Source organism: Neisseria flavescens (genome assembly GCF_001618065.1).
In the GTDB taxonomy this organism is placed as follows: Bacteria; Pseudomonadota; Gammaproteobacteria; order Burkholderiales; family Neisseriaceae; genus Neisseria; species Neisseria flavescens_A.
The window spans coordinates 1-115343 of record NZ_LAEI01000041.1 but is presented as its reverse complement, the minus strand read 5'-3'; the positions used below and the strand labels follow the sequence as shown (position 1 = coordinate 115343).

At 49.3% G+C, this 115343-nt stretch carries 90 protein-coding genes and 9 pseudogenes (1 of these 99 running past the window's edge); 51 read left to right on the top strand and 48 right to left on the bottom strand.

The annotated features are described in order from the left end of the window. The 3 genes and pseudogenes from recJ to yjgA all read right to left on the bottom strand — a co-directional run. Nucleotides 1-709, bottom strand: partial view of a single-stranded-DNA-specific exonuclease RecJ gene (recJ, locus tag TW89_RS05905; protein WP_128580840.1) — the 5' portion only. Its footprint begins 992 nt before the window's first position; the window shows 709 of its 1701 coding nt (coding positions 1-709); its start codon is at nucleotides 707-709; its stop codon lies off the left edge, out of view. Between the two features lie 101 nt (nucleotides 710-810). Continuing rightward, a pseudogene (locus TW89_RS05900) lies at nucleotides 811-1520 on the bottom strand (hypothetical protein). 71 nt (nucleotides 1521-1591) lie between these two features. After that, complete coding sequence (gene yjgA / locus TW89_RS05895) at nucleotides 1592-2125, bottom strand: ribosome biogenesis factor YjgA (protein ID WP_128580839.1); 534 nt, start codon at nucleotides 2123-2125, stop codon at nucleotides 1592-1594. 124 nt (nucleotides 2126-2249) lie between these two features. On the opposite strand from yjgA, the gene pmbA reads away from it, so the two are divergent. The 3 genes from pmbA (at nucleotide 2250) to TW89_RS05880 (ending at nucleotide 5501) form a co-directional block, all read left to right on the top strand. Further along, nucleotides 2250-3581 (top strand): metalloprotease PmbA, encoded by a 1332-nt coding sequence (gene pmbA / locus TW89_RS05890; protein ID WP_128580838.1) that lies wholly within the window; start codon nucleotides 2250-2252, stop codon nucleotides 3579-3581. A gap of 87 nt (nucleotides 3582-3668) precedes the next feature. Then, nucleotides 3669-4838: a glycosyltransferase gene (locus TW89_RS05885; protein ID WP_128580837.1), complete on the top strand. Its 1170-nt coding sequence runs from the start codon at nucleotides 3669-3671 to the stop codon at nucleotides 4836-4838. Nucleotides 4839-4991: 153 nt separating this feature from the next. Then, the gene (locus TW89_RS05880; RefSeq protein WP_128580836.1) at nucleotides 4992-5501 is read left to right on the top strand and encodes a cold-shock protein; all 510 of its coding nucleotides are present in this window, start codon (nucleotides 4992-4994) and stop codon (nucleotides 5499-5501) included. Between the two features lie 93 nt (nucleotides 5502-5594). On the opposite strand, the pseudogene smc reads toward TW89_RS05880, so the two are convergent. After that, nucleotides 5595-9079, bottom strand: a pseudogene (gene smc, locus TW89_RS05875) (chromosome segregation protein SMC). A gap of 358 nt (nucleotides 9080-9437) precedes the next feature. Here smc and TW89_RS12275 point away from each other — a divergent pair. Next, nucleotides 9438-10873: pseudogene (locus tag TW89_RS12275) on the top strand (transferrin-binding protein-like solute binding protein). Nucleotides 10874-10932: 59 nt separating this feature from the next. Here the strand turns inward: TW89_RS12275 and TW89_RS05865 are convergent. Continuing rightward, entirely contained in the window at nucleotides 10933-11727 is a 795-nt protein-coding gene (locus TW89_RS05865; protein ID WP_128580835.1) for a thymidylate synthase, read from the bottom strand. A gap of 414 nt (nucleotides 11728-12141) precedes the next feature. Here TW89_RS05865 and gdhA point away from each other — a divergent pair. Further along, a pseudogene (gene gdhA / locus TW89_RS12030) lies at nucleotides 12142-13477 on the top strand (NADP-specific glutamate dehydrogenase). A 68-nt stretch (nucleotides 13478-13545) separates the two neighbouring features. Here gdhA and recG read toward each other — a convergent pair. The 4 genes from recG to grxC all read right to left on the bottom strand — a co-directional run bounded on the left by recG (nucleotide 13546) and on the right by grxC (nucleotide 19854). Beyond that, complete coding sequence (gene recG / locus TW89_RS05855) at nucleotides 13546-15585, bottom strand: ATP-dependent DNA helicase RecG (protein ID WP_128580834.1); 2040 nt, start codon at nucleotides 15583-15585, stop codon at nucleotides 13546-13548. Nucleotides 15586-15833: 248 nt separating this feature from the next. Further along, complete coding sequence (locus TW89_RS05850) at nucleotides 15834-18878, bottom strand: TonB-dependent siderophore receptor (RefSeq protein WP_128580915.1); 3045 nt, start codon at nucleotides 18876-18878, stop codon at nucleotides 15834-15836. Between the two features lie 262 nt (nucleotides 18879-19140). Next, entirely contained in the window at nucleotides 19141-19575 is a 435-nt protein-coding gene (gene secB / locus TW89_RS05845; protein ID WP_070461399.1) for a protein-export chaperone SecB, read from the bottom strand. 21 nt (nucleotides 19576-19596) lie between these two features. Further along, nucleotides 19597-19854 carry a glutaredoxin 3 gene (gene grxC / locus TW89_RS05840; RefSeq protein WP_003684090.1) on the bottom strand — a complete coding sequence of 86 codons (258 nt, stop codon included), beginning with the start codon at nucleotides 19852-19854 and terminating at the stop codon, nucleotides 19597-19599. Between the two features lie 239 nt (nucleotides 19855-20093). Here grxC and TW89_RS05835 point away from each other — a divergent pair, with 239 nt between their 5' ends. Then, complete coding sequence (locus TW89_RS05835; protein ID WP_107858142.1) at nucleotides 20094-21587, top strand: Rne/Rng family ribonuclease; 1494 nt, start codon at nucleotides 20094-20096, stop codon at nucleotides 21585-21587. Nucleotides 21588-21644: 57 nt separating this feature from the next. Here the strand turns inward: TW89_RS05835 and TW89_RS05830 are convergent, their stop codons facing one another. The 4 genes from TW89_RS05830 to TW89_RS05815 all read right to left on the bottom strand — a co-directional run bounded on the left by TW89_RS05830 (nucleotide 21645) and on the right by TW89_RS05815 (nucleotide 25306). After that, nucleotides 21645-22313 carry a membrane protein gene (locus tag TW89_RS05830; RefSeq protein ID WP_003682278.1) on the bottom strand — a complete coding sequence of 223 codons (669 nt, stop codon included), beginning with the start codon at nucleotides 22311-22313 and terminating at the stop codon, nucleotides 21645-21647. 29 nt (nucleotides 22314-22342) lie between these two features. Continuing rightward, a complete protein-coding gene (purN, locus tag TW89_RS05825; protein ID WP_049344053.1) occupies nucleotides 22343-22969 on the bottom strand; it encodes a phosphoribosylglycinamide formyltransferase in 627 nt (208 codons plus the stop codon). Nucleotides 22970-23065: 96 nt separating this feature from the next. Next, nucleotides 23066-23881: an FKBP-type peptidyl-prolyl cis-trans isomerase gene (locus TW89_RS05820; RefSeq protein WP_070607922.1), complete on the bottom strand. Its 816-nt coding sequence runs from the start codon at nucleotides 23879-23881 to the stop codon at nucleotides 23066-23068. A gap of 159 nt (nucleotides 23882-24040) precedes the next feature. Further along, nucleotides 24041-25306 carry a Glu/Leu/Phe/Val family dehydrogenase gene (locus TW89_RS05815; protein WP_049344050.1) on the bottom strand — a complete coding sequence of 422 codons (1266 nt, stop codon included), beginning with the start codon at nucleotides 25304-25306 and terminating at the stop codon, nucleotides 24041-24043. A gap of 421 nt (nucleotides 25307-25727) precedes the next feature. Here TW89_RS05815 and TW89_RS05810 point away from each other — a divergent pair, with 421 nt between their 5' ends. From TW89_RS05810 to TW89_RS11715, 3 genes are all read left to right on the top strand, one after another. Further along, complete coding sequence (locus TW89_RS05810; protein ID WP_128580833.1) at nucleotides 25728-26441, top strand: phosphoglycolate phosphatase; 714 nt, start codon at nucleotides 25728-25730, stop codon at nucleotides 26439-26441. A gap of 100 nt (nucleotides 26442-26541) precedes the next feature. After that, the gene (recX, locus tag TW89_RS05805) at nucleotides 26542-27003 is read left to right on the top strand and encodes a recombination regulator RecX (RefSeq protein ID WP_128580832.1); all 462 of its coding nucleotides are present in this window, start codon (nucleotides 26542-26544) and stop codon (nucleotides 27001-27003) included. 75 nt (nucleotides 27004-27078) lie between these two features. After that, entirely contained in the window at nucleotides 27079-27240 is a 162-nt protein-coding gene (locus tag TW89_RS11715; protein WP_049344044.1) for a hypothetical protein, read from the top strand. A 116-nt stretch (nucleotides 27241-27356) separates the two neighbouring features. On the opposite strand, the gene TW89_RS05800 is transcribed toward TW89_RS11715, so the two are convergent. The 3 genes from TW89_RS05800 to gmk form a co-directional block, all read right to left on the bottom strand. Beyond that, nucleotides 27357-29513, bottom strand: a complete 2157-nt coding sequence (locus TW89_RS05800; RefSeq protein ID WP_070591026.1) for a RelA/SpoT family protein — start codon at nucleotides 29511-29513, stop codon at nucleotides 27357-27359. Between the two features lie 106 nt (nucleotides 29514-29619). Next, entirely contained in the window at nucleotides 29620-29826 is a 207-nt protein-coding gene (gene rpoZ / locus TW89_RS05795) for a DNA-directed RNA polymerase subunit omega (RefSeq protein WP_003682294.1), read from the bottom strand. Between the two features lie 52 nt (nucleotides 29827-29878). After that, nucleotides 29879-30496: a guanylate kinase gene (gene gmk, locus TW89_RS05790; protein WP_003686079.1), complete on the bottom strand. Its 618-nt coding sequence runs from the start codon at nucleotides 30494-30496 to the stop codon at nucleotides 29879-29881. Between the two features lie 168 nt (nucleotides 30497-30664). On the opposite strand from gmk, the gene TW89_RS05785 reads away from it, so the two are divergent. Next, nucleotides 30665-31225 carry an adenine phosphoribosyltransferase gene (locus tag TW89_RS05785; RefSeq protein WP_003682296.1) on the top strand — a complete coding sequence of 187 codons (561 nt, stop codon included), beginning with the start codon at nucleotides 30665-30667 and terminating at the stop codon, nucleotides 31223-31225. Between the two features lie 46 nt (nucleotides 31226-31271). On the opposite strand, the gene TW89_RS05780 is transcribed toward TW89_RS05785, so the two are convergent. From TW89_RS05780 to TW89_RS05770, 3 genes are all read right to left on the bottom strand, one after another. Then, on the bottom strand, nucleotides 31272-32009 hold the full coding sequence (locus TW89_RS05780; protein WP_128580831.1) for a toxin-antitoxin system YwqK family antitoxin: 738 nt from the start codon (nucleotides 32007-32009) through the stop codon (nucleotides 31272-31274). Nucleotides 32010-32234: 225 nt separating this feature from the next. Beyond that, nucleotides 32235-33134, bottom strand: a complete 900-nt coding sequence (prmB, locus tag TW89_RS05775; protein WP_128580830.1) for a 50S ribosomal protein L3 N(5)-glutamine methyltransferase — start codon at nucleotides 33132-33134, stop codon at nucleotides 32235-32237. A 95-nt stretch (nucleotides 33135-33229) separates the two neighbouring features. Further along, nucleotides 33230-35485, bottom strand: a complete 2256-nt coding sequence (locus TW89_RS05770; protein ID WP_128580829.1) for a nitric-oxide reductase large subunit — start codon at nucleotides 35483-35485, stop codon at nucleotides 33230-33232. Between the two features lie 400 nt (nucleotides 35486-35885). Here TW89_RS05770 and nirK point away from each other — a divergent pair, with 400 nt between their 5' ends. The 4 genes from nirK (at nucleotide 35886) to TW89_RS05750 (ending at nucleotide 40842) form a co-directional block, all read left to right on the top strand. Continuing rightward, on the top strand, nucleotides 35886-37070 hold the full coding sequence (gene nirK, locus TW89_RS05765; protein ID WP_128580828.1) for a copper-containing nitrite reductase: 1185 nt from the start codon (nucleotides 35886-35888) through the stop codon (nucleotides 37068-37070). A gap of 267 nt (nucleotides 37071-37337) precedes the next feature. Then, nucleotides 37338-38093 (top strand): formylglycine-generating enzyme family protein, encoded by a 756-nt coding sequence (locus TW89_RS05760; RefSeq protein ID WP_128580827.1) that lies wholly within the window; start codon nucleotides 37338-37340, stop codon nucleotides 38091-38093. A 209-nt stretch (nucleotides 38094-38302) separates the two neighbouring features. Beyond that, nucleotides 38303-38572 carry a 30S ribosomal protein S15 gene (gene rpsO / locus TW89_RS05755; protein WP_036491726.1) on the top strand — a complete coding sequence of 90 codons (270 nt, stop codon included), beginning with the start codon at nucleotides 38303-38305 and terminating at the stop codon, nucleotides 38570-38572. Between the two features lie 176 nt (nucleotides 38573-38748). Then, on the top strand, nucleotides 38749-40842 hold the full coding sequence (locus TW89_RS05750) for an AsmA family protein (protein WP_128580914.1): 2094 nt from the start codon (nucleotides 38749-38751) through the stop codon (nucleotides 40840-40842). A gap of 267 nt (nucleotides 40843-41109) precedes the next feature. On the opposite strand, the gene ubiD is transcribed toward TW89_RS05750, so the two are convergent. Continuing rightward, a complete protein-coding gene (gene ubiD, locus TW89_RS05740) occupies nucleotides 41110-42588 on the bottom strand; it encodes a 4-hydroxy-3-polyprenylbenzoate decarboxylase (RefSeq protein ID WP_128580825.1) in 1479 nt (492 codons plus the stop codon). 325 nt (nucleotides 42589-42913) lie between these two features. Further along, complete coding sequence (locus TW89_RS05730) at nucleotides 42914-43423, bottom strand: DUF2199 domain-containing protein (protein ID WP_128580824.1); 510 nt, start codon at nucleotides 43421-43423, stop codon at nucleotides 42914-42916. A 285-nt stretch (nucleotides 43424-43708) separates the two neighbouring features. Here TW89_RS05730 and TW89_RS05725 point away from each other — a divergent pair, with 285 nt between their 5' ends. The 5 genes from TW89_RS05725 to prfA all read left to right on the top strand — a co-directional run bounded on the left by TW89_RS05725 (nucleotide 43709) and on the right by prfA (nucleotide 48990). Beyond that, nucleotides 43709-44371: a DedA family protein gene (locus tag TW89_RS05725; protein ID WP_128580823.1), complete on the top strand. Its 663-nt coding sequence runs from the start codon at nucleotides 43709-43711 to the stop codon at nucleotides 44369-44371. 66 nt (nucleotides 44372-44437) lie between these two features. After that, on the top strand, nucleotides 44438-45421 hold the full coding sequence (locus TW89_RS05720; RefSeq protein WP_128580822.1) for an asparaginase: 984 nt from the start codon (nucleotides 44438-44440) through the stop codon (nucleotides 45419-45421). A 13-nt stretch (nucleotides 45422-45434) separates the two neighbouring features. After that, nucleotides 45435-46202 (top strand): TatD family hydrolase, encoded by a 768-nt coding sequence (locus TW89_RS05715; RefSeq protein ID WP_128580821.1) that lies wholly within the window; start codon nucleotides 45435-45437, stop codon nucleotides 46200-46202. 287 nt (nucleotides 46203-46489) lie between these two features. After that, the gene (locus tag TW89_RS05710; protein WP_128580820.1) at nucleotides 46490-47758 is read left to right on the top strand and encodes an Nramp family divalent metal transporter; all 1269 of its coding nucleotides are present in this window, start codon (nucleotides 46490-46492) and stop codon (nucleotides 47756-47758) included. Nucleotides 47759-47913: 155 nt separating this feature from the next. Next, on the top strand, nucleotides 47914-48990 hold the full coding sequence (prfA, locus tag TW89_RS05705) for a peptide chain release factor 1 (protein ID WP_128580819.1): 1077 nt from the start codon (nucleotides 47914-47916) through the stop codon (nucleotides 48988-48990). A gap of 101 nt (nucleotides 48991-49091) precedes the next feature. Here prfA and TW89_RS05700 read toward each other — a convergent pair whose 3' ends face one another. Continuing rightward, entirely contained in the window at nucleotides 49092-49403 is a 312-nt protein-coding gene (locus TW89_RS05700; RefSeq protein WP_003745796.1) for a helix-turn-helix domain-containing protein, read from the bottom strand. Nucleotides 49404-49571: 168 nt separating this feature from the next. On the opposite strand from TW89_RS05700, the gene TW89_RS05695 reads away from it, so the two are divergent. The 4 genes from TW89_RS05695 to trmA all read left to right on the top strand — a co-directional run bounded on the left by TW89_RS05695 (nucleotide 49572) and on the right by trmA (nucleotide 53712). Next, on the top strand, nucleotides 49572-49880 hold the full coding sequence (locus TW89_RS05695) for a hypothetical protein (RefSeq protein WP_003745794.1): 309 nt from the start codon (nucleotides 49572-49574) through the stop codon (nucleotides 49878-49880). An 18-nt stretch (nucleotides 49881-49898) separates the two neighbouring features. Then, nucleotides 49899-50534: a DUF805 domain-containing protein gene (locus TW89_RS05690; protein ID WP_004519377.1), complete on the top strand. Its 636-nt coding sequence runs from the start codon at nucleotides 49899-49901 to the stop codon at nucleotides 50532-50534. A 475-nt stretch (nucleotides 50535-51009) separates the two neighbouring features. Further along, nucleotides 51010-52512 carry a phosphate acetyltransferase gene (pta, locus tag TW89_RS05685; protein ID WP_128580818.1) on the top strand — a complete coding sequence of 501 codons (1503 nt, stop codon included), beginning with the start codon at nucleotides 51010-51012 and terminating at the stop codon, nucleotides 52510-52512. A gap of 117 nt (nucleotides 52513-52629) precedes the next feature. Then, entirely contained in the window at nucleotides 52630-53712 is a 1083-nt protein-coding gene (trmA, locus tag TW89_RS05680) for a tRNA (uridine(54)-C5)-methyltransferase TrmA (RefSeq protein ID WP_128580817.1), read from the top strand. 69 nt (nucleotides 53713-53781) lie between these two features. On the opposite strand, the gene TW89_RS05675 is transcribed toward trmA, so the two are convergent. Beyond that, the gene (locus TW89_RS05675; protein WP_128580816.1) at nucleotides 53782-54822 is read right to left on the bottom strand and encodes a zinc-dependent alcohol dehydrogenase family protein; all 1041 of its coding nucleotides are present in this window, start codon (nucleotides 54820-54822) and stop codon (nucleotides 53782-53784) included. 162 nt (nucleotides 54823-54984) lie between these two features. Here TW89_RS05675 and mutY point away from each other — a divergent pair, with 162 nt between their 5' ends. Further along, nucleotides 54985-56019: an A/G-specific adenine glycosylase gene (gene mutY / locus TW89_RS05670; protein ID WP_128580815.1), complete on the top strand. Its 1035-nt coding sequence runs from the start codon at nucleotides 54985-54987 to the stop codon at nucleotides 56017-56019. A 6-nt stretch (nucleotides 56020-56025) separates the two neighbouring features. Here mutY and TW89_RS05665 read toward each other — a convergent pair whose 3' ends face one another. Together TW89_RS05665 and TW89_RS05660 are read right to left on the bottom strand one after the other, a co-directional pair. Then, nucleotides 56026-56382, bottom strand: coding sequence for a hypothetical protein (locus tag TW89_RS05665; RefSeq protein WP_036473192.1), 357 nt, complete (start codon nucleotides 56380-56382; stop codon nucleotides 56026-56028). A 3-nt stretch (nucleotides 56383-56385) separates the two neighbouring features. Next, a complete protein-coding gene (locus TW89_RS05660; protein WP_128580814.1) occupies nucleotides 56386-56583 on the bottom strand; it encodes a zinc-finger domain-containing protein in 198 nt (65 codons plus the stop codon). A gap of 112 nt (nucleotides 56584-56695) precedes the next feature. On the opposite strand from TW89_RS05660, the gene TW89_RS05655 reads away from it, so the two are divergent. Continuing rightward, the gene (locus tag TW89_RS05655; RefSeq protein ID WP_225522186.1) at nucleotides 56696-57190 is read left to right on the top strand and encodes a DMP19 family protein; all 495 of its coding nucleotides are present in this window, start codon (nucleotides 56696-56698) and stop codon (nucleotides 57188-57190) included. Nucleotides 57191-57253: 63 nt separating this feature from the next. Here the strand turns inward: TW89_RS05655 and TW89_RS05650 are convergent, their stop codons facing one another. Together TW89_RS05650 and TW89_RS05645 are read right to left on the bottom strand one after the other, a co-directional pair. Continuing rightward, nucleotides 57254-58027 carry a M48 family metallopeptidase gene (locus TW89_RS05650; RefSeq protein ID WP_003745777.1) on the bottom strand — a complete coding sequence of 258 codons (774 nt, stop codon included), beginning with the start codon at nucleotides 58025-58027 and terminating at the stop codon, nucleotides 57254-57256. 108 nt (nucleotides 58028-58135) lie between these two features. Continuing rightward, on the bottom strand, nucleotides 58136-59044 hold the full coding sequence (locus TW89_RS05645) for a serine hydrolase (protein ID WP_432757674.1): 909 nt from the start codon (nucleotides 59042-59044) through the stop codon (nucleotides 58136-58138). A gap of 314 nt (nucleotides 59045-59358) precedes the next feature. Between TW89_RS05645 and clpX the strand changes: the two genes are divergently transcribed. Continuing rightward, nucleotides 59359-60624, top strand: coding sequence for an ATP-dependent Clp protease ATP-binding subunit ClpX (clpX, locus tag TW89_RS05640; protein ID WP_128580811.1), 1266 nt, complete (start codon nucleotides 59359-59361; stop codon nucleotides 60622-60624). Between the two features lie 206 nt (nucleotides 60625-60830). On the opposite strand, the gene TW89_RS05635 is transcribed toward clpX, so the two are convergent. Further along, nucleotides 60831-61151 carry a hypothetical protein gene (locus TW89_RS05635; RefSeq protein ID WP_128580810.1) on the bottom strand — a complete coding sequence of 107 codons (321 nt, stop codon included), beginning with the start codon at nucleotides 61149-61151 and terminating at the stop codon, nucleotides 60831-60833. A 432-nt stretch (nucleotides 61152-61583) separates the two neighbouring features. Here TW89_RS05635 and TW89_RS12270 point away from each other — a divergent pair. After that, nucleotides 61584-62977, top strand: a pseudogene (locus TW89_RS12270) (DEAD/DEAH box helicase). Nucleotides 62978-63160: 183 nt separating this feature from the next. Here TW89_RS12270 and acnB read toward each other — a convergent pair. Next, nucleotides 63161-65745, bottom strand: a pseudogene (gene acnB, locus TW89_RS05625) (bifunctional aconitate hydratase 2/2-methylisocitrate dehydratase). A gap of 200 nt (nucleotides 65746-65945) precedes the next feature. Then, nucleotides 65946-66982: pseudogene (locus TW89_RS05620) on the bottom strand (sensor histidine kinase). A gap of 92 nt (nucleotides 66983-67074) precedes the next feature. Between TW89_RS05620 and argH the strand changes: the two are divergent. Together argH and TW89_RS05610 are read left to right on the top strand one after the other, a co-directional pair. Further along, the gene (gene argH, locus TW89_RS05615; protein ID WP_128580809.1) at nucleotides 67075-68454 is read left to right on the top strand and encodes an argininosuccinate lyase; all 1380 of its coding nucleotides are present in this window, start codon (nucleotides 67075-67077) and stop codon (nucleotides 68452-68454) included. 167 nt (nucleotides 68455-68621) lie between these two features. Then, nucleotides 68622-69272 (top strand): hypothetical protein, encoded by a 651-nt coding sequence (locus tag TW89_RS05610; protein ID WP_283114621.1) that lies wholly within the window; start codon nucleotides 68622-68624, stop codon nucleotides 69270-69272. Here the strand turns inward: TW89_RS05610 and fumC are convergent. Further along, a complete protein-coding gene (gene fumC / locus TW89_RS05605) occupies nucleotides 69196-70584 on the bottom strand; it encodes a class II fumarate hydratase (protein WP_049359952.1) in 1389 nt (462 codons plus the stop codon). The genes TW89_RS05610 and fumC overlap by 77 nt on opposite strands. 323 nt (nucleotides 70585-70907) lie before the next feature. On the opposite strand from fumC, the gene TW89_RS05600 reads away from it, so the two are divergent. The 6 genes and pseudogenes from TW89_RS05600 (at nucleotide 70908) to TW89_RS05575 (ending at nucleotide 77668) form a co-directional block, all read left to right on the top strand. Then, nucleotides 70908-72827: a TonB-dependent receptor gene (locus TW89_RS05600; RefSeq protein ID WP_128580808.1), complete on the top strand. Its 1920-nt coding sequence runs from the start codon at nucleotides 70908-70910 to the stop codon at nucleotides 72825-72827. Between the two features lie 56 nt (nucleotides 72828-72883). Then, entirely contained in the window at nucleotides 72884-73861 is a 978-nt protein-coding gene (locus tag TW89_RS05595) for an ABC transporter substrate-binding protein (protein ID WP_049335420.1), read from the top strand. Nucleotides 73862-73969: 108 nt separating this feature from the next. Next, nucleotides 73970-74766 (top strand): annotated as a pseudogene (locus TW89_RS05590) (ABC transporter permease). Further along, complete coding sequence (locus TW89_RS05585) at nucleotides 74766-75458, top strand: ATP-binding cassette domain-containing protein (protein WP_225522189.1); 693 nt, start codon at nucleotides 74766-74768, stop codon at nucleotides 75456-75458. Before TW89_RS05590 ends, TW89_RS05585 begins: the two are co-directional and overlap by 1 nt. Before the next feature lie 309 nt (nucleotides 75459-75767). Next, complete coding sequence (locus TW89_RS05580) at nucleotides 75768-76382, top strand: CadD family cadmium resistance transporter (protein WP_164836701.1); 615 nt, start codon at nucleotides 75768-75770, stop codon at nucleotides 76380-76382. Nucleotides 76383-76570: 188 nt separating this feature from the next. Then, entirely contained in the window at nucleotides 76571-77668 is a 1098-nt protein-coding gene (locus tag TW89_RS05575) for an NnrS family protein (protein WP_128580805.1), read from the top strand. 51 nt (nucleotides 77669-77719) lie between these two features. Here TW89_RS05575 and pgi read toward each other — a convergent pair whose 3' ends face one another. The 5 genes from pgi to zwf form a co-directional block, all read right to left on the bottom strand. Continuing rightward, the gene (gene pgi, locus TW89_RS05570; RefSeq protein WP_128580804.1) at nucleotides 77720-79363 is read right to left on the bottom strand and encodes a glucose-6-phosphate isomerase; all 1644 of its coding nucleotides are present in this window, start codon (nucleotides 79361-79363) and stop codon (nucleotides 77720-77722) included. Nucleotides 79364-79506: 143 nt separating this feature from the next. Continuing rightward, the gene (gene hexR, locus TW89_RS05565; RefSeq protein ID WP_004519348.1) at nucleotides 79507-80355 is read right to left on the bottom strand and encodes a DNA-binding transcriptional regulator HexR; all 849 of its coding nucleotides are present in this window, start codon (nucleotides 80353-80355) and stop codon (nucleotides 79507-79509) included. A gap of 77 nt (nucleotides 80356-80432) precedes the next feature. Next, nucleotides 80433-81413 carry a glucokinase gene (locus tag TW89_RS05560; RefSeq protein WP_128580803.1) on the bottom strand — a complete coding sequence of 327 codons (981 nt, stop codon included), beginning with the start codon at nucleotides 81411-81413 and terminating at the stop codon, nucleotides 80433-80435. Then, entirely contained in the window at nucleotides 81394-82089 is a 696-nt protein-coding gene (gene pgl, locus TW89_RS05555) for a 6-phosphogluconolactonase (protein ID WP_128580802.1), read from the bottom strand. Before pgl ends, TW89_RS05560 begins: the two co-directional genes overlap by 20 nt. A gap of 63 nt (nucleotides 82090-82152) precedes the next feature. Continuing rightward, nucleotides 82153-83598, bottom strand: coding sequence for a glucose-6-phosphate dehydrogenase (gene zwf / locus TW89_RS05550; protein ID WP_128580801.1), 1446 nt, complete (start codon nucleotides 83596-83598; stop codon nucleotides 82153-82155). A 484-nt stretch (nucleotides 83599-84082) separates the two neighbouring features. On the opposite strand from zwf, the pseudogene edd reads away from it, so the two are divergent. Both edd and TW89_RS05540 read left to right on the top strand, forming a co-directional pair. Beyond that, nucleotides 84083-85917 (top strand): annotated as a pseudogene (edd, locus tag TW89_RS05545) (phosphogluconate dehydratase). Nucleotides 85918-86007: 90 nt separating this feature from the next. Continuing rightward, entirely contained in the window at nucleotides 86008-86646 is a 639-nt protein-coding gene (locus TW89_RS05540) for a bifunctional 4-hydroxy-2-oxoglutarate aldolase/2-dehydro-3-deoxy-phosphogluconate aldolase (protein ID WP_128580800.1), read from the top strand. A 61-nt stretch (nucleotides 86647-86707) separates the two neighbouring features. Here TW89_RS05540 and TW89_RS05535 read toward each other — a convergent pair whose 3' ends face one another. The 6 genes from TW89_RS05535 to TW89_RS05515 all read right to left on the bottom strand — a co-directional run bounded on the left by TW89_RS05535 (nucleotide 86708) and on the right by TW89_RS05515 (nucleotide 93412). Then, entirely contained in the window at nucleotides 86708-88312 is a 1605-nt protein-coding gene (locus TW89_RS05535) for an NAD(P)-binding protein (protein WP_128580799.1), read from the bottom strand. Between the two features lie 66 nt (nucleotides 88313-88378). After that, entirely contained in the window at nucleotides 88379-90070 is a 1692-nt protein-coding gene (locus tag TW89_RS05530; protein WP_128580798.1) for a DUF4178 domain-containing protein, read from the bottom strand. A gap of 87 nt (nucleotides 90071-90157) precedes the next feature. Next, on the bottom strand, nucleotides 90158-90541 hold the full coding sequence (gene speD, locus TW89_RS05525) for an adenosylmethionine decarboxylase (RefSeq protein WP_128580797.1): 384 nt from the start codon (nucleotides 90539-90541) through the stop codon (nucleotides 90158-90160). Then, complete coding sequence (locus tag TW89_RS11710) at nucleotides 90538-90684, bottom strand: hypothetical protein (RefSeq protein ID WP_162837292.1); 147 nt, start codon at nucleotides 90682-90684, stop codon at nucleotides 90538-90540. Before TW89_RS11710 ends, speD begins: the two co-directional genes overlap by 4 nt. Before the next feature lies 1 nt (nucleotide 90685). Next, complete coding sequence (locus tag TW89_RS05520; RefSeq protein WP_225522185.1) at nucleotides 90686-92206, bottom strand: DUF4178 domain-containing protein; 1521 nt, start codon at nucleotides 92204-92206, stop codon at nucleotides 90686-90688. 192 nt (nucleotides 92207-92398) lie between these two features. Next, complete coding sequence (locus TW89_RS05515; protein ID WP_128580796.1) at nucleotides 92399-93412, bottom strand: SPFH domain-containing protein; 1014 nt, start codon at nucleotides 93410-93412, stop codon at nucleotides 92399-92401. Between the two features lie 407 nt (nucleotides 93413-93819). On the opposite strand from TW89_RS05515, the gene TW89_RS05510 reads away from it, so the two are divergent. Further along, complete coding sequence (locus TW89_RS05510; RefSeq protein WP_128580795.1) at nucleotides 93820-94662, top strand: outer membrane beta-barrel protein; 843 nt, start codon at nucleotides 93820-93822, stop codon at nucleotides 94660-94662. Between the two features lie 199 nt (nucleotides 94663-94861). On the opposite strand, the gene TW89_RS05505 is transcribed toward TW89_RS05510, so the two are convergent. Next, nucleotides 94862-95260, bottom strand: coding sequence for a DUF350 domain-containing protein (locus TW89_RS05505; protein WP_039861961.1), 399 nt, complete (start codon nucleotides 95258-95260; stop codon nucleotides 94862-94864). A 205-nt stretch (nucleotides 95261-95465) separates the two neighbouring features. On the opposite strand from TW89_RS05505, the gene TW89_RS05500 reads away from it, so the two are divergent. After that, entirely contained in the window at nucleotides 95466-96218 is a 753-nt protein-coding gene (locus TW89_RS05500; protein WP_128580794.1) for a CPBP family glutamic-type intramembrane protease, read from the top strand. 73 nt (nucleotides 96219-96291) lie between these two features. Here TW89_RS05500 and TW89_RS05495 read toward each other — a convergent pair whose 3' ends face one another. Continuing rightward, a complete protein-coding gene (locus TW89_RS05495; protein WP_283114607.1) occupies nucleotides 96292-96669 on the bottom strand; it encodes a hypothetical protein in 378 nt (125 codons plus the stop codon). A 143-nt stretch (nucleotides 96670-96812) separates the two neighbouring features. On the opposite strand from TW89_RS05495, the gene TW89_RS05490 reads away from it, so the two are divergent. Together TW89_RS05490 and TW89_RS05485 are read left to right on the top strand one after the other, a co-directional pair. Then, the gene (locus tag TW89_RS05490) at nucleotides 96813-97703 is read left to right on the top strand and encodes a DMT family transporter (RefSeq protein WP_070826590.1); all 891 of its coding nucleotides are present in this window, start codon (nucleotides 96813-96815) and stop codon (nucleotides 97701-97703) included. Between the two features lie 18 nt (nucleotides 97704-97721). After that, entirely contained in the window at nucleotides 97722-98078 is a 357-nt protein-coding gene (locus tag TW89_RS05485; protein ID WP_128580793.1) for an STAS/SEC14 domain-containing protein, read from the top strand. A 157-nt stretch (nucleotides 98079-98235) separates the two neighbouring features. Here TW89_RS05485 and argS read toward each other — a convergent pair whose 3' ends face one another. Continuing rightward, nucleotides 98236-99954 carry an arginine--tRNA ligase gene (argS, locus tag TW89_RS05480; protein WP_128580792.1) on the bottom strand — a complete coding sequence of 573 codons (1719 nt, stop codon included), beginning with the start codon at nucleotides 99952-99954 and terminating at the stop codon, nucleotides 98236-98238. 153 nt (nucleotides 99955-100107) lie between these two features. On the opposite strand from argS, the gene TW89_RS05475 reads away from it, so the two are divergent. Both TW89_RS05475 and TW89_RS05470 read left to right on the top strand, forming a co-directional pair. Then, a complete protein-coding gene (locus TW89_RS05475) occupies nucleotides 100108-100644 on the top strand; it encodes an isochorismatase family protein (RefSeq protein ID WP_128580791.1) in 537 nt (178 codons plus the stop codon). Nucleotides 100645-100657: 13 nt separating this feature from the next. Next, entirely contained in the window at nucleotides 100658-101158 is a 501-nt protein-coding gene (locus TW89_RS05470; RefSeq protein ID WP_049349013.1) for a GNAT family N-acetyltransferase, read from the top strand. 57 nt (nucleotides 101159-101215) lie between these two features. On the opposite strand, the gene tehB is transcribed toward TW89_RS05470, so the two are convergent. Beyond that, a complete protein-coding gene (gene tehB / locus TW89_RS05465) occupies nucleotides 101216-102085 on the bottom strand; it encodes an SAM-dependent methyltransferase TehB (protein ID WP_164836700.1) in 870 nt (289 codons plus the stop codon). Nucleotides 102086-102097: 12 nt separating this feature from the next. Beyond that, nucleotides 102098-102487, bottom strand: coding sequence for a PH domain-containing protein (locus tag TW89_RS05460; protein ID WP_049323867.1), 390 nt, complete (start codon nucleotides 102485-102487; stop codon nucleotides 102098-102100). 119 nt (nucleotides 102488-102606) lie between these two features. Here TW89_RS05460 and rnhA point away from each other — a divergent pair, with 119 nt between their 5' ends. The 3 genes from rnhA to TW89_RS05440 all read left to right on the top strand — a co-directional run bounded on the left by rnhA (nucleotide 102607) and on the right by TW89_RS05440 (nucleotide 105031). After that, nucleotides 102607-103044 (top strand): ribonuclease HI, encoded by a 438-nt coding sequence (rnhA, locus tag TW89_RS05455; RefSeq protein ID WP_036473212.1) that lies wholly within the window; start codon nucleotides 102607-102609, stop codon nucleotides 103042-103044. Nucleotides 103045-103365: 321 nt separating this feature from the next. Next, nucleotides 103366-103764 carry an HIT family protein gene (locus tag TW89_RS05445; protein ID WP_128580788.1) on the top strand — a complete coding sequence of 133 codons (399 nt, stop codon included), beginning with the start codon at nucleotides 103366-103368 and terminating at the stop codon, nucleotides 103762-103764. Nucleotides 103765-103837: 73 nt separating this feature from the next. After that, nucleotides 103838-105031, top strand: coding sequence for an LD-carboxypeptidase (locus TW89_RS05440; protein WP_070713308.1), 1194 nt, complete (start codon nucleotides 103838-103840; stop codon nucleotides 105029-105031). A 63-nt stretch (nucleotides 105032-105094) separates the two neighbouring features. On the opposite strand, the gene serC is transcribed toward TW89_RS05440, so the two are convergent. Continuing rightward, a complete protein-coding gene (gene serC, locus TW89_RS05435; protein ID WP_128580787.1) occupies nucleotides 105095-106201 on the bottom strand; it encodes a phosphoserine transaminase in 1107 nt (368 codons plus the stop codon). A 343-nt stretch (nucleotides 106202-106544) separates the two neighbouring features. Between serC and rimP the strand changes: the two genes are divergently transcribed. From rimP to TW89_RS05410, 5 genes are all read left to right on the top strand, one after another. Further along, nucleotides 106545-106976 carry a ribosome maturation factor RimP gene (gene rimP, locus TW89_RS05430; protein WP_003685973.1) on the top strand — a complete coding sequence of 144 codons (432 nt, stop codon included), beginning with the start codon at nucleotides 106545-106547 and terminating at the stop codon, nucleotides 106974-106976. A gap of 27 nt (nucleotides 106977-107003) precedes the next feature. Beyond that, nucleotides 107004-108509, top strand: coding sequence for a transcription termination factor NusA (gene nusA, locus TW89_RS05425; RefSeq protein ID WP_049330906.1), 1506 nt, complete (start codon nucleotides 107004-107006; stop codon nucleotides 108507-108509). Nucleotides 108510-108520: 11 nt separating this feature from the next. Next, nucleotides 108521-111415: a translation initiation factor IF-2 gene (gene infB, locus TW89_RS05420; RefSeq protein WP_128580786.1), complete on the top strand. Its 2895-nt coding sequence runs from the start codon at nucleotides 108521-108523 to the stop codon at nucleotides 111413-111415. Between the two features lie 350 nt (nucleotides 111416-111765). Further along, complete coding sequence (locus TW89_RS05415; protein WP_128580785.1) at nucleotides 111766-114504, top strand: calcium-binding protein; 2739 nt, start codon at nucleotides 111766-111768, stop codon at nucleotides 114502-114504. A 110-nt stretch (nucleotides 114505-114614) separates the two neighbouring features. Next, nucleotides 114615-115172: a nitroreductase family protein gene (locus tag TW89_RS05410; RefSeq protein ID WP_128580784.1), complete on the top strand. Its 558-nt coding sequence runs from the start codon at nucleotides 114615-114617 to the stop codon at nucleotides 115170-115172. Nucleotides 115173-115343: the final 171 nt, after the last annotated feature.

Genomic DNA, 115343 nt, shown 5'->3' with positions numbered 1-115343 from the left:
TGACGACATCGGCGACAGTGCCGAGTGCGACCAAATCCAAAAGGTCGCCCAAATTCGGCTCTTTCAGGCCGTCTGAAAAATAATTGCGACGGCGCAGTTCGGCACGCAAAGCCATCAATACATAAAAAATCACACCCACGCCCGCTAAGCTTTTGCTTTGAAAACTACAGCCTTTTTGGTTCGGATTGACGATGATGCAGTCGGGCACAGTCTCGGCAGGCAGATGGTGGTCGGTCACAATCACATCCAAACCCAATTCCTGCGCACGCGCCACGCCTGCAATACTGGCGATACCGTTATCAACCGTAATCAGCAAATCCACACCTTGCTCTGCCGCGATTTCAGCCAGCTCGGGCGTTAAGCCGTAGCCGTGTTCAAAGCGGTTGGGCACAAGAAAATCCACTTTCGCCCCCATCGCCGCCAAACCGCTCATACCGACAGAACACGCCGTCGCGCCGTCGGCATCGTAGTCGGCGACAATCAGGATTTTTTCCTGACGCTCAATCGCATCCGCCAAACGGCCGGCGGCGGCTTCGCAGTTTGTCAGCGTTTGATACGGCAAAAGAGCTGCAAGCTTGTCGTCCAACTCAGCCGGACTTTGCACATCACGCGCAGCACACAGCCGTGCAATCAAAGGATCGGTACCGGCAGTGAGCAAGTCATTGAAAACAGTCGGATTAATGGAACGTGTTTGGATTTTGACGGACATGGTGTGTGGGTTTAAAGAGAAAAAAATTAATATTTTGAAGCGTTTATTTTAAGGGCCAGGCCGTCTGAAACCTACAATCCGTTTTCAGACGGCCTTGGATATTATTTGCGTGAAGCATCAATAATTTCACTGACTACGACATAGGGGACTGCTATCACTGCGCCGACTGCATCCAAAGCCAATGTGAATGGTGTTTGCAGGATATTCTCCGTCAACTTCTGAACGTCGGTGCTTTTTTGGTTTCCGTATAATAAATTCTGACCGGGACGGCAGTGTCAAAACGGCGGTCTTCGGCAACATTTTTCGGCGTTGCGTAATAATGACCTTCGGTAGAAATACACCGCGTGTAGACAGTTTTGTCATCGAGTTCGACCGGCTTGAATGCCAACTGTTTCAACTTAGCAATCTCGGCAGCTTTTTGAGTATCGTAACGCAGGCAGAATTTTGAGCGGAAAGTTTGCGCTTCAGGGGATTTCAATTCGACCGGCAAAGCCTTATACACATATCTTGGATTTTGCTGAACCATTTGAAACTGTTTGTCCAATTTAACATCCAAGACCGCCTTCAACTTGGCCGAATCTTTAGGATTAACGACAAACCAATATTTTTTGCCCATCATGACCAGGCTGCCTGTTTCCAGTTGCGTATTGTCTTTGGCAACCACTCCAAATGCTTGAATATTGTCTTTGGCAACGGTTTTTTCGGTTGTGGTTTTATGGAACGGGTTGTTCCCTCCCCAAAGAAAGACAGTACAACCATTCAGGGTTAGTGCACTAATTAACAAGGCGGGTACAGAGCGGCGAAATTTCATGGTCATCCTCCTTCGGCATTACGACACAGGCCGTCTGAAAACCGCAATCCGTTTTCAGACGGCCTTGAGGTTTATTCCTCCCAATCCTGCCCTTCTTCTGAAGCGTCGGATTGACCGGCCTCCATCACTGCTTTAATTTCTTGGAACAGCGCGCGGAAGTTTTTCGGCGGTTTGTTTTGTTCCTGCTCTTTTTTGGTGTTGCGGATCAAGGTGCGCAATTTGCCGGCGTCGGCTTGCGGAAAATCGGCCATAAATTGGGTAATCGCGCCATCGTCTGCCAACAGTCGAGTACGCGCCTGCTCAACGCGTTGCAAAAAGGCATTGTGCGCCGTATTGTCGCCGCGCAGTTTGGCCAAATAGGCTTCGATGGGTGCAGGATCGGTATCGCGCATCAGGCGGCCGATAAATTGGGCTTGGCGTTTGAGCGCGCTGTTGGACGTGATTTTTTTATAGGTAACGATGGCCTCGAACAGCTCTTCGTCCAAGCCGATTTTTTTCAGCGTATCGCTGGAGAGCTTGGTCAATTCCATCCCCAAAGCCTGCAAATTGTTCATCTGCTTTTTCATTTGGGTTTTGCTGACCCATTCGTCTTCTTGTTCAAACATTGTGTTTCCCTGATTTTCTGAATCTGCCTATTTTATCAGTTTTCAGACGGTCTTTCCGTGCGATTTTTGCAGAGGCCGTCTGAAACGGTTAAAATGCCGCAAAACCCTGTCAGGAAACCTTTTTATGCTGTTTAACCACACACCGGACGAGCTGTTGCGCTTGTGCGGACACACGCTGGATTTGGCCAAACAATCCGGCGCCACCTCGGCCGAAGCCGATTTCAGCGAGTCGCTCGGCCAAAGCGTCAGCGTACGCTTGGGCGAAATCGAACAAATCGAGTTCCAACAAGATAAATCTTTAGACATTACGGTCTATGTCGGCCAACGCAAAGGCCGCGCCAGTACGGCCGACTTCTCCGAACGCGCCCTGCAAGATACGGTCAAAGCCGCCATCGATATTGCACGCTATACCGCCGAAGACGATTGCGCCGGTCTTGCCGATGCTGCCTTGATGGCAACCCATATCGGCGACCTCGACCGCTACCACGAATGGGATTTGAGTACCGAATCCGCCATCGATTTGGCCAAGCAATGCGAACAGGCCGCGCTGTCAACGGACAAACGTATTGAAAATTCCGAAGGCGCATCGGTTCATACCGGCCATTACCAATATGTTTACGGCAACACCCACGGCTTTGCCGCACATCAGCAAAGTACGCACCACAGCATTTCTTGCAGCGTGGTCGCCAGCGACGAACACGGCATGCAGCGCGACTATTGGTATGATTCTTCCTGCCGTCACGAAGACATGGACGCGCCCGAACTCATCGGCCAAACTGCAGCCGAACGGACTTTACGCCGTCTGAACAGCCGCAGCGTTCCGACCGGCAGCTATCCCGTACTGTTCGACACCACCGTCGCAGTCGGTTTAATCGGCCACCTTATCGGCGCACTCAGCGGCGGCGCGCTCTACCGCCAAAGCAGCTTCCTGATTGACAGTATCGGCAAACAGGTGCTTCCCGAATTTCTCAGCCTTCGCGAAGAACCGCATATCCTGCGCTCGTTCCGCAGCACTTATTTCGATGCCGAGGGCGTGTCCACGCAGCCGCGTTTTGTGGTGAAAGACGGTATCGTCGAAGGCTATTTCCTCAGCAGTTACAGCGCGAAAAAACTCGGCATGCAGACAACGGGCAACGCCGGCGGTGCGCACAATCTGTATCTGAACCACACCCACGCCACGCAGGCCGACCTGTTGAAAGAAATGGGAACAGGTTTGCTGGTTACCGAATTGATGGGACAAGGCGTCAACGGCATTACCGGCGACTACTCGCGCGGCGCGGCCGGTTTTTGGGTGGAAAACGGCGTCATTGCCTATCCGGTTCAGGAAATCACCATTGCCGGACGTTTGCAGGATATGTACCGCGACATCACCGGCGTGGCAGACGACGCATTACGCCGTTCGTCCAATCAAATCGGCTCCATCTTGGTTTCTAAAATGACGGTTGCCGGCAACTGATTGAACTAAATATACAAAAGGCCGTCTGAAAGATATCTTTTCTTTTCAGACGGCCTCGCCGTTATCTACTTCCATAAAAAACACATCATGCATATTGTCGTTATCCCCTCTTGGTATCCTTCTTCCGAAACCGACGTGGACGGAATCTTTTTCCGCCTCCAAGCCCAAGCTCTGCAACGCGAAGGCATGAAAATCGGCATGGTCGTTCCCATGTTCCGCTACTTGAGAAGCCAGCCGAAAACCATCTTCTCACGCTTCTACGGCCTGCGCCGCCATCAGCAAGGCGGACTCAACACTTACGCCTACGACAGCATGTATTTCTTCCCGCGCTGCCCTGTTGTCGACATCGACCGCATCCGCTGGGTCAATGCAGGCATGAAAGCTTTTGAAGCCTATATCGCCGACAACGGCAAACCCGACGTAATTCACGCCCATTGCGTCAACTATGCCGCCATTTTGGCCTGCGCCATCTTCAAAAAATACGGCATTCCCTACGTCATTACCGAACACAGCAGCGCCATTTCACGCGGCCTTATCCGCAAAAACCAATGGCCGTCCATGCACGAAGCCGTGCGCCACAGCGCGGCACGGTTCGCCGTCAGCCGTGATTTCTGCCGCATTCTCGAAAAAACCTACGCCGGTACAGACTGGCAATACCTGCCCAATATGCTGGGCGGCAATTTTGAACAGGATTTCGAGTTCCCCGAAAAAAACAATCAAGACTTTACCTTCTGCAGCGTCTCCCATCTGCGCCACCTCAAAGGCCACGACCTGCTCCTGCCTGCTTTTGCCGAAGCACTCAAAACTTATCCACAGCTCAAACTCAAAATCGGCGGCGGCGGCGTAGAAGAAGGCCGTCTGAAACAGCTGGCAAGCGACTTGGGCATCAATCACGCCGTTACCTTTACCGGCGCATTAACCACCGACCAAACCCTAGACCTCATGCGCCACAGCAACGCATTCGTCCTCGCCAGCCGTACCGAGACCTTCGGCGTCGTCTATATCGAAGCACTGTCGCAAGGTTTGCCCGTTATCGCCACACGCTGCGGCGGCCCCGAATCCATCGTCACATCCGACAACGGCCTGCTGGTGCCAATCGAAAACATACCGGAACTGACCAAAGCATTGCTCACCCTCTACGAAACCCATGCACAATACGATCCCGTCCGCTTACGCCAAGATTGCCTGCAACAATTCGGCAGCCGTGCCATTGCGCAACACCTGATTGACACCTTCCAAAAAGTGCTTAATAAGTAGGCATAAACCATACAGGCCGTCTGAAATCCTTCAGACGGCCTGCCTGCTTCCAATAAGACAAATCTAGTGTAAAATTAAGACAATAACTAAACTTTTTGATTTAAAATCAGTCAAAGGAAAAATTGTTACCTACAATAATATCCCACATATATTATGCGCTATTACGGAACGATTACTCGCTGGAACAGCAAACGCGGCTTCGGCGCTGCCACCATAGAAGACACAGGCCAAGAAATCTTTCTTGCCCTTGCCGCCTTCACCGCCCTTACTCGCCTTCCGGCCGAAGGGCAGCACATCTCCTTCAACATCACAGAAGGCCGACGCGGCCGCAAAGAAGCCGAAAATGTCTGCTTCGCCCTCGATTGCGCCGACTGCTTCGATGTCCTCGTCCCTCCCCCCGAAAAACCCCTCGCCGGCAAACAAGCCATCGTCGGCCTGATTGCCGTTATCTTCGTCTGCAGCATTTTCGCCACCTTGTGGTACGGCCTCTACTTTTCCGACAACACTCCGGAAGAGCCGGCCGTCAAAAAACAAGAAACCATGGTTCACGAAGTAGCCGCCAAAATCGAAGCCGAACGCAAAGCATGGCGCGATGCCGTCAACGGCAACAACCAACGCTCGGGACAGCCTCAACGCGCCAAAGATAATACGTCGAAAGAATAACGCTTTATCCAATACAAAAAGGCCGTCTGAAAAAATGGGAAGATGAAATTATAGATTTCTTCCTCATTCTTTCAGACGGCCTTTGTTCTTACCTCAATTCGGCTCCGCCATTTCCAACGCCTGCTTGATGTCCACTGCAACGACGCGCGATACGCCTTTTTCCTGCATGGTTACGCCGACCAGCTGTTCCGCCATTTCCATGGTCAGGCGGTTGTGGGAGATGTAGAGGAACTGGGTTTGCGCCGACATTTCTTTGACCAGGTTGCAGAAACGCGAGGTGTTGGCGTCGTCCAGCGGGGCGTCGACTTCGTCCAGAAGGCAGAAGGGGGCAGGGTTGAGGCTGAACAGGGCGAACACGAGGCTCATGGCGGTGAGGGCTTTTTCGCCGCCGGAGAGGAGGTGGATGGTGCTGTTTTTCTTGCCGGGTGGGCGCGCCATGATGGACACGCCGGCGGTCAGGAGGTCGTCGCCTATCATTTTGAGGGTGGCTTCGCCACCGCCGAACAGGGTGGGGAAGAAGGTTTGGACTTTGCCGTTGACGGCGTCGAAGGTTTCTTTGAAACGCGCTTTGGTTTTGTCGTCGATTTGGGCGATGGCTTCTTCCAAAAGGGTAATGGCTGCCTGCACGTCTTCGCTCTGGCTGCGGTAGTAGCCGTCGCGTTCGCGCGCTTCTTCGAGTTCTTGCAGGGCGGCGAGGTTGACGGCGCCGAGGGCTTCGATTTGCTGGGTGAGGCTGCCGATGCTGCTGTTCAATACTTTCGGCGATTCTTTCGCCAACGCTTCAAGCGCGTCCAAATCGGCGGCGCGTTCGGTCAGGTTTTGATGGTAGCGTTTGGCGTTGATCAGAGCTTCCTGCTGCTGCAACAGGGCGGTTTGGGTCGCAGCCTGAAGCTGCGGCAGCTTGGTTTGCAGGGCTTGTACGCGGGCGTATTGCTCCCTGCCCTGTTCCTGAATCTGCGCGAGTTTGTCCTGCACGGCGATGTACTCTTCGTCCAGCGTGTGTACGGCTTCGGTTAGCTCGTCGAGCTTGATGTGCTGCTCGTCGTTTTGAAACTCGGTTTCATAGGCGAGGGCAAGCTCTTGCTGGCGTTCCTGCCAGTCGAGGGTTTGCTGTTCGAGTCGGGCAATTTGCTGCTGGTAGTTTGTTTTTGCTGGTTGAGCTTGTGGACGGCAACTTCGGCCAGCCCGTATTGGCGGTTGGCTTCCAACAGGGCAAGCTGCGCCTGTTTCAGACGGCCTTGCTGCTCTTGGCGGCTGTACGCGGTAGTTTGCTGTTGGTGCTCGAGTTCGGTGGCGGCTTCCTGCAAAGTAGCGATGTCGTCTGAAAGCCCGTCGGACGTGTGTTGCAACACGGTCTGTTCTTCCGCCAACTGCGCCAGTTCGCGCTCGATGTGTTCGCGGCGGATTTGCCCTTGGTTGGTGCGCGCCAAAAGTTCGGCGGCGTGTTGCTGCGCTTGGCTGTATTGGCGCATGTGCTGCTGTTGCTGCTGCATCAGGTTTTTGTGCTGCGTTTCAGACGAGCGCACGGCAACCTCCGTCTGTTTGAACGCGGCTTCGGCGGTGGAGAGTTCGGGGGCGAGGTTTTCCAGTTCGGACGCGATGCCGTCGAGACGGGCTTTTTGGGCAATCAGACTTTCCTGCGCGGGTTTGGCATAGAGCAGGACGCTGACTTTATCGACCTGATGGCCTTCGGGCGTGAGCCAGATTTGATGCGCGCCCAAATCGCTTTGATGCGCGAGGGCGTATGTCAAATCGGGCGCGCACAATACGCCGTCGAGCCAGTGGTGCAATGCCGTCTGAAACGGCGGCTGCGCTTGGATTTGGTTCAGTAATGCCTGTACGGGCAAGGATTTTTTGATGCCGCCCGAGAGGTCGTCTGAAAGCCATGCCGCCTGCCCTTGCGGCAATGGCGCGGGCGGAAAAAAGCCAGACGGCACGGCGCGGGCGTGCAGGCGTTCGGCAAGGATGACGGACAAGGCGTGCTGCCACTCGGCAGGCGCGGTAATGTGTTGCCACAGTTGCGGCGCGGCGGTGTGGTCGGTTGCCTGCCAGAAGTCGGCGGCTTCCTGCTGTTGCGACAGGATTTGCGACAACGCCTGCTGCTGCGCCTGCAAGGTAATGTGTTGCTGCTTCAGGCTTTGGAAGCGGTTTGAGGCCGTCTGAAACGCTTCGCGGGCGGCGTGTAGGGCTTCTTCGGCGGCAATGATTTGTTCTTCGTAATGCTCTTGCTGGCTTTGCAACAAGGCGGCGGCTTCCTGCGCAGCGGCGGTTTCCGCTTCGTCGGGCAGGTTCAGGGCTTGGTTTTCCTGTTTCAGACGACCTTTGCGCTCTTCGTGCTTGGCAACGGTTTGTTCGGCATGGGCAAGCTGCTGCTGTTTCAACGCCAGTTCGCGGCGGATGCGGTTTGCCTCGTCCTGCTGGGTTTGGAAGGCGGCGTTGAGCGTGGCTTGTGCTTCTTCCAATTCTGGCAGACGCTCTTCATGTTCGGCAACCTGCATCGCCCATTCCGCCAATTCGGTTTGCTTTTCTTCGACCTGCAACTCGTTTTCTTCCAGCTTGACACGGATTTGCTGCTGCTCTTGATGGATGCGTTGCAACTGCGCCTGCGCCGCCTGCTTGTCGCGTTCGATGCGTTGGTGCAGGTTTTGTTGATGGCGGATTTGTTCTTCCAAACGGGCAATCTGCTCGCGCAACACGCCACGTTTGTTGCTCAATTCATGTACCGCCTGCTGCTGCGACTGTTCGGCGGTCTGCAAGGCGTGTACTTCGTCATTTAACGCCTGAACCTGTGCGGCGGTTTCGTCCTGCTGCGCCTGCAAAGACTGATGCTGCGCGGTCGCCTTATCAGCGGCAACAAGCGATTGCTGCCATTGGGCGTAATCGAGCAAATCCTGTTGTTGGTTCAACTGCGCGGTCAGGGATTTGTAGCGTTCGGCAGTTTCGGCTTGTTTCTCCAGCTTTTCCACCTGACGCGCCAATTCGTTCTGCAAATCGCCCAAACGCTGCAAATGCTCGCGCGTGTCTTTCAGACGGCCTTCCGTCTCCTTGCGGCGTTCCTTATATTTGGACACACCCGCCGCCTCCTCGATATAAGCGCGCAACTCCTCCGGCCGCGCTTCGATGATGCGCGAAATCATCCCCTGCTCGATAACGGCATAACCGCGCGCGCCCACGCCCGTACCCAAGAACAAATCGGTAATGTCACGGCGGCGCACGGTCTGATTGTTGATGAAATAAGTCGATTCGCCCTGACGCGTCAGCTGCCGCTTGATGCTCACCTCGGCATACTGCCCCCACGCCCCCTGCAAACTGTGGTCGCTGTTGTCAAACACCAGCTCCACCGAAGCCCTCGGCGCAGGACGGCGCGTTGCCGCACCGTTAAAAATCACGTCCTGCATACTCTCGCCGCGAAGCTGCTTCGCCGAAGCCTCGCCCAACACCCAGCGCACCGCGTCAATCACATTCGACTTGCCGCAGCCGTTCGGCCCGATGACCGCAACAAGCTGCCCCGGCACATGAATCGTGGTCGGGTCGGTAAAAGATTTGAAGCCGGAGAGTTTGATGTGGGTAAGACGCATGGCAATGTTTCGAATCGGAAAAGAAGGCGTATTTTAACGGAAATACGCTTATCCGTTGAGAGAAAAGCATCCATAAAGTCCGACGGCTTTTTTATCTTCAAAAGGCCGTCTGAAAAGTTTGTTAAAAAGAAACAGGCCAGCTATCGAACTCACTAAAATATTTAAAATAAATTAATATAAAACAATTAACTAAAAACATCTGCCCAACCACCTGCCCTTTGATTAATTTTTGTACAGAAATGCAAACAAACTGTTTATTTTTTATGATTTATGGTTATTATCAGGCATTAAAGGTTTAAAATCAGATAAACGATCTATCCGACCTTTTCATCAAGCAAATAACGATACAGGGAATCTCATGTCAAACATCCAAACCAAACTTAAAACCATCGTTTTTACAGCCATCAGCGCAGCCATCTTGTCCGCATGCGGTGGTGGCGGAGGAGGCGGTTCATCTGCTTTAAGCACCGGCGCGACTCCTACCAATAATACCGGCAACTCTGCTGGCAACAATGGCAATTCTGCCAACAACAGCAATGCCAACACTCCGAAAGCGCCGTCTACTACGCTCGCCAACAGTGCCGACAACCTTGCCGAACTGACCGATGAAGCTCCAATCGATCCGGCCAACGTTAGCCAGCCTTTGCACACACATTTCATCTCCTCCAAAGGTGCACAGCAATCCAACCCCAACGTACAAATCCGCAGAGATGCCGCAGGCAAAATGTTCCAAACGGACAATCAAGACCGTAACCAAAATGGCCTGATCAGTTCTATTGACTTTAACAGCAATGATGAAGTCAAAATGGACGGCGTTGTGTTATTTAATAAGACCTCTAATGGCAACGCAACCCAACCTACATGGACAAGCTACGCTTCTGTTATTGCCAAAGTATATTCAAAAGGCAATACTCAAACTGATGTCAGCGAACAAACGGGCAAAGAGAAAAATACCGAATTCGCATACGGCAAATCAACTTTGGATGACAAAATTGCTGAAGATTATAAAAAATTAAAGGCTGAAGAAGAAAAGCTTGAAAAAGAAGAAAATCCAGAAGCAGGTCCAGTTAACAATAAAAAGTAACGGAGATCAAAACAAAGATTGAAGAATTAAAGACTTCACACGCTAAAAATCTTGAGAATCGAGCTAAACTAGCAGAAATTAATGAGAATGTTAGCAATAATCTAGCCTATTTCCGTCCAGACCAAGATGGCTTGGTATTCGACAAACAATTCGACGGTGTCTATGTCATCAATTTTGATGACGGCACCAAAATTGTGTTGCATGATCCTTCTGCGGCCGGCTGGACATATCAAACCTTCGCGCATTACGCCGACCCTAAAGGACATGTATATCAAGGCTATCAAAGCTTGGGCGATGAAACTGTCTTCACGACCCTGCCTGCTAAAGGTACAGCCACCTACAAAGGTATTTCCACTGCCTATGTGGTTACCGACAATAACAATCGTCAGTTGACTTCCAATGTCATGGCTATTGTTGATTTCGGCCTCAAAGGTGTCCGTTTTGAAACGTCAAACTCACACTTCCATACTTTGGAAAATGATAAGCGCGTATCCAAAGCAGATAAAAACTACGATTTCAAAGGTACGGCAAGCTGGAAAGACGGCAACCTCTTCTCCGGCAAAGTCAGCACGGCCGATGACAAGTTAAGCGGCAACCTGAACGGCAAATTCTACGGCCCCAATGCTGCAGAAATTGGCGGCACTTACGGCTTGAAAAACAAAGATGCGACCGAACACTTAATCGGTGGCTATGGCGCGAAACGTCAATAAACCTGCCTAAACAAAAGGCCGTCTGAAGTTTCAGACGGCCTTTTTATTTTCAACTTAGATTACACCGATACGGCTGCTTTGATATGCGGATGCGGATCGTAGCCTTCCAATTCAAAGTCTTCAAATTTAAATTCAAACAAATCTTTGACTTCAGGATTGATTTTCATGGTCGGCAGGCTTCGGAAATCGCGGCTTAATTGCAGTTGAGCCTGCTCGATATGGTTGCTGTACAAATGGGCATCGCCGAACGTATGGATAAACTCACCGGCTTCCAGTCCGCACACTTGCGCCATCATCATGGTCAACAATGCGTAGCTGGCGATGTTGAACGGTACGCCAAGGAAGATATCGGCGCTGCGTTGGTAAAGCTGGCAAGACAGCTTGCCGTTGGCAACGTAAAACTGAAACAGCGCGTGACAAGGCGGTAAAGCCATTTCGTCGACCAAAGCGGGATTCCATGCCGATACAATCAGACGGCGCGAGTCGGGATTTTTCTTGATTTGTTCCACCACATTGGCAATTTGGTCGATATGGCGGCCGTCGGGTGCGGGCCAGCTGCGCCATTGGTAGCCGTAAACCGGGCCCAAATCACCGTTTTCATCCGCCCATTCATCCCAAATGGAAACGTTGTTGTCTTTCAGGTATTTGATGTTGGTATCGCCTTTGAGAAACCAAAGCAGCTCATGAATAATCGAGCGCAGATGCAATTTTTTGGTAGTCAACAGCGGAAAGCCTTCACTCAAATCAAAACGCATTTGGTAACCAAACACGGAACGCGTGCCGGTGCCGGTACGGTCGGATTTGTCGATACCATTGTCGAGAATATGGCGCATAAGGTCGTGATAGGCTTTCATGTGTTTCCTTAATGTATGTGTTGTGGGAATTTCGTGTGTATTGTACCGAATTTTCAGACGGCCTGCCTCTCTGTCTTCAATGGGGCGACCTTCCCCATATTCGCGTAATACACTCATTAACAATGTTGACAATTTAGCGCTAATTTACACAAATTTTTGAGCTGAATTAAATTTTTACAAAAAAATTTTCAATATTTTCTAGTTTAATTACTCAGCATTTTATTTTTATAAAAATCTATTTTATAAAATATTTTTAAATATTTTTAATTAAATTTAAAATATAATTCCATTTTTACAAATTGGTAAAAAAATAATGTCAACAATCTAGGTAAAATTTTTCTTGGCAAGTAAAATTTTTACGGCTATATTTCAAAACATAAATATTGAAATATCTCACTCAATAGGAGTAGAAAAATGACCGACCTGAACACTCTATTTACCAATCTCAAACAACGCAATCCCAACCAAGAACCCTTCCATCAAGCCGTTGAAGAAGTGTTCATGAGTTTGGATCCGTTTTTGGCGAAAAACCTGAAATACACCCAACAAAGCATACTTGAGCGTATTGTTGAACCGGAGCGTGTGATTATGTTCCGCGTCACTTGGATGGACGACAAAGGCCAAGTTCAAGTCAACCGCGGCTACCGCATTCAAATGAGCTCCGCCATCGGCCCTTACAAAGGCGGTTTGCGTTTCCACCCTACCGTCGATTTGGGCGTGTTGAAATTCCTCGCTTTTGAACAAGTCTTCAAAAACGCGCTGACCACCCTGCCTATGGGCGGTGGCAAAGGCGGTTCCGACTTTGATCCTAAAGGCAAATCCGATGCCGAAGTAATGCGCTTCTGCCAAGCCTTTATGACCGAACTCTACCGCCACATCGGCGCCGACACCGACGTCCCTGCCGGCGACATCGGCGTAGGCGGCCGCGAAATCGGCTATCTGTTCGGCCAATATAAAAAAAATCCGCAACGAATTTGCTTCCGTCCTGACTGGCAAAGGCCTCGAATGGGGCGGCAGCCTGATTCGCCCTGAAGCCACCGGCTACGGCTGCGTGTATTTTGCCCAAGCCATGTTGGAAACCCGCAACGACAGCATCGAAGGCAAACGCGTATTGATTTCCGGCTCCGGCAACGTGGCGCAATACGCTGCCGAAAAAGCCATCCAACTGGGTGCAAAAGTATTGACCGTTTCCGACTCCAACGGTTTTGTCCTCTTCCCTGACAGCGGTATGACCGAAGCGCAACTGGCCGCTTTGATCGAGCTGAAAGAAGTACGCCGCGAACGCGTGGCCACTTACGCCAAAGAACAAGGCCTGCAATACTTTGAAAACCAAAAACCGTGGAACATCGCTGCCGAAATTGCCCTTCCTTGCGCCACCCAAAACGAATTGGACGCAGACGCCGCCAAAATCCTGCTGGCCAACGGTTGCTATGTGGTTGCCGAAGGTGCGAACATGCCGTCAACTTTGGGCGCAGTCGAACAATTCGTCAAAGCCGGCATCCTCTACGCTCCGGGTAAAGCCTCCAACGCCGGCGGCGTAGCGACTTCAGGTTTGGAAATGAGTCAAAACGCCATCCGCCTGTCTTGGACACGCGAAGAAGTGGACAGCCGCCTGTTTGACATCATGCACAACATCCACGAATCTTGCCTGAAATACGGCAAAATCGGCGACAAAGTGAACTACGTCAATGGTGCGAACATCGCCGGTTTCGTCAAAGTTGCCGACGCCATGTTGGCGCAAGGTTTCTAAACCACTATCCAGCCAAATCAAAGGCCGTCTGAAATATTTCAGACGGCCTTTTTCTTTTAAAGCAAACCTTATACGCCCAAATAGCCTTCCCTGCTGGAAAGCCATCTTGCCAAATGCGCTTCGACGATTTCGGGGTTTTGTTCAATCAGCATCGGGGCGATTTCGCGCGCTTGTTCTAAAAGGTGTAAGTCTTCTTCGAGGTTGGCGAAACGCAGCATGGGAACGCCGCTTTGACGCGCGCCGAGAAATTCGCCGGGGCCGCGGATGTTGAGGTCTTGGCGGGCGATTTCAAAGCCGTCGGTGTGTTCGTAGATGACTTTCAACCGCGCTTTGGCGAGTTCGCTCAAGGGCTCCGCAAACAGGAGGACGCACACGCTTTCTGCCGCGCCGCGCCCTACCCGACCGCGTAATTGGTGCAGCTGCGCCAAGCCCATGCGCTCGGCGTGTTCGATGACCATCAAGGCGGCATTGGGCACATCTACGCCGACTTCGATGACGGTGGTGGCAACCAAGACGTTCAGACGGCCTGCGGCAAATTCCGCCATGACTTCGGCTTTTTCGGCGGCTTTCATGCGCCCGTGTACCAAGCCGATGCTAAGTTCGGGTAAGGCCGTCTGAAGCTGCTCGAGGGTTTCGGTGGCGGTTTGCAGTTGCAAGGTTTCGCTCTCTTCAATCAACGGACAAACCCAGTATGCCTGCTGCCCTTTGCGACAAATATTAAGGACGAAACCTTCGACTTCGGCGCGGCGGACGTTGTTGACGAGGCGGGTTTTAATCGGCGTACGTCCGGGCGGCAATTCGTCGATGACGGACACGTCCAAGTCGGCAAAGAAACTCATGGCGAGCGTGCGTGGGATGGGCGTAGCGGACATCATCAGTTGGTGTACGTCGCGCCCTTTGTTTTTGAGGGCGAGGCGTTGGGCGACGCCGAAACGGTGTTGTTCATCCACAATCACCAAGCCCAGATTTTGAAACTCGACGTCGTCTGAAAACAGAGCGTGCGTACCAACGGCAATTTTGACAGAGCCGTCAGCCAGTTTGGCTTTGGCTTCGTCTTTGGCTTTTTTGCGCTGGCTGCCTGAGAGCCAGACGACTTCGAGTCCTAAAGGCTCAAGCCATTGTTTGAACTTGATGAAGTGCTGTTCGGCAAGGATTTCGGTCGGCGCCATTACAGCCACCTGCGCACCAGATTCGATAGCTGTCAAAGCAGACAAGGCGGCGACAATGGTTTTACCGCTGCCGACATCGCCTTGCAGCAGGCGGTGCATGGGGTGGGTTTGCGCCATATCGCGGCAGATTTCTGATACGACTTTTTCTTGTGCATCGGTCAGGGCAAAAGGCAAGGCATGGCGCAGGGCTTGAGTCAATGTACCGTCGCCGCCCAATGCCGTGGCCGAGCCGCTGACGCGCTTCTGACGCGCCAGCCGCATGGACAACTGTTGCGCCAAAAGTTCGTCAAATTTGAGCCGTTGCCATGCAGGCAGCGTGCCGTCTGAAAGTTGATGAATGGTGAAACTCGGCGGCGGAGAATGCAAAAGGCGCAGACTTTCGGCGAGGTGTGGCAGTTTCAGACGGCCTAATAAAGCATCAGGCAAGGTGTCGTGCAACGGCGTAACGTCCAAGGCCGTCTGAATAATACGGCGCAGAGTAGGTTGGTTTAAACCGTTTACGGTCGGATAAATCGGCGTGAGGCTTTCTGCCAAACCGCTGCTCTCGGCATCACGGATTTTAGGGTGAATCATCTCGTCGCCATGAAACCCGTGTTTGATTTCGCCCACAGCGCGGATGCGCTTACCGACCGCCATCTGTTTCTGGTTGCTGGTGTAAAAGTGGATGAAGCGCAGAAAAAGAACGCTGCCGGAACCGTCGGCAATTTGAACAATCAGCTGTTTGCGTGGCTTAAAAGTTACTTCCTGATGGATGACCTCGCCCTCAACCTGACACGGCACGCCGATCGGCGCATCCTTAATCGGCATGATGTGCGTCTCGTCCTCATAACGCAACGGCAGGTGCAACACCAAATCCCATGCGGTATTGAGGTTGAGCTTTTCAAGCTTCTTGGCGGAAACATCGGTAATTTTGAGCTGTTTTTGGGTTTCTGGCGTCATCTTAAAAGGAAGCTGATTTAAAGTTTGCTGTATTTTATCCGAAAACAAAAAGGCCGTCTGAACGCAATGTTTCAGACGGCCTTCAAAGCTGAATACTTGAAACAAATGAATATTTGAAAATACGCCGGCTATCGAATCAACTTCAGCCATTGTTAGAAAACAGCTTTCAAAAAAGAAGGATGTTCAATCCATACTTTTATCAGGAATTTGGCCAATAATGTTTACATACCCAATCATTATCCATTCTCCTAAAAATGCCAATCCAATTTCAATTTGACTGTCCGCGGTTCGCCATAGAAATTGTTTTGACCTCGCGTACGGTTGTAGTTGTTTTCAAAATACGTCCTGTCAGCCAGGTTAGTTCCTATCAGGCTGATTCTGCCGTGTTTGTGAAAGTCATATTGAACAAAACCATCTATAAGTCCGTAACCTCCTTGACGAATATTGTAAAGGCTACTTGTGCGACTTTGTGCGGATATGCCGCCACCCAAGGTCAATTTAGTTTGAGGCAAGCGGTAGCTTGTACCGAGGCGGAACATATGTACCGGCGTGAAGTTACTGAAGTTATACGGGTCGGCAGTCGTGTTTTTCTCCAACCGCTCAGCATTGACTTCTGCAGCATTTTTATACTTACTTTTGTTATATGTGTAGCCAACAAAAATACGCCAGTTTTCCGACAATTCGCCAGCCAATTCAAGTTCTGCACCACTGCTCTTAACCTTACCCACAGGTTTGGCGATGGTTTGGAATGAACCTCCGTTACGACTAGTATCGGGAACAAATCCGAAATCGACAACGGTACGGTTTTTCTGCTGTAAGACAAACAAGGCAAGCGAAGCATTCAGACGGCCTTGCAAGAACGACCCTTTCCAACCTATTTCATAGTTAGTCCCAATGAGTGGTGGAAGAACGGATTTACTGGTTACATCAACGTTATCCTGTTGTTTAAAAATCTTAGTATAGCTGGCATACAAGCTTTGTTGCGGTGTCAGGTCGTAGGTAATGCCGGCATATGGCGTAAACCTATGGCTTTGCATTTTTGAGGTGTAATGCTCTTTGTCGATTTTGTTACTGCTCTCAGTTTGGAATGCCGTAGCAGGCTGGCCGTAGCGTACAGGCATTTCTTTGGCTTGTGTGGTTTCATAACGCGTATAGTGCAGACCACCCAAGAGATGCAGACGGTTGGTTGCATTAAAGCGGGTGCTGAAAGTCAAAGAATGTGTTTTATTCGTGTTAAGGTATTTCGAATAATTGTATAACGCCGGAACATGATCATCTGCAACCTGAACAGTTTTCCACAGCGGCGTTTTCAGATATTGGTTTGCCCATTTCAAATTTCCCTCTTCATCCCGCTCCTGTATTTTGTTTCCATTTGCATCCAATTCGTAAACAGGATCTTGCACCATTACGCGCTCACCATTGTCGTTGACTGTCCAGACAGGCTTGCCCTCAGCATCCAAACGGGGAGTATATTTTGTAACATGCGCGCCACTGCATTCCGGCACATAGATTTTGTTATTACCTTTTTCGTTATAAATATGCCAATCTGGTTCGACAATGCCTTTTTCTAAAGGATTACGCTCCGGACCATCGGGATGAATGCCGCAACTGCCTGCACCTGCATAACCTTGAGGACGGACAAAATAACGGTTTTGATAGATTTCTGTATAAGCAGAACGAATTTTTTCATTGTTATACGCATAGCCGACAAAGAAATCATGTTCACGCCCAAGCAGGCGGTAGTTACCTGTCAGATCCAACTTAAAGCCCCATTGCACATCGTGTTTGGTATAGTGCAACGGCATGAAATTGTAACGGCGGTTGTATGTGTGGCGAAGATTGTATGCTGAGTCGTATAGACGGTTGGGAAACAAACCTTCTGCATTGTTAATAATGCCTTGCTTTGCAAGCTCCTTATCAACAAACTCTTTTTTATCTACTTCTACACCAGGATCCTGCCAGTCGTTGCACAGGAAATCCAAACCAATGTCCTGCATACATTGATCAAAACCTGCCCGACGTGCTGCCGCCCTTTGGGAGCGATATTGTTCAAAAGCAGATGCATCGAAGTGATGGGCAACGTAATCTGCTTTTTTCTCTTCATATGTTTTCGTGACGCCATCACGATATTCTTTTAATTTTGCCAACGCCTTGTCTTTAGGCTCAAAAGGGATAACCTCTCCCTTTTCAGTTAGGAAACCCGTTGCCGCAGATGCTGAAATACCTGCCGCGTGTTCGTTTTTCAGAAAAAATTGTCCGACTTTGGCATCTGAATCATTATGCGTATAAGAAATTTCGGCATTGAGTTGCCATCCATTGTCAAAGACATGTTTGAAACCGGAAAAAATATTGTATTTATCAGCATTCAGGCGTGACCATGAGGTTTCACCCAAATAAGTATTACGTGGCAATTTCAAAGGATTGTTACAGGCAGGACTGGAGCTGAAGGCCGCAGTTTTTTGATCCTCACAAGGTAAAATCACGCCGGCAAAATCGGGAATATCTTTATTTTTCTGATAAGTACCACCCAAAGTCAGCATACTGTTATCACTCAAATCCGTATCAATCACACCATAAACCATGTCTTTCTTGTTCCATACACCCTCTTTAAAAGAACGGTGATCCTCATGAACACCGACCAGCCTACCGCGTACCGTATGTTCATTATTCAAGCTTCCAGATACATCCAAAGCCAAACGCTTGCTGCCCCTATGGTCAGTGCTGATTTCACCTGTATGCTTAAACAGGGCTGTTGGCCGCTTACGGATTAAATTAATGGTTCCACCCGGTTCAGAATTGGACTGAGTAAGACCGGTTGCACCTCTGACAACCTCAATGTGATCATAAACAGCAAGGTCTGTACTGGGTGAGACATCAATTTTTGCCGTATAACCCGAACGTCCAGACACATTAGTGGTAATACCGTCTTCACCAATCTGATCAACATAGAAACCACGAGACAAAAAACGAGTTTGTAGGCCCGAATCCCGAACCACGTTGATTCCCGTAGTGTTTTTCATTGCATCTTCTAAAGAATATATTGCTTTATCATCTAGCTGCCGACGCGTCATTACGCTCACCGACTGCGGCGTATCCTTGCCTGAAATACGCAACCCAGTCGCCGTTGCCATCGTTCCGATTGTATAAGACTGACTGCGCTCGGTATTCCTTTGTGCCTGCCGTTTGCCACTGACCTTGACCGTATCCATATCTACATGTTCAACTTCTTGATGTCCTGTATCTGCAAAAACGGTTTGGCAAGGCAGTACTAATAACAAACAAATTGTTTTCATTTGAAAATCAGGTTTCACAACTATTTCCTTAATTAATAGAATCTACTTACCTACTTGATAAAAATTATAATTTATTAATTTTAAATGATATTTAATCTATAAAATTAAAATATAATAGTAATGATAGGCGGAATCATTATATACCTGATGCATTAATATATGAACTTTTTGTTATAGATTTTTTCTTATATCCTGATTTTTAGATAAAAAAAGGCCGTCTGAACACAATGTTTCAGACGGCCTTAATTTAGGTATAACGCGATTAAGCGTTAGCTCCCTGTTGTTCTTGGTAGATTGCTTCGAAGTTGATCGGAGCAAGCAGTACAGGTGGGAAGCCGGCGCGGGTTACGCTGTTGGAAATGGCTTCGCGTGCGTAAGGGAACAGGATGTTCGGACAAGCAACGCCCAACAGCAGTTGTACGTCTTCCTCAGGAATGTTTTCCAAACGGAAGATGCCGCTTTGGGTAACTTCGTTCAAGAACATGGTGCGCTCTTCGTTCAGTTTGGCAGTCACGGTCACGGTAACGTCAACGCTGTAGAAACCGTCTTCCAGTTTGGTGTTGCCGGTAGAAACGCGCATATCCACTTCAGGCGCGCCTTGTTCCAAGAAGATTTGTGGTGCGTGAGGCACTTCCAAAGACAAGTCTTTTACATACAGACGCTCAACGCTGAATACGGGTTGCAATTCTTCGCTCATTTTATTTTCCTAAGTTAAGGGTTAAGGATTCAGTAATTCGTCCAGCTTGCCTTCCTGCTGCAAGCGGTACAAATCGGTAAAGCCACCGACATGGGTGTCGCCGATAAAAATCTGCGGCACGCTGCGCTGGCCGGAAAGCTGCTGCATTTCGGCAAAAACTTCCGGATTGCCGTCGATGCGGATTTCGTTGATTTCTTTCACGCCCACCGCCTGCAACAGCCTTTTCGCCATGGTGCAGTACGGACAATACGGACCGGTATAAACAGTAACGGTTTGCATGATTTCTTCCAAAATACCAATGTTCATGACTATATGGGCATAGGTGCTATTTTACAAGTGTTCCCGCCGTACGGTTAGTAAAAAACATTCAGACGGCCTCTTGGCCATAAACATTTGTGCAGATGACGGAAAACCATAATTAAAGTATGATAAGCGCTTTCACAGAATGATTTTTGCCATTTGTTTTTTTGGAGAAGGACACATCGCAAAAGTTTTTCTATTCAAAATCAGGTACCCCCATGCTTTCAGGAATTCCCATCCCAAAGGACGCCGTGCGTCCGTCCGAAACCGTCCTCGTCAACATTACGCCGCAAGAAACGCGTGTGGCCGTTTTGGAAGAGAACAATATCTGCGAGCTGCACATCGAGCGCAACAGCGGTCATAGCTTGGTCGGCAATATTTATTTGGGCGTCGTCAAACGCGTCCTTCCCGGCATGCAAAGCGCGTTTATCGATATCGGTTTGGAACGCGCCGCGTTTCTGCACATCGTCGATGTCCTCGAACAACGCCGCAACCCGGACGAAACCCAACGCATCGAACACATGCTCTTTGAAGGTCAGTCCGTCTTGGTTCAGGTCATCAAAGACCCCATCAACACCAAAGGCGCGCGCCTGTCCACCCAAATCTCACTGGCCGGCCGTTTCCTCGTCCATCTTCCGCAAGAAGACCACATCGGCATTTCCCAACGCATCGAGGATGATGCCGAACGCAGCAGTTTGAGGGAGCGCCTCAACAACCTGCTGCCCGAAAATGCCTGCCACGGCTACATCATCCGTACCAACGCCGAAAACGCTTCCGATGACCAACTGCAATCAGACATCAACTATCTGACCAAAGTATGGGAACACATTCAAAAACAAGCGAAAATTCAGCCGCCCGAAACCCTGCTGTATCAAGATTTGCCTTTGAGCCTGCGCGTTTTGCGCGATATGTTCAGCCTCGATACGCACAAAATCCTGGTTGATTCCACCGAAAACCACCGCCGCATGACCCAGTTTGCCGAACAATACGTTCAAGGCGCATTAGGCAGAATCGAGCTGTTCAAAGGCGAACGCCCCCTATTTGAAACCCACAACATCGAGCAGGAAATCGCCCGCGCCCTGCAACCGCGCGTCAATCTCAACTTCGGCAGCTACCTCATCATCGAGTCCACCGAAGCCATGACCACCATCGATGTCAACACCGGCGGCTTTGTCGGCGCGCGCAATTTTGATGAAACCATCTTCCGCACCAACCTCGAAGCCTGCCACACCATCGCCCGCGAACTTCGCCTGCGCAATCTCGGCGGCATCATCATCATCGACTTCATCGATATGGCGCAGGAAGTCCACCGCGAAGCCGTCCTGCAAGAGCTTGCCAAAGCCCTCAGTTTCGACCGCACCCGCGTCACCCTCAACGGCTTTACCAGTCTGGGCCTTGTCGAACTGACCCGTAAACGCTCGCGTGAAAACTTAAGCCAAATCCTCTGCGAACCCTGCCCTTCCTGCCAAGGCCGGGGCCGTCTGAAAACGCCGCAAACCGTGTGCTACGAAATCCAACGCGAAATCGTCCGCGAAGCGCGCCGCTATGATGTCCAAGCCTTCCGCATTTTGGCCGCTCCGAATGTCATCGACTTGTTCCTAGACGAAGAATCGCAATCGCTGGCGATGTTGATAGACTTTATCGGCAAGCCGATTTCGCTGGCAGTCGAAACCGCCTACACGCAGGAACAATACGATATTGTGTTGCTATAAAGATAAAAGGCCGTCTGAAAACTTTTCAGACGGCCTTCTTGTTTGAGCAAATAAAGATTACGGTTTCACTACTTTACCGTTGATTTTGACGGAAGTCAGTTTCAGGTTGTAGGTTTTGCCGTCATCGGTATAGCTGATTTGCGCAGGGATATTGTCGATATCGGAAGCAAAAGAGTAAGTAACGGTATCGTCGCCGCGGCGGACGCGATATTTGCTTACAGGCGTTGTGCCGCCGTTCAGTTTATAGCTTTCGCTGCCGATTTTGTTCATGCTGCCGACGGTGTACAGTTTTTTACCGTTGGTAATTTTCAAACCTGACGGCAGGCGCACGTCATTGGCGGCCAGTTGCCATGCCAAAGTGAACAAGTCCATGGCAGGGCCGGATTTTTCGGTTTTCAAATCACCTGCTTTACCGTAAGTGATGTTGCCGCCGGAGAATTTGGCCTCGGCATACAATTTACCGCCGCGTACATCTTTGTAGTAAGACGGATGCAAGGTCGTGCCGTTGATGCTGCCGCCGGATTCAAAGCGGATATTGTAAAGCGGTACTTTGATGGTAGAGACGATTTTGTATTGGTTGCCGCTGCGGGTGAAGGTCATGGTCGCAGGAATACCGTAGCTGCCTGAGTATTGCAAAACGGCAGATTGCGGCAATTCAGCGGCTTGTGCGCCGATGGAGGCAGTGAGCAGGGAAAGTGTCAGCAGGGTTGTTTTAATCGGATTCATGATGTTTTCCTTGTGTGTATCGTGTTTTATTAAGCCAACAGGCTTTGACCGGCGGCATTGCGTTGTGCATTCAAAACGCGGTTGCCTTCGATTTTCAGACGGCCTGCAACGAAATCAGCAACGGCTTGTGGGAAAAGCTGGTGTTCAACCGTCAGCACGCGTGCGGCAACGTCGTCAGCGGTATCGCCGTCCAAAATAGGAACAATGCCTTGTGAAATAATCGGTCCACAATCCAGCTCGGGCGTCACGAAGTGGATGGTGCAGCCTGCCACTCGGCAACCTGCTTCCAATGCGCGTTCGTGGGTATGCAAACCGGTAAAAGAGGGCAGGATGGACGGATGGATATTGATCAGGCGGTTTTCATAATGTGCGCAGAATTCCGGAGTCAAAATGCGCATAAAGCCCGCCAATACAACCAAATCGGGCTGATAGGCATCGATTTTTTCCATCATGGCCTGATCAAATGCCAGACGCGAGTCGAAGTTTTTATGGTTCAAACTGTCAGTGGCAATACCGCGCTCTGCCGCCCATGCCAATCCGGCAGCGGTCTCGCTGTTGCTCAATACGGCTGCAATGTTGGCATCGGGAATGTCGGCATTCACAATCGCCTGCATATTACTACCGCGTCCGGAAATAAGGATGACGATATTTTTCATCATAATTCCTTGTTTGTTTGGAACAAAGGCCGTCTGAAACGGAATTTTTCAGACGGCCTTTTATCCGTTGTTTAAGGGCGTAAGCCTTGATTCGGATTATTGAACTTTTTGTACGTCAACTTGTACTGGTTGTTGTGCGGCAGCATCAGGCGCGCCGACTTTAACCAGTTTCACGTCGAATACCAAAGTAGCGTTCGGGCCGATTTTATCGCCGGCGCCAACTTCGCGGTAAGCCAGTTTGGCCGGGATGTAGAATGTTGCTTCGCCGCCTTCTTTCAAGAGTTGGATACCTTCAGTCCAACCTGGAATCACTTGGCTTACAGGGAAGCTTACTGGGCCACCGTTGGCTTTGCTGCTGTCAAATACGGTACCATCAATCAGACGGCCTTCATATTCAACGGTAACCATATCGTCTTTAGTCGGTTTTTTACCTTCGCCTTCTTTGGTAATTTTGTATTGCAGACCGGAAGCGCTAGTTTTCACGCCTTCTTTAGTCGCGTTTTCTTTCAAGAACGCTTCGCCTTTTTCCAAGTTTACTTTGGCATCTTCAGCACGTTTGGCAGTAGCTTTTTCTTGTTGCTCTTGCAGGAATTTCATCATCACTTCCTGAGCTTGGGCTTCAGTCATTTTGACTTCTTTGCCTTCAAACATGGCTTCCATGGCTTCGGTGAAGACTTTCAAATCGATTTCTGTGCCTTGGTCTTTCATTTGTTTCAATGAACGGCCGATGTCCACACCCATTGCGTAGCTGGCTTGTTGGGCAGTAGAACCGATGGCAGAAGCATCTGCAGTCGCATTTGAAGCTGCGGAAGCAGCAGGAGCGTCTTTAGCGGCAGTGTCTTTTTGGTTGCAAGCAGTCAGTGCTAACAAAGCAGACAAAGCCAATGCGCTGAATTTGAAAGTTTTGTTCATGATTATGTCTTTTCCGGAAAGGTCAAAAAGGGGATTATAGCTGAGTTTGATTGAAATGGAATCAAGGTGGATTAAAATTTGTAAAGGCTCTTATCAAAAACATCAAGGCCGTCTGAAAACAGGTTTCAGACGGCCTACTCTTAGCTATTGGTCAAACGATTAATACCAGCCGCGCAGTTTCATTGCCTTTTCAACACGACGGATACTCATCATGTAAGAAGCGGTACGCAGGTCGACATCGTATTCTTGAGCCAAGTTCCAAATATCGCGGAACGCACGGCGCAGAACCACGGTTTCTTTCTCTTGAACTTCGTCAAACTCCCAGTAGTAGCCTTGCAGGTTTTGTACCCATTCAAAATAGGATACCACCACGCCACCGCAGTTTGCCAAAATATCAGGAACAACCAATACGCCGTTTTGACGCAGGATAACGTCAGCTTCAGGAGTAGTCGGACCGTTTGCACCTTCAACCACGATTTTCGCGCGGACTTTACCGGCATTTTCAGAAGTCAGTTGGTTTTCCAGTGCGCAAGGAGCGAGGACGTCCACATCCAAAGCCAAAAGTTCGGCATTGCTGATTTCTTTACCGTAGCCGGCTTCGTTGGTGATGAAACCTTTGGTTTGGAATTCTTTGATGATTGCTTCCATATCCAAGCCGTTTTCGTTGTAAATGGCAACGTCAACGGTAGAAACAGCAACGATTTTCGCACCGGCTTTGTGTGCATAGTAACCGGTGTGGTAGCCCACATTACCGAAACCTTGAATAGCGTAAGTAGCACCCTTCACGTCTTTGCCCAGTTTTTCCAAAGCTTGGACAGCGGCGAAGTTTACGCCGTAACCGGTGGCTTCGGTACGCGCCAAGGAGCCACCAAACTCAACTGGTTTACCGGTGAATACGCCCGGTGCAGAATGTTTCACGACGTTTTCATAGGCATCAACCATCCAAGACATGATTTTGCCATTGGTGTTCACATCAGGTGCAGGAATATCAATTTTCTCACCGATCAGCGGAGAAATAGCTTCGGAATAAGCGCGGGCGATGCGTTCCAATTCCGCTTCGGAATAGTTACGCGGATCCAAAGTAATACCGCCTTTACCGCCGCCGTAAGGAATACCGGCCACGCAGCATTTGATGGTCATCCAGATAGACAGGGCTTTAACCTCGTCCATATTCACATGAGGATGGAAACGCACGCCGCCTTTGTAAGGGCCGACGGCATTATTGTGTTGTGAACGGTAGCCGGTGAAGTTTTCTACTGTGCCGTTGTCGAGTTTTACAGGAAAGTTGACTTCCAAAACACGTTGCGGCTTTTTCAAGATTTCAAATACTGCCGGGTCGGCATTCAGGCGATCGCAGGCAATTTTTACTTGTTTTTGTGCAATTTCAAACGGATTCAGTGTTTCTTTAACAGCAGATGCGGACATGTATTTTTCCTTTTCATACACATGATTAGACGAGAGCCATACTTGTTACTATATACAAAAACAGAAAAAAATGTAATAGCATGTAGTCGATAAAAAGCAAATCCATTCATTTATATATAAATTTAGTTTGAGGCCGTCTGAAAATATCGGCATGCCGACCAAAAAATTTTCAGACGGCCTAGTATAAATGCTCATCAAACCATTCAAAAAAACACACAAACCCTTTGTTTTTTAATGCCTACCAAACCGCCCTTTTTGTTGACAAAATCCCTTCCACATTACCAACAGACGGACAGACGTACACCAGCAAAAATTGTTAACAATTTAAACAAATATCCCTTTAAAGAATCAGCAAAACATCGGCAAATCAGGCAAACAATGTTAAAATAACCGCTTAAATAATATGACAGAAAGCTACTCAATGACCACTGCTGCTTTAGAACACGTTCAAGCCGTTGCCTTTGATTTAGACGGTACCTTATGTGATTCCGTTCCCGATTTGGCCGCAGCAGCCCAAGCCATGTGTGCGCACTTGGGTTTACCTGTTTTGCCCACCCAAATGGTTGAAAGTTATGTCGGCGACGGCATCAGCAAGTTGGTTCATCGCGTCATTACCAATGATCGTGAAAAAGAAGCCGATCCTGAAATCTGGGAAAAAGGTTTTGTGTTCTTTATGAAATATTATCGCGAGCACTTGAGTGACTTTACCCGCCCCTACCCTGAAACTGAAGCCGGTCTCGGCCTGCTGAAGTCCTTGGGTATTCCATTGGTTGTCATTACTAACAAAAATGAAATTCTGGCTGCTGAGTTGCTGAAACAGCTCAATCTCGACGACTATTTCAGCCTGGTTCTCGGCGGCGACAGCCTGACTGAGAAAAAACCCAGCCCATTGCCGCTTCAACATGCTGCCGAAGTTTTGGGCATCGACGTTGCCAATATGCTGATGGTGGGCGACTCCAAAAATGACATTATTGCCGCCAAAGCAGCCGGTTGTTTCAGCGTCGGCGTAACATTCGGCTACGGCGACATGACCTTGCTCTCGCAAGACAAAGCGACCAAACCTGATTTGTTGATTCGCGCCCTGCCTGAAATCTACGAAAATCTGCAACCGCAAAAAAACAAAGACGAAGAATAATTCGGCTTTATTTTCAGACGGCCTTTTCGGTTCTTTCACCTAATCAGGCCGTCTGAAATGTAATTCAATGTAGTTAAACTCCCTCCTCTTCCATATCCCCATGAAACCTCCCAAAACCTTACGCGCCCGCGCCTTGGATATTCTTTCTCGTCAGGAAGTCAGCCGTGTAGGCTTGAAACGCAAACTGGCTCCCCACGCTGAAAGCGAAGAAGAATTGGAAAAGGTTTTGGACGAATTTGCCGAACGGAATTGGCAATCCGACCAACGTTACGCAGAAGCCTATATTCACAGCAAGAACAACCGTTACGGCACGCTCCGCCTCAAGCAAGCCTTGGCACAACAAGGTATCGATGCAGACGACTGTCGGGAGTTCCTACCCGACAGGGAGGACGAGCTGCAAACCGCTATTTCCGTCTTGCGTAAAAAATTCAAGCAAGAAGCTCAAGATTTGAAAGAAAAACAAAAACAGGCGCGTTTCCTTGCCTATCGCGGCTTTGGTGCTGACACCATTCAGACGGCCTTAAAAACCGCGTGGAATGAAGACGAAGACTTCTATCAATAATCATTCCCACTTGAAACTTTGCTTCTATCGGCGTACCCTTACGCTTTTATTCAATAATTCAATCAGAGCTTCATCATGTCCGACAAACCGCACGATACACCTAATCCCCTACTCGAAGATGAACGCAAAAACCCTGTTTACCGCTTGGGTCAGGCAGTAGCCGGATTCATGTTGCTGGTTTGGGCCGGCGTTTTGGCCTTAGTTTTCTTCTTGGTTTTCCGTTTTTGGTTGAATTAAACCCAATCCAATTACAAAAAAGCCATAAACCCTCTTAAAAAAGCCAACAGCTTTTATTTGTAAACTCAAAAAGGCCGTCTGAAAATACTTTCAGACGGCCTTTGCTTATAACGAGATTATCCTCGAATCACTTTACGGATATTCGGATTGGCATGCATTGCATGAATAATCTGATTAACCTGATCCAAGTCTTTGACTTTAATTGTGAATTTAAATTCTACAAAACCTTCCGTTCCTGCTTGCGCTTTGGTTGGCGTATCGACAGATTCGATGTCCGCACCGGAATTGGAAATCGCTTGCGCCATTGAGGCCAACAAACCATGCGCATCTTCGGATTTGACATTGAGTATGGTGCGGTACGTTTGATTGCGTAAACTGTCCCAACCCGCATCCAGTTGCTCTTCCGGATCGGCTTTGACCAGAGTTTGGCAGGTATCACGGTGGATAATCATACCCTTGTCTTTGACCAATAAGGCGCGGATCGCATCGCCTGGAATCGGATGGCAACATTCGGCAAAATGAATCCGGCCGGTTTCTTGATCGTTGACTTTGATCGGGCTGAGTTTGACCGCGCTGCCAAAATGTTGGCCTGCCAACTCGGCAATGTGCATGGCAACGTGTACTGGCAAAGTATGCCCCATACCGACATTGTAGAGAACCTCTTCAAACGAGGTTTGTTTGGTATTCAAATCGGCAAGGTATTTTTCTTTGAGGTCGTCTGAAAGCAGGATATCTTTAGGCAACAGGCTGGATAAAGCTTTTTGCAGCAGGTTCTCACCCAAAACAACGGCATCGTGACGATTCAGATTTTTAATGTATTGGCGGATGGCGCTGCGCGCACGGCTGGAAACAGTAAAGTTCAGCCATGCTACATTAGGCTTGGCATGCTCGGAAGTAATGATTTCTACCGTATCACCGGTTTTCAGCTTGGTGCGCAACGGCATCATGACGTTATTGATACGCGCGGCAACGGTTTTATGGCCGATGTTGGTGTGAACGGCATAGGCAAAGTCAATCGGCGTCGCACCTTTAGGCAAGGTAAGGATATCGCCTTTCGGGGTAACGATATAGACTTCGTTGGGGAACAAATCGACTTTGACATGCTCCAGAAACTCGATGGCATTTGAGCTGCTGGCCTGCAGGTCAAGAATATTTTTCATCCATCGGTTCATATGGAGAACGGCTTGGTCCGGAGTGTTTTCACCGGATTTGTAAATCCAATGGCCGGCAATACCGCCCTCAGCCACAGCGTCCATCTCACGCGTACGGATTTGCACTTCGATCGGCAAACCGTAAGGGCCGACCAAGGTCGTGTGCAGGCTTTGATAACCGTTGCTTTTCGGAATGGCGATATAGTCTTTAAAACGGCCGGGCTTGGGGTGGTATAAATTATGCAATGCACCCAACGCGGCATAACAGGCAGGAATATTGTTTACAATGACCCGAAAGCCGTAGATATCCATTACTTCGGCAAAACGCAGCTTTTTAGCCAGCATTTTTTGATGGATGCTGTATAAGTTTTTCTCGCGGCCTTTGATTTTGGCTTCAATATTGACACCCACCAAACGCTGACTGAATGCACGCAGCACTTTGCCGACAACATCGCGACGGTTTTTGCGGCTGTTGTCCATGGCTTTTTTCAGGGTTTCGTAGCGTCTTGGGTGGAGATTTTGGAACGATAGGTCTTGAAGCTCTTGATAAGCATTGTTCAGGCCAATGCGGTTGGCGATTTGAGCATAGATTTCGAGGGTTTCTTTGGCGATGCGACGGCGTTTTTCCGGACGCATAGAGCCAAGGGTGCGCATATTGTGCAATCGGTCGGCAAGTTTGACGACGATGACGCGCACGTCTTTAGTCATGGCGAGGATAAGCTTGCGGAAACTTTCCGCCTGATGCTCGGCATGATCTTCGAATTTGAGCTTTTCCAGTTTGGAGAGGCCGTCTACCATTTCGGCAATGGTATCGCCGAATTCTGCCGCCATTTCGACTTTGGTTACGCCCGTATCTTCCAATACATCGTGCATAACGCCTGCACAGAGGCCTTGAACATCCATGTGCCAAATCGCAAGCTGCGTGGCAACGGCAAGGGGATGGGTGATGTAAGGTTCGCCGCTTTTACGGGTTTGTCCGTCATGGGCGTGGAAAGCGTAGGCAACGGCTCTTTCAAGCTCGGCCTGCTCATTGGTATTGAGATAGGATGCGGTGCGAAACAGAAGCTCGCGCGCTTCTGCTGTTAACGGATCATAGGGGGCGGTAGGCAGTGGGGCTGGCATTTTCAGACGGCCTTTTATGGCTATTTTTTTAAGCCGTCAGACTGTATCGGTTGTTATATCGCACCGATACAGTCCGCGCGGCGGTTTTATCGGTTTGCCGGTTGGTTTATTTATTGCGGGTCAGCAGCTCGGTTCCGATTTGTCCGGCTGCGATTTCGCGCAGGGCGGTTACGGTTGGTTTGTTGTTGCGGATGTCGTCAACCAATGGCGTATTGCCGTTTTCGAGCTGGCGTGCACGACGGGCGGCAACGAGGGTAAGGTCGAAGTGGTTAGGGATTTTACCTGTGCAGTCTTCAGTAGTAATACGAGCCATGTTTGCTTGCTTTCTTTCTATGTTTCAAATAAACGGTTATTTTCGCTGTTTTTTACGAATTTTCCAACAGGTTTGAAATAAATCCCTGTTGAGAGGATTTTTTCAGACGGCCTGCTTTAATAATGTGGAACAAATCGGCTTCGGCACGATCCAAATCGTCATTCACGACGACGTAATCGAACAAAACGGATTGCTCAATCTCATGTCGGGCTTTTGAGAGGCGTGTTTGAATAACTTCTTCGCTGTCTGTACCACGGCCGATCAAACGTTGCGCCAAAACTTCAAAGGAAGGTGGCAGGATGAAAATGCTGCTGGCTTCAGGCAACGATTTACGCACTTGCGCTGCACCTTGCACATCAATTTCCAAAATTACATCATAGCCCTCTTCGCTCAAGGAATTCACGCCGGCGATACTGGTGCCGTAGTAGTTGCCGAACACATTGGCGTGTTCCAAAAAGGCTCTTTGCTCAATTAGTGATTCAAACTCTTCTTTGGGAACAAAGTGGTAATGCACGCCATGTGCCTCACCCTCACGCGGCTGACGCGTAGTATGAGAAATGGAAACACGGATGTCGTCATGATTTTTCAACAGACGTGACACCAAAGTCGTTTTACCTGTACCGGAAGCGGCAGAAATGATGTAAATATTGCCTTTTTTATGATTTTGCATGGTGGTTCAGCCGATGGTATGTATCTGTAAATTATAACACAACACAATGTTTCTCGGAATTTCAGACGGCATGTTACAAAATTTGGCTATTGTATCGATTAATTTGGCAAGTCCGCATATGACCGCTACAATATCGTATTAAAAACTTTTTGATTTCGGAATGTCGAGATGTTGATTCATCCTGAAGTAATGGGCGTAGAAGCTTTAGCGGACAAAATCCGTAAAATTGAAAACTGGCCGCAAAAAGGGATTTTGTTTCATGACATTACTCCCGTTTTGCAAAGCGCAGAATATTTCCGCCTGCTGGTCGATTTACTGGTTTACCGCTATATGGGGCAGAAAGTTGATGTCGTTGCAGGCTTGGATGCGCGTGGCTTCATCATTGGTGCAGCTTTGGCCTATCAGCTGAATGTCGGCTTTGTTCCCATCCGTAAAAAAGGCAAACTACCGTTTGATACGGTTTCTCAAAGTTACGCTTTGGAATATGGCGAAGCAACGGTAGAAATCCATACCGACGCCATCAAGCCGGGCGCACGCGTTTTGTTGGTAGATGATTTAGTGGCAACCGGCGGCACAATGCTGGCAGGTGTCGAGCTTATCCGCAAACTGGGTGGTGAAGTAATCGAAGCGGCTGCCATTTTGGAATTTACCGACTTGGATGGCGGCAAAAAAATCCGTGAAAGCGGCGCGCCATTATTTACCCTGTGCCAAAACAAAGGCTGTATGTAATAAAAAAACCGCAAGCTGATCAGCCTGCGGTTTTTTATGATCAAAATTATTCAAGGACGTATCCGTCCGTATCCCAGAAAGTTTTTTTCACCAACTGGTCGTCTTTATAAACTAACTCGGATTTCTTCGCACCATCATCGTACCAATCCAAAATAATGCCGCTACGTTTACCGTTGCGAATACTCAATTCAGACACGATGCGGCCATTTTCATCCCAACTGATGATCTCCGTCGGTTTGTCATTGCTCATCATCATTTCGGTTTTCGGGCTGCCGTCTGAATACCATTGTTTCCAATGACCATTGGCTTTATCGTGCTTAAACTGAATTTCGCTTTCTTTCACGCCATTTCGGTAATAGCGTGAACCCACGCCCTCACTCAAGCCATTTTGATAAGGCATTACCGCAGATTTTTTGCCGTTTGGATACCAGTTGACCCATTCACCATGCGGTTTGCCGTTGCGATAGCTGCCAACCATCTTTTTCTGCCCGTTAAAATGCCACAGAGTCAGCGTACCGTTATCCAGAGCCGGCACAAAAACCTTAATCTGACCAGCAGGTATCTCGTACGGATCAGAATATTTTTTCATCGATGGATAGTAAAAATCCTGCACCTGCGCCTTGCCTGCCTCAATCTTATATTGGCGGACATAAGCAACCGAAGGCATGGTCGCCGTCAGTTTACCGTTTTGATTGAAATAAACGGTATGTTGCTGGGCAAAGGCGGCAACGGGCATACTGAACAAGGCAGCGGCCAACAGGCCTGATTTTAAATAATTATTCATAATATGGCGTTTGGCAGTATATGTTCTACAAAAAGTCAGTAATAAAAATTCACTGACATTAGAAACTATGACGAATATTATAAGCTATAGTTTCAAAGCCTGCTTGGATTTCATATTCGGCATTCTATAGGCATTTGTATTTTCTTAAAACATTAAAAATTATACAGAACAAAGGCCGTCTGAAAAATTTTCAGACGGCCTTTGTTTTATTCATATCAAAATAAACTACTCTTCACCCAATAATTGCTCACGGGTCAACAAGAATACAAACCCATCGCCACCGCTGGTTTCTAACCAAGTAAACGGTAATTCTGGATAAGCCGCTTCCAATACGTCACGGTTGTGACCGATTTCAACCAACAATACACCTTTCGGATTCAAATATTTCGCCGCTTGCAGAATGATTTGACGTGTAGCGTCCAAACCATCTTCGCCACTGCCCAAAGCCAATTCCGGCTCATGCAGGTATTCATCAGGCAACGCTTCCACAGATTCCGCGTCAACATAAGGCGGATTGGAAACAATCAAGTCGTAGGTTTCATCCAAACCTTCGAACAAATCGGTATGCACCAAGCTGATACGGTCTTCCAAGCCATAATCTTCGATATTGATCGCAGCCACTTCCAGCGCATCCAAGCTCAAATCAACGGCATCGATTTGTGCATCGGGATAGTGATGCGCCATTTGAATGGCCAAACAGCCGCTACCGGTACACAAATCCAAAGCACGATGCACCAACTCATCGTGTTCAATCCAAGGACGAATACCGTCGCCAAGCAATTCATAAATAAAAGAACGAGGCACGATGACACGTTCATCGACATAAAAATCAAACTCGCCCTGCCATGCTTGATGTGTCAGATACGCGGCAGGAATATGCTCCACTGCGCGGCGTTCGAGAATGGACAATACCTCTTCCTTCTCACTTTGCAACAATTTGGCATCCAAATAAGGCTCCAACGTATCCAAAGGCAGATTCAAAGTGTGCAAAATCAGATAGGCTGCCTCATCATGGGCATTATCGCTTCCGTGTCCGAAAAACAGTCCGGCATCATTAAAACGGCTGACGGCGAAACGCAATAAATCGCGAACAGTGGTCAGCTCTTGAGCAGCTTGGTTAAACATAATGTTTTGTCTTGTCGATTTAAGAATATTGAAATTATAACAGAAAGGCCGTCTGAAAACTTTTCAGACGGCCTTCGATTTAATTCAGCTTAAGATTATTTATCGCGGCTGAATACGATTTTGGTAGCTTGGATAGCAACGCAGACAGCACCACCGATGAAGATCAAGTCAGCAGCGGTACGAACCCAACGCAGGGTATCCAAAATTTCCATTTGCAGGAATTCTTCGCTACGTGCATACCACAGACCATGAGTGATAGAAGCGTAAGCTTGAATCACGCCGACCGGCAACAGGCTGATGGCAATCATACCCACCAGACCGCCGTTCAGCAGCCAGAAGCCCCAAGTCATCAGTTTGTCGTCAAATTGAGCATTAGGTTTCAGGTAACGTGCAACCAGCAATACGAAGCCTAGAGCCAAGAAACCGTACACACCGAACAGAGCCGCGTGAGCGTGAACTGCAGTAGTGTTCAGACCTTGGATGTAGAACAGGGAAATCGGCGGGTTAATCAGGAAGCCGAATACGCCGGCACCGATCATGTTCCAGAAGGCAACTGCTACGAAGCACATCAGAGGCCAACGCAGACGTTTCGCCCAGTCGGACAGGTGTTGGTAAGACCAATGTTCGTAAGCTTCACGACCCAGCAGAATCAAAGGTACAACTTCCAAAGCGGAGAAACATGCACCGATTGCCATAGAGGCAGAGGTAGAGCCAGAGAAGTACAAGTGGTGCAATGTACCTGGAATACCACCCAACATGAAGATGGCAGCAGCAGCCAAAGTAGAAGCAGTGGCAGTACTACGGCGGACAAAGCCCATGTTGTAGAAGATGAATGCGAAGGCAGCAGTAGCGAACACTTCGAAGAAGCCTTCTACCCACAGGTGAACCACCCACCAACGCCAGTATTCCATCACAGCGATTGGAGATTTCTCACCGTAGAACAGGCCAGGAGCGTAGAACACACCCACACCAACCATAGAAGCTACAAAGATAGCCAACAGGTTTTTGTCTGTACCTTTTTCTTTAAAGGCAGAAATGGTGCAACGCAACATCAGGAACAGCCACAACAGCAAGCCGACCATCAGCAGAAGTTGCCAGAAGCGACCCAAATCCAAGTATTCGTAACCTTGGTGACCGAACCAGAAGTTCAGCTCAGGCGGAATGATGTGGGTCAAAGCAAAGAAGTTACCTGCATAAGAACCGCCGACTACGATGAACAGGGCGATGTACAGGAAGTTCACACCGGCACGTTGGAATTTAGGATCTTTACCGCCGTTCACAATCGGAGCCAAGAACAGACCTGCTGTCAGGAAGCCGGTTGCAATCCAGAAAATAGCGGATTGGATGTGCCAAGTACGGGTCAGCGCATATGGGAACCAGTCGGCCATTTCAAAGCCCAAGGCAGTATCGATACCGTAGAAGCCTTGACCTTCGACAGTATAGTGAGCGGTCAAACCACCCAACAGTACTTGTACGACAAACAACGCAACAGTCAGGAATACATATTTGCCCAACGCTTTTTGAGAAGGAGTCAGTTGTACTTTGGAAATAGGATCCTCAGTAGGTACTTCAACCTCTTCGTGTTTGGTCAAGAAAGAGTAACCCCACATCAGCAAGCCGATACCCATCAGCAACAATACCACGCTGGTGAAGGACCACATGTAGTTTTCAGTAGTCGGTACGTTGTTGATCAAAGGCTCGTGCGGCCAGTTGTTGGTGTAAGTGAAGTTCTCGTCAGGACGGTTGGCCGAAGCAGACCAAGAAGTCCAGAAGAAGAAGTTGAACAGTTTTTCACGCGCTTCTTGGCTTGGCAATGTGTTGTTTTTCATTGCAAAGTGTTCGCGAGTAGTTTGGAACTTAGGATCGTCGCTGTACACACCGTGATAGTAAGGCAGAATACTTTCGATCGCTTTCACGCGGGTATCGCTGATAACGACAGAACCGTCTTCCTTAATACGGCTTTGGTTGCGGTATTCGTCAGCCAAACGGGTTTTCAGAACAGCTTGTTCCTCAGGAGAAACTTCGTCAAATTTTTTGCCGTAAGTTTCTTGTGCAGTCAGATCCAACCATGCAACCAGCTCGCGGTGCAGCCAGTCGGCAGTCCAGTCCGGAGCTTGGTATGCACCGTGACCCAATACAGAGCCGACTTCCATACCGCCGGTAGTTTGCCATGCAGATTGACCTGCCAAAATATCGTCTTTGGTCATCAGGACTTTGCCGGATGCAGAAACGACTTGTTCAGGGTATGGCGGAGCCTTTTTATAGACTTCGCTACCCATATAACCAAGAATGGTAAAGCATACTGCCAGTACGGCAAACAGCAAGTACCAAAGCTTCTTGTACTGTCCCATTTTGAGTACTCCTTGATTTTGGTAATAAAGTGGTTGGGTATTAATTCATTAAATATGAATGTTAAAGATTGTATCACGGTTTTAAAAGTAAAGAAATATTTTGTCAATAATATTCCTTTAAAACCATTAACTTACATGATATTGATTCCTATTATCCTGTATAACTCCTCCTTTGTTATATTTTGTGTTAAGCCCACACTAACATTTTCACACAAAAATAAACTTTTCGGTTTAGTTTTTTATACTACTAAAGGAGTATTTAAGGATTAAAAGATTCATATTCATTGAACAATTTGATTTATGTCAAAATACACCCAAACAAGCGCCTACATAATCATACAAAATTTCAAACCATCCTATCAGGATACTTAACTTTTCTTACAATAAGGAAACTTTAAACATGAAACGCCAAACCTTAGCTGCACTTATCGCTTCTGTATTTGCACTGGCCGCATGCGGCGAACAAGCTGCTAAACCAGCTGAAACTCCGGCTGCCACCGCTTCTGCCGAAGCTCCTGCTGCTGCTTCTGACTCACAAGCTGCTGCCGAGACTCCTTCTTCAGAATTGCCTGTAGTCGATGCCATCATGACTCACGCTCCGGAAGTTCCACCTGCAATCGATCGCGATCATCCGGCTAAAGTACGCGTTAAAATGGAAACCGTCGAAAAAACCATGACTATGGAAGACGGTGTTGAATACCACTACTGGACATTCAACGGCGACGTTCCGGGCCAAATGATTCGTGTACGCGAAGGCGATACCGTAGAAGTAGAATTCTCTAACAATCCTTCTTCTACCGTTCCTCACAACGTTGACTTCCACGCTGCTACCGGTCAAGGCGGTGGTGCAGAAGCTTCTTTCACTGCCCCAGGCCACACTTCTACTTTCAGCTTTAAAGCTCTGCAAGCCGGTTTGTACATTTACCACTGTGCCGTTGCTCCTGTAGGTATGCACATCGCCAACGGTATGTACGGTTTGATCTTGGTTGAACCTAAAGAAGGCCTGCCTAAAGTAGATAAAGAGTTCTACATCGTACAAGGCGACTTCTATACTAAAGGTAAAAAAGGCGCTCAAGGCCTGCAACCTTTCGATATGGACAAAGCGATTGCCGAACAACCTGAATACGTTGTATTCAACGGTCACGTAGGCTCTATCGCCGGTGACAACGCCCTGAAAGCCAAAGCTGGTGAAACTGTTCGTATGTACGTTGGTAACGGTGGTCCTAACTTGGTATCTTCTTTCCACGTTATCGGCGAAATCTTCGACAAAGTATATGTTGAAGGTGGTAAACTGATTAACGAAAACGTACAAAGCACTGTGATTCCTGCCGGTGGCGCCGCCATGATCGAATTCAAAGTCGATATTCCAGGCAGCTACACTATAGTTGACCACTCTATCTTCCGTGCGTTCAACAAAGGTGCTTTGGGTCAATTGAAAGTTGAGGGTAACGAAAACCCTGAAATCATGACCAAAAAACTGAGCGACACCGCTTACCAACCTGCCGGTGCTGCCGCTTCTGCTCCAGCAGCTGCTTCCGCAGCAGCGCCTGCTTCCGCAGCATCTGCAGATAAAGGTGGCTACTAATCCAGTCATCTCGGCATAGAAACAGAAAAAAGCCACTGCTGTTCCGGCTGATGCAAGGACAACAGTGGCTTTCTTCCACGACCAATCGAAAGATTGGTTTTTCAGACGACCTCTCAAGCATCGAAGGTCGTCTGAAAAACCGGTTTCAAGCATTCACGAACCCGATAAGCCCAAAGCACAATAATCAGAAGGCTTCTCAGGATTTTTATCCGGTTTCGCTATATAATCAAAGCCTAATAATCCCGTATTTAGATTAGAAAGCCCGTTATGAAACTCATACCACTCATCGCCCTATTTACCCTTGTCGCAAGCGGCAGTGCAGCGGCGGCCGAAATGGTAAAAATCGAAGGAGGTAGCTACCGTCCTCTCTATCTCAAAAAAGAAACTTCCCTTATTAAAGTCAAACCTTTCCAGATTGACAAATATCCGGTGACTAATGCCGAATTTGCCGAATTTGTGAAAACACATCCGCAATGGCAAAAAGGTAATATCGGCTCCAAACAAGCTGAAAAAGCTTACCTGAAACATTGGGTGAAAAACGGCAGCAACAGTTATGCGCCTAAAGCTAGCGAACTCAAACATCCGGTAACCAATGTTTCATGGTTTGCCGCCAATGCCTACTGCGTTTCCAAAGGCAAACGCCTGCCGACTATTGACGAGTGGGAATTTGCAGGTTTGGCCTCTGCCACTCAAAAAGACGGCTCTGCCGAACCCGGCTACAACCGCACCATCTTAGATTGGTATGCAGACGGCGGCCGCAACGGCCTGCACGACATTGGTAAAAACAAACCCAACTACTGGGGCGTATACGATATGCACGGCCTGATTTGGGAATGGACTGAAGACTTTAATAGCAGCCAACTCTCAGCCGGCTCATCCAACACACAAATGTTCTGTAGCGGCGCATCCGTAGGCTCAAGCGACCCATCCAACTATGCGGCTTTCTTGCGTTACGGCATCCGTACCAGCCTGCAATCCAAATATGTTTTAAATAACTTAGGCTTCCGCTGCGCAAGCAAATAAAGTTTAGTTTTATCACCAAAGCAGCTTTGGCGGTACTGGAAGGTATCGCCGCTTTTTTTGGCCGTCTGAAAAGATGTGGCACACAAAGACAAATTGTGGCATAATCCGCCCGTCTTTATAAAAAGGCACTTAGGAGTTTGCTTAGGTCGTTTGGCTTGGCAAACTTGTCCGAACCTAAAAAGGTTCTTTTATTTTCGGAGTTATCCATCATGGCATTGACCGTAGAACAAAAAGCACAAATTGTTAAAGATTTCCAACGCAAAGAAGGCGATACCGGTTCTTCTGAAGTACAAGTCGCTCTGTTGACTTTCCGCATCAACGACCTGACTCCTCACTTCAAAGCTAACCCTAAAGACCACCACAGCCGTCGCGGCCTGTTGAAAATGGTTAGCCAACGTCGTCGCCTGCTGTCTTACCTGCGCCGTACTCAGCCTGATACTTACCGTTCACTGATTACCCGCCTGGGTCTGCGTAAATAATTTATGCTTAAAATCAACACCGCCTTTGGGCGGTGTTTTTATTCATATGCCCATGCCGTCTGAAACACAGGCCCACTCTGTGTTATACTTCCACACGCTTAAGCAGCAAGGCTTAAACTCCCAATCACTCCTTAAAGCTCCCATCAAAGCGAGAATCTGAATTGTCTGTTCATTCCATGTTGCACTCAGGAAAATTTTGGCTGAAATCCCTGGTTTTCGGCATTACCGCGCTTTTATGCCTCGCGGCGGTATTGAGTGCCTTAATGTTCCGCATATTCAACACAGAAAACATTGACGCATTCATACAAAAAAACTTTTCCGCCCATGGCTGCCAAATCAAATACAACACCACTATCGGCAGAAAATGGCTGCCACGCCCCACGCTAATTTTAAAAGACCTCAGCCTTTCCTCTTCCGAACCTGACACACCGACGCTGAACATCGCCGAGTCAAAAATGGGCTTTGGTTGGAGCAGCCTATGGTCGGATGCCCCCATTCTTGAGAAATGGATTCTTTTAAACCCGACACTGACACTGGACTCAAAACACCATCTGCCCGCCTGCCTGCAACAAGACCCATCGTCAAAAGAAAGTTTTCAGCTCAACCGCATCATCATCAATAACGGCAGCATCCGTTATCACACTAAAGAGCAAAATATTGCCTTAAACAACCTGCAATTTTCCCTGCGCAGAGCTGATTCAGACGGCCGTCCATTCGATATCAGCGGCACACTGCAAAACATCGGCAACCCCATCAGTTGGCAAGGCGCCGGCCATCTTGTACAAGATGATGCCGGCTGGAGCGTTCCCGCCCTCAAATTAAACCTGCAAACCGTATTGCTCAAAAACAAGCTGGATGCCCAAATCGCAGGCAGCCTTAATTGGCAAAACCAAACCGCCCTTTTCCGCGACTTCAATCTACAAGCCGAAAGCGGCTACCAAAACTTACATATCAACGTACGTTCGCCCCTCTTGCAGTTTAAAAACGGCTATTTGCACCTCAACACACTCAACGGTGCATTGACCGCCGGCAGTGAAAACAACCAATGGGACGGTTCATTCAAACTGGACAAAACCAACCTCTATCCAACTGTTTTGACCGCCGCCAATTTTGAACTCAAAGGCAGCCATAAAAACGACCGCCTCCAAACCAACTTTACCTTTTCCAGCCCGTTGGTTTGGCAAAAAGGCAAAGGCATCGATGCACCAAAACTACACCTCAGCACCCTGCAAGACACCATCAACCGCCTTCCCCGCCCCCGATTCATCAGTACCCTTGAAGGACAGGCCAATTTCAGTCTCAATACATGGGAAGGCCGTCTGAAAGGCGCATTTGACAGACAAGCCCTTGCATTGGCCTTTAAATACCAACGCGATGCCCAACCTCGTCCGCACCTTGACGCCGGTATCGCCTTACAAAAACTGAATCTGACCCCTTACTTGGAAGACCTGAAAACCCAGCCATCACTGAATCTTCCTTCCCTGCTGGCCAAATCCTGGTTGCCCGACATTGAGGCCAACCTCCAAATCGGCAGCATTCAAACTGCCGGCCTGCAATTAGAAAACGTCGAATCCCTGCTCACCGCCGATAAAGAACATATCGCCCTGCACCGTTTCAAAGCCGGGCTTTATGGCGGCAAAACCGAGGGCGGCCTGAGTATTGCGGCGACCCAACCTGCTTCCTACCACCTTCAGCAAAACGCAAAAGGCATACAAATTCAGCCGCTGCTACAAGACCTGTTCGGTTTCCACAGCTTCAGCGGCAGCGGCGACGCCGTTATCGACATTAAAACTACCGGCAATGACCGTGCCCAAATGATACAAGCCTTAAACGGCAGCCTGCTTCTCGATATTACCAACGGCGCATGGCACGGCATCGATATGGACAGCATTCTGAAAAACGGCATCTCTTCGGAAAAAATCGACAACAGCAACCTCAAAACCCCTTTCCATCATTTCATCCTCAATAGCGAAATCGAGAAAGGCATCAGCCATCATATCAACACCGAACTGTTTTCCGACAGTCTGCACGTTGTCAGCAGCGGCTATACCGATTTGAATACCCAAAAGCTGTCCGAAAACCTGCTTATCAGCAATGTACTGCAACCTAAAAACAAACCGATTCCCCTAAAAATCGGCGGTACCGTACAAAACCCTTCCATTACCCTCGATTACAGCCGCTTGACCAATGGCATGAACACACCGGCAGAAAAACAAAAAGCCCTTCAAAAAACCATACAAGAACAATGGAAGTGGCTCAAACCGCGCTAGGTTTTCAAATCAAAGGCCGTCTGAAACCCAAAAAGTTTCAGACGGCCTTTTAACAGATACATTATCAGAATAAAATGTTCACTTAGGAATGACCATATACACAATCAGTGCAACAATGATGGCAAACCATATCGCCAACATTATCAAGCCTTTTTTGGAGAGTTTTCTTTTTCTCCAATCGAGCCTCAATATTTCTACCGTACCCTCAAACATAGACCAAATCATTTCCATCAATATTTGCAGTAGAAATTCCAATAAATCCGACATCTACAAACCCAAACGCTCCCAAATCTCATCGATTTTGGCCGTAACGGCAGGGTCTTTTTTGATCACACGCCCCCATTCGCGGTCGGTTTCACCCGGCCATTTGTTGGTCGCATCCAAACCCATTTTGCCGCCGAGTCCGCTGACAGGGCTGGCGAAGTCGAGATAATCGATGGGCGTATTTTCTACCAAAACAGTGTCGCGTACAGGGTCCATGCGCGTGGTTACCGCCCAGATGACTTCTTTCCAATCGCGCACGTCCACATCGTCATCGACTACGATGATGAATTTGGTGTACATAAACTGGCGCAGGAACGACCAGCAACCCATCATCACGCGCTTGGCGTGTCCGGCGTACTGTTTTTTCATGCTGACCACCGCCATGCGGTAGGAGCAGCCTTCGGGTGGCAGATAGAAATCGGTGATTTCGGGGAACTGCTTTTGCAAAAGCGGGACGAACACTTCGTTCAACGCCACGCCCAAAACAGCAGGCTCATCGGGTGGTTTGCCTGTGTAGGTAGAGTGGTAAATCGGGTTTTCACGCATGGTGATGCGCTCGACCGTAAACACAGGGAAATGGTCCTGCTCATTGTAATAGCCGGTGTGGTCGCCGTATGGGCCTTCCAACGCGGTTTCGTTTGGATGAATGACACCTTCCAACACGATTTCTGCACGGGCAGGCACTTGCAAATCGTTGCCGATACATTTCACCAGCTCCGTCCGCGAACCGCGCAGCAGTCCGGCAAACTGGTATTCGCTTAAAGTATCGGGAACAGGCGTTACCGCGCCCAAAATGGTGGCGGGGTCGCAACCGAGGACAACGGAGACGGGATACGGCGTGTCAGGATTGAGTTTGCGGAATTCCTGATAATCCAACGCGCCGCCGCGATGCGACAGCCAGCGCATAATCAGCTTGTTTTTGCCGATTAACTGCTGACGGTAAATGCCCAAGTTCTGGCGTTTTTTGTGCGGCCCGCGCGTTACGGTCAAGCCCCACGTTACCAGCGGCGCAACGTCTTCCGGCCAGCAATGCTGAATCGGAAGTTGATACAAATCAACGTCGTCACCTTCCCACACGATTTCCTGACACGGCGCGTTTTTCACCACGTTCGGCGCCATGCTCCAAATATCTTTCAGCAACGGCAGTTTGGAAAACGCGTCCTTAATGCCTTTGGGCGGTTCGGGTTCTTTCAGATACGCCAGCGTCTGCCCGATTTCGCGCAGCTTGGATACGCTGTCCGCACCCATGCCCAGCGCCACACGCTCAGGCGTACCAAACAGATTCGCCAACACGGGATAATCGTAGCGCGTACCGTCAGGCTTAATCGGATTTTCAAACAACAACGCCGGCCCTTCGGCGCGCAGCACGCGGTCGGCAATTTCGGTCATTTCCAAATACGGCGACACCGGATGCTGAATGCGCTTGAGTTTGCCATCAGCTTCCAATCCGGCGATAAATTCTCGCAGATCTCTGTATTTCATGTTGATCCTTATTTGAGGCCGTCTGAAAACCAAATTTTGGATTTCAGACGGCCTGAATCATATATTGCAATATGGCTTTGGGGCATTCGCTGTTTTCAGCAAAAACCAATATGTACCATATGGGTTGTGAATACTGAACTTCCAGCCCTTGTAGCAGAAATCTATCCACGTTTCACCTGTAATCGTATCAGACACGAAGGTAATAGGCATTCCGCTGAAGTGGACAATTTGCTCAATAGCGGACAGGTTTACAAAACAGTTGCAGGAAAAGGTAGGAAATATCAAGTATGGTTTCGTTCAAGAGAGGAATGTTTACCTTTTGTTCTTAGTAATCCGATCCGAATACCGCATCTATCCTTGCCTGCGCTTCAGCGTATTCTATGCCTTGGTAAAAGTCGCGTACCAGCGGATGTTTACTGCTTTGATGGAGTTGTAGCAGAGGACGTTGGTTATTGAGCTGAGTAACGACATTACAATGCAGACCGAAGGTGTTGGTTTCATATGGGGGCAGCCAGTTGCATATCATACCGAAATAAACAACGTTTTCCGGATTATCATGGAAGTGGCTTTTATAATCGTTAAAACTCTTTTCGCTGACAGATACCCATACGCCGTATTCCAACGTTTCCTCATGTCCGATAATGGGGATATGCAGCACCGTGCGGATAAAGCGGTCAGTTTGGTCAGGATAGCGGATAATGCAGAAATCACCGTTACACTCGGCCTGGTAGGTACTACGTTCGTCCTCGCTTAACTCATTATAGGGATCTGGAGTGATAAAGCCGATTGCGGGCATCTCTTCATGATTTTCGCCGCAGGAAGTACAAGTGTACATAATGGATTCCTTTTGAATTTTAGATTCTTTAATTCCACAACCAACTTTCCAAACAGGCCGTCTGAAAACAGACTTCCATTTCGGGTTTGAAAGATAAACCAGCAGCTATTGTACCTGCCAAATCTGTTCAAATCCCAACTTTCCACGTCCGAATTTCGAGTTTTTTTGCAAACTACCGTCAAATTTAAACAATATCTGCTTGTGATTGCTTTCAGACAGCCTTATCTTTGGTAAAATTCCAACTTAATCCAGTCATCAATCAATATTTATCGTGGGACGGCGGCCATGTTTGCAATTTTAGAATCTTTTTTCGTTGAATACGGCTATGCGGCCGTGTTTTTCGTTTTGGTTATTTGCGGCTTCGGCGTGCCGATTCCTGAAGATTTGACACTGGTAACCGGCGGTGTGATTTCCGGCCTGGGTTATACCAACTCGCATATTATGTTTGCCGTCGGCATGCTTGGCGTATTGGTAGGCGACGGCTTTATGTTTGCGGCCGGCCGGATTTGGGGACAAAAAATCCTTAAATTCAAACCGATTGCCCGCGTGATGACGCCCAAACGCTATGCCCAAGTACAGGAAAAATTCGACAAATACGGCAACTGGGTTTTATTCGTCGCCCGTTTCCTGCCTGGCCTGCGTACTGCCGTTTTCGTGACTGCAGGCATCAGCCGCAAGGTTTCCTACCTGCGCTTCATCCTGATGGACGGCTTGGCTGCGCTGATTTCCGTTCCGGTTTGGATTTATCTGGGCGAATACGGCGCACGCAATACCGACTGGCTGATGAAAAAAATGCACAGCCTGCAATCCGGTATCTTTACCGTACTGGGCATCGGCGCAGTCATCGTCGGCTGGATTTGGTGGAGAAAACACCGCCGCCATACCTTCTTCCGTGAAAAATTACACGAAAAACGCGCTGCAAAAGCCAAAAAACAAGCCGATCAATAAACCATTTCAGGCCGTCTGAAACACTTCCCTGCTTTCAGACGGCCTCAATCATTCATCAGAAACACCATGAAACAAAAAATCTTCGTCCTCTACACCGGCGGCACCATCGGCATGACCCAAAGCAGCGCCGGCCTGCGCCCCGACACCGCGCTCGTCGATAAAGCCCTTGCCCCCTTTTCAGACGGCCTTGATTTCGAATGGCACGTTTGCCAGCCGCTCATCGATTCGTCCGCAGTAACGCTGCAAAACCAACGCGACTGGCTGGAGCTTATTATTGCCAAACTGCCTGACTATGACGGCATCTTGGTGCTGCACGGCACGGATACCATGGCATACACCGCCAACCTCTTCGCCCTTTCGCTGCAAGGCTTGGACAAACCCGTTATCCTGACCGGCTCACAATGGCCTTACGATGCCGCCAACAGCGATGCGCCGCGCAACCTTGCCACCGCCGTTTCCGCCTTCTCGCTCAAGCTCAAACAAGTGGCCATTGCCTTTGACGGCAAACTCTTCCCCGCCGTCGGCAGCAGCAAGGTCAGCACCGAGACCGCCGCAGGTTTTGACAACCTGCATTTTGGCGCACTCGCAGAATGGGATGAAAACAAAGGTTGGCACAATATTCGTACCGCCCCGACCCAACATTCAGACGGCCTCAAACCGCGTCTTCCAAATCCTGAAGCCAAAGTTTCCGTCCGCACGCTGATTCCCGGTTATGCCGCACAAGAACTTTCAGACAGCCTGCCCTATCTTTCCGCCCAAGCCCTAATCCTGCAAAGCTACGGCCACGGAAATGCGCCAAGCAACGATGCGTTTGTCCGATCCGTCCAAGCCTTTACGCAACAAGGAAAATTGCTGCTCAACATCAGCCAAGTGCCGCAAGGTTGCGCCGCCGCCGTCTATGCCCAAGGCGATGCTTTGCGTCAGGCAGGTATCATCAACGGCGGCAAATGCAACCTTGAAACCGCCACTGCATTGATGACCTTTGCCGTATCTCATGACTGGAATGCGGATAAGGTGCAACAGGAATTGCGACAATTAAATCTGCTGTAAACCGCCATTAAATATGACTTTCACCGACACCCACTGCCATCTTGCCGACCCCAAACTTGCCGATACGCTGCCTGCCGTGCTTACCGAAGCGCAAGCCGCCGGCGTGGCGCGTTTTATCGTACCGGCTACATCCCCCAAAGATTGGCGGGCAGTTGCGCAGCTGGAAAGGCCGTCTGAAAACATCCATATCGCTTTGGGCATTCATCCGTGGTTTTCAGACGGCCTTAACGAGGCGGCATTCCAAGAATTAGAGTCCGAATTAATCCGGCATCCGCAAGCATGGGTTGGCGAAATCGGCTTGGATTTTTATGGCAAAGAGCAAACCCAAGCGCAACGCGACACGCAAACCGACGTCTTTATCCGCCAACTCATCCTCGCCCAAAACCTCAACCGCCGCGTCATCATCCATAATCTGAAAGCCTCTGCCGCTATTGCCGCCGCCGTCAAAACCGCCGGTTTCACACGAGGCGGTATCGTTCACGCCTTCTCCGGCAGCGTAGAAGAAGCACGGATTTTGGTGAAACTCGGCTTCAAAATCGGCATAGGCTCGCTGCTGCTCAATCCCAATGCAAAAAAAGTCCGTGCCGCCTTACAAGCCTTAGACGACACGGATTTTGTTCTCGAAACCGACAGCCCTTTTATGCTCGGCCATGAAACCAATACACCAGCCAACATCCGCCGTATCGCCGAAATTGCCGCCGAATTGCGCGACGTACCACTGGTACAACTGGCTGAAATCACCGAGCAAAACGTGGATTCCCTGCTCCATACTTCCCCTTAATATGCCGACCTCAAGGCATCAAAAAGCCTTTCCCTACCATTTCGTTTCCAAACCAACACACTCTGCCTCCCCTACCCCATATTCATGAATAAAAAGCGATACAAGGCCGTCTGAAAAAATGTTTTTGGCACAAAATATCGTTCATTGCACCATTTCAGCTTTTTCAAGCCGTATTTTCCACTTGATTGATAAAAAGTATTACGCATATTATTGGGCAAACTTTTTATTTACGTTAAAATATGCTTTTTTTTGATAATAAGGCCGTCTGAAACAGGCGGAAAATACTTATGGCAGAACAACATACACACTCCTCTACTTGGAAAAGCAAAATTAATGCCCTCGGCCCGGGTATCATGATGGCTTCGGCGGCAGTCGGCGGCTCGCACCTGATTGCCTCCACGCAGGCAGGCGCACTTTACGGCTGGCAGCTTGCGCTGATTATCATTCTGACCAACCTGTTCAAATACCCGTTTTTCCGCTTCAGCGCACATTACACGCTGGACACGGGCAAAAGCCTGATTGAGGGCTATGCCGAAAAAAGCCGCGTTTATTTGTGGGTATTTTTGATTTTATGTATTGCATCAGCAACGATTAATGCCGGTGCAGTCGCCATCGTTACCGCCGCCATCGTCAAAATGGCGATCCCGTCGCTGACTTTCGATGCCGGCATGGTGTCCGTCATGATTATGGTTTCCTGCCTGCTGATTTTGGCAAGTGGCCGCTATAAAGCATTGGACAACGTTTCCAAAATCATCATCGTCAGCCTGACCATTGCCACCGTCGCCGCAGCAGCCGTGGCCATGTCTCGCGGCATGCAGATGAAACCCGACTTTATCGAGCCTACCCCGTGGACACTAGCAGGCTTGGGCTTCCTCATCGCGCTGATGGGCTGGATGCCTGCACCGATTGAAATTTCCGCCATCAACTCTTTGTGGGTTACCGAAAAACAACGCATCAACCCTTCCAGCTACCGCGACGGTATTTTCGACTTCAACGTCGGCTACATTACCAGCGCGATTTTGGCGGTCGTTTTCCTCGCCTTGGGTGCATATGTACAATACGGCAACGGCGAGGAAGTGCAAATGGCGGGCGGCAAATATGTTGGCCAACTGATTAATATGTACGCCGTTACCATCGGCGACTGGTCTCGTCCATTAGTGGCATTTATTGCTTTCGCCTGCATGTACGGCACCACCATTACCGTAGTGGACGGCTACGCGCGCGCGATTGCCGAACCGGTACGCCTGCTGCGCGGCAAAGACAAAACCGGCAATGTCGAATTGTTTGCTTGGAACATCTGGGTTGCAGGCTCAGGCTTGGCCGTAATTTTCTGGTTCAACAGCGCGATGGCGGAACTGCTCAAATTCGCCATGATCACCGCCTTCGTTGCCGCCCCTGTGTTCGCTTGGCTGAACTACCGCCTCGTCAAAGGCGACAAACGCCACAAACTGACCATGGGCATGAATTTCCTTGCCATTATCGGTTTGATTTACTTAACCGGCTTTACCGTTTTGTTCCTGCTGAACCAAACAGGCATCTTGGCTGCTCCTAAATAAGCCCATATGAAAAAGGCCGTCTGAAACTTAAAAACAGGTTTCAGACGGCCTTTCCAATCCATCATATCTTTTTGAATTTTCATTCAAACCCATTATAATGACTCCTTATTTCGCCGTTGCAGACCACTCGACGGCATCCGTATTTTGGAAAATTTATGAAGCCGTCTATCTTAGAAAAACTACAACAACTCAGCGACCGACTGGAAGAAGTCACGCACCTGCTCGGTCAGCCTGAAGCCACGTCCGACATGGACAACTACCGCAAACTCACACGCGAACACGCCGAACTGACCCCCGTAGTCGAAGTCTTCCAAAACTATCAGCTGGCGCAAAGCGACTTGGCAGATGCCGAAGAAATGCTGTCCGACCCCGAAATGAAAGACTTTGCCGCCGAAGAAATCGAAGCGGCCAAAGCCAAAATCGACACGCTCGATACCGAATTGCAAAAACTGCTATTGCCAAAAGATGCCGACGACGACAAAAACATCTTCATCGAAGTGCGCGCCGGAACGGGCGGCGACGAAGCCGCGCTGTTTGCAGGTGATTTACTGCGTATGTACAGCCGCTACGCCGAGCGCAACCGCTGGCAGGTTGAAATCGTTTCCGCAAACGAAAGCGAATTAGGTGGCTATAAAGAAGTCATCGCCCGCATTATCGGCTTGGGCGCATACAGCCGTCTGAAATTTGAATCCGGCGGCCACCGCGTACAACGCGTTCCTGCCACCGAAAGCCAAGGCCGTATCCACACCTCTGCCTGTACCGTTGCCGTCATGCCCGAAGCAAACGAACTGGAAGACATTGAACTGAACCCGGCCGACCTGCGCATCGACACCTTCCGCGCATCCGGTGCTGGTGGTCAGCACATCAACAAAACCGACTCCGCCGTCCGCATTACCCACTTGCCGACAGGCATGGTGGTCGAATGCCAAGACGGCCGCAGCCAACATGCCAACAAAGCACAGGCGATGAAAGTCCTCGCCGCCCGCTTAAACGACGCGCAAAAACGCGAAGCACAAGCCAAAGAAGCCGCCGAACGCAAATCCCTAATTGGCAGCGGCGACCGCAGCGAACGCATCCGCACCTACAACTACCCGCAAGGCCGCGTGACCGACCACCGCATCAACCTTACCCTGCACAAACTGGATTTTGTGATGGACGGCGACTTGGAAGAAATCACCAATGCCCTGATTGCCGAGCATCAAGCCGAGCTTTTGGCGGCAATGAGGGATTGATATTTGCCTCACTCTGATCATCATTACCAATATAAAATCCGTCTGAAATGTAAATTTCAGACGGATTTTATTTAAAAACAAACAAACCTATAAAACAGTATTTATTTTGAGATTTGCTCCAAGGTCTGGATCATCAATAATTTAAAAGACTGTTGTAAAGGTTCAGGAAGTTGTAAAAAAATCAGTTCGACCGGCATTTCTTCTAAATCCTTTAATGTATTGTTTTGCTGTCTTTCCAAGTATTCTGCTAGCAGAAAAATAGACGAAACACGGCATCCCAATGCATCAGCAAGATATTTTAAGATAGCCTCACTGTATCCTTGATTACCATTCTCAAGATTGGAGATATTACTTTTCGAAGTATTTGCAAAATCAGCAAGTTGCTGCTGTGTCCAACCTTTTTGTTTTCTCAAAAATCTAATTGCACGACTTATATTCATGCAAAAGATATTAGAGAGAAATAGATTCAATTGAAATTGTATTGCTGTACTTCTTGACATAAAAATACTTAAATGCAATACTTCATACAGTTTTACTGTACTTTTCCATTTTTATGAAACTTTAAATCTTGAGGTGACCAAATGAAAATTAAACACTATCTCTTTGCTGGGATTTTACCAGTAATGTTATTAACTGGTTGTATGGGGGGCTTACCTTCATGCGGTTCAAGTGATGCAGAAGATTTGGTTAAAAAAATCATTAACCAACGCTCATTTCTTTTAGGTCAATTTGTTTCATTGGATGATGTGGAAGAAACTGCCGTTAATCATGATGCCGAAATAAGAGTATGTTCTGCCAAATTGACCACAACAAAAGGAAGTGAAAACATCACTTACTCAATTAAATGGCAGAATAAAGATAAAAGTAGTTTCTACTTAGAAATCAATTAAATATTAGGAGTGATACAAATGAAGGGACAAATTTTAGACTTTTCAATTCAAAACGGTGGTGGTCTGATCAACGGGGAGGATGGTAAGCGTTATCCATTTAAAAGCGAAGAATGGAAAGAACAAAACATTCCTACTCGAGGCATGAATGTTGATTTTGATATTAATGGAGATGGTCAGGCTATTGGTATTTACAAGGCACTAAATAGCAGTTCATCTAATAATGTCGTAAATGCATTCAATACTGTGGCGCAATCCAGAAATGAAAATGGACAATTATCACTGTTTGCCTTATTTTTGGAAACGCTATCTAAACGTTATGCACAATTTTCAGGGAGAGCATCCAAACGAGAATTTTGGGGATATACACTCTTTAGAATAATTGCAGATTTTTCCATTTTTATTGTCGCAATAATAATGTCTGAAATTAGCAGAAGTCTTGGAGATATTTTCTTCCTCCTATATTACCTATTTGCTCTAGCTGTAATTATTCCATCTTTATCTGTCGTTATTCGCCGTCTCCATGATATAGGAAAATCAGGTTGGTGGTTTCTCATTATACTTATTCCTATTATTGGCCCAATCTGGCTAATTGTTTTGATGTGCCAACCATCCTTCAATGGGGATAATCAATGGGGTAGTATGCCTGAAAACTAACCTTCTAGAGTAAGGCCATCTGAAACAAAAATTTCAGATGGCCTTTCCCAATGAATTAATCAAACTTTGTCTTACTCATTTCTATTTTACTGATACTCTAATACTTCCAAAAATTATGACTTAACCTTCAATCACTGATCTCCATTTCTAAATTACCTGAATACCAGAATTTCCCCTATGAACAGTATATTTAAAATAGTGCGATCTTTTTTAAAATTAAAAAATATTTATTTTGAGTAAATATGTAAACTGATACTTTTAGAGAAAATCATGATGCCCTGATTGCCGAACATCAAGCCGAGCTTTTGGCGGCAATTGGGGATTGATGGACTTGGTCCATTGCGTTTATACTTTTCAGACGGCCTGATGACATATGTCAATATGACCGTGTATATGTTATCCCAAAGTGATAAAATGCAGCACCAGCTGCGCCCCAGCAACACCCTTCTACAATCACCGAAAGAGAGGACACAAAATGGCAAAAATCCTGATCGCACCGGTATCTACCGGCCTGAGCGCCGATGCAGCGGCAAAAGCATTCGCAGCGGCATTAAATGCACAAGTTTTCCAAGCCGTTGACTCCACTACAGAAGCCCTGTTGGCTCAAGGCAAGAGCGACGACTGGTTTGACGCACTTGTCGGTAAAGTTGCAGCATTGAATGCAGATAACCTCGTTATCGAAGGCATCACTCCTGATGCAGACAAATTGTTCTTGGCAGGCAAAAACATCGAATTGGCGTTGTCTTTGGACGCAGGCGTTGTATTGGCGCTGAAATCCGACAACACCGACGCAGCCACCGTCGCCCAACAATTAAACCTCACCAAACAGCTCTACACCAACTCCCCGGGCTTATTGGAAGGCTTTATCATTGACGGCGCAGCAGCCGCTTTAGGCGCACAAGTTGCCGAGCAAACCGGCCTGACTTTCTTCGGCTCCAGCGACAAACTGCAAGATGTATCCGCTTTGGCCAAACGCGAAGCCAAACGCCTGTCTCCAGCTCAATTCCGTTACAACCTGATCGATTTCGCACGCAAAGCCGATATGCGCATCGTTCTGCCTGAAGGCGCAGAACCACGCACCGTCGCTGCCGCCGCTATCTGTCACGAAAAAGGCATCGCCCGTTGCGTACTGTTGGCTACCCGCGAAGAAGTTGAAGCCGTAGCGAAAGAACGCGGTATCTCCCTGCCTGATTCTTTGGAAATCATTGATCCTGCTACTTTGGTTGAGCAATACGTTGAGCCGATGTGCGAATTGCGCAAATCCAAAGGCCTGACTCCTGAAGATGCACGCAAACAGCTGCAAGACACCGTCGTACTGGGTACCATGATGATGGCTCAAAACGACGTGGACGGTTTGGTTTCCGGCGCAGTCCACACTACTGCCAATACCATCCGTCCTGCCCTGCAACTGATTAAAACCGCTCCGGGTGCAAGCCTCGTATCCAGCGTATTCTTCATGTTGCTGCCTAACCAAGTATTGGCATTTGCCGACTGCGCGGTTAATCCGAACCCAATGCCTGAACAACTGGCCGACATCGCCATCCAATCTGCCGACAGCGCCAAAGCTTTCGGTATCGATCCAAAAGTAGCCATGATTTCCTACTCTACCATCAACTCAGGCAGCGGCCCTGATGTCGATGCAGTGATCGAAGCAACCAAACTGGCGAAAGAGAAACGCCCTGATTTGGCCATCGAAGGCCCGCTGCAATACGATGCGGCTACCGTTCCATCTATCGGCCAATCCAAAGCTCCGGGCAGCGCTGTCGCCGGTCAAGCAACCGTTTTGGTTTTCCCAGACCTCAATACCGGCAACTGTACTTACAAAGCCGTACAACGCAGCGCCAACGTCCTGAGCGTAGGCCCGTTGCTGCAAGGCTTGCGTAAACCGGTTAACGACTTGTCCCGCGGCGCATTGATTGAAGACATCGTCTTCACCATCGCCCTGACTGCCGTTCAAGCCAAACAAATGCAAGGCTGATTGACAAGCTGATACTTTGAAATCAAAGGCCGTCTGAAACCGATGTTTCAGACGGCCTTTCGTATCTTTGCGCCAACTATATTATAATTCGCCATTATTTTCTGAAAGACTGCCCCAATGACTGCCTACCAGCAACAACTAGCCGACAAAAAGCAATATCTTCAGCAACTTTTCCAAGGACTAGATTTCCCTGAAATTGAAGTCTTTGAATCTCCGGAACAGCATTACAGGATGCGTGCCGAGTTCCGCATCTGGCATGAAGGCGGCGAAATGTTTTACGCCATGTTTGAACGCGAGCAAAAGGCAAGTGGGGCAAGTCTGATCCGTTGCGACCAATTTCCTGCCGCGTCCGAATCCATCAATACCTTGATGCCGAAATTGATTGAAGCCGCATCCAATCATCCCGAGCTGAAAAACCGCTGGTACGCCGTCGAATTTTTATCCACTTTAAGCGGCGAAATGCTGGTTACCATGATTTACCACAAGAAGCTGAACGAAGCATGGCAACAAGCCGCGCAAGAGCTGGCGCACAATTTGGGCATCCACATCATCGGCCGTAGCCGCGGACAAAAAATCGTATTGAGCCAAGATTTTGTGACCGAAGCGTTGGAAGTCAACGGCAAGACCTTCCGCTATCGTCAAATCGAGGGCAGCTTTACCCAACCCAATGCCCAAGTATGCCAAAAAATGCTGACTTGGGCGTGTGATGCTGCGCAAAACTTAGGCAAAGACCTGCTTGAGTTGTACTGTGGCAACGGCAATTTCACCCTGCCGCTTTCGCAACATTTCAATCAAGTGTTGGCGACCGAAGTATCTAAAACCTCCGTCAACGCCGCCCAATGGAATATTGAAGCCAACCAAATTACCAATCTTAAAATCGCCCGCCTGTCTGCGGAAGAATTTACCGAGGCCTACACGCAAAACCGCGAATTCCGCCGCCTGCAAGAACAAAGCATCGACTTGAAAAACTATGATTTTTCAACTATTTTTGTCGATCCTCCACGCGCCGGTGTTGATAATGAGACGCTTAAATTGGTTGCCCGATTCGACAACGTCCTCTATATTTCCTGCAATCCTGAGACCCTGCGCGCCAACCTCGATACGCTCTGTCAAACCCATACTATCGAACGCGCCGCCCTGTTCGATCAATTCCCATTTACCCACCATATCGAAAGCGGCGTTTGGTTGAAGAAAAAATAAAATCATATAAAAAGGCCGTCTGAATGTTCAGATGGCCTTTAATTAACGGCATATTAAGCGATTTTCAAATCAATCCGCTTCCAAAACTACTTTCATGGCTTGGTTTTCAGCAGCGTGTTTGAACACATCGTAAGCTTTTTCCAATTCGCTGAATTTGAAATGGTGGGTCATCATTTTGGTGTAATCCACTGAGCTGCTGGAAATGGCTTTCATCAGCATTTCTGTGGTATTGGCGTTAACCAGGCCGGTAGTAATGGCAAGGTTTTTAATCCACAGTTTTTCCAGTTTGAAATCAACGGATTGGCCATGTACACCAACCACAGCAATATGGCCGCCAGGTTTCACGATGTCTTGGCACATATTCCAAGTCGCAGGGATACCGACCGCTTCGATGGCGCAATCTACGCCGTCTTCACCGACGATAGCGGCAACTTGCTTGCTTACATCGCCGGAAGCAGGGTTAATGGTATGGGTCGCGCCCAATTCTTTCGCCAGTTTCAAACGATTTTCGTCCATATCGCAAACGATGATAGCGGCAGGGCTATACAGTTGCGCAGTCAGCAATGCAGACATACCGACAGGGCCGGCACCGGCGATGAATACGGTATCGCCAGGTTTCACATCACCATATTGCACGCCAATTTCGTGGGCGGTCGGCAAAGCATCGCTCAACAGCAGGGCAACTTCTTCGTTGACGTTGTCAGGCAACGGAACCAAGCTGTTGTCGGCATAAGGCGTACGGACGTATTCGGCCTGAGTACCGTCAATCATATAGCCCAAGATCCAACCGCCGCTGCGGCAGTGTGAATAAAGTTGGATTTTACAGTTGTCGCAAGTACAGCATTTGCTGACACATGAAATAATGACTTTATCACCGACTTTGATGTTTTTTACAGCATCGCCGACTTCTTCTACAATACCGATGCCCTCATGACCGAGAATACGACCGTCGGCAACTTCAGGGTTTTTACCCTTCCAAATACCCAAGTCAGTACCGCAAATCGTGGTTTTAACGATTTTGACGACTGCATCGGTCGGATCGATAATTTGAGGGCGAGGTTTTTCTTCGAAGCGAATGTCGTTTGCGCCATGATAAACCATTGCTTTCATGTGAATCTCCTTGAGCGGTTAATAAACTTTAACAATACAGCGTAAATCCACGTTAACTATATTTATATACCCCTCCACAAGATAAGTCAATTCTGATTATTATTTTGTATTTTATGCTGTAACATACTGTTTTAAAAATAAATAATTAAAAAGTAAATATTAATGAGCACACCAACATCCTTCGCACGACGACTCATCGATTGGCAACGGCAGCATGGCCGCCACAACCTGCCTTGGCAGGTCAAAGACCCTTATTCCGTCTGGCTTTCAGAAATCATGCTCCAACAAACGCAGGTTGCTACCGTATTGGACTACTATCCGCGTTTCTTAGCCAAATTCCCAACCGTGCAATCGCTTGCCGCTGCGCCGCAAGACGAGGTTTTATCCTTGTGGGCAGGTTTGGGCTATTACAGCCGCGCACGCAACCTGCACAAAGCCGCGCAACAAGTCGTCGGACAATTTGGCGGTATCTTTCCGCCCAAACGCAAAGACTTGGAAACACTCTGCGGCGTAGGCAGAAGTACCGCCGCCGCCATTTCTGCCTTTGCTTTCAACCGACGCGAAACCATCTTGGACGGCAACGTTAAACGCGTTCTCTGCCGTGTCTTTGCCCAAGACGGCAATCCGCAAGATAAAAAATTTGAAAACTCGCTCTGGACGCTTGCCGAAAGCCTGCTGCCGTCTGAAAACGCCGATATGCCTGCCTATACACAAGGGCTGATGGATTTGGGCGCAACCGTCTGCAAACGAACAAAACCTTTGTGCCATCAATGCCCTATGGCAGATATCTGCGAAGCAAGAAAACAAAACCGCATTGACGAACTGCCTCGCAAAAAAACTGCTCCAGAAGTGCAAACCCTACCGCTTTACTGGCTGATTATTCATAACACTGACGGCGCATTATTGCTTGAAAAACGCCCTGCCAAAGGCATTTGGGGCGGTCTGTATTGCGTACCCTGTTTTGAAAAATTAGACGATTTGTATGCTTACTCCGAACGCTTCGGCATTATTTCAGACGGCCTTGAAGAACAAACCACATTTACCCACCGCCTGACCCACCGCTTATTGATGATTACTCCTTTTCAGACGCAACAAAGGCCGTCTGAACATCTTTCAGACGGCCTTTGGGTATCAGCGGAACATTTGGCGGATTATGGTTTGCCCAAACCTTTAATCAAATATTTGGCGAAAGGCTAAACCGCCCTATTCCACAATCTCTTTAAATACAACCTCTTTTCCGCCGCGAATCAGTACGGCAAACCCATCGCCAATCTGCCAACGCGAGCTTGGATTGGCGTACTCGACGCCCTGACTCCGCAAGCGGACTTGCACCAGTTTCTCAACCGTATTGCCTTCACGCAGCTCAACCATCATCGGGCTGTGACTGTTGATATAAATTGCAGTAATCGTCCGACCTTGTGCGGATTGATAACGGACAGAATACGTCTGCGCCTGTGCAATAACCGGTAACGGCGCATCAGGGCGCACGGCCTTATACGAGCCGCACGCAGCGCACAAACTCACGCACAAAGCGCAGATGATTTTGTTCAACATAGGCATAGATTAGTAATGGTGATGCGGAATCTCGCCATCAAGCCGGTAATAAGTGCCGCAATACGGGCATTCAATCTCACTGTTGGACTGAATCGGCAAGAACACGCGCGGATGGCCGTCCCATGTTTCATGATTAGGGCCGGAGCAATGCAGCGGCAAATCCTGCGGCTTGATGACTACAACGTTTTTTTCAGACTGTGTACTCATGGTTTGGTTCCTCACTATGTTTTCTTATCTTCCGATATTGTAAAGCAAAACGGCCGCTAGGTTCGACTGAAAACATTATATAATCACTTTTTTCAGACGGCCTTTGATGATTATGACTACACTGCTCCGCCTTCAAGATTTCGATACTTCCGATTCCGCTTCATTTCTTTATACACTCAGCGCAGCCTATTTGGATCACACCGAACAGGCAGGAGATGAGGAAATGTCCGGCCTTAACGACGAACAGCATACATTGACCGCCCTTTGCTATCTCGACAGCCAAATTCAAGAAGGCGGCTTCGTACAGCTTATCGCTTCAGGATACGGAGAATACATCTTCGGCAATCCGGTTGCCGACAGCCTGCGACGCTGGCGCATCAAGCCGATACCGAAAATCTTAGACAAAGCCAAAGCCCTGTACGAAAAACACGGCGAAGCCATTGAAAAAATGGCAGACGAGCAAAGGGATTTCGACGAAATCCGCAAAGCTTTTCCCGATTTTGAAGAGCTTGACGGCGATTATTATGACGTTGCCGACGAAGACTTGGAAACTGCGGCAGCCTACGTTCAGGCAAATTGGGATAATTTTGCCAAACTGTCAGGCTGAAACCATAAAACTTTGCCGGTTTGAATCATCTGTTCAAACCGGCAAAATCATCAATACATCGAATTAACGTTTGTTTTTCTGATAAATCGGCATTACTTCAGGCAACATTTTGCGGATTGCATTGATACGCGCCTGATTGGTCGGGTGGGTCGACAAAATAGACAATGAGCTGCCGCCCTGTACTTTGTTCATTTTTTCCCACACGCTTACCGCAGCCTCAGGGTTGTAGCCTGCTTCAGCCATCAAACGTACACCGCCGGCATCAGCTTCGCTTTCCTGATGGCGTGAGAACGGTTTGGTTGCCAATAAATCTGCACCCAAGCCGACCAAATCACCATCCACACCGGTTGAGCTGGCCAAAATCGAACCACCCAAGCCGGTCAATACTTGTCCGCCCAAAGCTTTTTTACTGTGTTCCAACAGAGCATGGGTCATTTCATGGCCGACAACGGCGGCAATTTCATCATCAGTCAGCTTCAATTTCTCTACTATGCCGGTGTACACGGCCATTTTACCGCCCGGCATTGCCCATGCGTTCATTTCATCACTGCGGATAACGTTCATCTGCCAGTTGAAAGGCACGCCGGTTTTGTTGGCGCGCTCAGCATGAGGACGCAGACGTGCAAACACGCGTTGAACGCGTTGAGCAGTTGGAGATGAAACATCCAAAGCTTTTTGACCACGCGCGTTTTGAATGACTTGTGAGTAACTTTTAGCCGCGTCTTCATTTAAAGTCGCAGTATCGTAGCCAACCATATCCGCTACAGAAGTACAGCCGGTCAACGCCAAAATCACGCCCATGCCGGCCCAATATTTTTTATTCCATTTTTTCAACATGTTTTCTCTCTGTGTTTTTAAGTAAATGTAACGATATTGTACCCAAATTTAATACACTTTACACAAAAGGCCGTCTGAACGGTTTCAGACGGCCTTTAAGCGTAACATTTAAGAACGGCGCTGCAACATCCAAGACTCAATCTTACGCGCATCATTTACGCGGGTTGTAGAAGATGGAGAGTTGAGCAACACAATGGTAATCGGCTGATTCTGTACATTGGCCTTAACCACCATAGAACGTCCTGCCTCGCGGATATAGCCGGTTTTCTGCAATTCAATATTCCAGCTACCCTCACGCACCAAGGCATTGGAGTTTTTGTAGTTTTGACGACCGTTTGCCGTCCAAACCGAGCCGTAATTTGAAGTAGAATTTTTACGGATCAGCGGATATTTGCTGGCTGCCGCAACCATGCGGTTCAAATCGCGTGCAGTGGAAACGTTTTGGAAATTCAAACCGGTAGGCTCATAGAAACGGCTGCTGGTCATACCCAGGCTTTGCGCTTTGGCATTCATTGCCGCAACAAACGCACTCATACCGCCCGGATAAGTACGGCCCAACGCATGAGTAGCACGGTTTTCACTGCTCATCAGGCTCAGGTGCAACAGTTCGCCGCGTGTCAGCGTCGTGCCGATGCTCAAACGGCTGCCCGTACCTTTCAGACGGTCGATTTCAGCCTCGGTAATCGTAATCGGCTCGTTCATATCCAGATGCGCATCCAACACCACCATCGCGCTCATCAATTTGGAAATAGAAGCAATCGGCATGACACGATCAGGGTTTTTCTGATACAGCACTTCACCGGTTTTATTATTGAAAATCAAAGCAGATTGCGAAGAAAGCAGAGGACCTGCCAAAGCGGCTTGAGCTTCGACTTGGTCGGCATGACTCAACGCAAAAGCTTCCATCGGGTCATTTTGCACTGGGAAATTTTGCTCCAAAAATTGTCCCAATACATCCATATCATAGGCAACGGCAGGCGCAGAAGCAAAGGCCAATGCCACACCTGTCCATACCATTCCTAAAGTTTTATAGAATTTCATATCTGCCAATTCAAAAAAAATACATTTAATTCAACATTCTGTTAAATTTTTCGCTAATTGTAAAGCGAGTTGAGAAAACTTTGCGTTTGTTTGCGAGATATTCAAATCCAGCACCCGCATCTGTTTCTTAGACGATACAGCACAATGCCTGCTCTGATTTGAAAAAACACAAGATAGTCATTATACTTAGGCTCCTTTGTCAGAGGCATTCCCTCAATTCGGCAATACGCCCGAAATATCTGTTCCCCCTTTACAACACAGCCTCTATACAACCATACGAAGAAATTATTATGTCTGAAGAAAAACGCACCTGTTCATTCTGCGGGAAGTCCGAAAACGACGTTAAAAATCTGATCGAAGGCGAACACGCCTTCATCTGCAACGAATGTGTAGAAACTTGCGGCATGATGCTGCAAGACAACGAGTCCGGCGAAATTGAAAACGAGCTTGCCAAAGTGAAAGAAGGAAACGCCGAGAAAAAACTGCCTACCCCTGCCGAAATCGTTGCCAACCTCAACGACCACGTTATCGGCCAGGAACACGCAAAAAAAGCGTTGGCAGTATCGGTTTACAACCACTACAAACGCCTGCGCCACCCGAAAGCGGAGGGCAAAGTTGAATTGTCCAAATCCAACATCCTGCTCATCGGCCCTACCGGCTCAGGTAAAACCTTGTTGGCGCAATCTTTGGCGCGCAAACTGGATGTACCTTTTGTCATGGCGGATGCCACAACTTTAACCGAAGCCGGTTATGTCGGTGAAGACGTCGAACAAATCATCACCAAACTTTTGGGCAAATGTGATTTTGACGTTGAAAAAGCCCAGCGCGGCATCGTTTATATCGATGAAATCGATAAAATTTCACGCAAAAGCGACAATCCGTCCATTACGCGCGACGTATCTGGCGAAGGCGTGCAACAAGCCTTGCTGAAACTGATTGAAGGCACGGTAGCCAGCGTTCCCCCTCAAGGCGGCCGCAAACATCCGAACCAAGAATTCATCAACGTTGATACCACCAACATCCTCTTTATTTGTGGTGGCGCATTTGCCGGCTTGGAAAAAGTCATCCGTCAACGTACTGAAAAAGGCGGTATCGGCTTTGGTGCGGCGGTGCACAGTAAAGATGAAAACGCCGATATTTCAGCCCTGTTTGAGACAGTCGAGCCTGAAGATTTGATTAAATTCGGTTTAATTCCCGAGCTTATCGGCCGTCTGCCCGTGATTGCTACATTAGCAGAATTGGATGAAGATGCTTTGGTCAACATTTTGACCGAACCGAAAAATGCCTTGGTCAAACAATATCAAACCTTGTTTGAAATGGAAAATGTCGGCCTTGAGTTTGAAGAAGATGCTTTGCGCAGCATCGCCAAACTGGCAATGGAACGCAAAACCGGTGCGCGCGGCCTGCGCTCTATCGTCGAACGTTGCCTCTTAGACACCATGTACGCCCTGCCAGATTTAAAAGGCGTAGCAAAAGTCGTCATCAATAAAGAGGTGGTGGAAAAAGGCGAACAGCCAAAACTTTTCCGCGAAGACGGCAGTGAATATAAGCAATAAGGCTCATTCTCCAAAAAGACGTGTATCCGTTACACGTCTTTTTTTATTTTTTAATAAAACCAAAACCATATTTCCTAATAATGCCCTTATACATGAAAAACAAAGGCCGTCTGAAACATATTCAGACGGCCTTTGTTTTCAAGTTGCTCTAAGTCTGTCTTCATCCGGAGTATTGATGAGAGTGACTTCCTTGAATTTTATGAAGCTTATCTTTTTGCTTTTTTAACAGGAGCAGCTTTGGCGGCAGGCTCAGAAGCCGCAGCTTCAGGAGCAGCAGTTTCAGGAGCAGCTACCGGCTCAGATGCAACAGGCTCAGATGCAGCTGATTCAGCGGTACGTTGATAGCCTTTGTCTTTCATGCAGGCATCAAATACAGCGCGGTCAGCATTTTCACCAGATGCTTGTTGACATTGAGTCATTGCTTCTTCAACAGTGATGCGTGGCGCTGCCGCTTCTTCAGGTTTGGAAGAAGAACAAGCTGCCAACATCAGACTACCGGTTGCAAGAGCGATCAATAAAGTTTTCATAATTGTATATTCCTAAATTTTGATTTTATGGTTTACCGTTAAACGGGAGATACAGGCTACAAAACAAGCTCTGCACCTCAATATTGAGTACATGAGTACAATTTAGTTTCATTTCAGCCTGTAAGTTTTTGATAAATTAATTCTATTGGCGTTAAGACAAATGCTTAATCCTCAATAAACTCAAAACCTTGCAGGCCAGTAAATTTTTCTGTTTTTGAACTGTAAAAATATCAAAACTTGGTCAATCCTAGCCGCAACCATCATTTGGGGAGTCTCTCTTTTTATGGCATAATGGGCTACTTGACGGATTATTCCGCTCCCCATTTTTTTTTCAAACCGCAGAATCAAAATCATACTGCGGTTTATCCATTTCAGAATCAGATTTTTCAGACAGCCTCACCATTCAAAAGGCCGTCTGAACAGAAAGCCACCATCATGAATCCTTTCTCTTCACTCGGTTTAGGCAGCGAATTGGTCTCTGTCCTGACCGATCAGGGTTATGAAAACCCGACGCCTATTCAAGCCGCAGCGATTCCTAAAGCCTTGGCAGGGCACGACCTTTTGGCCGCAGCACAAACCGGCACAGGTAAAACCGCCGCCTTTATGCTGCCCAGCCTCGAACGCCTGAAACGCTACGCCACATCCAGCACCTCCCCTGCCATGCACCCTGTCCGCATGTTGGTATTGACCCCGACCCGCGAACTGGCCGATCAAATCGATCAAAACGTGCAGGCATACATTAAAAATCTTCCTTTGCGCCATACCGTCCTCTTCGGCGGCGTCAATATGGACAAACAAACTGCCGACTTGCGCGCTGGTTGTGAAATCGTTGTCACTACGGTTGGCCGACTGCTCGACCACGTCAAACAAAAAACATTAATTTAAACAAAGTTGAAATCGTCGTACTCGATGAAGCCGACCGTATGCTTGATATGGGTTTCATCGACGATATCCGCAAAATCATGCAGATGTTGCCCAAACAGCGACAAACTCTGCTTTTTTCCGCCACTTTCTCACCGCCTATCCGCAAGCTTGCGCAAGATTTTATGCACACGCCTGAAATGGTCGAGGTGGCCGCGCAAAACACCACCAACGCCAATGTCGAGCAACACATCATTGCCGTTGATGCACTTAAAAAACGCAACCTGCTCGAACGTCTGATTGTTGATTTGCATATGAATCAAGTCATTGTATTCTGCAAAACCAAACAAAGCGTCGATCAAGTTACCCGCGACCTCGTCCGCCGCAACATTGCCGCCCAATCCATCCACGGCGACAAATCCCAACAAAGCCGACTGGAAACCCTCAACGCCTTTAAAGAAGGCACATTACGCGTTTTGGTTGCGACCGATGTTGCCGCACGCGGCCTGGATATTGCCGAGTTGCCTTTCGTCATCAACTACGAGCTGCCAACCCAACCCGAAGATTACGTCCACCGCATCGGACGTACCGGCCGGGCCGGTGCTGACGGCGTTGCCATTTCCTTGATGGATAAAACCGAACAAAAAATGTTTGAATCCATTAAAGAGCTGACCGGCAGCAATTTGAATGTGGAACGCATCGAAGGCTTTGAGCCGCATTGGTGGGGCAACGACAATCAAGATGAAGCCGAAGCGCAACCGGTTCAGCACAACGACAGCCGCTATCGCCGCGAAGATAGAAACAAACGCAACGAATACGCAAATAAATCAGACAAAAACTCGAAAAAAGCAGAAGAGAAAAACGATCCGGGTATTGTCTGCGGCAAAATTGCCGGCAGAACACGCCGCAGCCGTCACGAGCGTCAGCCTTGCGCCCTACTCCAACCTGGTTTTGGCGTAAAGTAAACAACACTGATTAATCGGTTTTCTGATTATTTATCCTAAGCAAAGGCCGTCTGAAACTTATCTTTCAGACGGCCTTTTATTAAACTAAAAATAAAAAGGACGTGATGAACACGCCCTTTATTTTTCCGTTTCAGACGGCCTTTATTATTTAAGGCCGTCTGAAAATCGGTTTACCTTGCTATATTAAACATTCACGGTTTCGGCTACTTCGTTGTAGCTATCGATTTCGTTGAAGTTCATGTAGCGGTAGATTTGGTCGCCCTGCTCGTTGATGATACCGATATTGGCTTGGTATTCTTCAACAGTCGGGATTTTACCCAGTTTGGAGCAGATTGCCGCCAACTCAGCCGAGCCGAGGTAAACAAAGGTGTTTTTACCCAAGCGGTTCGGGAAGTTACGGGTAGAAGTGGACATTACAGTCGCGCCTTCGTGTACTTGTGCTTGGTTACCCATACACAATGAGCACCCCGGCATTTCCATACGCGCGCCTGCACGGCCGAGTACGCCGTAGTGGCCTTCGTCAGACAACTCTTTCGCATCCATTTTGGTTGGGGGAGCCATCCACAGGCGTACCGGGATGTCGGTTTTACCTTCCAAGAGTTTGGAAGCGGCACGGAAGTGGCCGATGTTGGTCATACAAGAACCGATGAACACTTCGTCGATTTTGGTGCCGGAGCGTTCAGACATGAAGCACACGTCGTCAGGGTCGTTCGGGCAAGCAATAATCGGCTCTTTAATGTCGTCCATGTTGATCTCAATCACGGCGGCGTATTCGGCATCTTTATCCGCTTCGAGCAATTCAGGATTTGCCAACCATGCTTCCATGGCTTTGATACGGCGTTCCAAAGTGCGCGAATCTTGATAGCCGTTGGCAATCATGTTTTTCATCAACACAATGTTGGATTTCATGTACTCGATAATCGGCTCTTTGTTGAGCTTCACAGTACAGCCTGCAGCGGAGCGTTCAGCAGACGCGTCAGTTAATTCAAAGGCTTGTTCTACTTTCAAATCAGGCAGGCCTTCGATTTCAAGGATGCGGCCGGAGAAGATGTTTTTCTTACCGGCTTTGGCAACAGTAAGCAGGCCTTGTTTAATCGCGTACAGCGGAATGGCGTTCACCAAATCGCGCAGGGTGACGCCCGGTTGCAGTTTGCCGCTGAAGCGTACCAATACGGACTCAGGCATATCGAGCGGCATTACACCAGTAGCTGCTGCGAAAGCAACCAAGCCCGAACCTGCAGGGAAAGAAATACCGATAGGGAAACGGGTGTGGCTATCGCCGCCGGTACCGACTGTATCAGGCAACAGCAGACGGTTGAGCCATGAGTGAATCACGCCATCACCCGGACGCAGGGATACACCGCCACGGGTAGAGATGAAAGCAGGCAATTCTTTATGGGTTCTCACATCGACAGGTTTTGGATAAGCCGCGGTGTGACAGAAAGACTGCATCACCATATCTGCTGAGAAGCCCAAGCAAGCCAGGTCTTTCAATTCGTCGCGAGTCATCGGGCCGGTGGTATCTTGCGAGCCGACAGTAGTCATACGTGGTTCGCAGTAAGTACCCGGACGCACGCCTTTGCCTTCCGGCAAACCGCAGGCGCGGCCAACCATTTTTTGAGCCAAGGTGAAACCGGCTTTGCTTTCGGCAGGCGCTTGAGGCAGACGGAACTCGGTAGAAGCAGGCAATTTCAGTGCTTCGCGCGCTTTGGCAGTCAGACCGCGACCAATAATCAAGTTGATACGGCCACCGGCTTGCACTTCGTCCAGCAATACTTGTGATTTCAGGCTGAACTCGGCAACAGTTTCGCCGTTTTTCACGATTTTGCCTTCATAAGGCAGGATATCGACGACATCGCCCATTTTCAGAGCAGATACATCAACTTCAATCGGCAATGCACCGGAGTCTTCTTGAGTATTGAAGAAAATAGGAGCAATTTTGCCACCCAGGCATACGCCGCCAAAACGTTTGTTCGGTACGAACGGAATATCTTCGCCTGTATGCCAAATCACAGAGTTGGTAGCAGATTTACGTGAAGAACCGGTACCGACCACGTCGCCAACGTAAGCAACCGGATGGCCTTTAGCTTTGAGTTCTTCCAATAATTTAATCGGACCGACTTCGCCCGGTTTGTCAGGCGTGATGCCATCGCGCGGGTTTTTTAACATCGCCAGCGCGTGCAGAGGGATATCAGGACGGCTCCATGCATCAGGTGCAGGAGAGAGGTCGTCTGTATTGGTTTCACCATCGACTTTGAAGACGGTAACAGTGATTTTTCTGGAACTTTGGCGCGTGAGGTGAACCATTCGGCATCTGCCCAAGATTGCAATACTTCTTGCGCGTATTTATTGCCTTTTTCGGCTTTTTCTTGAACATCGTGGAAAGAGTCAAACATCAACAGAGTGTGTTTCAGACCATTTGCAGCGATAGGCGCAAGTTTGTCGTTGTCCAAGAGTTCGATGAGTGCATGAATGTTGTAACCGCCAAGCATAGTACCCAACAGCTCGGTAGCATACTCAGGGGAAATCAGCGGACTGGATGCGCTGCCTTCGGCAACGGCAGCCAAAAATGAGGCTTTAACTTTGGCGGCATCGTCCACACCGGGTGGTACGCGGTGAGCCAACAGCTCAACCAAGAACTCACCTTCACCGGCAGGTGGATTTTTCAGCAGCTCAACCAAATCAGCAGTCTGCTGAGCAGTCAGAGGAAGGGCGGGAATACCAAGGGCGGCGCGCTCGGCGGCGGCTTTACGATAGGCTTCTAACATCTCTTTGTTCCTTTTTCTGTTTTTTCTTCTGGACAATTGCAAATGATTTGCAATTAAAGATTGTAAACAATCCTTTTAAGTATCATAGACCAGTTTTCAAAAAATGGGAACAGTTATGTTACTAAGTGTAATAAATTTAAACTATTTTGTTTAATGTATTAATAGTTCAACCTATCTAAAGCCGCCCTCTTCTAGACGTTTTAGCCAAACAGACGGGAAACTTCGGCTGATTTTTTACGGTACGGCAATATGATTTCAACGCGGAACAGGCCGTCTGATTGGATATATCTGATTTTCGCGTCGGTGTCATACATCAAAGTCAGGCGCTCTTTCAGATTGCGCAAGGCCATAGAATTGCCTTTATGCGGCTTGGTATTTTCATTAGGTTCCGTTCCGCACGGATTTTCGATACTGATGAAAATAGATGATTTTTCCAATTTTGTTAATACCGTAATTATCCCTGGACGGTGGATAGATTCGACACCATGGAATACAGCATTTTCCAAAAGCGGTTGCAACAGCAGATGCGGCGTTTCTGCATCATCGGGCGCATGGTGCTGCCACATAACCTGTACGCGCATATGTCCCATGCGGATTTGCTCGATGGCAATATATTCCTGCGCCCACTCGATTTCCTGCCCCAAGGTGCTGTTTTGACTACCGTCGCGCAGTTGTGCGCGGAACAGGTTGGCCAGATTTTCCAGCAAAGTTTCCGCATCATACGGACGCAGACGGATTAAGCTGATGGCGGCATTCAGGCTGTTAAACAAGAAATGCGGACGGATACGCGCCGTCAATGCGCTCAGCCTGGCTTCGGAAATGGAGGGCGCAAGGCTGTTTCGGCGGGCGGCTTCGATGTACATGAAACTGAAACAAAAAAGGTCAGCAAGAAGAAGTGTTGAATCAGCGGCCAAATCTCTGTCTTCAAAATCACTAAATCGACAAACAAGAAAATCAGCAGGTTGGAGACATAGGAAACCACGACGCTGTACTGCGAGCGAAGCAGGGACGGCGCAAATGCCTGTAAGAAATAGACTTTAAGTAAAATTAAAAGGATGACGGGGCAAGCCCATGAAAAATGTTGGAAAATCTGTTCCGGATAAGGCACGCCCGATACCGTCATCAATGGAAAGATAAACAAACTGATTAACAAAACAATGAGCAGGCGCACCAGAGTTGCGGAATTGCGCAAATCCGGCACTGCGAAATTCTGGTTTATTTGACGTATAATAGACATGATTTCAACCGTTTTCTTTCATAATGTATAGACGGGTCTGCTATATTGAAGACGTAGACCCTGTTTTTTATTTATATTTTAAGGATGCTGATATGAGCAAGGACAAAACCTGGTCAGGCCGTTTTAACGAACCTGTTTCCGAGCTGGTCAAAAAATATACCGGCTCGATTGATTTTGACAAACGACTGGCAGAATGGGACATCCAAGGCTCGCTGGCACACGCGCAAATGCTGACACAGTCGGGCGTTTTGAGCGAAGACGACCTCTCCGCCATCCGTCAGGGCATGGCCGAGATTATAGCAGAAATCAAAGAAGGAACGATTTCCTGGTCGCTGGATTTGGAAGATGTCCACATGAACATCGAACGCCGCCTCACCGACAAAATCGGCGATGCCGGCAAACGCCTGCACACCGGCCGCAGCCGCAACGACCAAGTCGCTACCGACATCCGCCTGTGGCTTCGCGATCAAATTACCGTTATTCAAAGCCTGATTCAAAACCTTCAGACGGCCTTGGTTGATTTGGCGGAACAAAACGCCGAAACCGTCATGCCCGGCTTTACCCATCTGCAAGTTGCCCAGCCGGTCAGCTTCGGGCATCACATGCTCGCCTATGTTGAAATGCTCGGCCGCGATTTCGAGCGCATGGCCGACTGCCGCAAACGCGTCAACCGTATGCCGCTCGGCGCCGCAGCTCTTGCCGGTACCACCTACCCGATTCAACGCGAAATTACCGCCGAGTTGCTGGGCTTTGAACAAATCTGCCAAAACTCGCTCGATGCCGTATCCGACCGCGATTTTGCCATTGAGTTCACGGCTGCCGCTTCTCTGATTATGGTTCACCTGAGCCGTCTTTCCGAAGAATTGATTTTGTGGATGAGTCCGCGTTTCGGCTTTATCGATATTGCCGACCGTTTCTGCACCGGCTCTTCCATCATGCCGCAAAAGAAAAACCCCGACGTACCCGAACTTGTGCGCGGTAAATCCGGTCGCGTGATTGGCCACCTGATCAGCCTGGTTACCCTAATGAAATCACAACCTTTGGCATACAACAAAGACAATCAGGAAGACAAAGAGCCTTTGTTTGACACTGCCGACACGCTTATCGACACCCTGAGCATTTACGCCGACATGATGCGCGGCGTGACCGTCAAACCCGACAATATGCGCGCCGCCGTAATGCAGGGTTTTGCAACGGCTACCGACTTGGCGGATTACTTGGTGAAAAAAGGCATGCCTTTCCGCGACAGCCACGAAGTCGTTGCCCAAGCCGTGCGCCATGCCGATGAAGCTGGCGTTGATTTGAGCGAATTGCCGCTTGAAGTCTTGCAAGGTTTCAGCGGTTTGATTGCCGACGACGTTTACAGCGTACTGACACCCGAAGGCAGCTTAAACGCACGCAACCACTTGGGCGGCACCGCGCCTGAACAAGTCCGTTTCCAAGTGAAACGCTGGCGTGAATTGTTGGCTTAAGCCCATCTAAACACATAATAAAAGGCCGTCTGAAAATTTTCAGACGGCCTTTTGATTACCCGTGTTACACTCAACCTCAAAATAAAACAGATAAAACCTAAACTTACCTTCAAACGAGAAAACACGCCTCCTGACTTTGCCGCCGTCTTCAAACAAAAGGAGCAAGGATGAAAAGCATTGTCTTAAAATTGGTCATGATCTGCCTATTCAGCGGATGCTATGCCTTATTCGTTGCTTGGGAAAATGGCGGATTCAGCCAGCTCCATGATTTTCAAGCAATAGAGAGCAACGGCATGAGCGTATACCTTCATCAAACCTCCGCCGCCACCATGCAGGCTGAAAAAAACGAGCTGTCGATTTTGCAAAACAACCAAAACAGCTTGGCCTCTTGCGTCGGCATTGAATCTTTATGCGAACACGCCAAGCCGGGCATCTGGGTTGAACATGCCAAATTCTTACAGCATAAGGACACGGGCAAATTATTGGTACTTTCGTTGGACTATTTGGAAAACAATGACACCGCAAAAACCCTACACAACCGCTATACTGCATCGCTCCTACCCCAAGCAGACAGAAAGGAGGCGTGGCATTACGCCTGGCGTACATTTCTAAGGTCAGTGACTTTCCTACTGTTCTTCAATTTACTGTCAATGATTTTTGCCCTATTTGAAAAAAGACAACCGCAGCATAAAAACATGCCGTCTGAAAACATTTTCAGACGGCATGTTTCATTATTAAAGCTTAACGCGGATGAACCATATCGGCAGGAACGACCAATTCATCAAACTCTTCGCCTGTCAGCAAGCCCAATTCGATAGCAGTTTCGCGCAACGATTTGTCGTTTTTGTAGGCGGTTTTGGCGACTTTGGCGGCGTTTTCGTAGCCGATTTTACGGTTTAACGCGGTAACGAGCATCAGGGAATGGTGCAGGAAATAGTCGATTTTTTCCGGCACGGGTTCAATGCCGACGGCGCAGTTTTCGTTGAAGCTGTTGCACGCATCGCCCAACAGGCGGATGGATTGCAAGAGGTTGTAGGCGATAACGGGCATATAGACGTTCAGCTCAAAGTTGCCCGATGCGCCCGCCATGCCGATGGTAACGTCGTTGCCGAACACTTGGCAGCACACCATGGTCATCGCTTCGCATTGGGTCGGGTTGACTTTGCCCGGCATGATGGACGAACCCGGCTCGTTTTCGGGGATTTTGATTTCGCCCAAACCGCAGCGCGGGCCGCTTGCCAGCCAGCGGATGTCGTTGGCGATTTTGTTCAGGCTTGCCGCCAGCGTTTTCAATGCACCCGAAGCGGCGACGGCGGCATCGCGTCCGCCCAAGGCTTCAAATTTGTTCGGCGCGCTGACAAACGGCAGGCCGGACAATTCGGCGAGTTTGGCGGCGGCTTTTTCGGCGTATTCGGGATGGCTGTTCAAACCCGTGCCGACTGCCGTGCCGCCCAAGGCGAGTTCGTATAAACCTTTGAGTGCGTCGTTCAGACGACCTAAGCCGTGGTCGAGCTGGGAAACGTAGCCGGAAAACTCTTGACCCAAAGTCAGCGGTGTCGCGTCCTGTAAGTGGGTGCGGCCGATTTTGACGATGGGGGCAAATTCTTTGGCTTTTTTGTCCAAAGTGTCGCGCAGGGCTTTTACCGCCGGAATAAGGTGGCGGTTGATTTCAATCGCGGCGGCGACGTGGATGGCGGTCGGGAACGCGTCATTGGTCGATTGCGCGTGGTTCACATGGTCGTTGGGATGGACGGGCTGATACGCCGCCAAACCTGTACCGGCAATTTCGTTGGCACGGTTTGCCAGCACTTCGTTCATATTCATATTGGACTGCGTGCCAGAGCCGGTCTGCCAAACCACTAAGGGGAACTGCCCGTCGAGCTTGCCGTTCAACACATCATCCGCCGCCTGCGTAATCAAATCCGCCTGCTCAGGCTTAATCCTGCCTAGGGAAACATTGGTTGCGGCGGCGGCTTTTTTCACCAGTGCCAAAGCATAAATTAGCGGCTGCGGCAGGGTTTCGCCGCCGATTTTGAAATTGTTGCGGCTGCGCTGGGTCTGCGCGCCCCAATAGGCTTCGGAAGGGACTTCGACATTGCCCATGGTGTCGTGTTCGGTACGGGTACTCATGCGTTTCTCCTATATTTAAATAGAAATAATAATGATTCGTAAAATTATTATAACCAGCAATAGGCCGTCTGAAAAGAGAGATATTTTTTCAGACGGCCTACCTGCTCTATAAACGGGAAACACAAACGCAAAATAAAACCCAAATACAAACCTCGCCAACACTCCCCTCTTCTAAAAGTTTTTAGTCCGTATCGGCTTGTGTTCAAGGCTAAAGCTTTCCTTAGCGACAATAAAGTTTTGTCGGCTTCAGACACTTTATCGTTTCTTTACTTTGCTTCTCTCTAAGAGCATAATAAATAAAAATGATTATCAGGATATAAATTATGAAACAAAACCATTTGATTTGCTTGTTAATGAGCAGCTTTGCCGCCGCAAACGGCTTTGCTGAAACCTTGGCAGACCCTGATGAAATCCAGCCTGTCAAAACCTTCTCCCCTCCCAAACCGATTGCGCCGATCGCCGCACAAGGCTATTTCCCCGAAAACCAATTCGACCGCACCGACCGCAGCGATCACTATTTTGTTACCGAAAACATAGACCAAGCCTTCCGTCCGCTGAAAGCAAACAGCGGCTTTTACGGCAAAAGTTTTTACAAGTCCATTACCGCGCAAGCGCGCGGGGCAAAGGTGTACGGCGTGGCCAACCTCAATCACACCAAAGCCAACGGCTATAAAGACGGCGACGGCAACCAGACCGATTGGAAATACAGCCGTTTTAATCAAGCTTTGGTACTCGGTTTCGTGCCGTCTGAAAATCAGGAATACCGCCTCACCTACCTACACGACGACATCAACAACGACCGCCAGCCGCAGTTCGTCAACGACGCATTGGATACCGAACGCCACATCACCAAACTCAACGCGCGTTGGGGCAATGCCGATTTGAGCAATACGGTCAGCGCAGAAGCAGGCGTCATCAAACTCAAACGCCGCGCCGACAATTACTCCCTGCGCCAAAACAACACGCCGCAGCAAGTATTCGTAGAGCTTGACCGCAAAGTGTACGACTTCTCGCTCAAACACGATGCGGATTTCGGCAAGTTCCACAACACGGCCGCTGTCAGCTACCGCAACGACAGCCAAAACGGCGAGCGCAACGCCCACACCGCCATGCGCGATTTCCTCAACGGCTACCGTTTCGCCGATGTGCACCTCGACCGCTGGCGCATTGCCGACACCCTGTCTTACAAGTTTGACGATCAACACAAACTGGGCTTGGGTTTAAGCTACGAAATCAACGAAGCGGACGTTCGCAAAAATACAGCGCAACCCGCCCACCCGATGAACCGCAATCTCGCCTTCGCCTCATCACAACAAATCTGGAAAACCCATTACGGCTACGACTTCAACGGCAAAGTGCGCCGTCATGCCTTCTCAGGCGAACTCAAATACGATTTCACGCCGTCTGAAACGCAAAAATACAGCGTCTCCCTTGCTCACTTAGAACGAATCGGCGACAACACCGAACGCTTCAACTCGCTTGCCGCCATCGTGCAAAACCGCATGAACGGCGCGCTGATGAACCAAAATCCAGCCGCCGCCATCGCAGGCAATCCCTTACTGAAAACCGAAAAACACAACCGCATCAAGCTCACCGCCGACAGCCGCAACGACTACTACAACGGCTACATGAACTCGCTCGCAGGCGCAGGCTGGAACGTGGGCGGCACACTTGTGGCAGACAAAGTCAAAGACCTGATTATTTTTGACCGCGCACGCGGACAAAGCGGCACGGCTTCCAAAGGCGGCGGCATCATCACACGCAACGTGGACGCACGATTGTTCACCGCGCAGGCCTACGCGCGTTACAACTTCAATCCGCATTGGGCCGCAGGCGTCAAAGCCACCTACAACTACGGACACAACGAAACCGACGGCAGACCGCTCTATCAAATCCGTCCGTTTGAAGCCGCCGTCCAAGCCGATTACAAAAACTACTTTGCCCACGGCAGCTACAACATCGGCGCGGCAACACGCTTTGTCGCCAAACAAACGCGCGGTGATTTTGACGCGGCAAGCGGTCTGGGCATAGACAAACGCGAAGCCGCCAAAGGCTTTACCGTTGCCGACGTGTACGCAGGCGTAAACATCAAAGACAAATACGGCTTGCGCCTGGGCGTGAACAACGTGTTCAACAAAAAATACGCCGAACACATCAGCGGCGACCACGTCCTTGCCCTATCCCCCAGCGTAGTATATGCACCGGGCAGGACATATTGGTTGAGTTTGCATGCGGCTTTTTAAAATCAGGCCGTCTGAAAAATGCCTACACTGGCTTATTAAGAATTAGGAGATAAAAAATGGATATGAAAAGACGTGATTTCTTAAAAATGACCGCTGCGCTGGCAGCTGCAGGTGTTTCGCCTTCATTGTTGGCTGCCGGTAAAGAACAATTTACCGTGTACGGCGCGCCGGCAATGCCCAGCGTAACCATTGCCGTAGCGGCGTTGCAGGGCAAGCTGGCAAAACAGGCGGATGTATCGCTAAAAATCTGGCGTTCGCCCGACCAGCTTCGCGCGGGTGTGGCGAGCGGGCAATTTAAAGTGATGATGAGTCCGAGCAATGTCGGCGTGAACCTGCGCAACCAAGGGCAGAAAGTCGGCATGGTCAATATTTTGACCAACGGCATCACGCAGCTGATGTGCAAAGGCAGCGCGATTGCCTCGCCGCAGGATTTGGTCGGCAAAAAAATCCTCGTGCCGTTTAAAAACGACATGCCCGACATCGTGCTGCAAGCCTTGTTGAAAAAACTGAAAATCGACGCGCACAAAGTCGGCATCACTTACACCGCCACGCCGCCCGAAGCAGTCGGACTGTTTTTAAGCAAGGACTACCACGCCGCCATCCTGCCCGAACCGATGGCAACCGCCAGCCTACTGAAAGGCAAAACCATGGGCGTAAACGTCGTGCGCGGCTTTGATTTGGTAAAAGCATGGGGACAGGCGTTTGACACCAAACCGCTGATTCCGATGGCGGGCATCATCGCCAACGAAGAATATTTCCACGCGCACAAGGCACAGTTCGACATCTTCCATCAGGATTTGAAAAACGCGCTTAACTGGATACTCGCCAACCGCCAAAGCGCGGCGAAAATAGGCAAAAACTACCTCCCCGCCCCCGAACCCGCCCTAGTCATGGGCTTGGACGGCGCGCGGCTGACAGTAACCAAAGGTAGCGAAGTGAAGAACGAGATTTTGAAGTTCTACGAAATCCTGATGCAGTTCAACCCGAAACTCTTGGGCGGCAAGCTGCCGGATAACGGATTCTTCTTGGCTTAAAAGAGGATAGAGGCCGTCTGAAAATAGTGGAGTAGCCATGAAATCTGACTTGTCATTTTCAGACGGCCTATCCTTGCCAAAACATAACCACAAACCAACACTCAAACCATGATTAAAACCGACAAAATCCGCAAACCGCAGCCTGCGCTGTTTTACATCATCGACTACCTTTGTAGCGGCTTTGCCGGTCTGAGTGTGGCGATGGTGGTGGTGGCGTTGTGGGCGTGGGGAAGCGCCGTGTTCGGCGAGTTTATGCTGCCTGCGCCGGTGGAGGTGTTTCAAAAGTCATTGGATTTATTGAAACATTTTCAGGAAAACGAAATCGGGATTTCGCTGTGGCGGTCGGTGGTGGGGATTTCGGTTGCGCTGGTAGCGGGATTGGCTGCGGGGCTGGTGGCGGGCAGTTTTAAGACGGCGATGGCGTTGCTCAAGCCTGTGATTACGATTTTGTTGGCGATGCCGCCGATTATTTGGGTGGTGATGGCGTTGTTTTGGTTTGGTTTCGGCAATCCGAGCGTGTTGTTTACCATCATTGTGTTGGTTGCGCCGCTGACGTTTGCGAGTGCGGCGGTTGGGATGGCGAGCGTGAACAGGCAGCATGAGGAATTGTTTGACGCTTATAAGTTAGGCCGTCTGAAAAAATCCGTTATCTGTATATCCCGCATCTGACGGGCTATGTGATTTCCAGCATCGGCGTGGCGGTGGCGATGGGGGTGAAAGTGGTGATTATGGCGGAACTCTTGGGCGCGAGCGAAGGCGTGGGCGCGCGGATTGCGGACGCGAGGGCGATGCTGGAGACTTCGACGGTGATGGCTTATGTGGTGTTGGTTATCGTGTTTGTGTCGCTGTTTGAATACTTGATTACCAAGCCTTTGGAAATTTTGTTTATGCCGTGGAGGAGATGATGCTCTGTCTTGAAAACGTGCGTTTTGAAATTCTCCGCGACCCCATCGTGCGCGATTTCAGTTTGAACTTGCAACATGGTGAAGTGAAAGCCTTGTTCGGGCCGAGCGGCTGCGGCAAGACGACGGTTTTGCGGTTGATTGCGGGCTTGGAAACGCCGAAATCGGGCACGATACGCAATACTTTCCGAAAAACGGGTTTTCTGTTTCAGGAAAACCGCCTGCCGGAAAACTTGACCGCGATGCAGAATATCGCTATTTTTATGGACAAACCCGATGAAGGCGAAATCATCGCGCTGGCGGCGAAAGTCGGGCTGACTGCGGGCGATTTGAACAAATATCCGACCGAATTGTCCGGCGGCATGGCGAAACGGGTAGCATTTTTGCGCCTGCTGCTGTGCGGCTGCGACCTTGCCTTGCTGGACGAGCCGTTCGTCGGTTTGGACCGCGATTTGCGCGATATTTTGGTCGCCATGCTGGTGGAAAAAATCGAGCGGCAGGGCATGGCGTGTATGCTGGTAACGCACGACCGCTTCGAAGCCGCACGCCTGAGCCATGAAATCATGCTGCTTTCCACTAAGGGCATGAACGTGCAAAACGTGATTACCCTGCCTACGCCGCTGTCCGAACGCGATTCGGCTTTTGAAGAAGCCGTGGTGGCAAGAGAGTTTCAGGGGATTCATTATTATGAGTGATAGGAATTTAAATTTCTGACAAACCTTGCGGTTCGTTGCCCTCTCCCTAACCCTCTCCCACGGGGAAAGGGGATCAGGTTTCTCAAAATCAAAGAGCCGTAGAATTGGGAATCAGATGTCAGGTAAACCTAAAAATGTTCAGGCTCGACAGCCCAATTCCCTCTCCCCGTGGGAGAGGGCTAGGGAGAGGGTAAGCAAGCCGCAGGCTTGCCTCTTTAGCGAAAGATACGAATCTGTTATCCGAACGCGATTCGGTTTTTGAAAAAGCCGTGGTGCCAAGGGGGCAGGAGATTCATTATGAGGTGCTTTATGTTTTCGACTGTGATTACTGCTGCTGTTTTATATATTGCTACAGCAGTAGATTTGTTGGTAATACTATTAATATTTTTTGCTAGAGCAAATACTAGAAAAGAATATCGAGATATTTATATCGGACAATATTTAGGTTCTGTAATTTTAATATTAGTTAGTTTATTTCTAGCTTTTGTTTTGAATTATGTTCCGGAAAAATGGGTGTTGGGTTTATTAGGTTTAATACCGATTTACTTAGGTATTAAAGTTGCTATGTACGACGATTGTGAGGGCGAAAAAAGAGCTAAAAAAGAATTGGATGAAAAAGGGTTGTCAAAATTAGTCGGTATTGTTGCTTTGGTTACAGTTGCTAGTTGTGGTGCAGATAATATTGGACTTTTTGTTCCTTACTTTGTGACTTTAGATCTTGTCGACTTATTAGTTACTCTTCTTGTATTTTTAATATTGATTTTTGTTTTAGTATATACAGCACAAAGATTGGCTAATATTTCAGGTGTTGGTGAAATTATAGAGAAGTTTAGTCGTTGGATAATGGCTGTTATTTATATTGGTTTAGGATTATTTATTATTATTGAAAATAATACAATTCAAACAATAATATCAATAATATGAATGATACGGGCATTTGAGTATCTAACAAACCTTGCGGTTCGTTGCCCTCTCCCTAACCCTCTCCCACGGGGAGAGGGTTAGGGAGAGGGCAAGCAAGCCGCAGGCTTGCCTCTTCAACAAAAGATACAGCCCTGTCCACCCAATAAATCCATATCCGAAAGCATCTTCATGCAGAATCAAGCCAAACCATGAATAAGTTTTTCACCCACCCCATGCGGCCGTTTTTCGTCGGTGCGGCGGTGCTTGCCATACTCGGCGCGTTGGTGTTTTTCATCAGCCCCGGTGCCGTCATTTTGCACCGCCAAATCTTCTTAGAACTCATGCTGCCTGCGGCATACGGCGGTTTTCTGACTGCCGCCATGCTTGAATGGACGGGCTATCAAGGCCGTCTGAAACCTGTCGCTACTTTGATGGCGGCATTACTGCTCGCCGCATCCGCCATACTGCCCTTTTCGCCGCAAACTGCCTCGTTTTTCGTTGCCGTCTATTGGCTGGTATTGCTGCTGTTTTGCGCCTGGCTGATTTGGCTCGACCGCAACACTGATAACTTCGCCCTCTTAATGCTGCTTGCCGCGTTTATTATTTTTCAGACGGCCTACGCCGCAACTGGCGATTTGAACTTACTGCGCGCGCAAGTACATCTGAACATGGCGGCGGTCATGTTTGTATCCGTCCGCGTCAGTATTCTTTTGGGCGCGGAAGCCCTTAAAGAATGCCGTCTGAAAGACCCTGTTTTTATTCCAAATATCGTCTATAAAAACATCGCCATCACCTTCCTGCTCTTGCACGCTGCCGCCGAACTTTGGCTGCCCGCGCAAACCGCCGGTTTTACTGCGCTTGCCGTCGGCTTCATCCTGCTCGCCAAGCTGCGTGAGCTTCACCATCACGAACTCCTGCGCAAACACTACGTCCGCACTTATTACCTGCTCCAACTCTTTGCCGCGACAGGCTATCTGTGGACAGGCGCGGCGAAACTGCAAAATCTGCCCTCCTCCGCTCCATTACACCTGATTACCCTCGGCGGCATGATGGGCGGCGTGATGATGGTGTGGCTGACCGCCGGTCTGTGGCATAGCGGCTTTACCAAACTCGACTACCCGAAACTCTGCCGTATTGCTGTCCCCCTGCTCTTTATGGCTGCCGTCTCGCGCGCTTTCTTGATGAACGTGAACCCGATATTTTTCATCACCGTCCCCGCGCTTCTGACCATCGCCGTGTTCGTACTGTATCTTTTCACGTTTGTACCGATATTTCGGGAAAATGCGTTTACGGATGATCCGGAATAACACAAAAGGCCGTCTGAAACTTTCAGACGGCCTTTGCTTTAAATAAATGCTTTATTTGTTGGCGTTCAAATAAAGATTAATTAGGCGTGTAGTGGAGCTGTCGTGTTTTTGCACTTCGGTCTCACCAGTCAATTCGGCAAGAATGGTTTTGGCCAGTTGTTTGCCGAGCTCTACGCCCCATTGGTCAAAGCTGTTGATGCCCCAAATAATGCCTTGAACGAAGGTTTTGTGTTCGTACATGGCAATTAGGCTGCCCATATTGCGCGGGTTGATTTTGTCCATGAGGATGAGGTTGGTCGGGCGGTTGCCGGAGAAGGTTTTGTGCGGAACCAGCTCTTCGATACGCGCTTCGTCCATACCTTGTGCTTGAAGCTCGGCGCGTACTTCGTCAGGCGTTTTGCCGCGCATAAAGGCTTCGGCCTGGGCAAAAACGTTGGCCAACAGGATTTCGTGGTGGCCTTGCAAATTGCTGCGTTTTTCAAGAGAGGCGATGAGGTCAATCGGCGTGATGTGCGTACCTTGGTGCAGCAGTTGGAAGAAGGCGTGCTGGCCGTTGATACCGGTTTCGCCCCAAATAATCGGGGAAGTTTCGTAACCGACCGGTTTACCGTCAAGGGTCACTTGTTTACCGTTGCTCTCCATATCGAGCTGCTGGATGAATTTGGGCAGGCGGTGGAGATGTTGGTCGTAAGGCGCGATAACGTGGCTGCCGCCGCCGTAGTAGTTGATATACCAAACGCCGATAAGGGCAAGGATGACCGGCAGGTTGCGCTCCAGCGGCGTGTTGATGAAGTGTTGGTCCATCAAGTGCGCGCCGTTGAGCATTTCGATGAAGTTTTCTTCGCCGAGATACAGCATAATCGGCAGGCCGATGGCTGACCAGAGGCTGTATCGTCCGCCGACCCAGTCCCAAAATTCAAACATATTGGCGGTATCGATACCGAATTCGGCAACGGCTTTTTGGTTGGTCGATACGGCAACGAAGTGTTTGGCCACCGCGCTTTCATCGCCTGCATGATCCAAGAACCATTTACGCGCGGTCAGGGCGTTGGTCAGGGTTTCTTGGGTGGTGAAGGTTTTGGAGGCGATGATGAAGAGGGTGGTCTCGGGGTGGACTTTGGACAATACGTCGCGCAGTTGGGAGCCGTCCACATTGGAGACGAAGTGCATGTTCAAACGCGGATGGCCGAAAGGCTTGAGCGCGGTACACATCATCAGAGGGCCGAGGTCGGAGCCGCCGATACCGATGTTGACGACGTCGGTAATGACTTGATTGGTATAGCCCAACCAGCTGCCGCTGCGGACTTCATGCGCGAACTCACCCATGCGTTGCAGGACATGGTTGACCTTAGGCATCACATCCTCACCATCCACGACGATAGGGGCATTGGTGCGGTTGCGCAGGGCGACGTGGAGAACGGCGCGGTTTTCTGTCGTATTGATTTTTTCGCCGTGGAACATTTGCTGCATCCGCTCCGGAACGCCTGCTTCACGCGCCAGCTCGAACAACAGTGCCATGGTTTCGTCGTTGATACGGTTTTTAGAATAATCCAAAGTCAGGCCACCAACCTGCAGCCAGTAGCGCTCGACACGTTCGGGGTCTTGCTCGAACATTTCGCGCATGTGTTGTTCTTTGGTTTCGTCAAAATGTATCCATAATTTTGACCAAGCTGGTAAATCGTGAAGGTGTTTCATCGGATGCTCTCCTGGATAGTGGACAGTTTTGTTGAGAAAACGGCCGTGAGGTCGTCTGAAACGGGAACGGGGTGGTTTCCGTTTTTTGAGGTTTCAGACGGCCTTGATGTGGGTTGGGACCGTCTGAAGATATCAGTGAAGAATCAATCTTTATCGTATTCGATGTGCTTGTTATGTATGCTTTTTTTACTTTTTTGCAGTTGCGTGCTGGCAGTGTCGCCCAAACGCAAGGCCAAGCCGATGGCAAGAATGTCGATAACGGCCAGCTGCAGAAGACGGGACACCATAGGCGTATAAAGCTCGGCATTTTCCTGAGTGGCAATGCTCAATACGCAGTCGGCCATTTGAGCCAACGGCGAATCATTGCGGGTCAGCGCGATAACGGCTGCGCCGTTTTCTTTGGCGATACTGGCCGCGTCCAACAATTCGATAGATGAGCCGGTATTGGAAATCGCCACCAATACATCCTGCTCGGTCAATACGGAAGCCGCCATCAGCTGGGTATGCGTATCGACATAGGCAACGGTGGACATACCGAAGCGGAAGAATTTGTGTTGCGCATCTTGGGCAACGATGCCGGAGTTGCCGACACCATAAAACTCAACGCGTCGCGCGTGCATCAAAATGGCAATCGCGTTTTCCAGCTCGGATTCTTTCAGGAAGCGGCGCTCGCCCAAGAGGGAGGCTGCGGCATTGCCCAATACTTTTTCGACCACGCTGCCCATGTTGTCATCGGCGTTCAATTCTTCATGAACGTAAGGCATGCCTTCATGACCGATGCTGGCAGACAAAGCGAGTTTGAACTCAGGCAAGCCTTTGTAACCCAAGCTGCGGCAGAAACGGATTACAGTCGGCTGACTGACGGACGCACGCTCGGCAATTTCCGCCACAGCGGCATGAACGAACCATTTCGGCTCAGCCAGTGCAGATTCGGCAACTTTGCGTTCCGCACCGGAGAGATTGGACAATGATTCGCTAATTTTGCTTAACATATACTCTACCCTTTGATTTTTTGACGTTCAGGACAAGGGTTTTTTCCACCCCCTGCCCTGCACCGCCGTTTGTGTGTTTAAACGTTATTTAAATGATTGTCTAATGCAACCGCCGCGCCGACGATGCCCGGAAACTCGCTCAATACGACATACACGGGAATGGCGGCAAGATAAGCTTCAAAGCGGCCTTTGTTTTCAAAGCGGCTGCGGAATGGAGACGTTTTAAAGTAATCCAACACGCGCGGGATAATTCCGCCGCACAAATACACGCCGCCGCGCGCACCCAATGACAAAGCCAAATTGGAAGCAACCGTACCCAGCATGGCGCAGAAAATATCCAAAGTCTGACGGCAAATCGGCGATGTTCCGCTCAATGTCTTATCGGTGATTTCAGAAGGCTTCAGACGGCATTGTTTGATGTTGTCGCGTTTGGCCAATGCTTCGTAAATCAGGCTCAAACCTGCGCCGCTCAAGAAACGCTCGGCAGAAACATGGCCGTATTTGTTTTTAGCGTATTGCCAAATCAATACTTCCATATCGTCAAACGGCGGGAAGCTGGTATGGCCGCCCTCGCCTGCCAACGCCACCCAGCCGGCAGCGCTGTGCACCAAACCGCTGACACCCAAACCGGTACCCGGGCCGATAACGGCTTTAGGCGCAAATTCGATTGGTTTTTGACCGCCGATTTGTATCAAGTCTTTCTTATCGGTTTTTGTTACCGCCAAAGCCTGGGCGGTAAAGTCGTTCAACAGAATCAACGTTTCAAAACCCAAAGCCTGGCGGGTGGTTTCGATGGAGAATGCCCAGTGGTGGTTGGTCATCTGCACCCAGTCGCCCAAAATCGGATTGGCAATCGCAAAGGCGGCGTGCAAAACTTTCGGACTGCCTGCGCGTTCCAAATAAGTTTTGGCGGCATCGACAATGGTGTCGTAATCCTGGCAAGGCAAGACTTCAGCCTTTTCAATGACCTGTGGTGCAGTTTCAAGTGCAAAACGGGCATTCGTACCGCCGATATCGGCAACCAAACGAGGATAAGCTTCAGTGTACATAGTAGACATGGCAGGTAATTCCTTGGTGATTGAGAATCAGACTGGTCGGATATTCGGTATCAGCCCTTGCGGCAGCTTTATCAAATACTGCTTTTTTCTCTGCGCCTTGAATGGCCAAAAACACATTTGGCGTTTTGGCAATTGCACCCAAAGTCATGCTTACGCGCTCATGCGGCGCGGTAACCGGCGTAGTATGAATCAATGTCGGATCATTGGCTTCATTGATTGCTGCCTGTAATTGAGGCGCTTGAGGGAACAACGACGCCGTATGCCCGTCTCCGCCCATGCCCAACACCAGCACGTCAGGTTGCTTGTAATGTTTCAATGCGTAAGCAACGACAACTTCAGGTTGTAATTCAGTTTCAGACTTTCCGTCTTCAACAACAGGAATCCATGTGGCAACGGCCGCGTTATTTTTGAGCAGATATTCGCGTACCAAGCCTGTATTGCTGTCGGTATGCGTGGTCGGGACAATACGCTCGTCCACCAAAGTAATGCCGACATTTTGCCAATTTAAATCTTTTTGCGACAAAGCCTCGAAAAACGCAATCGGCGAACGACCGCCGGAAACGGCCAAAACCGCATGGCCTTTCTCATTCAACGCGGCTTGCAATGCCGCGGCAACGGCATCAGCCAAAGCTTGCGCGGCAGTTGCAGCGTTTTCTTGTTCGTGCCAAACAAACATGTTTCGTCCTTTCATGGTTTCAGACGGCCTTTTGTTGGAAAACAAGGCCGTCTGAAAGAAATATTATTGCTCTTCGTGCCACTTGTTGCCGTCACGCGCCAACAGCGCGCGCGCAGCTTCAGGGCCCCAAGAATGGGCTTCGTAAGCATGTGGGGGCGTTGTATTGTTCGCCCAGTTTTCCAAAATCGGCATCACATATTCCCAAGCGGCTTCGAGTTCGTCACGACGGTTGAACAAAGCGAGTTTGCCGTTAATCACATCCAGCAGCAGGCGCTCATAAGCCTCAGCGCGGCGACCCTCTACGGCTGTGCCCAAGTCCACGCCAATCGGTGTAACTTCGACTTTGTTGCCTGCACCCGGGGTTTTTACTTGAGTGTAAAGGCGGACGGATTCGGTCGGTTGTAGTTCAATAACCAAACGATTCGGCGCAGGTTGGCTGTTGTCAAAAATATGGTTTTGCAGCGGACGGAAGTTCAACACGATTTCCGCCACTTTGCCTGCCATGCGTTTGCCGGTACGCAGGTAGAAAGGTACGCCTTTCCAACGCTCGTTTTCGATTTCGGCTTTGATGGCGACATAGGTTTCAGTGAAACTGTCTTTCGGTACATCGACTTCTTCTAGATAGCCGTTCATGCCGTTTGCTGCAACATATTGGCCGCGAATAACATTTTCGTTGACGGACTCGATGGTCAGCGGTTTCAGCGATTTGATGACTTTCACTTTCTCGTCGCGTACGGCATCGGCATCCAAGCTTGCCGGTGCTTCCATTGCAGTCATACAAAGCATTTGCATTAAGTGGTTTTGCACCATATCGCGTAATGCACCAGTAATATCGTAGAACTCGCCGCGCTCTTCCACACCCAACTGCTCGGCAATGGTCAGCTGCACACTTTCAATATATTTGTTGTTCCACAAAGGCTCGAACATCACATTGGCAAAACGCAAGGCCAGCAGGTTTTGCAGGCTTTCTTTACCCAAATAATGGTCGATACGGTAGATCTGCTCTTCTTTGAAATAACGGGCCACATCTGTATTGATTTGCTGGGAAGAGGCCAAGTCTGTACCCAACGGTTTTTCCAAAACCACGCGCACGTTATCGGCATTCAAACCGATTTTGGCAAGATTTTCACAGGCTTGTGCAAAGAATTTCGGCGCAGTTGAGAGGTAGATCACGACATTTTCAGTATTTTTGCGTGCTTTTACCAAGTCGCCCAAGGCAATGAAATCGCCTTTCTCTGTAACATCGACTTTTAAATACTCGAGACGTTGGATAAACGATGCCCACGCTTCATCTGAGAAGTTTTGTTTGACATGGATTTTAGAATTCGTTTCCACTTTAGCCAAAAAGCCGGCGGTATCCAATTCGCTGCGGCTTACGCCCAAAATACGACCTTCGGGATGAAGCAAACCGGCTACATGCGCCTGATACAGGCAAGGCAAAAGTTTACGCATTGCCAAATCGCCGGTCGCGCCAAACAACACCAAATCAAAATTTGTCTGTGTACTCATCGTTTCATCTCTCGCTGAGGAAGTTTGCTTCAAAACTTTTGGACTGTCGTCATCCATAAAAATCAATTAAAATCAAAAGCCTTTAAGCAATAAGCAATAAAAAACCAATCGCCTGCACCAAAATTTCAAACAAGCGGGCTAATGAGTAGTAATACTACACATGGCTACAGATTTTGTCCATTCTCATTTTTACAAATTGTTTGATTTAACATAAAAGTTTGATAACTTTTGCAGCCTGCCATTTTACGAATTGACCATACCTCGATTTAAATCAAATTTCTTCCACTTAGTGAATTATTTTGTAACAAAATTACAGAATTTATACTATAATACGCAGACGCTCCGAAGAGAAATCTTCAACATTTCAGACGGCACTCATTATTTATTCCCACAGCTCCAGGCCGTCTGAAAAAAAACACCCAATACAAAAATCAGAAACGCGCAAACAAAATCCCTATCATATCGTTTTGCCAGGAGACAGCCCATGAACCCCACTCCTATTCACCCTAAACTCGCCGAGATTACCGAGCGCATCATCGAGCGCAGCCGCCCGACGCGTGAAAAATATCTGGCGAAAATCCGTAGTGCCAAACAGATGGGACGCTTAGAGCGCAACCAACTCGGCTGCAGCAATTTGGCTCACGGCTATGCCGCCATGCCTAAAAGCATCAAAATCGAAATGCTTCAGGAAACCGTCCCCAACTTAGGCATCATTACTGCCTACAATGACATGGTTTCCGCACACCAGCCGTTTAAAGACTTCCCTGACCAAATCAAAGACGAAGCACAAAAAACGGCGCGACTGCCCAAGTCGCCGGCGGCACGCCCGCCATGTGCGACGGCATCACCCAAGGCTACGCCGGCATGGAATTGTCGCTGTTTTCCCGCGACGTGATTGCCATGAGTACCGCCATCGGTCTGTCGCATCAAATGTTTGACGGCAGCCTGTTTATGGGCGTATGCGACAAAATCGTTCCCGGCCTGATGATCGGCGCTTTATCTTTCGGCCATATTCCGGGCATCTTCGTTCCGGCAGGCCCGATGTCCAGTGGTATCGGCAATAAAGAAAAAGCCCGTACCCGCCAGCTTTTCGCCGAAGGCAAAGTTGGCCGCGATGCCCTGCTTGAAAGCGAAATGGGTTCTTACCACAGCCCGGGCACTTGCACTTTCTACGGCACCGCCAATTCCAACCAAATGATGATGGAAATGATGGGCGTACACCTGCCTGCCGCCGCCTTCGTCCACCCTTATACCGACCTGCGCGAAGCCCTGACCCGCTACGCGGCCGGACACCTCGCACGTGGCATCAAAAACGGCACCATCAAACCTTTGGGCGAAATGTTGACCGAAAAATCCTTCATCAACGCCCTGATCGGCCTGATGGCAACCGGCGGCTCAACCAACCACACCATGCACCTCGTTGCCATGGCGCGCGCCGCCGGCGTGATTTTGAACTGGGACGACTTCGACGAAATTTCCTCCATCATCCCGTTGCTCATCCGCGTGTACCCCAACGGCAAAGCCGACGTAAACCACTTTACCGCTGCCGGCGGCCTGCCTTTCGTCATCCGAGAATTGCTGGACGCAGGCCTGTTGCACGACGATGTCGATACCGTCGTCGGACACGGTATGCGCCACTACACCAAAGAGCCTTTCCTCATCGACGGCAAACTCGAATGGCGTGAAGCACCCGAAACCAGCGGCAATGACGATATCCTGCGCAAAGCCGACAATCCGTTCTCCCCAGACGGCGGTTTGCGTCTGATGAAAGGCAACATCGGACGCGGCGTGATTAAAGTGTCCGCCGTGCGCGAAGGCTGCCGCATTATTGAAGCGCCCGCCATTGTATTCAATGACCAGCGCGAAGTATTGGCTGCGTTTGAACGCGGCGAGTTGGAACGCGATTTTGTCTGCGTCGTCCGCTACCAAGGCCCGCGCGCCAACGGTATGCCCGAATTGCACAAACTGACTCCGCCTTTGGGCATCCTGCAAGACCGCGGTTTCAAAGTAGCACTGCTGACCGACGGCCGTATGTCCGGCGCGTCCGGCAAAGTTCCGGCCTCCATCCACATGACGCCCGAAGCCTTGATGGGCGGCAACATCGCCAAAATCCGTACCGGCGACCTGATCCGCTTCGACTCCGTTACCGGCGAACTCAACGTCCTGATCAACGAAGCCGAATGGAACGCCCGCAAAGTCGAGCGCATCGACTTGAGCGCCAACCAACAAGGCTGCGGCCGCGAACTCTTCGCCAACTTCCGCAGCATGACCAGCAGCGCAGAAACCGGTGCCATGAGCTTCGGCGGCGAATTTGCCTAAACCCTTTTCAGACGGCCTCTTAAAACAATCAGGTCGTCTGAAACCATGTTAACGAACCTATTACGATACAGTCCCCAACGGAGACCTAAAATGTCCAAACTGACCCCACGCGAAATCCTGACCGCCGGCGCAGTTGTGCCGGTAATGGCGATTGACGACTTGAGTACTGCCGTCGATTTATCCCATGCCCTTGTCGAAGGCGGCATTCCCACCCTCGAAATCACCCTGCGCACCCCTGTCGGCCTCGACGCCATCCGCCTGATTGCCAAAGAAGTGCCCAACGCCATCGTCGGCGCAGGTACGGTGACCAACCCCGAACAGCTCAAAGCGGTCGAAGACGCAGGCGCGGTTTTCGCCATCAGCCCTGGTTTGCACGAATCCCTCGCCAAAGCCAGCTACAACAGCGGCATCCCCCTGATTCCCGGCGTTGCCACTCCGGGCGAAGTCCAACTGGCTTTGGAACACGGCATCGACACACTTAAACTCTTCCCCGCCGAAGTCGTTGGTGGCAAAGCCATGCTCAAGGCACTCTACGGCCCTTATGCCGACGTACGCTTCTGCCCGACCGGCGGCATCAGCCTGGCAACTGCACCCGAGTACTTGGCACTGCCTAATGTCTTGTGCGTCGGCGGCTCATGGCTGACTCCGAAAGAAGCCATCAAAAACAAAGACTGGGACACCATCACCCGTCTGGCTCGCGAAGCTGCCGCTTTGAAACCAAAAGCCTAATCAGGTTATAAGGTTAAAAAAAGCCGTCTGAATATGATTTCAGACGGCCTTTTTATATCAATTAAGCCAACACTTTCCGTGCCGCTTCCACACCCCAATACAAAGCCTCTTCAAATACCGAATAACTGCTTAAGTCACTGTGTGCGAACAACAATCCGCCATTTCGGTTTCTGATTTTTAATAAAGCCTCATCGCTTAAATAGCCGGGTTTCGGCACGCTCATACCATGCCCGCGAACGGTAATGTCAACATGGGAAACGTGCCGCCAAAAGCCTTCGCCGTAAGCGGTAAGCAGATCTTGGGCGGCAAGCTGGAGCAGCTCTTCATCGCTTGCTTCAAGCAGCTGGCGGCGGACGGTTTGTGGCGTATCGTGATTGAGCGCGGCGTAGGCGGTAAAAATCGTGCGTTCAGGACGGGCAACCCGAATAAGCTGGTTGGTCGCAACGACGTAGCCTAATCCTTGGCTGCCGTAAACCACATTGTCCCACGCAAGTTCGCTGTTGTTTTTTTCTTTCGGGAAACTGTGCAGTTCAAAATTGGAAACCAGCCATGGCGCGTATTCTGGGATGTCCAGACCAAATTGTTCGGGAGATTCAATAATGCGGGCGGCAACCATCAGCGGCATAGCGGAGATAACGTATTGCGCGGTGACGGCAACGGTTTCCCCTTTTGCATTATCACGCAGCCACACTTCAATCCGGCCGTCTGAAAGCGGTTTAACTTTGACAGCAGAAGCATTAACCGAAGCAGGTTTCTCCAAACGGATACGGTTTTCAGACGGCCATTGCCAGCCTTCGTGCAAATCGGCATGACGGCGCAGGTTTTCGGAAAGATGTGCCAAACCTTCGGGCCAAGTGAGGACGGTTTCCGCGCTGTTGCGGGCGGCAAAATAATGCAGTCCGGCAAAGGCGGATACTTGCGCTATGCCCTGTCCGTAATCGTCGCGGCAACAATAATCGAGATACCATAAAAGTTCGGGCGAGTGGTAACCTTCTTGCTCAAGCCATTGTTTGAACGTTAAATCATCAAGTTTGCGCCATGTCTCATCTACCGATGACAGCGCAATCGGAATGGCAAAAATTTTCTTACCGTCATCTCCGTAAGCCTGTTTCATACGGCCTATCAAATCAAAAAACCGTTTGGAATCCGCATCTTCTTTCGGCAATAAATGTTCCACCCATTTATCCTGATATAAGAGGCGTGATTCGGGCGCATAGACCAAATCGGTTTCCCTAAAGCTGCCGTCCGACTGCAAAATACCGAAATTCTCCAGCATCTCGCGCACATACACGCTTTCTTTCGACGGCAAAGCCAAATAATGCGCACCACTCGGCGCTTTCAGGCCGTCTGAAGACGTATAGGCGGCATTGTTGCCATTGCGTTCAAACCCTTCTGCCAACAATACATCGCGGTGATGATGCTTCGCCAAATACCACAACGCCCCCAACCCAGCCGCACCGCCGCCGAGTATCAACGTATTGCACTCATAACGACGAGCCGGCGCTTGCAACAATTTTCGATCGCGCAACAAATGCCCCAGCGGCAAGCCGACACGGTTAATAGAAACCGACGGTTTGCGGTTGAAGTATTTGTAAGTCTGCCAAGAGAAAGCAGAAGCAGCGCCAAGCGCGGCGGTATAGCTGAGAAATTGACGGCGGGTTAGCATGTTTTATAAAAAGGTCGTCTGAAAAAATAAAGTAAAACGGCACAACGAAGTTAAGCAGCTCTCACGTTATTTATGCCCTGCCGAATAACCATGATAGGAGCTGCCGGAATGCGATGAGTCGCTGTCTTCAGCTTTGACATAGTTGAACAAGACGGTAAGGAAAATGATGAAAGCAAAGAAAATAATCGTCCCTACCCGTTCTTCTTCGTAATCACGATCGTTTTTATATCTGTCAGAAACCCATATCCATACCAACGCACACAGACTGACCACTATACCGACAGGACTACGTAGATGCGGCGACAGCCAGGCCGGAAGGTTGACGATGATAAGAATCAGCATAGCAATGATACGGGCTACATTATCTCTACTCCCAACATTTCTATTATCGCCCTTCAGCCAGTAAGAGAGCATCTCCTTAGTATCAAAAGACAGGCCGAATGCCTTTCTCATTTGACGGTAAGACACAGGACTGCTTTTACTCCAGACAATTTCATCCTTGCTCTGCTCGGAACACAGAATGACATTCCGGCCATAACTTTTCTTGCCGCTATATTCCTTGTAATGAAGCAAATCGCCTTGTTTGACTTTCCAATAAAAAGCACCAGCCGCTGCCTCGACCTGCCCGCGGTAATGATCAATCAACATTTCACCGGCAGGATTGCCACTTGAATCAAAGTCCGGCCATGTTTGTAAGGTTTCTGACAGCCGCCAGCGTTTTCCAGACTCAATCAGCCAGGCAAACCCTTGTTGAGTGTTATAAAGCAGATATTCCGTCCAGTATTCGGACTGATTTTGGTTATAGGACGATATCTCGGCAAATCTTACAGCCCCGATAATCAGATATTCTGTATCGTTCAGACGGCCTTTCGTACCTATGGAAAGTGTAAACAGGTTTTCTTGTTCTTTTCTTTGGGCATTTGCCTCCATCAACGCAACAGTATCTTTTGTCGTGCTCAAACTGCTGCCGCAAGACTGACATAAAAGGAAAGAAGTAACACCCCTTGGCCAATGGACAGGAGCGCCGCAATGCGGGCAGTTTTCAGAAAGAATCTCTCCTTTCAGACGGCCTGCACTTTCACGGATTTCATCATCACTGCGCTTATTTTCCAGCTTCAAACTGTCCAAACTGACTATGCGTCCGAAGTAGGAGTCCATTGGAAAAGTCGAATAATCCAAGGTCAAAAACAAATTGCCGCGTCGCCAGTCGCAAACCTCGCCTGTCGCTTGATTCCCAGATAGGTTGAACGGCAACTCGCCTTGCGCATCAGTATTACGGTAATGTATGGTACGGACATCTGACGCAATAAAGGTTTGTCCATTAAAGATCAACGAACTGGAGCCGGCTTTCACCGACTTAAAATTTTTCGGCCCCCGTCTCCTCTTCTGGGCAAGCAAACAAGTCATGGCATATAAATCGCCAACCTCGGAAAGCCAGCCGGTCTGCCCGTCATCAAACAAGACATACCATTCATTCCATGCGCCGACATCGTAATGCACCTGCAATCGCCCAATCAGCGTAAATTTCCGATCATCAAAAACGCCTCTCGTTCCAATCTGCAACGGACTAAAATCCTCCAGCAACGCAGAATCACGCCCTGAATTGGCAACAAAATATCCGCTCCTCCCCTTACCGCTTCTAGCAACCAGCATACTGTGACAATGGCCACACACCAGCGTCACGGCAGTAGCGGAATACGCCTCCACAGGCGCACCACAGCTTGGGCAATCGGTTTTAAAAAAAGGCGTTTTTTCCATATAACGTCAATATTTCAGTTAAATCAGCGCAAGGTTTAAGGCCGTCTGAAAACGGATTGAATATGCTTTCAGACGGCCTAACAGATTTTATTGTTCAGCCGATGGTTGTATATCGTCCAGTGTACCTTCGCCACGTTGTGCAACCGTCCAAACAGCCCTTTCTGCCACCAACTCCCTGCACAAGATTTCCTTCACTTTTTCCAATTTCATACCGCCGCAAATAAATGCGTCAATGGCGGCAAAACGGTGTTCCGGCCAAGTGTGGATACTGATATGGGACTCGGCGAGCAGTAAAACGCCAGTTACGCCGCCTGCGCCGCCGAAGGTGTGGAAGTGTTCGGTCAATATGGTGGCTTCTGCGGCCTGTGCAGCAGCCATCAAAGCGGTTTTCAGACGGCCTTCATCTTTTAAGATGGCTTCATCGCAGCTATATAAGTCCAATAGGCCATGATTACCGGGCATGTGGGTCATTTATGGCCTCCGGAATAACCGCTGCCGCCGTAATAGCCGCCGGAGTGCATACGCGAGCCGTCGGAGTCGGAAGAGCCGTAGCTGATAATCATGGAGATGACGATGATGATGGTGCTGAAAATGATGTAAGTGATTCTCGACATGTTAATCCTCGTCCTCGTCTTTTTTGCCCATGGTCCACAACAACCAGCATCCTACAAAGATGACGGAAAGTGCAGCAGAGCTGTCTCCGGTCAGAAGTGCAGGGAGATTAACGACAACCAAGATAGCGGTCATTATGATTCTTAATGATTTATCAATGCCGTCCGCCGCCATGTTTGCAGTGTAATGCGGCGCTTGGCTGGTCAGATTAAATGCGTCCGCAATCTCCCGATAAGCAATTGGGGCACTTCTAGTCCATGCCATTTCGTGACTGTTTAGTTCGGAGCTAAGCTTACGGCTTTGTCCGTCTCGATAATCGCTGTAATAGTTCAAATCACCGTTTCGGACATGCCAATAAAACGCTCCGCTGGCAATCCTGACCCGTCCGCCATAGTCATAAAGTTTGCCATAGCCTTGCGGTTGGCGGTTGTGGTCGAGGCGAGGCCAATCGTTCAAGGTTTCGGAAATATTCCAACCTTCATCAGCTTCAACCAGCCATAAGAAACCCTGTGTAGGGTTGTAAAGCAGATACTCTGTCCATTGCCCTTCCGGTGTCAGTGTATGCTTGGCACCTTTGAATAAGTTATCAAATGTTTCCTGCGCATTTGTTTCTAAATATCGGATTGCGCCGATAACATGAAATTCTTTATTTTTCAGACGGCCTGTCGAGCCGACAGGCAAAGTAAACATCGTATTTTGCGACAAACGCAGATTGTTCGCGGTAATAAGCTCCGCTTTATCTTTACCAACCGCCAATTCGCTGCCGCAACTTTGACAGTTCAGATGGGAAGTCAGCCCGTTTACCCAATGAATGGACGAGCCGCAGTTAGGACAGTTTTCTGAAGTAATACTGCCTTTCAGACGGCCTGCGCTTTCTTTAATTTCATCTTCGTGGCGCGTGTTTTCCAGCTTCAAATCATCTAGGTTTACCATCCGCCCGAAGAAGGCTTCGGGTGCTTTATTATTGTAATCGAGCGTGATAAAAAGGTTTTCGCAACGCCAGTCGGAAACCCGATTTTCTGTATCCTCTTTCAAAACAAACGGCAATTCGCCCTGCGCAGCCGCGCGTTTCAAGCTGATGTTGCGGACATCGGAGGCAATATAGCGTTTATCTTGAAAAGTCAGCTCGCTAAACCCAGCTCGCGTGTCTTCAAATTTCGGCGGATTATCGATTTCGACCGGCATGGTCATCACATATAAATCACCCGCCTCAGAAAGCCAACCGGCTCTGCCGTCGTCAAACAGCGCATACCATTCATTCCACGCGCCATCGTCGTATTGCACCTGAATCCGTCCAACCAAGGTAAAGCGTTGTGCGACAAATGTGCCGCTAGTTCCGATTTGCAGCGGACTAAAATCTTCCAGCAATGCGGAATCGCGGCCGGAGTCGACAACGCCGTTATCTTTCCGCACCAGCATGCTGTTGCAATAGCCGCACACCAGCGTCACGGCAGAAGCAGAATGCGCCTCGACAGGTGCTCCGCAGCTTGGGCAGTCGGTTTTGAAGAAAGGAGTTTGAGACATGGGTTTGCTTTTTCAGAATGGGTTGGAGTGTTTCAGACGGCCTTAGCGTTTCTATCAACTGGTTTTAAGATTAGAAACAAACCAAATCGCCGAACGAACTCAATCAAATGATTCGAAAGGCCGTCTGAAACCTTTTCACAGAAGCAACTCAACGCTTCTTTGAATGATATTTTTCAGACGGCCTTCAATTTGTCAACCAATCAACTGTTTCAACACTTCAGCCTTGGCTTTATCAAAATCTTCTTGCGAAATCAAACCGCCATCCAGCAAAGACTTGAGTTTCACCAATTTCGCCTGCGGATCTTCGGCAGCCGGCTGAACATTTTGCTGAGTCTGTTGCGTATTCGGCTGCATCATACCTGCCATGGCACCCGCCATCGCCTGACCAATACCGGCACCTACGCCCAAGCCCGCACCGATTCCGGCAAGTCCGCCTTCATTTTGTGCCGCAAGCGGGATGGATTCGGCGGTTTGATATTGGGTGTAGCGTCCCAAATCGCCGATAACACCCATCGAAATTTTCTTATCCAATGCAGCCTGAATAGACGCGGGCAAGGTAATGCTTTCAACAGTGAAGTTTTCCAGCGCCAAACCCAGCTTGGCAAATTCCGCGCCAAGCAATTCGCCGATTTTTTGCGACAGCAAAACTTGGTTCGCCGCCATATCCAAGAATGGGATACCGGAACTGCCAAACGCTGCCGCCAACTGGGTGACTGCAATATTGCGCAGTTGGTTTTCCAAGTCTACGCCGCTGTATTGCGCCGCCACGCCGCTGACTTCTTTGAAGAATTTTGCCGGATCGCTGATACGGTAAGAATACATACCGAACGAACGCAGTTGCACCGCGCCAAACTCGGCATCACGCACGGTAACAGGTTGGGATGTACCCCATTTTCGTGCGAGCTGTTGTTTGGTATTGAAAAAGTAAACATCCGATTTAAACGGAGATTCAAAAAGCTTGTCCCAGTTTTTCAAGTTGGTCAGCACTGGCAGCGTTTGCGTATTGAGCGTGTAACGCCCCGGCCCGAACACGTCGGCGGTTACGCCTTCATCGACAAACATCGCCATCTGCGCCTCGCGCACAGTCAGGCTCGCACCGTTTTGGATCTCCTCATCGGCAATCGGAAAACGCCACATCAGCAGGCTGTCATCGGGATTCGGCCATTGAATAACGTCGATAAACTGTTTCTTGATAAAGTTGAACATCGCAGTTCCTTATTTGAAGAAGAAGGGATAACTTAATGGGCAGTCAGGTCAATTTGCCTGGTCGGTAATATCGCTTATTTTATATAAATAGAATGTCATACGATATTAACATTCAAAATGTCTTTATGCATGGGAATAGAGTGGGTTGCTCTATCTATTTTTAGTGTTAAACCCACTATCCGACCCAGAAACATTAACATATCATTAAAATTCATGCAGACTCTGTTTTACACTATTTTTCTGCTTTTACCTGCGCTATATCATAAAAAAGACAAATACAGGTAGAAAATCATTAAACACCATACCAAGCGTTCACTACACCTGTTAATATTTACCAAATCCTAGAAATTCATCATGCTGTATTGTCAAATTATCACATTGGCTTTCATAAAGTAAAAGGAATTTATATGAAAAATTCTGCTCATTTCTGTTTTGCAGTGTTAGCACTCTCTGCTGCCGTAAGTACACAGGCTGCCCGCCCTGTTGAATTTACCGTTGGTAGCGAATATTACAACGAGACCTATCGCGAATACGAAAAAGATGGTAGTCGCTTAATGCAGCAAAAAGGCAACTTATGGTCTATTAATGCCGGCGTAAAATACCGTTTCAACGATCGCCATGCGGCAAAATTAGAAGGCCGTTATTCGTGCGGTAAAACAGATTACACGGGAAGCGTACAATATATAACTGAGGATTATATCGACGATTCAGCAAGTTATGGCTCAGCCACACTCAAAAATGCACCACGCCGCGCATACGATATCCGTGCCTTATACGAATATACACTCCCGATTAACGATCGCTTTAGCATTACTGCCGGAGCCGGCTTGGGACACCGTGTTCTGAGAGACTTAAGCAGCCGTATTGATCCTAATGATTATGACCGCAAAAACCGAACCACATATGCGCAAATCAATACCGGAGTAAATATCGCCCTTCCTGCAAACTTTGAGATATCTCCCCGCATTGCCTACAATCGTGCCGTGAAAGGCCGCCAATATTCTTACGAACCCGACCAGGTAGAAACCCGAATGAAACAAGGTGGCGGACAAGGTATTGAGGTTGAAGTACCTGTATCTAAAAAATTCGCTAACGGCTCCAAAATCAGCCTCGCTCCATTCTATCGCGGCTGGAAAGTTAAAGAATCGAACCTTACCGTTACGGAAGAGTATGACTCATATGGATTGGGATCTATAGAACCTAAAAACCACACCCACGAAACAGGCATAAGATTGCAATACTCTTTCTAATTTGACGAATTTAAGTAGTTAAAACGTTTCAGACGGCCTTGTATATAACAGGCTGTCTGAATTTTCTGATACTTTCAGAATTTCACTATAACGCCAATACCATCAGACATAAGACATTATCAGTCAAAAAATCTACCGATAATTTCTCCAGGTAGGAGTTAGGATCAACACATCTTTGCTATCCAACCGACCATCAAAATCAAGTCAAGCAAGCCGCATTCAAAATGCCGATCGAGATGGACACTGCACCAAACAGCGCGCCGACGGCGACATTGTTGCCGATGAGTTCTGCGGTAGCGCCTTTAATCATCATTGTCGCAGCGAAATAGACAAAAATCTGAATTACGGCTGCGGCAAGGGCCCACAGGATAAAATCGATGAAGCTGACGCTGTGGGCAATACTTGAAGCCAGTGTCAGACAAAAACCGACCAACGCGCCGCCAAACGACAAGGCGCAGGCAAGGTTGCCGTTTTTAATCAGGCGCAATTCTTCAACGGGTGTAATCCGCAGATATACGGCAGCAAAAACAACGGTCATGGCGATACCTGCCAACATATATTGCAGGTAGAGCAGATATTGGGACAGAGAAATACTCACGATAAGATTCCTTGGTTTGCAATAAAGTGATTATGCCATATTTTTGAAGATAAACCCTTCGGAAAATATGGCATTTTTAGAAGCACTTCAGGCCGTCTGAAACGGTCTGATTTTTAATTCATGTTTTATTGTGATAATTGTTGACGATTTTTGTATGTTTATGTAACTATTGCGCACCGCTATTTATTAGAGCAAAGAGGAAAATATGAGCATACTCGCCGCCATCCGCCCTAAAGAGCCTTTGCGCCATCTGCGCTGGTTTGACATGCTGATTGTGACCGCTATCCTGTTCGGTCAATTTGCCTACCGTTCTACCCAACTTTATATCGCCAGCCTGATGCCGCAAGTAGAAACAGCCGCGGTTGCCGAAGAGGCGCGCGATACTGCGGTAACCGGAGTGGCTTATTCTGAAAACATGAGCCTGCAGTTGACGCTGCTTGCTATTGCTCTGATTTACCTCATTATTCGCCGTTTCGACTTCAAACAATTGCCGATTCGTTTTAACTTAGGCGTGTTGTTTTGGACGCCTGTGATTTTTATCCTGATGGGCTTAACCGCCGATGCGGTAACTTCATTAAGCGGCGGCTACAATTACTTCACCACTGAAATTTTCCAATACATCAAACCATTATCCATCTTTGACAAATTCTCCGCCCTTGCGCCGATGGCCATCCTCTACGGCCTTTTAAACGGCTTTTACGAAGAATTCTGTTTCCTCGGTCTTTTGACCTGCGTGGAAGACAAATATAAATGGCAGGCATTGGCCTATTCGACCTTGGTGCGCATCTCCTTCCATACTTATCAAGGTATGCTTTGGGCGACCGTTATCGGCGTTGTTTTCGGTTTGATGTACTACTTCTTCTACAAATACAAAGTCAAAAACCTGCTGCCGTTTTTCCTGATTCACGCCTTGGCAGATATCTTCGGCTCCGGCTTCATCTATTTGATTTGCGCTTAATGGCAATGGTTGACTGAATAAACCAGGCCGTCTGAAACATCATTTTTCAGACGGCCTTTTATTATCTATCGGTTTACTTAATCAAAGTAATTGCCACATCCGCATCTTCGGTTGCAACTGCCTCAATCACAGCATCGCCGCCAAACCGCAACACCGAGCCTGCGCCGACAGTATGTTTTTCAGTCTGATTTAACGTTACGTCAAAACTTCCCTTTCCAACGGCAAAAATCAGCGTTTTAAAACCCGGATGATCGTGCGGCTTAATCTGCTCCCCTTTCTTCATGTCCTTCTTAACGACCATGTAATTTTCGCCGCTGAAAATCTTACCGTTTTCGGAAGAAACTTCTCCCAAAGGCGCGGCAGAAACGGCAACGGAAAACAAACGGACAGCAATACGGCAGAAATATTGGCAACTTTCATGACAAGCCTTTCTTAAAAACAGAACCCCCATTCTATAAAAAACCACTTCATTATTCAATAATAATTCTTATTTCTAATAAAAAGGCCATCTGAAACCCAACGATATTTTTCAGACGGCCTGATTGCCCTGTATAATATTTTCTTATTAATAAAATCGCTTTACACACCCATCAAATGGAAACCGTCAGAAAAGATCCGCTCGGCTCGGCATGGATGGTTATTGCCGCGCTCGGCTTTACCGTCATGAACCTCTCCATCAAAGCCGCCTCAACGCAATTCGGCTTTTCCAGCGGCGAGCTGGTCTTTTGGCGCATGCTGGTCTCCACCCTGTTCTTAGGCATCATGGCCAAAGCGCAAGGCAACACGTTTTCCACGCCGCATTGGAAAACCCATCTCAACCGCAGTGTCATCGGCACGCTTGCCATGATGTGCACGTTTTATTCCGTCATGCACCTGCCGCTGGCAACAGGCGTCACGCTCAACTACACGTCCTCCATCTGGCTTGCCATCTTTTCATTTTTCATTTTAAAAGAACGAATTACGCTTTATACCCAAGCCATTTTAGTTATGGGCTTTATCGGCGTTATCCTCTTACTCAACCCATCTTTTCAAGGTGGGCAGGAATTTGCCGCGCTGGTCAGTTTGGCAGGCGGCGCCATGTCGGGCTGGGCGTATTTGCAGGTGCGCGAACTCTCGCTTTTGGGTGAGCCGGGCTGGCGCGTGGTGTTTTACCTCTCGCTTACCGGCCTGATTATGGGTGCAGTCTGGAGCACCATCACAGGCTGGCATCCGCTGACCGTGTCTTCCCTACCCTATCTGGCCGGTATCGGCATCTCCGCCATGATTGCCCAACTGGCAATGACCCGCGCCTATAAGGTCGGCAAGAAATTTACCGTTGCCTCGCTTTCCTACCTGACCGTCGTTTTCTCCGCCCTATCCGGCGTACTGCTTTTCGGCGATAAAATCACTTGGCAGGAAGCCGCCGGCATGGTTATCATTGTTGCAGGCGGCGTGTTCAGCAGCTTTACTCCGGCCTCAATCAAAAAATTTCTGATGAAGCAATAATTTAACAAGGAGAACACCATGATTTCCATCCGCGAACAATCTTACGGCTTAAACGTAGCGCTGTACAACGAGTTCACTTTGGACGATTTCCGCCAATTGGAAGAAGCCTTGTTGGTCGCGAAACAAAAAGTCCATCTGCCCGACATCCTGTTGGATTTGTCCATGCTGAAAGACTTCACCATCGATATGGCGGTCGAGCAAATCAAATTCCTCAACCAACACGAAACCGACTTCGGCCGCGTTGCCGTCATTACCGACGACATCTGGATCAAACTCGGCGCGCGCCTTTCCAGCCTCTTGACCAACCAACATCCCAAATATTTCAGCGACGCTGCCGAAGCACAGGCTTGGTTGTTGGCAAGCAATTTGAAATAAAGATAAGGCCGTCTGAACGCATTACCTGAGCAAATTCAAAACCGCTTAGGCTCAAAATCAACGGTATCACAATATTTTTCAAAGCATCAAAAAGGCCGTCTGAAACCTTGCAACCTGCAAAGTTTCAGACGGCCTTTCATCGTTTTTATTCAAAAACTTACATCACATCCAACACATCAATGCCCAACAACTCCAAGCCTTGTTTCAGCGTGTCGCCGGTGAGCTTCGCCAGTTGCAGGCGGCTGTTGCGGGTTGCGCCTTCTGATTTCAAAATCGGGCAGGCTTCGTAGAAACGGCTGAACAAGGTAGCGATTTGATAGAGGTAGGCAGCTAGGTAGTGCGGATACGCAGTATCTGCCACGCTTTGCAGCACGTCTTCAAATTTCAGCAGCTCGGCGGCCAGTTGCTTTTCCAAAGGTTCGGTCAAAACGGTTGGCGCATTTGCGTCCCATTCACCGGCTTTGCGGAACACGCTTTGTACGCGTGTGTAGGCGTATTGCAGGTAGGGGGCGGTATTGCCTTCAAACGAAAGCATGGCGTCCCAGTCGAACACATAATCGCTGGTGCGGTTTTTGCTCAAATCGGCGTATTTGACTGCGCCGATGCCGACGGTTTTGCCGATTTTACCTGCTTCGTCTGTGCCCAATTCAGGATTTTTCTCTTTTACCAAAGCAGTGGCGCGCTCGACTGCTTCGGTCAGCAGGTCAACCAGTTTTACGGTGTCGCCGCTGCGCGTTTTGAACGGTTTGCCGTCTTTGCCCATCATGGTGCCGAAGCCGATAAACTCGGCTTTTACATCTTCCGGCAGATAGCCTGCTTTGCGGGAAGTGGTGAAGAGTTGTTCGAAGTGCAGGGCTTGTCGGTGGTCGACGACGTACAGCAGACGGTCGGCATGAAGCGTGCCGACACGGTAGCGCAAACACGCCAAGTCGGTGGAAGCATAAAGGAAGCCGCCGCCTTGTTTTTGCACGATAAATGCGGCAGGTTCGCCCTCTTTGTTTTTAAACTCGTCCAAGAACACGACTTTCGCGCCGTCGTCTTCGACTGCCAAACCTTTTTCGACCAAATCATCGACTACGGGTTGCAAATCGTCGTTGTATTTCGATTCGCCTGCCACGTCTTCAGGGCGCAGTTTCAAGCCCAGCGTGTCATAAACGGCTTGGGCGTGCGAGAGTGAAATATCGACAAACTGTTTCCACAATGCCAATACGGTTTCATCGCCGCCTTGCAACTTCACAACGTATTCGCGTGCGGTGTCGGCAAAGGCAGGATCTTCGTCAAAACGTACTTTGGCGGCGCGGTAAAACTGCTCCAAATCCGCCAGCTCGAACGCGGCGTTGTCTTTTTGCTGCTCGACCAAATAAGCGACCAACATGCCAAACTGCGTACCCCAGTCGCCAACGTGGTTTTGGCGGATAACGGTGTTGCCCATAAATTCCAATATGCGCGAAATGCTGTCGCCGATGATGCTGGAACGCAAATGGCCGACGTGCATTTCTTTGGCCAGATTAGGCGAAGAATAGTCGATAACGACGGTTTTCGGTTTGTCGGTTTTTGCTACGCCGAAACGCGCGTCGTTCAAGGCCGCATGAATGTTTTGGGCGAGGAATTCAGGGCGCAGGCGCAGGTTGATGAAACCCGGACCGGCTACTTCCGCGCTTTCAATCACGGCGTTGTCGACCAATGCTTCGGCCACTTTTTGCGCCAACTCACGCGGATTTTGTTTGGCTTTTTTCGCCGCACCCATTACGCCGTTGATTTGGAAATCGCCGAAGTCGGGATTTTTCGCCGCCTGCAATACGACGGGGCTGTCGGACAAACCGGCAGCGGCAAAGGCTGCTTGGGCTTCACGTTCGACGGTTTGGTATAAATTCATGTTGTCGGTCTCTATCAATTCAAATCAGGCGGTATTTTAAAAGAATTTCAGGCTTTAAAACAGGGTAAGCTGCAATACTTTTCCAGCGGCTTGTTATATGATTGCATTCTGATTCAACGATTTTGCTGTAAAGGCCGTCTGAAAGGAAAAGCCATGACCCCAAAAAATACGCTTTGTCTGATTGTCGATATTCAAGAACGCCTGCTGCCCGCCCTTTCCGGCGCGGACGAAATGTTGGAACGCTGCCGCCTGCTGATTCAAGGTTTGACGGCTTTGGACGTACCCTTTGCCGTAACCGAACAATACCCGAAAGGTTTGGGCAACACTGTATCCGCCGTATCGCTGCTGTTGCCCGAAGGCACGCCTGTTGTCGAGAAAACCCGATTCTCGGCATTTTTACCTGAAATTCAGGAAATCTTACGCAAAAATGACATCAAAAACGTTATTTTAGTGGGAGCTGAAGCGCATATCTGTATGCTTCAGACGGCCTTGGATTTGAAGGCGCAAGGTTACGCCGTATCCCTGCCTTTTGAATGCACCGCCTCGCGCACAACGGCCAACCGCGACAATGGTTTGGCGCAACTGAGCCGTCAGGGCATTACCGTTTCCAATGTCGAAAGTATTTTGTTCCAACTGCTCGGCGATGCCAAACATCCGGCCTTTAAGACTATCTCCAAACTGATTCAATAACAGGCCGTCTGAAATGCAATACACCATCCGCCCTGCCCTGCGCCAAGACTTGCCCGCCATCGTCGATATTTACAACAGCACCGTGGCCACGCGCCAATCCACGGCCGATTTGTCGCCGACCACGGTTGCCGAACGCGAAATATGGTTTGCCGCACACACGGACAAACGCCCGATCTACGCCCTTTACGATGCCGACGGCACCGTATTGGCCTGGGGCAGTTTCAGTGACTACCATCCGCGCTACGCCTACCACATCAGCGCGGAAGTCAGCGTTTATGTCCGCCACGATATGCGCGGCGCAGGCGTGGGCAAAATCCTGTTGCGGCACATGCTCGAACGCGCGCCGTCCTTAGGCATCCGCAACGTCATCGCGCTTGTGTTCGGCCACAACTATCCGAGCCTGAACCTGTTTCACCGTTTCGGTTTTGAAGAATGGGGGCGGCTGCCGCAAGTCTGCGATTTGGAAACCATGTTGGCAGATGTCGTGATTTTGGGTAAAAGGATTGTCGATTGATTACGACAAAGGCCGTCTGAAAACTGAATTCAGACGGCCTTTTTTACAGCAAAACCTTTATTGCGGTTTCTTCGCCAGCATGGTGACGAATTTAAACTGAATCGGATTGCCGAATTCGTCTTTCGCGTGCATCGAACCCAGCTCTTCCTTGTATTCCACCAATTCCCAATCCTTATAGTATTCGCGCAGTTCGCCCTCACCAAACTTGAACGGGAACGGCATCGGGCAAGGGAAATCTTCCGTATCCATCGCAGACACGATCAGGTTGTAACCGCCGGGGTTGGTGTGTTCCTTCATATTGGCAATCACGTTAGGAACGTAACGCGGCATCAGGAACATAAATACCACGGTCGCCACCATATAATCGAAGTTTTCCTGAATATTGGCGGCATTGAGGTCGTATTCAAACGCGCGGACATTCAATTCTTCAATACGCGCCAGCTCTTCCACGTTTTGAACCGCGTTCGGATTATTATCGACAGCGGTAACGTCAAAACCTTTCAAACCCAGATACAGCGCATTACGGCCCTGACCACAGCCCATATCCAAAACCTTGCCGACGGGCACGATGCCTTCGGCGGCACGGACGGCCGAATGTGTCGCGCTCATGCCGTATTTCTTATTGAAATAGTCCGCCGCCTCGCAGTAAAACGACAGTTGGATTTCCGTGTCTTGCGTTTGCGGCGCGATAAAGTGCCATGCTTGCGGATGGATAATCCAATCGTCGCTTTCAGGCGTCAGCTCGTGCGTGGCCGTAATATTGCCCGCCTCGTCCACTTCGTTGAAGTTCAGACGGCCTTGGAGGACATTAAGGCAACCCCAAGTACCGGCAGCAGTATTGTGTTTGGACAACAAGGCTTCGGGAATCTCGTCCGCTGTCCACACCGGCATCTGTTTGTAACAAAACAATTCTTGCTGTTCGCTCATCATATTTCCTTTCTATTTTGACGGTTTCAACACAGCTTCTGCCAAGGCTTTTTGAATGGCAATCACGCTCTTGTCGCTTTTAAACTGCAAGGTTTCGGTCGGCACTTCGCTGGAAGAAACCCAAATCTTCAGCTCGGCATCCAAATCGAAATGACCCGAGGTTTCCACCGAAAAGCGCGATACTGAACGATACGGAATCGAACGGTAAGACACTTTCTTGCCTGTCAAACCCTGCTTATCTACCAACACCAGCCGATATTCGGTAAACACAATCAAATCGCGCACCAGGCTGAATGCCATTTTTACCTGTTCGCCATCAATCAGAATATTTGCCAAATCGCGTTCCACCGCATCGGCGTCTTTTTGCGAAGCATTGCCCAAAAGGCCGCTGAACAATCCCATATCTGCCTGCTTTCTATACGAGTGATAAGTGCAGGGTATTTTACACGCGCAAACCGTATTTGCCGATATTTCAGACGGCCTTATGTTATGATACCGCCTTATTCGACAAAGACATGCCCATGGATAAACCCGTTTACCTCTACACAGACGGCGCATGCAAAGGCAACCCCGGCGCAGGCGGCTGGGGGGTATTTATGCGCTACGGCACACATGAAAAAGAACTGTTCGGCGGCGAAGCCGAAACCACCAACAACCGCATGGAGCTGACCGCCGTCATCGAAGGCCTGAAATCTCTAAAACGCCGCTGCCAGGTCGTTATCTGCACCGACTCGCAATACGTCAAAAACGGCATGGAAAGCTGGATACACGGTTGGAAAAAAAACGGTTGGAAAACCGCCGCCAAGAAACCGGTCAAAAACGATGATTTATGGAAAGAGCTAGATAGTCTGGTTCAACAACACGATGTCCGCTGGACGTGGGTAAAAGGCCATGCTGGACACCCTGAAAACGAAAAAGCCGACGAGCTCGCTAATCAAGGGGCGGCAAAATTTGCATAACACTTCACCCATGACTGTACTCAAATATCTCAAACCATTCTTTTGGATTGCTATCATTGCATTGATTTGTGTGACGCCAATAGCACTTATGTTCGCCTATTCGCCCTTTCATGATGTCAATGATTATTTTAACTTTGGATTGTGCGATCACATTGAGAGTGCCGAAGAATGTGACGACTTAATCACGCCCGCCTATTTATTTTGGTGGTTTATACCCAAACCGTGGTTTTTCGCATTCATCACACTGACTGCTATTTACCTCATTCTAAAAATCCTGATTGAAATCATCCGATTCCTATTCAGACTGAGAAAGAAAAACCCATGATCTGCCCTATCTGCACTGCCGACAACGAAGATATTTTGCTGCAAACGCCCAATCTGCGCGTTATCGCCGTCCACAACGAAGCCGGCGCACCGGCATTCTGCCGCGTTATTTGGAATAACCATGTTTCTGAGATGACCGACCTTTCCCCTGCCGAACGCAACGAAATCATGGAAATGGTGTATCAGGTTGAAGCCGCAATGCGCCAAGTCTTCCGCCCGGCCAAAATCAATTTGGCCAGCCTCGGCAATGTTGTGCCCCATCTGCATTGGCACGTCATCGCCCGTTTTGAAAACGACGCCAACTTCCCCGCGCCGATTTGGGCCGCTCCTGTCCGCGAACACGGCATGACCTTGCCCGAAAACTGGCCGCAACAAATCAAAAACTTAATCGCTTAAACTTTCAGACGGCCTACAAGGTCCGACACGCCAAGTTCAGGCCGTCTGAACATATAACGAAAGGAAAACCTCAATGAACTCCACCACGCGCCGCCATTTCCTGCGTACCTGCTCTGCCGCGGCAGGCGCAGGGTTGTTGCAAGCCTGCGGCACCGGCACGACCACCACGCCGCAAACTAAAACCACATCTACCACCGCGAAAGCCAAAACCGTGCAACCTAAGCAACCCCATCCGCCACGTTCCGGCGACAACCTCCTGCGCGTTGTTGCGCCGTCAGGCTTCGCCGAAGACCCCAACCGCGTGACCACCGGCCTGACCCGCCTCTACAATGCAGGCTTTACCGTGACCAACCAACAGGCAGGCAGCCGCCGTTACCAACGCTTTGCTGGCAGCGATGCCCAACGCGCCGCCGACTTCCAAGAAGTTGCCAGCGGCCGTATCGAAACGCCCAAAGTCTTGATGGGCCTGCGCGGCGGCTACGGCGCGGCACGCATCCTACCGCAAATCGACTTTGCCTCACTCGGCGCCAGAATGCGAGAACGCGGCACATTGTTCTTCGGGTTCAGCGACGTGTGTGCCGTCCAACTCGCCCTGTTGGCCAAAGGCAATATGATGAGCTTTGCAGGCCCGATGGTGTACAGCGAATTCGGTAAAGCAGACCCCAGCGTCTTTACCATGGATTCGTTCATCCGCGGCACGACCAACAACGTCAACATCGTTGATGTTCCGACCATCCAACGCGCCGATGTCAACGTCGAAGGCACATTATGGGGCGGCAACCTCAGCGTTCTCGCCTCCCTCGCCGGTACGCCTTACATGCCCGATATTCAAGGCGGTATCCTCTTTATCGAAGACGTCAGCGAGCAACCCTACCGCATCGAGCGCATGCTCAATACGCTTTATCTGTCAGGTGTTTTACAAAAACAACGCGCCATCATCTTCGGCGATTTCCGCATGGGCACCATCCGCGACGTGTACGACTCCAGCTACGACTTCTCCGCCGTCGTCAACCACATTTCGCGCACCGCCAAGATTCCTGTGTTGACCGGCTTCCCATTCGGCCACATCACCAACAAAACCACTTTCCCGTTGGGCGCGCATGCCAAAGTCCGCAGTACCGGCAACGGCGGTTATTCCGTCACCTTCAGCGGCTATCCTACGCTAAACCCGTCAGCGCTGACACTCGACAGCCTGCTGCCGCCTCCTGTTCCGACTTACGACAGCACCATCTACCGCGACAGCATCACTGAAGAAGTGACCGAATAAGGCTTATTCAAATAAAAAGGCCGTCTGAAACCCAGTTTCAGACGGCCTTTTTATATCTTCATCTTAACCGTAACGTCGTTGGAAATCTTTCATAAAGTCGGCCAACGCGTTCACACCTTCAAGCGGCATCGCATTGTAAATGCTGGCACGCATACCGCCGACGGTTTTATAGCCCTTAAGCAGGCACAAGCCCTGCAACTCGGCTTCCAACACAAAGCGGCGGTCCAAGTCTTCGCTTGCAGTTTTGAAGACCACGTTCATTTTGGAGCGCGCATCAGGATGGATATCGTTGATGTAAAAACCGCCGCTGCCGTCTATCGTCTCATACAAGGTTTGCGCCTTTATTCGATTGACCGCTTCAATTCTTTTCACACCGCCCTGCGTTTGCAGCCAGCGGAACACCAAGCCCGACATATAAATCGCATAAGTAGAAGGCGTGTTGTACATACCGTCGCGGTTGATGTGCGAACGGTAGTTGAACACATCAGGAATATCGTTCGGACAACGTTCCAGCAAATCCTCGCGGATAATGACCACGGTCGCACCGGCAGGACCGATATTTTTTTGCGCACCGGCATAAATCAAGCCGTAATCGGACACATTAAACTCACGAGACAAAATCTCGCTCGACATATCGCACACCAGCGGCGGCAGGCCGTCTGAAAGTTTGGGGACGTTTTGATACTGCAAGCCGTTTACGGTTTCATTAATCGCAAAATGAACAAACGCGGAATTCGGGTTGACATCCCAATCCTCCACCGCAGGCAGGTTTTTATAGGCATATTGCTCGCCGCCATGCGCGGCCAAACGGATTTCGGCATTGCTCAAACGGCTCATCTGCTCATAGGCAATACGGCTCCAGTTGCCCGTTACCACCGCATCGGCAGTCGCAAAACCGTGTGCCAAATTCATGGCCACCATATTAAATTGCGTGGTCGCACCGCCCTGTAAAAACAGGATTTTATAGTTGGACGGAATATTCAAAAGCTGGCGCAAGTCTTGTTCGGCATGATGCAGAATACTCAAAAACATATCCGAACGGTGGCTCATCGCCATCACGGGGAAACCCGTGCCGTTGTAGTCGAGCATTTCCTGTTGCGCGGTACGCAATACCGCTTCCGGCAATACGGCAGGACCTGCGGAAAAATTATAAATCGGGTGTGCGGACATGACGGCCTTCTTTCTTATTCGGTGGGTATGAAGAAATTGTAGAACCACCTTGCACATTGTGCAAGCACGAAAAATCCGGAAATTCAAGGCCGTCTGAAAATAAAGCAATACCAATTCTTTGTTTTCAAAAATAATTTCAGAAACACCACATCAAAACTTGTCAACAATTTCCTTTTCAGACGGCCTCACCCCTACCCTTTACATTTAAGCAATCACTTCAAAAAATCCACGCCAAATCAACGCTTTTCTTTTATCTTGAAAACAGTTATAATAGGCCAATTTTTCAAATCACACAAAAAATGGCCGCGCGGCCATTTTTTTGTTTATGTACTTCTGGAGAAGCATGGATATTCAAAGCATTCTTGATAAAACCCTGCCCGGCTTGGGCTACGAGCTGGTCGATTTCGAACTGACCGCACAAGGCGATTTACGCGTTTTCATCGATAAAGAAGGCGGCATCACCGTCGAAGACTGCGCCACTGTCAGCAACCATCTGAGCCGCGTGTTTATGGTTGAAGACATTGACTACAAACGTTTGGAAATCTCCAGCCCGGGCCTTGACCGTCCGTTGAAAAAAGCCGCCGACTTCGTGCGCTTTGCCGGCCAGAACGCCAAAATCAAAACACGCCTGCCGATTGATGGTCAGAAAAACTTCATCGGCCGCATCGAATCTTGCGAAAACGACATTGTTACCGTCTCTTTCGACGGCAAAACTGCCCAAATCGAATTGAGCAACATCGACAAAGCCCGTTTGCGCCCCGAATTTAAATTTTAAAAACCGATTACTTGGAGATTCTAGAAAATGAGTCGCGAAATGTTACAGCTGGCCGAAGCGCTGGCAAGTGAAAAAAACGTTGAAACGGAAGTCGTATTCAAAGCCCTTGAATTCGCCCTCTCTACTGCTGCCAAGAAAAAAGCCGACCGCGAGCACATGGACGTGCGCGTCGAAATCGACCGCGATACCGGCGAATACCAAACCTTCCGCCGCTGGCTGATTGTTGCCGATGAAGACTACACCTACCCCGATGTAGAAAAAACCATCGAGGAAATCCAAGAAGAAATTCCCGGCACAACCATCCAAATCGGTGAATACTACGAAGAGCAGCTGCCAAACGAAGGCTTCGGCCGCCAAGCAGCTCAAACTGCCAAACAAATCATCCTGCAACGCATCCGTGATGCGGAGCGCGAGCAAAACCTGAATGAGTTCCTCGCTTCTAAAGAAGACATCGTTTCCGGTACGGTAAAACGCGTTGAGCGCCACGGCATCATCGTTGAAGTCGTTGCGGGCAAACTCGACGCACTGATTCCACGCGAAGAAATGATTCCGCGTGAAAACTTCCGCAGCGGCGACCGCATCCGCGCCCTCTTCCTGCGTGTGGACGAAATCGGCAATACCGGCCGCAAACAAGTCATTTTGAGCCGTACCAGCGGCGACTTCTTGGCCAAACTCTACGCCAACGAAGTGCCTGAAATTGCAGACGGCCTGTTGGAAATCCGCGAAGTAGCACGCGACCCCGGCCAACGCGCCAAAGTTGCCGTTAAAGCCAACGACCAACGCATCGACCCGCAAGGTACTTGTATCGGCGTGCGCGGTTCCCGTGTTAACGCCGTGAGCAACGAATTGTCCGGCGAACGCATCGACATCGTATTGTGGTCTCCTGAGCCTGCCCAATTCGTGATGAATGCGCTGTCTCCTGCCGAAGTGAGTCGCATCGTAATTGACGAAGACAAACACGCCGTTGACGTGATCGTTGACGAAAACCAACTGGCGCTGGCCATCGGCCGCGGCGGTCAAAACGTCCGTCTGGCTTCCATCCTGACCGGCTGGCAGCTGAACATCATGACCGTTGAAGAAGCCGACGAGCGCAATGCCGCCGAAGACGCGGTTATCCGCAACCTCTTCACCACCCACTTGAACATCGACGACGAAACCGCCGATATCTTGGTGGAAGAAGGCTTTGCCACTTTGGAAGAAGTTGCTTACGTTCCAGCGGCAGAATTGCTCGCCATTGACGGCTTTGACGAAGAAATCGTTGAAACCCTGCGCAACCGCGCACGCGACGCTATCCTGACCATTACCATCGCCGCAGAAGAAAAGCTGGGTGAAGTGTCTGAAGACATGCGCAATTTGGACGGCGTAGATTCAGATATGTTGCGCAAACTGGCCGAAGCCGGCGTTACCCAACGCGACGATCTGGCCGAATTGTCTGTTGACGAATTGGTCGAAATTACCGGTGTTGACGAAGAAGAAGCCAAAAAAGTGATTTTGGCTGCACGCGAACACTGGTTTACTGAAGAAAACAACTAAGGGGGTACTGAATGAGTAATACAACCGTAGCGCAATTTGCCGCCGAACTAAACCGCCCCGTCGATGATTTGCTTAAACAATTGAAAGAAGCCGGGGTCAACAAAAACAGTGGTAATGACAGCATAACCACTGACGACAAACAACTGTTGACTGCTTACCTGCAAAAGAAAAACGGCAGCAACAGCGGCACCATCAGCATCCGCCGCAAAAAAACCGAAGTCAGCACCGTTGACGGCGTAAAAGTGGAAACACGCCGCCGCAGCCGTGCCGTTACCATTCCTTCTTCCGAAGAATTGGCAGCGGAAGCCAAAGCCAAAGTAGCAGCGGAAAACCAAAAAGCCGAAGCAGAAAAAGCAGCCGTCCAAGCTACCGAAGAAAAAGCCAAAGCTGAAGCAGAAGCTGCCGCAAAAGCCGAAGCCCGTGCCAAAGCAGAGGCCGAAGCAGCTAGACTGAAAGCAGCCAAAGCCGCACCAAAAGCAGAAGGAAAACCTGCCGAAGCCAAAAAAGAAGAAGCCAAACCGGTTGAAGCCGTAGAAGCCAAGGCCGAAGCAAAAGTTGAAGCTAAAGCAGACAACAAGCCGTCTGAAAAATCCGTTGAAACTGAAAAACCAGCCGAAGCCAAGAAACCTGCCAAAGCCAAACAAGACAAAGGCAGCAAAAGCAAAGAAGCGAAAAAAGCAGCCAAACCTGCCGCTCCTGCCGTACCGCAACCTGTCGTCAGCGTGGAAGAACAGGCTCAACGTGATGAAGAGGCCCGTCGTGCTGCCGCCCTGCGTGCGCATCAAGAAGCCTTGTTGAAAGAAAAACAAGAGCGTCAAGCACGCCGTGAAGCCATGAAACAACAGGCCGATCAAGACTCAAAACCTACTAAAGAAGCCAAATCAGGCGAACGCAACAAACCTGCCGAGAAAGCAAAAGCGACATCCGGCGAAGGCAAATCCGAACACAACGCGCGCGGTAAAAAAGAAGACCGTCGTGACCGTGACGAAGAAAACCAAGGCCGTAACGCCAAAGGCAAAGGCGGCAAAGGTAGCCGTGACCGCAACAATGCGCGCAATGGCGACGACGAGCGCGTACGCGGCGGTAAAAAAGGCAAAAAACTCAAACTTGAGCCAAACCAACACGCCTTCCAAGCGCCGACCGAACCTGTCGTACACGAAGTTTTGGTACCTGAAACCATTACCGTTGCCGATTTGGCACACAAAATGGCCGTTAAAGGCGTCGAAGTGGTTAAAGCCCTGATGAAAATGGGCATGATGGTAACCATCAACCAATCTATCGACCAAGACACCGCCCTGATTGTGGTGGAAGAACTTGGCCACATCGGCAAACCTGCCGCCGCCGACGACCCTGAAGCATTCTTGGATGAAGGCGTTGAAGCAGTAGAAGCCGAAGCATTGCCGCGTCCTCCGGTTGTGACCGTAATGGGTCACGTTGACCACGGTAAAACTTCCCTGCTGGACTACATCCGCCGCGCCAAAGTGGTACAAGGCGAAGCGGGCGGCATTACCCAACACATCGGCGCATACCACGTTGAAACCCCACGCGGCGTGGTTACCTTCTTGGATACTCCGGGTCACGAAGCGTTTACTGCCATGCGTGCGCGCGGTGCTAAAGCAACCGATATCGTGATTCTTGTGGTTGCAGCCGACGACGGCGTGATGCCGCAAACCATCGAAGCCATTGCCCATGCTAAAGCAGCAGGCGTACCGATGGTGGTTGCCGTCAACAAAATCGATAAAGAAGCTGCCAATCCAGAGCGTATCCGCCAAGAGCTGACCGCGCACGAAGTCGTGCCTGACGAATGGGGCGGCGATGTACAGTTTATCGACGTTTCCGCTAAAAAAGGCCTGAACATCGATGCATTGCTCGAAGCCGTCTTGCTCGAAGCCGAAGTTTTGGAACTGACTGCCCCAGTCGATGCACCTGCCAAAGGCATCATCGTTGAGGCTCGTTTGGACAAAGGCCGCGGCGCGGTTGCCACATTGCTGGTTCAAAGCGGTACACTGAAAAAAGGCGATATGCTGCTGGCCGGTACTGCATTCGGTAAAATCCGTGCAATGGTTGACGAAAACGGCAAAGCCATCAATGAAGCCGGCCCATCTATCCCTGTCGAAATCCTCGGCTTGTCCGACGTACCGAACGCAGGCGAAGATGCAATGGTATTGGCCGACGAGAAAAAAGCGCGCGAAATCGCCCTCTTCCGTCAAGGCAAATACCGCGACGTGCGCTTGGCCAAACAACAGGCCGCGAAACTGGAAAACATGTTCAACAACATGGGTGAAAACCAAGCCCAATCCTTGTCTGTCATCATCAAAGCAGACGTACAAGGTTCTTACGAAGCCTTGGCTGGCAGTCTGAAAAAACTGTCCACAGACGAAGTGAAAGTGAACGTGTTGCACAGCGGCGTTGGCGGCATTACCGAATCTGATGTCAACTTGGCCATCGCTTCCGGCGCATTCATCATCGGCTTTAACGTCCGTGCAGATGCTTCCGCACGCAAACTGGCTGAGAATGAAAACGTGGAAATCCGTTACTACAACATCATTTACGATGCCATCGACGACGTGAAAGCCGCCATGAGCGGTATGCTCTCTCCGGAAGAGAAAGAGCAAGTAACCGGCACGGTCGAAATCCGTCAGGTCATCTCCGTTTCCAAAGTCGGCAATATTGCAGGCTGTATGGTTACCGACGGTGTGGTCAAACGCGATTCCCATGTCCGCCTCATCCGCAACAACGTGGTTATCCATACCGGCGAGCTGTCTTCTTTGAAGCGCTACAAAGACGACGTCAAAGAAGTCCGCATGGGCTTCGAGTGTGGTCTGATGCTCAAAGGCTACAACGAGATTATGGAAGGCGACCAACTCGAATGTTTCGACATCGTCGAAGTTGCCCGTACTCTGTAATCAGACAGGCCGTCTGAAAAATCAGAAGCAGGTTTTGCAATGCGAAACCTGCTTCTTTTTTTCGGACGGCCTTTTTACAACCATTCATAGTTTGAAACTATTGAAATTGATGTGTGGTATATAAGAAACAAAACAGCCGCACAAGGCAAAGCCATTTGGCAAAAGAATAGACGGCAAACTAAGCCTGATAAGGCTCTCTATATATTGTCATATCTTAACGTTTCTGTTGTTTTTATCAAATTTCAGCACTAGTATATACAGCCTAAACACAATACAAATTAAGCAATACCGGCCATATGCCGGATACGTTTACTTCCTTGTTACTCTCATCAATATCTAAAGAAAATATCATGACAATCGAAAAAGCAATGCGCATCCGCAATGCGCAATTTGAATTACGACATTTAGAGCAATTACAGCCATCTCCCCTTGCACAAGCAACAACAGGCACTTCGGGAGATGACGTTTATTATGTAACCCGCAGCGACGATACAATCATTGAAAACCCAAATGGTGGAGATGATACGGTTTACAGCAACGTCAGCTATACCCTTCCAAACTACGTTGAAAACCTTGTTTTGACCGGTACGGCCAACATTTTTGGCGCAGGCAACAACAGCAACAACATCCTCATCGGCAATGAAGGCCGCAACCGCCTCAACAGCGGCCGCGGTGACGACATTGTTTACGGCGGTGGCGGCAACGATTTCATCAACGGCGGCGAAGGCAACGACCGTCTTTTCGGCGAAACAGGCAATGACACCCTCAACGGCGAAGCAGGCAACGATGTGCTTGAAGGTGGCGAAGGTGACGACACCTACCTTTTCTCTGCCAAAAGTGAGCAAGACACCATCATCGACAACCAAGGCCACAACAGCATCCGCTTCCATACTGACCTGAGCCTTAACGATTTAACCGTTGAAGCCCGAAACAACGAAACCGGCGGTCAAGACTGGCTGATCGCCGTGAAAAACAGCAACGCCGTTTTAACCATCAAAAACCAATATACTCAAAACGGTACAACACCGGCAGTCTCCCAATTCATCATCGGCACACAAAAACTGGATGTAAACAGCTTTGCCAAATATTTCGATATTTCTCTGACAGAGCATACCGAAAGCGGTAAGACCATCGATGGCAGCGACGACAATGACCACCTGATCGGCACATCCGGCAATGATATTATCGACGGCAAGGCCGGTGCCGACATTATGGAAGGCGGAGACGGCAATGACACTTACTACGTTGATGATGTAAAAGACGTAGTCATAGAACAGGCTGGCGGCGGCGAAGACACCGTATTCAGCAGCATTTCCCATACTGCCGCTACCCACGTCGAAAATGTTACCTTGACCGGCTCGGCCAATATTTTTGCTGCCGGCAACAACAGCAATAACATCCTGACCGGTAACGAAGGACGCAACCGCCTCAACAGCGGACGCGGTGATGATACCGTTTACGGCATGGGTGGCAACGACAGCCTAAACGGCGGCGATGGCAACGATTATCTAGATGGCGGCGACGGTAACGATCTCATCAACGGTGATGCAGGCAACGATGTTTTGGTGGGCGGCAACGGTAAAGACATTCTGAAAGGCGGCGCCGGAAACGATACCTATATCTACGGCGATAACGATACCATTATCGACAATCAAGGCATCAATACCCTCAAGTTTTCAGATGGCCTGAACAATGCCAAGCTCAACCTAAAGACCATTCATAACGACGACGGCAGCCAAAGTTGGGAAATTACTTCGGAGCAAGGTTCAGCCTTGATTCAAAACCAAATCGGTGCTGATGGCAGCATTTCCATCGACCGTTTCCAGTTCAGCGACCAAACTTACACTGCCGCACAATTCCAACAAGTCTTCCAAGCTCTGAAGGCCGAAGCCATTAAATTTGTCGGCACAAACGGCGACGATACCTTGCATGGCAATGCAGGCAACAATGAAATCGACGGCGGCAACGACGGCCATGACACCCTTTATGGCCACGACGGCGATGACATCTTGCGCGAACACAGCGAAACCTATTACGGCAACGAACTCGCTTCCGACGATAAACTCTACGGCGGCAACGGTAACGACAAACTCTATGCCCATATAGGCGCCGACTTACTCGACAGCGGCGCAGGCAATGATTATCTGGAAGGCGGCGAACACAACGACACCTATGTTTTCGGAAAAGGTTACGGCCACGACACCATTTTCGACTACAACTTCGGTTTCGACAGCGAGGCTGGCCTGCACACGCTCAACGCCAACGTCGTGAAATTTACCGGCGGCATTACCCTTGACGACCTTGAAATTACCATTGAAAAAGGTTACGACAAAACCAGTATTGCCAACATGCCTGACAGCACTCAATTTGTGACCAATCCCCTGCTGGATGGCGATACTTGGCATATCCGTATTAAAGGCACAGACGATGTTTTGACTATCAAAAACCAAAGCGGTATTTATGGTGCGATTTCCGAGTTTCAGTTTGACGGCAATACCTCATACAGCACGGGCGAGCTGATCAACCACTTCAAACTGTCTATCCCGCACATGATCGGCAACACAAACATCGTCCAATACACCGGCCAACCCGTTGAAGAACTCAACCGTGATGTGTACAACAACTTCAACCACACCATCCATGCCGATAGCGACAACAACGATTTAGATTTGTCGCGTTACACTTCTGTTGTCGAATACAGGGGCAACCGCAGTGATGAAACCATTACTTTGGGCCGAGGCATCAACATCGTCGATACGGCCGGCGGTAACGATGCCATTACCGACCCAGGGGCCGACAACACCGTTATCATGTTTGGCAGAAACAGCGGCAACGACACCTTTAATCCGTATGGTGGCAGCGATACCCAAGTCCTTTTCAAAGAAGGGTTGACGCTGAAAGATTTACAGTTGAAAACCGGCGATGATTGGGTCTTAACCATCAAAGATACAGGCGATACCCTGACCATCCATGACATTACCAACAATAATGTCGACAGCTTTGTATTCGGAAACGGTAAGAGCTACACCGCCGACGAAATCAGCAAAGCACTGATTACTGAAAATACACAAAACAACGGTATCCTGTAAAACTCAAAGGCCGTCTGAAAGCTTAATTCAGACGGCCTGAGTCCTTTACTGATTTATTTATCGTTCTGTTATATAATTATTCTCATTCGAATTCACAAGAAAGAATAAAAATGGATGCCTTAAATCTCCTCACCACGCGTCGCTCTTCCAAAAAACTGACTGCTCCGGCACCCAATGCCGAGCAACTGGAACAAATGCTGCAAGCGGCAACACAAGTACCTGATCACGGCAATATGCGCCCTTTCCGCTTTACCGTTATTCAAAGCGAAGCCGGTTTGCAACGTTTCCGTGAGCTTTTGAGCAAGACCGTTACCGAACTCAACTTCGGCGATGATGCCATGAAAAAGGCCGAACGTGTCGGCAACATGGCGCCTATAATTATCGGCGTTACATTCGCGCCGAACCGTGAAGTGGCAAAACCCAAACCTGAATGGGAACAAATGCTGACTGCCGGCTGCGCCGCCTATGCTTTACAACTGGCTGCTTCTGCTCAAGGCTTCGACAATGTTTGGATTACGGGCATGTGGGTCAACAGCCCATTGTTGCGCGAAGCATTTGAGTGTGCCGACAAAGACAAAATCATTGGCCTGATGATGATTGGTTCGCCGACCGAAGAAGGAAGCGGCCCAAAAAATACCAACTTAGAATGTTTTACAACTTATTGGTAAAGCCTGAAAATACTAAGGCCGTCTGAAAAACCTGATTTAATGGTTTTCAGACGGCCTGAGACCTTTGCAAAATTCCCCAAAATCCCCTAAATTCCCACCAAGACATTTAGGGGATTTCTCATGAGCACCTTCTTCCAGCAAACCGCACAAGCCATGATCGCCAAACACATC

Bases quoted from the DNA above. Each gene is read 5' to 3' on its own strand.
- yjgA (WP_128580839.1), bottom strand. From the start codon at position 2,125: ATGTTTGAACAAGAAGACGAATGGGTCAGCAAAACCCAAATGAAAAAG.
- pmbA (WP_128580838.1), top strand. From the start codon at position 2,250: ATGCTGTTTAACCACACACCGGACGAGCTGTTGCGCTTGTGCGGACAC.
- TW89_RS05885 (WP_128580837.1), top strand. From the start codon at position 3,669: ATGCATATTGTCGTTATCCCCTCTTGGTATCCTTCTTCCGAAACCGAC.
- TW89_RS05880 (WP_128580836.1), top strand. From the start codon at position 4,992: ATGCGCTATTACGGAACGATTACTCGCTGGAACAGCAAACGCGGCTTC.
- TW89_RS05865 (WP_128580835.1), bottom strand. From the start codon at position 11,727: ATGAAAGCCTATCACGACCTTATGCGCCATATTCTCGACAATGGTATC.
- recG (WP_128580834.1), bottom strand. From the start codon at position 15,585: ATGACGCCAGAAACCCAAAAACAGCTCAAAATTACCGATGTTTCCGCC.
- TW89_RS05850 (WP_128580915.1), bottom strand. From the start codon at position 18,878: ATGAAAACAATTTGTTTGTTATTAGTACTGCCTTGCCAAACCGTTTTT.
- secB (WP_070461399.1), bottom strand. From the start codon at position 19,575: ATGAGCGAAGAATTGCAACCCGTATTCAGCGTTGAGCGTCTGTATGTA.
- grxC (WP_003684090.1), bottom strand. From the start codon at position 19,854: ATGCAAACCGTTACTGTTTATACCGGTCCGTATTGTCCGTACTGCACC.
- TW89_RS05835 (WP_107858142.1), top strand. From the start codon at position 20,094: ATGCTTTCAGGAATTCCCATCCCAAAGGACGCCGTGCGTCCGTCCGAA.
- TW89_RS05830 (WP_003682278.1), bottom strand. From the start codon at position 22,313: ATGAATCCGATTAAAACAACCCTGCTGACACTTTCCCTGCTCACTGCC.
- purN (WP_049344053.1), bottom strand. From the start codon at position 22,969: ATGAAAAATATCGTCATCCTTATTTCCGGACGCGGTAGTAATATGCAG.
- TW89_RS05820 (WP_070607922.1), bottom strand. From the start codon at position 23,881: ATGAACAAAACTTTCAAATTCAGCGCATTGGCTTTGTCTGCTTTGTTA.
- TW89_RS05815 (WP_049344050.1), bottom strand. From the start codon at position 25,306: ATGTCCGCATCTGCTGTTAAAGAAACACTGAATCCGTTTGAAATTGCA.
- TW89_RS05810 (WP_128580833.1), top strand. From the start codon at position 25,728: ATGACCACTGCTGCTTTAGAACACGTTCAAGCCGTTGCCTTTGATTTA.
- recX (WP_128580832.1), top strand. From the start codon at position 26,542: ATGAAACCTCCCAAAACCTTACGCGCCCGCGCCTTGGATATTCTTTCT.
- TW89_RS11715 (WP_049344044.1), top strand. From the start codon at position 27,079: ATGTCCGACAAACCGCACGATACACCTAATCCCCTACTCGAAGATGAA.
- TW89_RS05800 (WP_070591026.1), bottom strand. From the start codon at position 29,513: ATGCCAGCCCCACTGCCTACCGCCCCCTATGATCCGTTAACAGCAGAA.
- rpoZ (WP_003682294.1), bottom strand. From the start codon at position 29,826: ATGGCTCGTATTACTACTGAAGACTGCACAGGTAAAATCCCTAACCAC.
- gmk (WP_003686079.1), bottom strand. From the start codon at position 30,496: ATGCAAAATCATAAAAAAGGCAATATTTACATCATTTCTGCCGCTTCC.
- TW89_RS05785 (WP_003682296.1), top strand. From the start codon at position 30,665: ATGTTGATTCATCCTGAAGTAATGGGCGTAGAAGCTTTAGCGGACAAA.
- TW89_RS05780 (WP_128580831.1), bottom strand. From the start codon at position 32,009: ATGAATAATTATTTAAAATCAGGCCTGTTGGCCGCTGCCTTGTTCAGT.
- prmB (WP_128580830.1), bottom strand. From the start codon at position 33,134: ATGTTTAACCAAGCTGCTCAAGAGCTGACCACTGTTCGCGATTTATTG.
- TW89_RS05770 (WP_128580829.1), bottom strand. From the start codon at position 35,485: ATGGGACAGTACAAGAAGCTTTGGTACTTGCTGTTTGCCGTACTGGCA.
- nirK (WP_128580828.1), top strand. From the start codon at position 35,886: ATGAAACGCCAAACCTTAGCTGCACTTATCGCTTCTGTATTTGCACTG.
- TW89_RS05760 (WP_128580827.1), top strand. From the start codon at position 37,338: ATGAAACTCATACCACTCATCGCCCTATTTACCCTTGTCGCAAGCGGC.
- rpsO (WP_036491726.1), top strand. From the start codon at position 38,303: ATGGCATTGACCGTAGAACAAAAAGCACAAATTGTTAAAGATTTCCAA.
- TW89_RS05750 (WP_128580914.1), top strand. From the start codon at position 38,749: ATGTTGCACTCAGGAAAATTTTGGCTGAAATCCCTGGTTTTCGGCATT.
- ubiD (WP_128580825.1), bottom strand. From the start codon at position 42,588: ATGAAATACAGAGATCTGCGAGAATTTATCGCCGGATTGGAAGCTGAT.
- TW89_RS05730 (WP_128580824.1), bottom strand. From the start codon at position 43,423: ATGTACACTTGTACTTCCTGCGGCGAAAATCATGAAGAGATGCCCGCA.
- TW89_RS05725 (WP_128580823.1), top strand. From the start codon at position 43,709: ATGTTTGCAATTTTAGAATCTTTTTTCGTTGAATACGGCTATGCGGCC.
- TW89_RS05720 (WP_128580822.1), top strand. From the start codon at position 44,438: ATGAAACAAAAAATCTTCGTCCTCTACACCGGCGGCACCATCGGCATG.
- TW89_RS05715 (WP_128580821.1), top strand. From the start codon at position 45,435: ATGACTTTCACCGACACCCACTGCCATCTTGCCGACCCCAAACTTGCC.
- TW89_RS05710 (WP_128580820.1), top strand. From the start codon at position 46,490: ATGGCAGAACAACATACACACTCCTCTACTTGGAAAAGCAAAATTAAT.
- prfA (WP_128580819.1), top strand. From the start codon at position 47,914: ATGAAGCCGTCTATCTTAGAAAAACTACAACAACTCAGCGACCGACTG.
- TW89_RS05695 (WP_003745794.1), top strand. From the start codon at position 49,572: ATGAAAATTAAACACTATCTCTTTGCTGGGATTTTACCAGTAATGTTA.
- TW89_RS05690 (WP_004519377.1), top strand. From the start codon at position 49,899: ATGAAGGGACAAATTTTAGACTTTTCAATTCAAAACGGTGGTGGTCTG.
- pta (WP_128580818.1), top strand. From the start codon at position 51,010: ATGGCAAAAATCCTGATCGCACCGGTATCTACCGGCCTGAGCGCCGAT.
- trmA (WP_128580817.1), top strand. From the start codon at position 52,630: ATGACTGCCTACCAGCAACAACTAGCCGACAAAAAGCAATATCTTCAG.
- TW89_RS05675 (WP_128580816.1), bottom strand. From the start codon at position 54,822: ATGAAAGCAATGGTTTATCATGGCGCAAACGACATTCGCTTCGAAGAA.
- mutY (WP_128580815.1), top strand. From the start codon at position 54,985: ATGAGCACACCAACATCCTTCGCACGACGACTCATCGATTGGCAACGG.
- TW89_RS05665 (WP_036473192.1), bottom strand. From the start codon at position 56,382: ATGCCTATGTTGAACAAAATCATCTGCGCTTTGTGCGTGAGTTTGTGC.
- TW89_RS05660 (WP_128580814.1), bottom strand. From the start codon at position 56,583: ATGAGTACACAGTCTGAAAAAAACGTTGTAGTCATCAAGCCGCAGGAT.
- TW89_RS05655 (WP_225522186.1), top strand. From the start codon at position 56,696: ATGACTACACTGCTCCGCCTTCAAGATTTCGATACTTCCGATTCCGCT.
- TW89_RS05650 (WP_003745777.1), bottom strand. From the start codon at position 58,027: ATGTTGAAAAAATGGAATAAAAAATATTGGGCCGGCATGGGCGTGATT.
- TW89_RS05645 (WP_432757674.1), bottom strand. From the start codon at position 59,044: ATGGTATGGACAGGTGTGGCATTGGCCTTTGCTTCTGCGCCTGCCGTT.
- clpX (WP_128580811.1), top strand. From the start codon at position 59,359: ATGTCTGAAGAAAAACGCACCTGTTCATTCTGCGGGAAGTCCGAAAAC.
- TW89_RS05635 (WP_128580810.1), bottom strand. From the start codon at position 61,151: ATGAAAACTTTATTGATCGCTCTTGCAACCGGTAGTCTGATGTTGGCA.
- argH (WP_128580809.1), top strand. From the start codon at position 67,075: ATGAGCAAGGACAAAACCTGGTCAGGCCGTTTTAACGAACCTGTTTCC.
- TW89_RS05610 (WP_283114621.1), top strand. From the start codon at position 68,622: ATGAAAAGCATTGTCTTAAAATTGGTCATGATCTGCCTATTCAGCGGA.
- fumC (WP_049359952.1), bottom strand. From the start codon at position 70,584: ATGAGTACCCGTACCGAACACGACACCATGGGCAATGTCGAAGTCCCT.
- TW89_RS05600 (WP_128580808.1), top strand. From the start codon at position 70,908: ATGAAACAAAACCATTTGATTTGCTTGTTAATGAGCAGCTTTGCCGCC.
- TW89_RS05595 (WP_049335420.1), top strand. From the start codon at position 72,884: ATGGATATGAAAAGACGTGATTTCTTAAAAATGACCGCTGCGCTGGCA.
- TW89_RS05585 (WP_225522189.1), top strand. From the start codon at position 74,766: ATGCTCTGTCTTGAAAACGTGCGTTTTGAAATTCTCCGCGACCCCATC.
- TW89_RS05580 (WP_164836701.1), top strand. From the start codon at position 75,768: ATGTTTTCGACTGTGATTACTGCTGCTGTTTTATATATTGCTACAGCA.
- TW89_RS05575 (WP_128580805.1), top strand. From the start codon at position 76,571: ATGAATAAGTTTTTCACCCACCCCATGCGGCCGTTTTTCGTCGGTGCG.
- pgi (WP_128580804.1), bottom strand. From the start codon at position 79,363: ATGAAACACCTTCACGATTTACCAGCTTGGTCAAAATTATGGATACAT.
- hexR (WP_004519348.1), bottom strand. From the start codon at position 80,355: ATGTTAAGCAAAATTAGCGAATCATTGTCCAATCTCTCCGGTGCGGAA.
- TW89_RS05560 (WP_128580803.1), bottom strand. From the start codon at position 81,413: ATGTCTACTATGTACACTGAAGCTTATCCTCGTTTGGTTGCCGATATC.
- pgl (WP_128580802.1), bottom strand. From the start codon at position 82,089: ATGTTTGTTTGGCACGAACAAGAAAACGCTGCAACTGCCGCGCAAGCT.
- zwf (WP_128580801.1), bottom strand. From the start codon at position 83,598: ATGAGTACACAGACAAATTTTGATTTGGTGTTGTTTGGCGCGACCGGC.
- TW89_RS05540 (WP_128580800.1), top strand. From the start codon at position 86,008: ATGTCCAAACTGACCCCACGCGAAATCCTGACCGCCGGCGCAGTTGTG.
- TW89_RS05535 (WP_128580799.1), bottom strand. From the start codon at position 88,312: ATGCTAACCCGCCGTCAATTTCTCAGCTATACCGCCGCGCTTGGCGCT.
- TW89_RS05530 (WP_128580798.1), bottom strand. From the start codon at position 90,070: ATGGAAAAAACGCCTTTTTTTAAAACCGATTGCCCAAGCTGTGGTGCG.
- speD (WP_128580797.1), bottom strand. From the start codon at position 90,541: ATGACCCACATGCCCGGTAATCATGGCCTATTGGACTTATATAGCTGC.
- TW89_RS11710 (WP_162837292.1), bottom strand. From the start codon at position 90,684: ATGTCGAGAATCACTTACATCATTTTCAGCACCATCATCATCGTCATC.
- TW89_RS05520 (WP_225522185.1), bottom strand. From the start codon at position 92,206: ATGTCTCAAACTCCTTTCTTCAAAACCGACTGCCCAAGCTGCGGAGCA.
- TW89_RS05515 (WP_128580796.1), bottom strand. From the start codon at position 93,412: ATGTTCAACTTTATCAAGAAACAGTTTATCGACGTTATTCAATGGCCG.
- TW89_RS05510 (WP_128580795.1), top strand. From the start codon at position 93,820: ATGAAAAATTCTGCTCATTTCTGTTTTGCAGTGTTAGCACTCTCTGCT.
- TW89_RS05500 (WP_128580794.1), top strand. From the start codon at position 95,466: ATGAGCATACTCGCCGCCATCCGCCCTAAAGAGCCTTTGCGCCATCTG.
- TW89_RS05495 (WP_283114607.1), bottom strand. From the start codon at position 96,669: ATGGGGGTTCTGTTTTTAAGAAAGGCTTGTCATGAAAGTTGCCAATAT.
- TW89_RS05490 (WP_070826590.1), top strand. From the start codon at position 96,813: ATGGAAACCGTCAGAAAAGATCCGCTCGGCTCGGCATGGATGGTTATT.
- TW89_RS05485 (WP_128580793.1), top strand. From the start codon at position 97,722: ATGATTTCCATCCGCGAACAATCTTACGGCTTAAACGTAGCGCTGTAC.
- argS (WP_128580792.1), bottom strand. From the start codon at position 99,954: ATGAATTTATACCAAACCGTCGAACGTGAAGCCCAAGCAGCCTTTGCC.
- TW89_RS05475 (WP_128580791.1), top strand. From the start codon at position 100,108: ATGACCCCAAAAAATACGCTTTGTCTGATTGTCGATATTCAAGAACGC.
- TW89_RS05470 (WP_049349013.1), top strand. From the start codon at position 100,658: ATGCAATACACCATCCGCCCTGCCCTGCGCCAAGACTTGCCCGCCATC.
- tehB (WP_164836700.1), bottom strand. From the start codon at position 102,085: ATGAGCGAACAGCAAGAATTGTTTTGTTACAAACAGATGCCGGTGTGG.
- TW89_RS05460 (WP_049323867.1), bottom strand. From the start codon at position 102,487: ATGGGATTGTTCAGCGGCCTTTTGGGCAATGCTTCGCAAAAAGACGCC.
- rnhA (WP_036473212.1), top strand. From the start codon at position 102,607: ATGGATAAACCCGTTTACCTCTACACAGACGGCGCATGCAAAGGCAAC.
- TW89_RS05445 (WP_128580788.1), top strand. From the start codon at position 103,366: ATGATCTGCCCTATCTGCACTGCCGACAACGAAGATATTTTGCTGCAA.
- TW89_RS05440 (WP_070713308.1), top strand. From the start codon at position 103,838: ATGAACTCCACCACGCGCCGCCATTTCCTGCGTACCTGCTCTGCCGCG.
- serC (WP_128580787.1), bottom strand. From the start codon at position 106,201: ATGTCCGCACACCCGATTTATAATTTTTCCGCAGGTCCTGCCGTATTG.
- rimP (WP_003685973.1), top strand. From the start codon at position 106,545: ATGGATATTCAAAGCATTCTTGATAAAACCCTGCCCGGCTTGGGCTAC.
- nusA (WP_049330906.1), top strand. From the start codon at position 107,004: ATGAGTCGCGAAATGTTACAGCTGGCCGAAGCGCTGGCAAGTGAAAAA.
- infB (WP_128580786.1), top strand. From the start codon at position 108,521: ATGAGTAATACAACCGTAGCGCAATTTGCCGCCGAACTAAACCGCCCC.
- TW89_RS05415 (WP_128580785.1), top strand. From the start codon at position 111,766: ATGACAATCGAAAAAGCAATGCGCATCCGCAATGCGCAATTTGAATTA.
- TW89_RS05410 (WP_128580784.1), top strand. From the start codon at position 114,615: ATGGATGCCTTAAATCTCCTCACCACGCGTCGCTCTTCCAAAAAACTG.